Genomic DNA, 115,343 nt, shown 5'->3' on the forward strand with positions numbered 1-115,343 from the left:
TAGTACGAGAGGACCGGAGTGGACGAACCGCTGGTGTACCAATTATCCTGCCAAGGGTACAGTTGGGTAGCTACGTTCGGGACGGATAAACGCTGAAAGCATCTAAGCGTGAAACCAGCCTTGAGATGAGGTTTCTCATAGCATAAGCTAGTAAGATCCCATGTAGACGACATGGTAGATAGGCCAGGTGTGGAAGAGCCGTGAGGTTTGGAGCTGACTGGTACTAATCGATCGAGGGCTTTACTTAAGCAACGTAAAACATTAAGCAGAATGTGCAACAAATATATATACTTCTATGTGGTTTTCAGAGTACAAACTCTGACAGATTCAGTGGCGATGGCTATGAGGATCCACCTGTTCCCATCTCGAACACAGTAGTTAAGCTCATAAACGCCGAAAGTACTTGGCTGGAGACGGCCTGGGAGGATAGGAAGCCGCTGATTAATTAAAGGCACACCGAAGGGTGTGTCTTTTTTTGTATGGATTTTTATTCTTTTAAGGGAACTAATGAGCAAAGCAGTAGACGTTGAAGGAGTTACTTATATAATTAGTATTAATTATCGTGCTTTGAAGCACATATTTTTCTCATGGATATGGTATACTTAGGCTTATATCATATTTATAGGAGGTCATATGGCTAAGAAAATTGCGGTCCTCGTTAATGAGGAGACAATGCAGCGCTGTTCTTGTGGCGGTTGTTTGAAAGCATTTATGAATAAAGCGGATTCCTTTGAGCGGTATGCTGATGAGGATATTGAGTTGGTGGGCTTCACACATAGTGGTGGGGATCTTGCTAAGAAAATCGAGTCTTTTAAGAAAAAGGGTGTTACTACGGTACATCTTTCTACATGTACGCGTGGTAAGAATGAAAATTATGAAAGCATTGCAGAGCAGTGTGCTGAGGCGGGCTTTGATGTAGTAGGCTATACACATGGCAGTGCGGTGTCTAAAGATGGTAAAGAAGCGGTAGTACTTTCAGCTAAATCAGTAATGACAGATCAATAGTTAGCAATGCTTGAATTAACCATAACAATTTGCAATATCTTATGATAGATGAATGATTGTTCCATTATTCATTCTATATTTACACTAAACCTATATTATATAGATAGTATGTAAATTATAAGTGGTATATTTATCATTATGAGAGGTTGAGAGAATGAATAAGAAACTTACAGCGGCTACCTTATCTGTTGCTATGGCAGTGACAATGGCACCTACTATGATGCAAACGGTTTCTGTTAGTGCTGCGTCTGCTGCGGTACAATCTTTAGCTGGTGGTGCTATTGCTATGGCTTATGTATCTACTGCATTAAATAAAATGGATAATTCTGCAGAGGGGCAACAGGAGAGTTTGGCACGCACAAAAGAGAAAACTGGTTACTTAAACGATAGTGCAGCTCAAGAGCGTGTAAATCGAATTATGAAGACATTAGAGGCTACACCTAGTGTAAAGCGTTCCTACGTTGTATATGCGAATCCTGATGAGGAGTTTAATGCGTTTGCCACACTTGGTCGCGTTATGTCCATTAACAAGGGTGCTTTAGATACGCTAGATGATGATCAATTGGCCTATGTAATGGCTCATGAAATCTCTCATGGTGAGCATAAAGATATTATTAATGGCGCTAAGAAGCAAATCGGTCTTTCTACAGCGGTCGGCATTGCCGCTGGTGGTAGTGAAGGTGCAGCTATTTTATCTAATGTGGCAGGCAACTACTTATCCAATCAAGTGTTTACGATGAGTCAAGAAAAAGCCGCTGATGAGTTAGGCTTTAAGATTTTAAGTGAATCTCCATATAATGTGGGTGGTGCAGCTGGTTCTATGGCAGTACTACGCAACAAAGTGGGGGAACACTACCGTGAAGGGCTTTCACAAGTGGTAGCGCCTAACAATCATCCAAAGTTGTCCGATCGAGTGAACAATAATATTTCTCGTATGTACACATATTCTGGGAATCATGTAAACGTATCGAATGGTACTGTGTACGTAAACGGTGATAATATCTATACTCCAGCAGGTAGTGGCCGCTACACAGGCGAAGAGCGTGCTTATTACATGGCTGGTAAATTGGCACGATTGTATCATAACAATCAAATTACGTCAGGTTCTGCATCCTATAGTGGTGACACTGTAACGGTAGCTGGTCAATCCATTGTTTCTACGCCAAATGCGGACGTAGCATTGCAAGTGGCAACAAATCTTAACAATGCATTTGTAAAGCCTGCAGGTTCTGCTGTTAATGCGAAAAAACCAGTAAAGGTTAAACAAGAAAAACCTAAAAAGGTAAAAGAAAATAAAAATGTAAAAGCTGATAAAGCTAAAAAATAAATGAGAGTTATAAATGGCATATAATTTGCTTTAAGGATTTATGTTATTATAATCAGAATAATCAGAGGACTGAGCCCATGAAGGCTTAGTCCTCTTTTTATATGGATTGTAATTTTTATAGTTTGAGTATAAGTTTATATGTTAACAAGTTTATAAGATGTATTGAGGAATATACGAGTAAGAAATAGACCGTAAAGATATTGATAACCTTAGAGCATGAATATTGTTCATGTGTAAATAAATTATATTCATAAAGCAATAATAGATTTATAAAAATACAGAGAATCTTTTGGGAATGGAAAGTGAATTGTAATGGGTTTATACCATAAAATATAAGAAATTATCTTGTTAAATATAGTTGTTATAGAAGGTTTTATTATATTTCTTGTGATATTTATGAATTATTTATGCGATAACTTAGTGTTGTCTATTTATGGTGGATAGATGTATATTTAAGGTGGATGAAATATGTAGTTAGAATGAAATCCTATAGAAATACCATAACGGTAGGGGGTATAGGGTTATTGTACTTATACATGCTTTATAGGATAATGTCAATGTTGGTGGTTAATCTAATAATATAGATGACCATTTTTTTGTTAAATAATACGTAATTTTATACATTATATGGAGGCTATGATGGAGTATACAATTCACCTATTTAATGCAGGTGGTTTCGTTATGTATCCACTTGTACTATTCATGTTAGCAGCATGTACTATTTTATTTGAACGTATTCGTACGTACAGAAATATTAATCATGAGTTACAACAGTTGTCCGATAGCATTGATGCAGGTCGTAATAGTAATAATTGGTCTACTCTAGAAAATTCTATAAAAAATAGTGATGACGCATTGAGTAGATTCGTGTCTCCTATCGTGGAGTCTGTATATAGTGCGGAAGGTTTAGAGAACCGTTTACATGATGTGGTAGGTTACATGGATGAACGTTTAAAACGTGGTCTTAACTGGCTTAGCATGATGGTAACAATGGCTCCATTACTTGGACTTTTGGGGACTGTTGTTGGTATGATTCGATCCTTCGCAGCCGTTGGAGGCGATATTGGTGCGCCTACTGTTATTACAGGCGGCGTATCTGAAGCGTTGGTTGCCACTGCAACGGGGCTTTCAGTAGCTATCGTAGCATTAGCCATCCATAGTTGGTGTACAGATAAAGTAAATTCTGATATTGCAAAGTTAGAGCAAAAATTAGGTTCTATTATAGATTTATATATTAGGAGTCAACGATGAAACGTAGTTCAGTAGGCATACAAAAAGAACCTACCATCATGATTATACCTATGATTGATATCGTTTTCTTCTTGCTCGTATTTTTCATGATGAGTACGTTGTACATGAATACAGAGGAACAAATTCCTCTTAACTTACCGAAGGCTTCATCTTCTTCTGCTAAGACGATTGAGCCTATCACAATTTCATTAACAGCTACACATAAGATGTATCTTAATGAACGTGAGATTGTCCCTGATCAACTGGGCAATGAAATTCAAGATATTGTTGCAAAAGAACCTCAACAGGCATTTATTGTACGTGCCTCTGAGGATATTGCGTATAAGGATGTTATCAATATTTTAGATAATCTTAAAATTAGTGGTGCTCGGTTTGTTAGCGTAGCTACAGAACGGAAGTGATTCTATGGTAGACAAACGATATGGAATTCCTTTCGTAGCTGCATTGGTTATCAATATTGCGTACTGGGGGGTTGTAGGGAATTGGTTCGGCCATTTAAAACCGCCAGAAACACCGCATAAGGATCTGGTTATCAACCTCGATATGGGGCAGCAAGAACTTTCTCAAGAGAAGAAAGAGCCTGAGAAACTAAAGATTCATCCTGACGACAAACCCGTCGCAGGGGGCGGTAAAGCAGGAAGTGTGTTGCCTGATTTATCGGGAAAGCCTACAGAAGGCTTAAAAAATCTGAATCCTTACTTAGGTGGCAATGAGACGGCATCAGTCAATTTGAATGGTAATACTGATAATCCTGTTGGTAATCCAGGAAGTGGCAATGTACCAGGCCCTGGTGGTGGTAATGCTGGTAATGGTGGGCTTGGTGATGAAGGTACTGGATCTAAAGGTGGTGATCCAGGTCCTGGCGATGTAGAACGTCGTGGGGGCTCTTACGATAGTTCAGGTTATATCGCTCGCGTTGAGAGTAATAAAGTGATGCCGCAACAGGCGGTGCGCCGTGGACTCAGTGGACGAGTTTCCTTTGAAATCACTTTTGATGCCGATGGCAACTTTGCTGGTGCGAATATGATCGGTAGTAGTGGCTCTAGCATTCTCGATAATGCTGCTGCTAGCCTCGTAGAGAGCTCTGGAGGTATAGAGAATACAACAGGTGAGCCAGTTACGATTGTGGTTAATGTAGATTATGGTTATAATTAATCTTCTATAGCTGATAGTGTATGAATTATGTTTGTGTGTAGTCTTAACTCAAGAAAATACATTGGACGCATTTGTTAGAGGATTAGTTTTAATATTATTTTTTATTGTGTTTTTATCGTGTTTTTATTGTGTGTGGAGGGTTTATGACGAGTCGTCGTATTTTATCTGCTGCTATCGTAGCAACGTTAGCGTTAGGTACGTATCAAGCATATGCGTATGATGAGAACTTCAAAGGCTATGAGGTTCATAATGTTTCGGTGAAAGCCGATGCGGCTAAGGATGAGTATGGTAATACTATTACTGAGCAATCTTATTACCGTACTGGTGGTGATGTAAAGGTTATCACTCGTGAAGAGATTGAAAAACGTCATTATCGCGATGTAACTGAAGCGATTAAACGCGTTCCAGGTGTTACATTCCAAAATCCTGGTTACCGTGGTGGTGAGTATGGCTACCAATTCTACAATAATGGTGTATCCATCAATGGTGACTCCCGCGTTGTAGTTTTGGTGGATGGTCGTCGTGTAGATAATATTACATCTGGTCGTTTAGGTGATAGCTCTGAAAGAGGATCTAAATCTACGGGTGTTAATATCGATGAAGTAACCAATATGGATGCTATTGATAAAATCGAAGTTATCAAAGGCCCTGGTGCTTCTCAATATGGTTCTGACGCTACAGGTGGTGTAATCAATATCATTACACGCCGTGGTAAAGGCAATTTCAGTGGTTCCGTTGATTTGGCCACAGGCAGCTGGAATAAGCATAGCTATAACTTGACTGTACAAGGTGCGGCAGGTAAGAATGCGTCTACTGGTTACTTTGTAACAGCTACTCGCACTATGTCTCAAGACTCAAAATACAAAGATGGTGATACTGGTGAAGTAGCTACACTTACTGGTTCTAAGTGGAAAGAAGAAGGCTTTAATGCGCGTATTGACCATGAGTTCAATAAGAAACAAAGCTTACAGTTTTCTATGAACTTCAAAAAAGGTCGCGATGGATATCCAATTTCTACGCCTAGTCGTAAATACTGGAACCAAGACGATTGGCGTCGTATCATTTCCAATGCTACTATTGGTCAATTTGATGCGAACAATAAATTGATTACAGATCCTAAATATATAACACCAAATAACCCTAAAGGGTATGCGCCAACTTTGTACGGCGATTCTAGAAATCCTGGCTACCATAATTTATTTGCTTTAGACGGTAATTATGGTTCTTATAGTAAGTTCAAAAACTTGGATACAGACTTAAAATTTACTTTTGATCGCCAAGGTCGCATGGAAAGCTTTGTAAGATTGTATCGTTTAGATCATCGTTATGAAGGTCGCGATAAATTCTCCTGGTATCGTGGTACAAAAGCGGAAGCTCGTGAAGCTTATGCGAAGGCATTCCCTAATGGCGCTACTGTAGAGCAATTTAATGCTTGGGTTGATGCTAACTTAGCTCCATTCCCAGACCGTCGTGATGCATTGCGCCAATGGATTGCAGAGACTGGCGGTATGGCTGGTAGTCCAACTAGTTGGTATAAGGAAAGTAAAACTGGTGCTGAACTTCAATGGACTCGTCAACTTGATAAGCATGATATCATCGCTAATATTGACTACAGCCGATCCAAGTTGAACTCCCGTTCTGTTAAAAGTGCTGGTAATGTAGTATCTTCTGATATTCGTCGTGATACGTTATATGCGTACTTACAAGATAAAATCTACATTGGTAACAATGTGGAATTAACACCAGCATTACGTTATGTACATTACAGCAGCATTCAAGGTAATGGCAGCGGTGACTCCCAAGGTAAGGGTAGCGTAAGCGCCTTGACACCTAGCTTGCATGGTCAAGTTAAGTTTAACAAAAAGACTAGCATGTACGCTGGTTGGACTCGCATCTTGAGACCGCTTAAAACAGGCGACTACAGTGCGGTTGATGGGGTATTTAATACACCGTTAGATGATGAAAAAGGCGATGCTTTCACATGGGGCCTATTACATACGTTTGGTAAAGGTAATAATACTACTGTAGCAGTTCATTATGATTACACGCGTATGAAAAATGCCATCGCTACATTGCCAATTTTGAATAATAGAACCGGCGACTTTGAAAAAACAGCAGTTAATGCAAAAGAAAACAAACAATCTTTCAATATTACAGTAGACCACAGATTAAATGAACATGTAACAATGAGTGCGTCTTACTCTCATATGAAAGATAAATGGTTATCTAAAGGTGGTTGGGTTCTTGATCCAAACTGGGGCTATAGCAATAGCGATGATATCAACGTGGCTATTAACAGCTTGCGTCCGCAAAACCACTATGCATTGAACATTTCCTATGATAACAAGCGTCTATATTCTGGCTTGTTGATCAACTGGTACACTGGCAATAGCGACTATGCATTCACTCATAGACGCTTCCTCATCGTGGACTGGAACCTTAACTATGATGTAACAAAAGATTTAACTGCGTACATCGTGGTCAATAACGTTCTTAACCGCGCTTATGAAACAAGCTATAGCGCTTATAATGGTCGTGGTAGTGCGGCTATGCCAGCACGTTCCTTCATGATTGGGGCGAAATATAAATTCTAATGATTAGATTCAGCGTATTAATACTATGTCTATTAATATGTGTAGGTTGTGGTCCTCAGCAGGTAACTGTTGAGGACCATCAGTCTACACCAGCACATATCAAATTGCAGCCACCAGTGACAATTGAATCCTTTGTACGTCGAGGTGAACCTTTTGAAAGTACCTATACGGCAGTGCCCGAGCGTGTGGTGGCGATGTGGCAAAACTCCATAGAAACCATCATTGCTCTTGGTGAAGGGGATCGTATCGTAGCGGGCATGGGGATTCCAGATCGCAAATACGTGCGACCAGAATACCGTGAGGCGTACGATAAAATTCCATACAAGGATCTGAAATACGCCAATTTAGAAAGCGTATTGATGATGAAGCCTGATTTGTTGGTAGGCTGGAAGTCTACTTTCACAAATAAAATGTTACAAACACCTACATTTTGGCAGGCGAGACAAGCGAATGTATATATTGCAGAGTCCTCCTTGGGGGCTCAATCGGCGCTCACCATGGATATGGAGTATAAATATATTCGAGATTTGGGGCGTATTTTTAATCGTAACATGGAAGCAGAGCGTCTCATTCAAGAGATGCAACAATCTGTGGCATACACGGTAGCTCAAACGGCTAACGAAAAGTCACCAAAGGCATTGTTTATCGAGGTGGAAGGCAAGCATTTTCGATTGTATGGACATAAGACATTAGCAGGTAATATAGGGGATTCCTTGCACGCCGATGTAATTGACACAGAAACGCCGTCCATTAGTATGGAGGACGTGGTGGAGCAGAATCCAGATGTAATTTTCTTGATCGTATCTGACGGCGAATATAGCCAAGCAGATGTGATTATGAACTATGTATTAATGCAGCCAGGTTTACAAGGTGTTAATGCATTGCGCAATAAGCGTGTTCATTTCTTGCCTCTGCTTGCTGTATATAGTCCTGGTATTCGTTTATCCGATGGTATCGACATCGTATCGCATGGGTTGTACCCTAATTTATATCCAGAAGGGGTACCTGATTTAATTCATTAATAAAGGAGCAGTATGCTACAACGTATTGGATATACTGCTGGCGGATTTGTCCTCATAGGGGTGCTAGCAGTAGCCATTCTATGGGGACTTTCTGTTGGTACAGTACAGTTTTCACTTTCTCAAATTTTCAATATTGTAATAGATCAATTTTCTAGCCCTTTGGCTATCGATGATCCTATGAATGGTCCAGAGCAGACCATTATATGGTTATTGCGTATGCCACGGTTGTTGATGGCTGCCATTATTGGGGCAGGCCTTGCCGTATCTGGCGTTATCATGCAGGCCATCGTTAAGAATCCACTGGCAGATCCTTATATCTTGGGGATTTCCTCTGGCGCATCTCTCGGTGCTACGGTAGCTATTTTATTTGGTGTAGGCGTTATGTTCGGTGAGAACTTCGTCGGCGTTATGGCCTTTATCGGGGCCATGGCGATTTCCTTCGGTGTGTTGTTTATCTCAAATTTAGGGGGCCGACCAAACTCGGTGAAATTGATTTTAGGGGGCTTGGCGTTAAGCGCCGTATGTAGCTCCTTCTCTAGTTTTGTGGTCTATTTAGCGGACGATAAGGAAGGCATCCAAACCATTACATACTGGTTGATGGGTAGCTTTGCGGGTGCTAAATGGGATATGTTACCCTTTATTGCCGTCGTTGTCCTCGTGAGCATTATTTTCTTCTGGTCTCAAAGCAGAATTTTAAACATGATGCTCCTCGGTGATGAGGTGGCTATTACCTTAGGTCGCGATTTGCATAGATATCGCCAAGTGTATTTGATTATTAGCTCTCTTATCATCGGCTTCGTGGTGTACGCGGCGGGCATGATTGGCTTTGTAGGCCTCTTGATTCCTCACCTTGTGCGCATGACAATTGGGACAAATCACTGGACATTGATTCCGTTCAGCGCATTAGGGGGCAGTATTTTCCTCGTCATTGCTGATGGCTTGTGCCGATGTATTATTCCTCACGCAGAATTGCCAATCGGCATTCTCATTTCTCTCATTGGGGCGCCAACCTTTGTGTATATGTTGGTGCGTAAGAACTACGGATTTGGAGGGGAATAATGAATATTCAAACAGATAATATCCAAGTCTCATTTGGCCCGAAAACGATCCTCCATGATATTTCCCTAGATATACGAAATAAGGAATTTGTTGGAATTATAGGTCCTAATGGGAGTGGTAAAAGTACGTTCTTGAAATGTTTATATCGAGTGCTTAAACCTAATAACGGCAAGATTTTCTTTGATGGCACTGAAATGAGTTCCTTAAGTCATCGCGATACAGCCTTAAAAATGGCTGTAGTGGCACAGCATAGTACGGTTAACTTTGATTTTTCCGTCCTTGAAATGGTTCTCATGGGCCGTTCCCCTTATAAAGGGCTACTCGATAGAGATCAAATTGATGACTATGAAATCGCCCGACATGCATTAGCTCAAGTAGGGCTTAGTGATTTTGAAAGTCGCAATTTTAATACCTTATCTGGTGGTGAGCAGCAGCGCGTTATCTTAGCGCGTGCCTTGGTACAACGCACAGAATGCCTAGTGTTAGACGAGCCGACAAACCATCTAGATATTAAGTATCAGCTGGAACTGATGACGATTGTAAAACGCCTTGATGCAACCGTAGTGGCTGCTATTCACGATTTGAATCTAGCAGCCATCTATTGTGATCGTCTCATTGCGTTAAAAGACGGTTCAGTAGTGTGTACAGGTACCCCTCATGAAGTATTGACAGAGGATACCATTCGCCACATTTACGGCGTGTCCGCCACGGTACAAACATTACCAAATGGACGATTAAATATTATATATAATATGGAATAATTGAAAAAAGAGGCGTGGATGATGAAACGAATGAATAAACAAGTCTATGTAGCAGTGCTTATGGCATTAACTACTATGTCAATTAATAGTTATGCTGCAGATGTAACAATGAACAATAATGAGGAAGAAGTTACCATAAATGTTACCGCTAATCGTACATCGTTATTAGATTTAGATACACCAGTATCGACTTCTGTTATTACTCAAGAGGATATACAAAATAGCGGTGCTAAGACGGCTTTTGATGCGGTCGCTAATGTACCGGGTGTAACCATTAACTCCTTTAGTGCGTCTGGCGCAGATTTTGGTGGCATGGATAGCCGTACGAATATTCGTGGTCTCGATCGCGGTGCACTTGTTCTTGTAAACGGTGTACCTATGAACTTAAATGGTAAGAGCGGAATTGGCTCTATACCTACCAGTGCCATTGAGCGCATCGAAGTTGTAAAGGGGGCGGCCTCTACCTTATATGGCGCAGAAGCTTTAGGTGGCGTTATAAATATTATTACAAAAACGCCGTCAAAAGAGGGCGGTTCTGCTACGGTAGCTGTAGGTAATCGAGGCTCCAAGAGATTTGATATTTCTTATGGTACTGATCGATTCCTCGTTGGTATCGATAGAAAATACTGGGGGACTCAAGATCCATCTACACCGGTGCGGTATGACTATACAGGCCGAAAGGGTTATGATTACTACACTACGCGCAATAAAGGTAATTCCTTAGGTGTGTTCATGAGCGGTAAGCTTTCAGATAAGATAACCTTAAATTATACTCGCGCTGAAAGCCGTTCCTCCTTTGGTTTGATTAGTACAGAAAGAAATCCTGTGAGACAGGCTCGTCATTCTACGACATATCATTACAAGGATGACCGTAATAATGCATCTTTGATTTATAAAGATGATAATACGACGGGAACATTGTTTTATAATGACCGTACTATGCGTGGTGAAAGCCGTGTTCATAGTGCTAAACAGTTCAAGCCGACCGAAACCAGTTATGTAGCTCGTCAATATGGTATAGATGTACAACATGAATGGGACTTTAGAGGCGGTAAGGATTATTTGATTGCCGGTGTTACAGGTAAGCAAGAAACCTATCGTGCCACACAGGCCCTTGTGTATACACGGCCTCATCGTAATACCTATGCGGTGTACAGTAGCTATTCTCGTGAAATCAATCCCAAATGGACTGCCATTTTGGGCTTGCGTTATACAGCCATTAGTGATCCTATTAAGGACCAACATGTGTTAACGCCTCAGTTCCAATTGTTGCACACCATCAATAAAGCTTCCTCCATGTACTTAAATATAGGGAAAGCTTACACGATGCCTAGCTTGAGTGATTCATTCCGTAGCGTGAACCGCCAATACACAGCAGTAAGTGGTAAAAATCTTAAGCCTGAAGAGGGTTGGAACTATGAATTAGGTTATAAACGTCTTAATAAGAAGGATAGCTGGAAGGTGGACGTGTTCTATATGGACTTCAAGAACTTCTTCCAATGGCAACCTGATGTAAATGGTCGCCCAACCGTTCGCGTAAACGGTGGTAAATTCCACAATGTTGGGATTGAAGCTGAGTATAGTAGACATTTGTCAGATCGACTCAAAATGAGTGTAAGTGGTTCTTATTCTAATCCAAAACAAAAGGAAATGAATGAAACCTATTGGAAACAAGCGGCTCCTAAGTTACAGTTTACAACCGGCATTCATTATAAAAGCCCAACCTGGGAAGCTGGTACATCCTTTAGCTTTGTTACCAAACGTTTGCGCAATCGTGATGGCGGCTTGAATCCTAACATTGCTCTTTGGAATGCTTACGTTGGGTATCACTTTAACAAAGATGCTACATTACGCCTCGATGCACGCAATCTTTTGAATCGTCATAATGTGGTATCCAATGGAGATTATGAATACTGGGATGCACCATTCAATTATGAATTAAGTTATACACAAAAATTTTAATATGTATTAACGATACAATCCCCCGAGAATGCAGTAGCGGTAGGGGTATGGGTTTTGTGCGGACCAAATAAATGTGTAATAATACAAATATGTAGTTTATATAATTGTGTGAATGTATATATGTGTTAAGTGAGGCATTTGGTATGAGACAACAAATTAAGCATCGTATATCTATACTTGTGGGTTTAGCATTGATAGGATTGTCTGTGAATGGATATGCAGCAGAGGTAAGTGCTGATAAGACTCCCACTATAGCTGCATCGAGTGAAACTAATGGAGTATCTGAAATCCATACTATTAATGTAACAGCAAATCGCATGGCTCTTTTAGATTTAGATACGCCGGCTGCGATGGATGTTATTACTCAAAAGGACTTAGCTAATAGCGGTGCTAAAAATGCATTTGATGCAGTTAATATGGTACCAGGCATTACGTCTTTTTCCTATGGTGCATCCGGTCTTGAATATGGGGCTATGGATAGCCGTGTGAATATCCGTGGCCTTGAACGGGGATCCTTGATTCTCATGAATGGGGTACCGATGAACCTCAATGGCAAGGGCGGCCTTAGTTCTATTCCGACTAGCTCTATTGAACGCATTGAAGTATTAAAAGGTGCAGCCTCTGCTTTATATGGCGCTGATGCTATGAGTGGTGTTATCAATGTAATTACTAAGACTCCAAGTAAAGAAGGGGGCTCTGCTACGGTAGGTTTTGGTAATATGGGTCGCCAAACTTATAAAATTAACTATGGCACGCCTCGCTTCTTAATTGGTGTGGAACGTAACTTCTTTGGTGCTCAAGATCCAGAAACCCCTATCCGCTCCGATATCGGTGCTTATGCTAGAGGCTATGAATATTATACAGCTCGTAACAAAGGGAATTCCTTAGGTGTATTTATGAGCGGTAAATTAAATGATAAGTTGACTTTGAACTTTAGCCGTTTTGAAGGTAATTCTTCCTTTGGACAGTTGAGTACGGAAACGAATCCTATTAAGCAGAAGCTTCACTCTACAACATATGCTTATAAAGATACTAAAAATAATGCGTCTTTAGTTTATAAAGATGGCAATACTACAGGTACAATCTTCTACAATGATAGAGATTTGTATGGTAAAAGTCGCATACATAGTAAAAAGACATATACGTTGAGTGATAACAACTATATTGCTCGACAATATGGTTTCGATGTGCAACATGAATGGGACTTCCGCGGTGGTAAGGATTATTTCATTGCAGGTGTACTTGGTAAACGAGAAACATATCGCACTAAATCTGGTCCATACTATGGAAATCCACATCGCAATAGTTATGCCATTTATGGTACATACTCCTATCAAATCAATCCTAAATGGACTAGTATTTTAGGCTTGCGTTATTCGGATATTAAAGATCCTGTAAAAAATCAGCGCGTATTAATTCCACAGTTCCAATTACAACATCGTATCAACAAGGAATCATCCATGTACATAAATGTTGGTAAAGCCTTTAGAATGCCGAACTTAAGCGATACTTTCAAGAAAATTAATAAAGGCTATGCCTCTGTTAGTGGACGTAATTTGAAACCTGAAGAAGGTTGGAATTACGAATTAGGCTATAAACACATTACTAATAAAGATAGCTGGAAAGTAGCGCTCTTCTATATGGACTTTAAAAACTTCTTCTCTTGGAAACCGGATAGCAATGGTAAAAACACGATTCGCGTAAATGGTGGTCGCTATAGAAATGTCGGTATCGAAGCCCAATATGGTCGTAAATTAACAGATCACTTAAAAATGACTGTGGGTGCATCGTATTCTAATCCAAAACAACGAGAAATCGATAAGACCTATTGGAAACAAGCTAACCCTAAATTGCAATTTACAGGGGGTATCCATTACAATAGCTCAACCTGGACTGCAGGTACTAGCATCAACTTTGTCACAAAACGGATGAAGAACCGCGATGGCGGTACAAACCCAAATCTTATAGCTTGGAATGCATACGTAGGCTATCAGTTCAATGAAAACTCATCCTTGCGGCTAGATGCACGTAACTTGTTAAACCGTCATAATGTTATTTCCAACGGCGACTGGGAATACTGGGATGAACCATTTAATTACCAACTTAGCTATACTCAAAAATTCTAGTCTTTATGTAATCACTAATTAGAACTATACAAGGAGTATCATCATGAACAAGAAAATTGGATTTTTCATATGTTTGATGATACTCCTTTGTGTATGTATAGCGGGTTGTGGACCTCAATCGGAGGCAAATGTAACGCCATATACTCGTTATGTTGACAGTCATGATGGCGTTCAAGTTGCTGTTCCAGAGCATCCAAAACGGATTTTATCACTGTCTTCTGCGGTCGACACAATTTTATTAGGACTTATAGAACCAGAACGTTTAGCAGGCATTAATAAATTGTCTACCTATGAGGAATATTCGCTAGAGGCGAAGCGCGCAAAGCTGGTAAAACCAGTGTTGAGTTCGTATCCTTTGGAGAAAATCATAGCCTTGAAACCGGATCTCGTTATAGCTCCAGATTATATATCGGCTGATGTTATCTATGGCTTACGGCACATGGGTATAGCCACTGTTGTGGTACCTACCCCTTCTACGGTGGACGGAGTGATTCAGAATGTGATGGATATTGCTCATATTATTGGGGAAGATGAAAAGGGTAGCTTTTACAATCGGAAGATTCACCGTGAAATAGATGAAATAAAGCATCTAGCAGAATCTATTCCAATTGAGCAGCGCAAGACGGTTCTCTTTGTATCATCTATGGACGGATATACGGGAACAGGAAGCCTTTTTGATGATATGTGTCACTATATGAGTATCTATAATGCACCGAATCGGATTGGCTTACCGCCGCACATACCCTTTGGGGAGGAGCGGGTATTAGCCATGAATCCAGACTACATTTTTATTCCATCCTATAAGGGAATGGACAAGAATTTGGCGGATCGATATTTAAAAAATCCGGCCTTTCAAAATCTGCCGGCTATCAAGGAAAATCGTGTTAAGCCTTTACCGGCAGCGTACTTATATACTATGAATCAGCATATTGGGGAAGCGATGCTAGCCATTATGTATACTGTGTATCCTCAATTAGAAAGGAATTCTCATGACTAAACAGACACAACGCATCATGGCCATAACTCTGATTGGGGTATTGCTATGTATCGTGAGCTTATTGGCGCTCCATGTAGGGACCATTATGATTCCTATCGGCGGGGGCATCCAAAGTATTTTGAATGGTATGGGTATACCAGTGAGTTTTACTGAACCTATTTCTGCTGAACAAGAGGCGGTACTGTGGTTTATCCGCATGCCGCGCCTCATCATTGGACTACTCGTAGGCGGTGCCTTGGCAATCGCTGGCGCCGTTATGCAAGGGGTATTCTCGAATCCGTTGGCTGATCCAGGTATTATGGGCGTATCCGCAGGGGCATCTCTCGGTGCGGTTATCGCCATCGCCCTTGGTGTAACATCTCTTGGCATGTTTTACATGCCTGCCTTTGCCTTCGTAGGGGCCTTTGTATCCGTTGGGATTACTATATTGTTAACATGGCGTAATAACAAGCTCGACACGACCACCTTATTGCTTGCTGGTGTAGCTGTTAGTATGCTGCTCGGTGCTTTCACATCGGGCATTTTGACTATGATTAATGAATACCGCTTGCGTGAATTCCTATTTTGGATGGTGGGTGGCCTCGATTTTCGTCGCTGGGACCACGTTCTACTAGCGGTGGGGCCTATCATGACGGGCAGCGTTATATTAATGATGCTCGGTCGTCACCTGAATGTACTCGTTCTCGGCGATACAGAGGCGCGTGCCTTGGGTTTGCCTGTTATGGTGTATCGCATGCTATTCCTGTTTTTGGCATCTGTCGTTACTGCTACTGCGGTGTGCGTCAGTGGTTCCATTGGTTTTGTAGGTCTTGTGGTACCACATATTGTGCGTATCTTAGTAGGGCCAGATCATCGAATACTATTGCCTATGGCGGCCGTTGGAGGCGCATTATTCCTCGTATTCTGTGATACATTAGGTCGCGTTATTGCTCAGCCAGTTGAGATTCGCGTAGGTATCATGACGGCTCTATTAGGGGCACCATATTTTCTATATTTACTTCATCGCTTGCGTCGTAAAGGAGGGGCCTAATGAAACTAGATGTTCAATCTCTATCTGTCACATTAGGGGAGACCACCATTGTGAAAGACGCATCCTTTGCCATTGACCGCGGTGAGTTTGTCGGTATTATCGGCCCTAATGGTTCTGGTAAAACAACGTTGTTAAAAGCATTGCGTGGCCTTTATCCTACATCTGGTGGAAATATTTTCTGGGATGGTAAAAGCATCTCTTCTTTAAGCGATAAAGAAATCGCTCATCATGTGGCGTATATGCAACAGTCTGTAAATGTTTCCTTCGATTATGAAGCCATCGATATTGTGATGACCGCTCGTTATCCTTATTTGAAATGGTGGGAACAAGAAGGCCCTGAAGATAAAGTTATCGTTGAACAGGCTATGAAAGAGGTAGGCGTTTATCATCTGCGGAATCGTTCTGTACAATCTTTGAGTGGCGGTGAGCGTCAACGGGTATTCTTAGCAAAGGCTTTGGCACAACAAACAGAGGTCCTATTACTAGATGAGCCGACGGCTGCCCTCGATCTAGTATATGCTGACGATATCTTTCATGAGGGTCGCAGATTATGTGACGAAGGTAAAACGATTTTAATTGTCGTTCATGACTTAGAATTAGCCGCAAAATATTGCACTAAACTCGTCTTAGTTAGTGATGGTCACATCGTTGATGTAGGTGCACCTCGAGATGTGCTCACTGCAGATAATTTAAAAGCTGCCTTCCACTTGTCTGCAGCAGTTTACGACGATCCATATTTCAAACAACAACGTATCTTTGTGTTCCCAAAAGGAACTACAAAGATTGATGACTTCAAACAAACCGAAGTTACATCAGAAATGTCTATTGATCCAAATCTGAAATAGTTAGAATGGATTACGATACTTAGCGTTTTCCTAGGGGTTATTGATTTATTATGTATGGTGACTATTTTGTATTGCGAATCTGAGTGAGGTTAGGTGTATGCTATATCCATTTACTGCTATTGTTGGTCAAGATGAAATGAAATTGGCCTTGTTGCTCAATGCCATAAACCCATCAATCGGCGGTGTCTTAATTGAAGGCGAAAAAGGCACTGCTAAGTCTACGGCTGTACGTGCGTTAGCGAATCTGTTACCTCCTATGGAAACAGGCGCATCAGCGATGTCTGTTGTTGAGCTACCTATCAATGCTACAGAAGATCGCGTTGTAGGATCCATAAATTTGGAAAAGGCATTGCAAGAGGGTGTAAAAGCCTTTGAACCGGGTATTTTACACGCAGCCCATCAAAATATTCTTTACGTAGATGAGGTTAATCTATTAGATGACCACATTGTAGATATTTTGCTAGACGTGGCGGCTATGGGGGTGAATACGGTAGAGCGGGAAGGGGTGAGCCATTCTCATCCATCTCGTTTTATCCTCGTAGGAACGATGAATCCTGAAGAAGGCGACCTCAGACCTCAACTGCTAGACCGTTTCGGACTATCTGTTATGGTCTATGGAGAACAGGACCCGGTACAACGTATGGAGGTAATCAAGCGTCGCCTCGCCTTTGGTGACAATGCTGAAAGCTTTGTAGCGTCTTACAAGGAATCAGAACGTAGCCTGCACGAACGTTTATTACAAGCTCGTGAAGTATTGCCAGGCATCATCCCATCTGATGATGTGTTGTTGCAAATAGCGAGTATCAGCATAGGTGTCGGCGTTGATGGACATCGCCCAGACATTACGATGATGCATACGGCTCGTGCTCATGCAGCCTTTCACAGTCGCAACCAAATTACAGCGGAAGACCTCAAGGTGGCGGCACGATTAGCGTTAAAACATCGCTTACGTCGCTTGCCATTTGAAGAACAAGGTTACGATGAGGGGCGCATTGATACAGTGGTATCGGCAGTGCTTGAGGGCTAGTTATGGAAACATCTGTACAAGAGGCCCTCAAAATAGGCCTTGTAAACGACCAGATTCATACCATTGTTATTTCTGGAGGTACCGGTGTTGGTAAAAGCTATGTACTTCGTCAGTGCCTCGAGAAATGGCAAATTCCATATCGTTTGATACCTGTTTATATAGATACTTCACAACTACAAGAGTCCATCGATTTTGAAGCATCCCTTGCACAGGGCAAGATGGTTATGGCATCTGGCTTGTTAGGTGATATGAGTATTCGATGCTGGGTCGTCGATGATGCTCACGTTTTATCGCCTGAAGTCCGTCATGTACTATTGGTAGAAGCGAAACGTCGTCAAATACTACTGATACTGACCATAAATCATGAGGATAGAACTTTAGATGATGCGGAGTGGGAACTCGTAGATGTGCATGTATCTATGGATGCACCTACACTACAATCTAAGGTGAAGGTGTTACGACGAAGGCGAGATGAAATTGAGCCTTCATCTGAGGATTTATTGAGCCTAATAGATCCTAAACGAGTTCAATCTATAGTTGTTCCTGATGCTATGCTTTCACTGGCTATATCCTATGCATTGCAAGCTCGAACCGTAGGTCATGGAGCAGAGTATGTATTATTACAAGTTATGAAATCCCTAGCAGTTATTGATGGCAGCTCTTACTGTAAGCCGTCGCATGCGGAACAAGCCGCTCTCTATGTACTACCTCATCGCATGAAACGCAATGATACACCTGAGTCTCAGACTTCACAAGGAGAGGCATCTAATAGTGCGAGTGACCAAAACCAGTTGCAGGAGAATACCGAATCAGCAACGGATGATTCGGATGTAGACGACTCTAATAACTTTGATTCCGGAGATTCCAAGCGTGATGAATCCCATTCTGACGAGTTAAATACTAATGGGCGGGATAATTTAAATAGCGATGGTCATGACGGCTCAAGTGATATAGATTTTGATGATGGTAAATCATGGACATCCAATCATCCAGAAACATTAGATTCTACAGCGAATGAGTGGGGAACTTCTGATTCAATGAATACTCATAGTGACGCATCTAATGGAATATCTTCTTTATGTTTGCCCGATACTGTTGCCCGTATAGCTAACCAGTTCTTTCAATGGAAATTGCAATCTTCTAAAACAGTAGATCGTCAGTATCGTAAGGGTTCTGGTCGTCGTCTCATGACTAAAACAAAGGATACTAGGGGGCGCATGATTCGAGTCTATCAAGATGAACATGCTTTAGAGGATTTGGCCTTAATTGACACATTGCGTGCAGCCGCACCGTATCAACGATTGCGAGCCGTTGAAAGGGTAACGCCATTACAGGCAGATACCCCATTAAATGTGGTAGAGCGATCTGTTACATCGGAATGCTTATGTCAAAAGGCCCCACAAACAGAGCATCATGATTTAAAAGGGCTATCTATTGTAGTAAAACCCCAAGATTACCGCCGAAAAGCTCGTGAAAAGCGGATCGGTGCGTACCAGCTTTTTGTAGTGGATGCTAGTGGCTCTATGGCAGCCCGACATCGCATGGAGGCAACTAAGGGCGCTATTTTGAGCCTCTTGCGTGACTCTTATGTTCACCGTGATTCGGTGGGACTCATTGTATTTCGCAAGGACTCCGCAGAGGTATTATTGCCTTTCACCCGTAGCGTAGAGCGAGCAGAGCGATTGTTAGCAAAATTGCCAACGGGGGGCAAGACGCCATTAGCCAAAGGTTTACGAGTAGCCTATACTATGTGTGATAGATTGCTTCGCAGACATTCGGCGGAGCGGATTCAAATGATTTGTATTACCGATGGTCGTGCTACTTCAGGTGATTCAGAGAATCCAGTAGCAGAGGCAAAACAATGGGCTCGTATTCTAGGAACGCTACCTGTAGATTGTATAGTTATCGATACGGAAACGGGCTTTATCAAGCTCGGCTTAGCTAAGGAATTGTGTAAATTAATGAATGGCAGTTATTATGCGATGGACTCTATTACGTCAGATAGTATTTTGCGCGTATCGCGGAGGTAGATCATGAGTCGTCTCCTGTATATTTCTAATTTAGGAAAACAAATCCAATATATAGAAAAAGCTGTTGCTACTTACCCGGAACTCTTACAGGGCGAGGTGGACCTTTGCAATATGAAAAAGCCTCCTCAATGGGATGCTGACTTTGAAAGTCGCTTACGCGCTGCCGATGTAGTTCTGGTAACGAATATGGGGGTTGGTTTAGACTCGCCCTTCTTAGAACGTCTGGAACGCTGGTTATATGCACATCATCCTAAATACTGGATCGATGTAGTAGAACCTAAGAAAACAGATATTTTATATCGCAATTTGGATGAGGATAAACGGGTCCTTCTTGAAAGCTACCGCCGAACCAGTGGGGTCATGAATTATGTACGCTTAATCAACGGTGCTTTCAGTACAAAACCTACCTCTGAATGGGAAGAGCCAGATCCTATTCCTTGGCAAGCCATTATGGGTCGAGAAGGCAATATCTACGAAACCTATGATGAGTTTATGGATGCCGAAGGGCATCGAGATTGGCCATCTATAGCGGTCTACTTTTACCGTGACGAATGGATCATGGGGGATATTGAGTATCAACAGGCCTTATTTGAAGAGATTTACAAACATCAATACAATCCGATTATCTTTTATGGACAATATGGCTCGAATCCTCGCGTAGGCATTCCTAATATGAAGTTGTCCATGAATCATCTTTTTGGAAAGGATATATTCCCCTTTGATGTGCTCATAAATACTTGTAAATTTTCCTTCCAGTCCTTAGGGGCGCAAACCTTGGAGGAGTTAAAGCTACAGGATATTCCTATCGTTCAGGGTTACACCATATACATGGATGAGAAATCTTGGGCCGAGAATCCACAGGGTGTAACGCCGTTAGATGTGAATTTATCTATATCTCAGCCTGAGCTGGATGGGGTTATTCAAGGCGGTATTGTAGCCTGTCAAACCTATGATGAGCGCGGACACTATGTATACTTGCCTGTGAAAGAGCGCATCAGCGCTATTGTTCAGCGAGCTATTAAATGGTCTAAACTGCGCCATATCCCTGTATCAGAGCGGAAGGTAGCCATTATATTACATAACTATCCGCCTAAGAATTCCAATATTGGCTCCGCAGCAGGCCTTGATACACCTGAGTCGGTGCTACGGTTATTGCGAGATATGAAAGCGGAAGGCTATACCATCGATAGGGTGCCAGAAACGAGTGCAGATTTGATGGATGTGGTAATATCTCATATGACGAATGACCGATCTATGCTCACCGATGAGCTACTAGCCTCTGCAGAAGGTCGCTTAAGTAGTGATGATTACAAAGCATACTTTGCTAAACTGCCGGAAGATACGCAGACAGCGATGGTTAAATCTTGGGGCGAAGCCCCAGGGGATGTATTCGTCTACGATGATGACGTGATTATCCCTGGTTTCTCCAATGGCAATCTGTGGATTACGGTGCAGCCACCCCGCGGGTTTGGGGAGAATGTATCGGCTATTTATCACGATCCTTGCTTGCCACCACCGCATCAATACTTAGCGTTTTATCACTGGGTGCGCAACGTCTTCCAAGCTGATGCGGCTATCCATGTTGGTACCCATGGCTCTCTAGAATGGCTGCCAGGTAAGGGGGCTGGGCTCAGCGCTAGTTGTTATCCGGAAATCGGCATTTCTAGTTTGCCAAATATTTACCCATATTGGACAACCATTATAGGGGAAGGCATACAAGCCAAGCGACGTAGCTCGGCTTGCTTAGTGGGGCACTTGTCGCCGCCGATGACGACAGCGGGCCTCTATGATGAGTTCGAAGAATTAGAGGCCTTGCTCGATGAGCATAGTCATTTTGAGCAAGAACATCCTGAAAGCGTCTCTACTATAGGTGAAGTGATTCGGGAAAAGGCCATGGGGTGTCATCTCATTGATGAAGAACGAGGCTCTACCATGACAGTGGACGATATGATTACAGAGGTCCATGAAAAGTTGAGCGACTTGAAACATATGCAGATGCGCAATGGCTTGCACATCTTGGGGCAAGGACCTGAAGGGGAAGCGTTAGAAGAATTTATTACTGCTATTATAAGCACTCCTCAAGGTGAAATCGCATCAGGCCTAGCTATCATCGCAGAAGAATTAGGGTATGATTGGTCTTATATGGTGGAACATGCTGGCAAAATTCATTCAAATGGTATACGATATAGTGTTACCATAGATCAAATTTGGAATGAATTGCGTAGCTTTGTAAGGCATGTGATCAATATACCAGATTATACAGTGCCCGAACGGTTAGAACCTTTGGCGAATGCGATCGTTCGAGAGTATATTCCAAAATTAGGTGACACCAAGAACGAGCTAACCTCTATTTCAAATGCCTTACAGGGCAGATATGTAGAGCCCGGTCCAGGTGGAGCCCCCTCGAGCGGTCAAGTCGACGTACTGCCTACGGGGCGTAACTTCTATGGTTTAGATGAAAGAGCTTTACCGACGAAGATAGCCTATCAATTAGGCATAGAGTTAGCAGATCAAGTTATCGCTGATTATATTTTGAATGAACAACGGTATCCTGAGACGATTGGCATCATCCTATGGGCTACGAGCAATTCTAGAAGTCATGGTCAGTGCTTGGGTGAGTTCCTTTACTTGTTAGGAGTTCGACCTAAATGGCAATCGGGCGGTCGCGTGTCAGGTTTAGAAGTGATTCCTTTAGAGGAATTGCAGCGCCCTCGCATCGATGTGATGGGCCGCATCAGTGGCCTCATTCGAGATATGATGCCTACTGCTATCGACTGGCTCGACAAAGCCGTTGAAATGGTGGCAGAATTAGATGAGTCGTTGGAAGACAACTACGTGAAAAAGCATATTCACGATGATGTAGACTGGCTCGTTGAGCAAGGTGAGGACCCTCTATTGGCTACTAAAAAGGCTAGACTCCGCATCTTTGGCGATCCGCCCCAAGCTTATGGCACGGGTGTAGGTGCCTTGATTGAAGGCAAAAACTGGGAGTCTTTACAAGATATTGCTCAAGTTTATAGCAAGTGGAGTAGCTTTCACCTGCACAAGGACATTCCTCAGGACATGAGGCTATTCCAACGTCGATTAACCACGATGGATGTGACCATTAAGAACGAAGATAATCGAGAAACCCATATTATGAGTGCCGACGATTATTATAGTTATCACGGTGGTCTCATTGCGGCGGTGCGCACCGCAAAGGGCAGTGCGCCGCGCGCCTATGTGGGGGATAGCTCAGACCGCAGTCGTGTTGTGATGAGGCCCTTAGGTGACGAAATTCGCCGCGTCGTGCAAGGGGAAACGCAGAACCCTAAATTTATTCAAGCCATGATGAAACATGGCTACAAAGGGGCATCGGATATGTCGAATGTCGTATCCCATACCTTTGGTTGGGATGCTACGAGTGATGTCGTACCAGACTGGGTCTATGAAGGGTATGCTAATAAGTATGCTTTAGACAAGACAGTACAAGACTGGATGCGCAATGTAAATCCTTGGGCCTTACAGCGCATTACAGAAACCTTGCTAGAGGCTTCTCAACGTGGCTATTGGAATGCATCGCCTGAAATATTACAGGATTTGCAATCATTATTTATTTCCATGGAAGGGGTTATAGAAGGTCGTTAGTATGAAGCACAGAATATCTATTATATGTACCATAGTAATGATGGTACTTCTAGTGGTCGGTTGTGGTCCTACGCAGACGGGGACTACGGGCACGACACATCAAGTTACGGATGGCACTGGTGTAACTGTTACGGTGCCTAGTGAGCCGAAGCGAATCGTCCCTATTGCTGCCAGTACAGAGGATATAGTGTTATCTTTGGTTAATCCGAGCCGAGTAGCAGCCGTTGGTACCGTGCCTAACAATGTGCCTGACGAGTCTGCCAAGGTGGGAACGCATGTGAAAGCAACTGCTGAATCCATGCTTTCAGTACAACCTGATTTAGTATTAGTTCCAAACTGGATATCTCCAGATGCAATTGGGGAAATGCGGAATATGCAGATTCCCGTTTACGTCTATAAGACTCCGACTACGGTAGAAGAAGCAAAAGCAGTTATCCATGAAATTGCAGGACTCTTACACGCTTCGGATGAAAAGATGATTGCTAGCATGGATGCAGATTTGAAAACTGTCGAAGAGTTAGCAAATAAACATACCGGTGAACGCCCTGTAGTAGCATTTTATACGCAATTTGGTTTAACCGGTGGCAAAGGGTCAACCTTTGATGATATGACTAAATATCTGAAGGTTACCAATGCGGCCGCCCAATTAGGCTTGGGGCCTTTTGATAATGGGACGCGAGAGGATTTAATTAAAGCGAATCCAGACATTATCATCATCCCATCGGTAGCTTATACCTCGGATGGCACTACGCCAGCAACGGCAGAACAACTCTATTCTGACCCTGCTTTGCAGGGGGTTAAGGCCATCGCCAATCGTCGTGTGTTCCTCGTAGATTCCTCGCAGGTCATGAGTTATTCTCAATTTATGACTCGTGCAATGGTTTCTATGGCACAAAATATATATGACAAGTGATTTAGTGTGTGTGGAGGTTTTTATGAAAGTATCAAGAATGCAACGATTATCCATGTACGTAGGGTTAGCTCTCGTATTTGGTAGCACATTGAGTGCACCTAGTGTATTAGCTGTTGATGCTGGTGATGCGAAAGAAGCGCATACCATTGTTGTTACGGCGACTCGTAGTGAACAACAGCTTTCAGAAGTGCCAGCTAGTGTAGGCGTAGTAACAGGTGACGATATTCGTGAGCGCCATGCTACGAATATGAACGAAGCCTTGAACATCGTACCGGGCGTAGATATTAATACGTATGGTGGTGGCGTAGGTTACACGAACTCCAATGCATTCCGCATCAATGGGTCTGACCAAGTATTGTATTTGGTAGACGGCATCAATATGGGCGCAGCAGGTGTGAATCCGCCGATGACTATTTTGAAAGATATGTCCAGTATTGATCGCATTGAAGTCCAACGTGGTGCAGGTTCTACATTGTATGGTTCCGGCGCCATCGGTGGTGTAGTAAACGTAATTACTGCAAAACCTGAGCAAGGTGTACAAACTAAGCTTCGCGTGATGGGTGGCAGCAATGATTTAGAGCAATACGCAATTACCAATGAAGGTAGCCAAAACAATTGGTACTGGCGTGTAGGCGTACAAAAAGATATCATTGGCTCCTACAAAGATGGTCATGGCGTGCGTGTTCCTCAACATGGCAACAGCCATAGTGCATCTTTCATGGTGGGCAATACAATTAATGATAAGAACGATGTAAAAATAGCTTACGACACATATCGTGGCGATGTAATGTACTCCGACCATTTGGGTGCCCTCAACCATATTCGTTATGGTAATGAAGCGAATGACTCCTTACGCGCGATTTGGAACAACAAAATCAGCAATCGCTGGAGCCATCAATTATACTTGATGAACAATCATTATAAAACAACATATGATGGGTACTTAACGGATGTGAAGACTCGTGGTATTGGTGATCAAGTTACGTATAAAGCAAAAGACCATACTGTAGTAGGCGGCTTTGACTGGAGACAAGATAAGGTGCTTAATATGGGCGGGGTGAAGCTTACGAACACATCATACTTCATTCAAGATGAATGGAAATTTGCTCCTAAGTGGACTGTAACGCCTGGTATCCGCGTTGACCATCATTCCTCCTTCGGCACCCATACATCTCCATCCATCAGCCTTGGCTATGATATAAATGAGAAGACAAATGTGTATGCTGCGTATAAAGAGTACTTCTTAGCCCCTACACCATACCAATTATTTGATGGCTTCAATGGCAACCGCAATTTGAAACCAGAAACAGGTCATGAATTTGATTTAGGTGTACACCACAAATTCGGTAAAACATGGAATAGTAATCTTAGTTTCTTCAGCCGTAGTACAAAGGATAAAATCGGTTGGGTTATGACAGATCCAGCAAACTTCACAGGCCAATATCGCAATTTTGACACTGAAAAAGCTCGTGGCATCAATGCGGATGTGCGTAAGCAATTGACTAATCACTTGTCCGCACGCCTTGGCTATACTTATACTCATATCGATGCGACACCAACTCGTAAAGCAAATCGCGATGGGTATGTACCAAAACATGCTGTTAACGCAGGTCTTGATTACAACGATGCTAAATGGGATGCTCATTTAGATATCCGCGGTATCATTAATCGTCCTGGCCCTGCAGATAATGTATTCCCACGTAAAACATACTGGTTGGCGGATATTAGCGCTAACTATCGTGTACGCGAAAATGTTACTATATTTGGTCGTATCAACAATATCTTTGATACATACTATGCAGAACAATCTAACGTTCGTTGGGGCAACCCTGGTGACTGGTGGCCAGGTCAAGGTCGCAACTTCCGTCTCGGTGTAGAAGTGACTATCTAATGGGTATAACTACTGCAATGGCTAATAGATATAACTACTGTAATCGTTCGATTATAAAGCTATACTAATAATTGACAATTACATCATAGTTATTTGTATAGCTTCAAAATGTAATCTATATCATGGTGAAAGAGCCTCTTATGGGGCTCTTTCATTTTTATTATAATTTTTGATGATATATTGAGACCGCACTAAGCACCATGAGAGTTATTTTCAATAACCGATAAATTAGGTATAGGTAAATAAGTATATGTTATAAAACTATAGATTTTCTATAGTAAAAGCTCTATAATATTATGTATCTATCTATAGGTATTCATAGTTTATGTTTTGTGATGTACACATATATTTGCTTGTATAGTAAATGTTTTGTTACTTTCACAGTTATCAAAACCTTCCCATGGAGAAGGTTGATTTTTAGAGGAGTTGGATCGAAATGAAACAACCAGAATTATCGCCGTATATGATGGCTCGCAAGCCGTCTGGCATTCGCCTAGGACAAATTAAATTCTTGGAACGTAAGAACCCACCTATCTTGGTGAATGGTTCTATTGGCAATGTAATGCGTCCTATGCATCCCGCCATGCAGCGTAGGTTGTTTGATTTGGGTGGTGTTAATAGTCCGTTCCACAATGGCATTGTGCCATACGTACCAACTACGGGCACTGATGAATGCCGTGAAGCATTTCTACATATTTTGCGCAGTCAAGGTTTTGATACAACAGGCCTCGATGTACTCGTAACAGACGGTGCATCCATGGCGATGGAAATCATCATGCTCGGCGTATGTGGTGGTGCAGGCGAAGAGGAACGCCCTCTCTTGATGTTCAACCCTTCTTATACAAACTATGATGCAGTAGGTCTTCGCATAGGCCGTAAAACGGTTACTGTAGAGCGGGAGCTTAATGAAAATGGTGAGTTTGAATTGCCGTCCGTAGAGACTGTAGAGAAGCGCATTATCGACACAAAACCTGGTGCGTTGCTCATCATTCCTTATGACAATCCGACTGGTCAATTGTTTAGCAAAGAAACGCTCATTGAATATACAAAATTGTGCGTTAAACATAATTTGTGGATTATCTCTGACGAAGCGTACCGCGAATTGGCTTATGAAAAGGGGAAAGAAACATCTAGTATTTGGGCTTTAACCGATAAAGATGTGCCTGGCATCGAAGGCCGCCGTATTAGCCTTGAAACAGCTAGTAAGGTTTGGAATGCGTGTGGCCTTCGCATTGGAGCTATCATTACGGATAATAAATTATGCTATGAAAAATCTGTTGCGGAATATACGGCAAACCTTAGCGCTAACACCTTGGGCCAATATATCTTTGGCGCTTTGAAGCATGAGTCCTATGCGCAGTTGCACAACTGGTATGAGCAACAACGCGACTACTATCGTCAAATGATCTTTGAGCTCCATAAAGGGTTTAAAGAGGTAGAACCGGATTTTATCGTGTCTCGCCCTGAAGCATCTATTTACTTTGTAATCGACGTGAGAAAGGTGGCAAAACCTGGCTTTGACGGTGTAGAGTTCGCGTCCTGGTGCGCCGAACACGGTGCAGTGAGCCTTGATGATGGTAAGGAATATACACTCCTCATGGCGCCGCTCAATGGTTTCTATAGCGGTAAAAATGGTGATAATAACCCTGGTAAAACACAATTGCGCGTGTCGTTCTGTGAAAATCCAGAACTATTGCGCTTGGCTCCTGAGTTATTATCTAAACTATTCAGAGCTTATGAAGCACAACGAAATGTATAAACGTAAAGAGTGCCATTCCCAAAGGGAGGCACTCTTTTTGCATTGTAAGTTATCATTATGAGTTATAAAGATACTATGTATGGTATAGTATTACATAAAAAAGAGCTATAATATTCAAAATTATAGCTCTTTTCGTTTTTCCCTAGATATGGTAAGTAGGGAAGGGCTTTTATTTACTTTCTTCATCATGATGCGGTCCCTTAGTACGTATTTCGACTGCCAGTTGCTCGCTAGGTATGGAGCTTTCTTCAGTTGCTGGATATGAAGTGTCTTCTAAGATAACCGTTTCTAATAATTTGTCAATTTCATCAGACTGGATGGATACTTCTTTGTTGTACCATTCGCCAAATTCGCGAATAACCTCTTCGTTGCGACGGAAATAGGTATATTGGTCGATTTTACGCGATTCTACAAGTTCAGCATTTTCTAAAATGCTCATAAATGTAGAAATAGAAGATTGAGATACACCGCAGCGCTTTTGTATACTCTTAACGCTTACACTATATGGAAAGTCGATAAGCGTATTAGCATGTACTTGTACACCGAATTCTTTCTCTGGGTGTTTTAGCCACAATATAATATCTAACCGATGCGGATTGGATAATGCTTTCAAGATTTTTAACGGGTCCATAGGGCCTCCTCTTAATTAAAAAATAACGAGTTCCCAACCTTGACCGTGGACTTGCATTATGCGGTCGTATTATACGCGTCTTGCTCCGTATAGGGTTTTTGCTACCTTTATCATACGCTACTTTTCCTGTGAAAGCTAGACTTACTTATAAATTTCACGAATTGATGAATTTTATTGCACTCATCTAGAAGGGAAAGTATACATTAGTATTAATATATAATGAGTATATATACAACCTGTAGAGACTTTTATAATATATTTCTGAAAAATATAGAATATATTCATCTTTCTGTGATAATTTTTAAAGGTATTTTGGTTCTAAATAGAGAAATATATATATTATATGAACTTATGTAAGTCTAAGCTTTCATTTAAAGGAGCTGAGTATATGGCAATTGATCGCAATGAAACATTTGATGTTATCGTTGTTGGCGCAGGGCCAGCGGGTTCTGCGGCAGCATTACGCCTTGCGGAGCAGAGGGTAAAAGTTTTACTTATCGAACGTGGAACCGCACCAGGTGCTAAAAATATGATGGGTGGACGCATCTATACACATTCTTTGGAGCGTCTTGTTCCGGACTTTAGAGACCGTGCGCCGTTGGAACGAAAGGTAACAAAAGAGCGCATTTCTATTGGTACAGGTAATGAAATGACCACCATCGAGTATAGTTACGAAGATGGTGAACCTAATGAAGAATCCTACGTAGTATTGCGTGCTAAATTTGATAAATGGCTAGCAGAAGAGGCAGAGAAAAAAGGGGCTCTCCTCGTATCTAATGTACAGGTAACAGAGCTTATTACCGAAGGTGAAGGTAAACATCGCCGCGTAATAGGGGTTCGCTGTCACGATGACGAAGTATATGCAAAACTAGTTGTCATCGCAGAAGGTTCTAATACATTATTATTGGAACAGGCTGGTCTTACAGGCCCTACAGATCCAAAAACAATGGCTGTAGGGGTAAAAGAGGTATATAAACTCAAAAAAGAGGATCTTGAAAATCGCCTTATGCTATCTGGCGATGAGGGGATGGCGTGGCTTACATTGGGGGACATGACCGATGGCCTATTAGGTGGTGGCTTTATTTATACGAATAAAGACAGCCTTTCCGTAGGTATGGTTGTAGGCCTTGAAGATATCGGTAAAGCTACTAAATCGGTAGATGATATGCTGTTAGCTTTCACAAACCATCCAAGAATCGCACCACTATTAAAAAATGGTCAATTGAAGGAGCATAGTGCGCATCTCGTGCCAGAAGGCGGATTTAAAGCGCTGCCTAAGTTGGGCGGTAATGGGTATGTTATCGTCGGTGATGCGGCGCGCATGTGTATGAACCTGGGGTATACCATTCGTGGGATGGATCTTGCCATCGAATCTGGTATGTGTGCAGCGGATGCGGTTAACGTAGCCTTGCGCGATGAGAACATGGAGCGCGTTGCTAAATTGTATGAACGTCAAATCAAGAATTCTTGGCTATATAAGGACATGAAACTTTATAAAAATATGCCTGCCTTCCTCGCATCCAACCCTCGTATATTCAAAGAGTATCCAGCTCTTGTGAATAATGTGATGCGCGATGTATTCACTGTAAACGGTGATGGGGCAGTACCAATGATGAAAAAATTGATGAGTAGTGTAAGTGATGTAGGTTTAGTTACCTTGATTCGTGATGCTTGGAAAGGGGTGCGTTCCCTATGAAATTAGAAGAGCGCTTGGGCGCCAATAAATACTATGTAGATGAAACGTCTCCTCATATCATTGTGGATGGCGCTGGCTTTGGTCTGGAAGAGAAAATGAAACTCGTAAATGGCTGTCCTGCTGGTTTATATACATTACAAGAGAATGGCGATTTAGCCTTTGATTTCGCTGGTTGCCTTGAATGCGGTACCTGCCGTGTTCTCTGTGGCGAAACCATCGTAAAAACTTGGAAATATCCGCGTAACGCTAAGGGCGTAGAATTTAGACAGGGGTGAGTGTATGGAGTTATTAGTATGTATCAAACAGGTTCCAGATACATCTGAGATTAAGCTGGATCCGGAAACGAATAATCTCATCCGCACAGGTCTGCCTAGTATTGTAAACCCTTATGATATGCATGCGTTAGAGGCAGCTCTTGCGGTAAAAGACCAATATGAAGGTAGTCGTGTAACCGTTGTCACTATGGGTCCTCCACAAGCCGAGGCGGCACTGCGCGAGTGTTTATCCCTCGGTGCGGATGATGCGGTGCTCATTACAGACCGTGCTTTTGGCGGTGCAGATACATTGGCGACAAGCTATACAATTGCCTCTGCTATTCGTCATATCCAACGCACCATGAATCGTGAATTCCAAATCATTTTCTGCGGCAAGCAGGCTATCGATGGTGATACGGCTCAGGTAGGGCCTCAAATTGCGGAGGAACTAGGCATGGCGCAAGCTACCTATGCTTGTGAATTATCCGTAGATCAAGCAGCCCAAAAGGCAATTGTAAAACGAGAACATGAAAATGGCTATGAAATTGTGGAAGTTCCATTACCTCTATTGGTAACGGCTACGGCTGAACTCAATGAGCCTCGCCAACCCGGTCTTTGGAGCTCGATTTATGCTAAACGATACACGATTACGCATATTACATTGAGAGATATGCCGCATATTGATGAAAGCCGTATTGGGCTAAATGGCTCTCCTACACGTGTGCGCAAGGTATACCAACCACCGCTTAGGGGCAAGGTAGAAATGTTTTCATCCGTGGACGAAGGGGCTAAGAAAATTCTTGAATTGGCCTATAATATCAAGCCAGAAAAGTTTTCTCATCTATTAGTGCCCAGCGAAGAACTGGTTGAAGAGCCTGTAGATACCAATGATGAGGGCGTAGATGTAAAAGATCCTGTGCAGCGGGCTGCCTCTGTTGAAAGTGTATCCTCCAGTGAGTTTAAGGTTTTAGCAGCTGTTAAAGGTGAAGAAGGTTCCAAAGGAGGTGATCGATAATGGGAGTGACAAATTTTGATGAATATAGAGACGTCTTTGTCGTAGCGGATACCATCGATGACGTAGTGCATCCGGTTACGTACGAACTTATCGGTCAAGCTCGCCGTATTGCTAAGGAATTGGGTCAACTCGTTCAAGTTATGCTGCTTGGTGAGAATGTTCAATCCGAGGCGGAGGAACTTGTGGCACATGGTGCCGATATTGTTCATGTTTTTGAAAGCCCTCTTTTGAAATACTATACAACGGACGGCTATACAAAGGTTTTGACGGACTTCTTTGAAGATCATAAGCCTAATATTCTTTTGATTGGTGCAACAAATAATGGTCGTGACCTAGCACCTCGTATGTCTGGTCGCATGAAAAACGGCGTCGTAGCTGACTGTACCATTTTGACAGTAGATACTGAGGAAGGTCTTGTAGAATGGACACGCCCTGCCTTGGGGGGAAATATTTTAGCTGAAATTATTTCCCCAAATCATCGCCCACAAATGGGTTCTGTCCGTCCTAATGTATTTAAAAAGCCTGAACGCATTGCAGATAGTTGGGGCCGCATTCAAATTGAACCATTCGACCTTAACCCTGAAGACATTCGCATGAAGCGTCTTGACTTCATTCCGTTCAGCAAAGCTGGGTACAACATTCAAGAAGCGGATATCATCGTAGCGGGCGGTCGCGGCATGGGGTCCAAAGAAAACTTTGATAAGCTTTACGAACTTGCCGATGCCATCGGCGGTGTTGTAGGAGCTACACGTCCACTCGTTGAAAAAGGTTGGATTGAATTGCCATATCAAGTAGGCCAAACAGGTAAAACTGTAAGTCCTAAACTATACTTGGCATTTGGTATCTCCGGTGCTATTCAACACGTGAGCGGTATCTCTGGGGCTGACACAATCGTGGCTATCAACAATGATCCAAATGCAGAAATCTTCCAACACGCTAACTATGGGATAGTGGGGGATTGCATGGAAGTGTTAAATGATATGTTGGCGCATTTGAAATAAAAGACGTAGTATTTGAGCTCTACTTATCAGACTAAATAAGACATAGGGATACCTATCCTCAGCCTTCATGGGTACGCGTAGCGCCCAAGGCGGCTTCGAATAGGCATCCCTATTTGTCTTACTGCTGTTGTAGAGCTCAAATATTAGTGTATTATAAACAAATGCTCCGACATATTATTTATACAAAGGGAAAGTCGCTTCCAGAACGGTAATCCTTTTTCATTTCTATGCGTTTTACCTTAAAATGCGTCAATATGTCATTTTGGGGAGTAGGAGAGCGTGGTACGCGTAGTAGCCTAGAGTCCATTACATATTAAAGTGGTATAATTAGGGTATAGATTTAGTTCGGATTGATAAGGAGGTTCTTATGGCTCGTAATGTTTTTGTTACTGGTGCAACGTCTGGTATTGGTCTTTGTATTGCTGAGGCGTATGCAAAGTATGGCGATAATGTTTTGATTTCTGGCCGTCGTGCTGAGGTGTTGGCTGAGGTGCAGGCTCGTTTGTCTAAGGAGTATGGCGTGCGCGTTGAGACTTTGGTTCTTGATGTGCGTAGTCGTGAGGATGTTGAAAGCAAGGTTCCAGCAGCAATTGAGGCTTTTGGTGGCGTTGATGTCCTCGTAAATAACGCAGGTCTTGCACAAGGCTTAGATCCTTTCCAAGATAGTACTGTCGATGATGCGGTGACTATGATCGATACGAATGTGAAAGGTCTTTTATATGTAACAAAAGCCGTACTACCTTATATGATCGATAAAAATGCAGGTCATATTGTGAATATGGGATCTACTGCTGGTATTTATGCATATCCAGGAGGCGCTGTTTACTGCGCTACAAAGGCCGCCGTTAAGATGTTGAGCGACGGTATTCGGATGGATACGATTGCAACGGATATTAAGGTCACAACCATTCAACCGGGCATTGTAGAGACTCCATTTAGTGAAGTCCGCTTTCACGGTGATGCGGAAAGAGCTAAAGCCGTCTATGCAGGCATCGATGCCATCCAACCTGAGGATGTGGCGGACGTTGTGCTATACGTAACAAACCAACCTAAACGCTTGCAAATTTCTGATGTCACAATTATGGCTAACCAACAAGCAGCTGGGTTTATGGTGCATAAGAAATAAGACATCCTATGATTTAATGTGAAAGCTGAGTAAAGGACTCGTATGTTAACTAAGGAGGCATAGCAAGTGCAATAAAGCCAGATACTCTTATTTATAAAGGAAAGGCAAAAAAATGAAAAAATATATCGTTATTACAGGAGCAAGTTCAGGCATAGGAGCAGCTACGGCAAAAGCTTTTGCACGCCGTGGAGAAAATTTGATCGTTATTGCACGTAGAGCAGAATTATTAGAAAATTTGAAAGGCGAGATTGCTAACATTTCGCCTGATTCAGACGTTATTGTAAAACCTTGTGATCTCTCGCGTAGCGAAAACGTTTTAGCGCTTTGGGATGACCTTAAAAGCTATGAGTTAAAGGCACTTATTAATAATGCAGGCTTTGGTGATTTTGGATTCATGGGCAATCATGATATTCAAAAAATGGTAAAAATGATAGATTTAAATGTAACTGCACTTGCGATACTTTCTAGTTTATTCGTGCGAGATTATAAATGTAAACAAACACAGTTGATAAATGTTTCCTCCGTGGGTGGATATTTTTTAGCGCCCGGAGTAGTACCATATTGTGGCACAAAATTTTTTGTAAGTGCCTTCACAGAGGGCTTATATCATGAGCTTGCACAGGATGTAGATGCTAAAATGCAGGCTAAAATCTTAGCGCCTGCTGCTACTAAAAGCGAGTTCTGCGATGTAGCTTCAGGTAAAAGCGGATTTGATTACGATGCTTCATTTGAAAAGTATCATAGCAGTGAACAGACCGCAGATTTTTTGCTCACCCTTTATGATAGCGATGCATGTGTTGGCGAGGTGGATTTAACTAGCTTTGAGTTTAAGCTCAGCGGGCCAAAATTTAATTACCTAGCTGCTGCCAAATAGTAGATAGGGATGGATTATATATAAACATAGATACTCCTGATGAGCGTCTTAGCATCTATTTTGAATATATGTTTGTATAGTAGCTAATATAGAACTCAGGATTTTATATCAAAAATAACTACTTGAAATTCCCTATCATTTAGGGTATAATTATAAAATAAGTTTTGATAAAGAATATTTTGTAAAATATATTTATAAATTATAATATTCTTAATACATGTGTTGTGTTTGTACAGATGTATATGTAAAAGAGCGGAGATTATAATCATGTTGAAGAAATTTGTATTGATGGCTGTTGCTTGTGCTTGTATAGGTTCTTATACTGTTGCGGGTGCTCAAGGTACTATTGATGTAAAACCAAATCAACCTAAATCTGTGGTAGCTCAACAAGAAGCGCCAATGGTTGGCATGCCAAACCCGTTTCATGAGTTTTCTACTGTAGATGAAGCGGCTAAATATATGAACATTACACCTCAAATGCCTAAGGTATTGCCTGTAGGTTATAACATTGAATCTGTAAGTACTATTGATAAGGATGTATTGCAAGTGGTTTATGTTTACCAAGCTGGTGAAGATGCTACTCGTAATCAAGCTGCAGGCAAACGCATCGTGTATCGCGTATCTAATGAAATAAAAGAAGATATTAGCGGCGATTATAGCGATTTTCGTGTAACAGCTAATGAAAAAGTAAACGGCACAAAGGTTATTTTCAAAGGTGGCAATAAAATGGTATATCTCATAGGTTGGACCAAAGACGGCCAAACTCATGGGATGTACTTTGAACGCCCTGTAACTCGCGACATGGCTAAGGCGATTGTTGCTAATACAGTAGCTCCAAAACAACATACAAAATAATATACAAGTCCAGGCCTAATGGGATAGGCATGCGAGCTGTGGTGAAGCACTCGCATGGACACTGTAAGGGTTTTATATAGAACGGCTCCTCATATGAGGGGCCGTTTTTGTTGGTATGCAAAACTTTCATAATGAGAATCACTCTAATATACCTCTGCGGGTATACTTATATATAAAGACTATTGATAGAATAGAAATATAGCTAATTTATAATAAAAGAAGGCAGGTGATGTATTGTATCGATTAATATTACAGCGATTGGCGAGTATTGTTGGCATTTTACTAGTTGTAACCATCGGTACATTTGTATTGATTAAACTATCCCCCATTGACCCAGTGGCGATGAAGTTTAATTTAGTAGGGGCTACACCTGATCCTGTATTAGTAGAGCAGATGCGAGAACAGCTAGGCCTCAATGACCCGTGGTGGCAGCAATATGTACGCTGGCTTGTCCAACTGGTGCGAGGCGACTTCGGTGAATCTATATTATATTCCTTGCCTGTTGCGACGATTCTTGGTGGAGCGCTGCCGAATACATTGGGACTCGTATCACTGGCACTTATTATGGGCATAGTCGTAACGATACCGCTTGGCATGATATCGGCACGGTATCAGGACTCCTGGGCCGATCATGTGATTCGATTATTTACGTTCTTCGCTTTGGCGATTCCGGGGTTCTGGGTAGGTCTCTTGCTATTGTATCTGTTCGGCGTGAAGCTGCAGCTTGTATCGGTAACGAATACAAAGGGCTTCACCGTGTATATACTGCCGGCCTTGACGATTGCTCTGTGGATTTGTGGCTTATATATTCGCCGTCTGCGTAATGCTATTCTGGAGGTTGAGAAACAGCCCTTTGTACAGGGGGCCAGAGCTCTCGGTCTGCCGGAGTGGATGGTATATTGTCGCTATATCTTCCCTCATGTAGGTCTTATGTTATTACCTATGATGGGCGTTACGATGGGGGCCATGTTAGGCGGCTCCGCGGTTATTGAAACGGTGTTCTCCATCAAAGGCATCGGTTATATGATGGTACAGGGCATAACTGCTCGTGACTATGTATTGATGCAGGGCTATATCATCTGGATTACATTGGTGTTCATCGTAATCAACATCATCATCGATGTATTGAGTATCTGGCTTAATCCGAAACGAAGAGCCGCTATACAAGGAGGCTCTTATGAATAGACGAAAGCCTTATGGCCTATATATCATGCTTGTACTGGCAGCATTGTGGATTGTATTTTTTCTCTGCGCTCCGTACATCGCGCCTTATAATCCGGAGGCAACGAATGTAGCCGATAGGTTGCAGGATATCAGCAGCACTCATTGGCTTGGAACTGATCAGTTGGGCCGCGATGTGTGGTCACGCATCCTTTATGGCGGAAAGGCATCGCTGTGGATTGCTTTCACCATCATCGGCATCAGCGGAGCGATAGGCATTGTTATCGGCGGACTGGCAGGCTTCTCTACGCCACGCGTTGACCGTTGGCTGTCGCGATTGATCGATTTGGTACTGGGATTTCCGAATATGGTGATCGCCATTGCCTTCATCGGCATCATGGGACCAAGCATAACGAATGTGATCATTTCGCTGTGCATTACTAAATGGGCGGAATATGCGCGCATCACGAGGGGCCTCGTGCATATCGAACGCCATGCCGAGTATATTACCTTTGCTCGCATGTCCGGCGCTTCGAGTATTCACATTTTATGGCGTTACATTCTGCCGAATGTTCTGCCGCCGCTATTAATTGTCATTATTCAACATTTAGGGGACGCCATCATTTTGGTGGCCAGTTTCTCGCTCATCGGCATCGGCGTGCAACCGCCTGATCCCGAGTGGGGCGCGATCCTATTGAGCTCCCGTGATTTTCTGCAAACCGCGCCTTGGCTGTTGATCTATCCGGGGCTTGCGATTTTTATTACCGTTGTTCTGTTTAACTATATTGGCGATGCGTTGCGTGATGTCCTCGATGTATCACGATGACCGCATACAATATGAATGTTTTTAGTGAAAGCCTCATCACAATGAGGTGTGAAAAGGAGTATTTATGAAACGTTGGTTATTAGCATGTGTATCCATGCTGTGTATGGTGGCTCTCTTGGTGGGCTGCGGCAATGATACGGCTAAACAAGGCAAGCATCTGAATGTCGGCTTATATTGGTTCGGTGAAACATTAGATCCGACGCATGAATGGGATGCGTGGACCTTGACACGTATCGGAGCAGGTGAAACCTTGGCTACAGTGACACCAGATATGAAATTCACCGGACAATTAGCTGATTCCTGGGAAAATATTGATCCCACTACATGGAAATTCCATATTAGAGAAAATGTAAAATTCCATAATGGCACTGCGATGACACCTCAGAAGGTAAAAGAGTCCATCGAGTATACGATGAAACAAAGCCCTCGCTCTGCTAAGGCCGTTAAAATCGAATCCATTACCGTTGATGGTCAAAATTTGATCATTAAAACTACGGAACCTAATGGCTCCTTATTGTCCAGCTTGACTGAACCTGCATTCGTTATCATGGATACGGCAGATCTCAAAGATGTGGCGTCTAAACCGGTTCTTACAGGTCCGTACAAGATCACTTCTTTCACAAAGGGTGAAAGCATCGAGTTAACGGCGTTCGCCGACTATTGGGGCGGCAAACCAGGCCTTGATTCTGTGACTGTAAAGGATATCGAAGACAATAATAAGCGCGCCATGGCGTTGCAATCTAAAGATGTGGATGTCATTCAAAAGGTGGACTCCGCTAATCGCAGCTTGTTTAAAGACGGGTTCAACATTCAAGAGGTGGCAGGTGTTCGCGTAATGATGTTAAAGATTAATCATACGGAAGCCTCTCCGTTACATGATAAAAATGTACGTTCCGCGGTGGCTCATATCATCAATTACGATACAATGGCAAAAGTTATCGGCGGCGGTGCATTGGCCGGTGGTGCTCCATTCCCTCCTTCCGCAAACTTGGGCTATGATGGGCTTTCAAATAAGGAAGTCACTGACCTTGCAAAAGCAAATGAATTATTGACCCAAGCGGGCTATGTGAAGAATGGCAACGGTATCTATGCAAAAGACGGCAAGGAATTGAAATTGACCCTCGCTATTTGGGGTAAAGATACCAGCATGTATGAAGAAATTCAACAAGAATTGAAACAGGCGGGCATCGCGGTAGAACTCAGAAAATTGCAAAGTCCTAATGAAGTGGATACCCTCGGCGTAGACGCATTTGATTTGGTGGAACGCAATGTGGTGACCATGTCCACAAACGATCCGTACTGGTTCCTCAGCCTATTCTATAAATCCGGTTCTAAAGCCAATGTGGGCGGCTATAACAATCCTCAAGTGGATACATTAATAGACAAGTTGGCGGTTACATTCGATCAAAATGAACGGACGAACGTGGCTAAACAAGTGCAGTCCATTTTGCTTGATGATGTGGCTGATATCTATTTGTTGTACCCTGCTGCGAATGTGGTTTCCACATCCAAGGTTAAAAATGTGCCGGTACATCCGATCGATTACTACTTATTAACAAAGGATTCTACTATTGAATAAATCTGATTGCATAGTATTTGACAATGTATCAATTTCATATGGTGCGGAACAGGCTGTGCGTGATGTATCCTTTTCCGTGCGCACTGGTGAGGTGTTTGCCATCGTTGGTGAAAGCGGCTCCGGGAAATCGACGTTGATTCGCGCCGCCTTCGGTATACTGAAGAAAGCTACCATAAGTGGTCAAATTTTGCTGAACGGCGCGGATGTTACGACGTTGAGCGATAAGGATTGGCGACAAATGCGCGGCATGAGTACGTCGATGATTTTTCAGAATCCCAGTGCCTATTTGAACCCGGCTCGTACTGTGGAAAACCATTTCAAAGACTTGCTGCGTGCCCATGATGAACTGTATGATGTGAATCGTGTACTGCATATGTTACAGCTCGTCCACTTGAAGGAAGGGGAACGTATTCTACAATCCTATCCGTTCCAACTGAGCGGCGGTATGCAACAACGCTTGGCGATTGCATTGAGTCTGATTCTGAAACCGGATATCGTATTTGCCGATGAGCCGACCAGTGCTTTAGATACGCTGGTACAATCGTCGGTGCTAGATTTGCTGAAAGAAGTAACACAGGCTCTCGGGGCAACCGTGATTCTGGTAACCCATAACATCAAGGCGGCTGCGCGCATTGCGGACCGCATCGGTGTGATGAATAAAGGGCACCTTGTTGAAATGGGCGCTACCGGAGAGGTAATGGCGCATCCTAAAGATGACTATACACGTATACTGTTGGATTCCGTGATGAAAGTGGTGTAATATGATACAAGCTGAGCATATATGTAAATATTATACGAACCACAATCATATGGTGCGTGCCGTTGATGATGTGTCTTTTGCTATTGCTGAACATGAACGAGTAGGCATCGCCGGCGGTAGCGGTTCTGGTAAAAGTACGCTACTTAGACTCATGGCGATGCTGGAAAAACCTACATCGGGTACATTGCGACTCTTCGGAGAAGATATATCACAGATTCAAAACCATACGGAAATATATCGCTCGCTGCAGATGATGTTTCAAAATCCGTTGGCGGTTATTCCTCCACGGATGAACTTGGAAGACTTTCTACTTGAGCCATACATTAACTATGGACTCAAGGACATGGCCGAAGCGAAGGAAGATATTCGCAAATGGATTCGACATGTGGACTTACCGGAAACGATTATCCAGAAATACCCTCACGAAGTCAGCGGAGGTCAGCTGCAACGTGTTGTACTGGCACGAATCATGCTGATGAAGCCGAAACTGGTACTCTTTGATGAACCTACATCGGCCCTTGATGCGGTGAACCAGAAACTCGTACTTGACCTATTACAAAAACTACATAAAGAACAACCCTTCGGCTATGTGTTTGTGAGTCATGACATCGGACTGCTACAAGCGGTCACAGATCGAATCCTAGTGATGAAAGACGGACAAATCGTGGAAAACATCGAATCAATTCGACTGAAAGAAGCGGTACACCCGTATACACGAGCACTAGTGGAAGCGAGTGTGTAGAAAGTAAAGAGCCCCTGTTTGGAACAGGGGCTCTCTTTATGTCAAAATTAGTTTTAGTAATTAAGTAAGTAATGGTGAGATAAGTGAAAATAAATAAATTTATCTTAAGTATAAAAATAATAAAATAAATTAATATTACTAATATATGCAGGAGAATTTGTTAATTTGTAGAAATATATAAATATAAGATGAAGTGTGTGTTAATGTTTAGGAGGTATTATTATGGAGTTTGAAGGCCTTATTAAATCTCATGTTCAGCGTATTAAAACATTAAAAAATGACATTTTGACAGAAGAAGCAACGAAAACTTCGTTAATTATGCCTTTTTTTAGAATCCTTGGATATGATGTATTTAATCCAAACGAATTTATGCCTGAGTTTGTTGCTGATGTGGGTCTTAAAAAGGGGGAAAAGGTAGACTATGCAATAAAATTTGATAATGAACCAGTTATTTTGGTTGAGTGTAAATCAATTAATGAAAAACTAGAAAAACATGATTCTCAACTATATCGTTATTTTGGTACAACAACGGCTAAATTTGCGATTCTTACGAATGGAATTGTGTATAGATTTTATACAGATATTGATGAACTTAATAAAATGGATGATGCCCCGTTTTTAGAAATCAATTTATTAGAATTACGAGATGAGCAAATAGTAAAATTACAGTACTTTACAAAAGAAAATTTTGATAAAGATGCTATTTATGATTCTGCAGAAGGTTTGAAAAATGAGGCTCAAATTCGTCAGATTATAAAAGAAGAAATTGAAAATCCTAGTGAAGAATTAGTAAAACTTATATTGGGAAAAGGCGTATACAGTCGAGCGAAAACACAGTCTGTTATCGAAAAGTATACTCCAATTGTAAAAAATGCATTTGATTACATTATCAAGGAATTGTTGAACAAAAAAATTGAGACTGCTTTTGCAAATACTGAAACTACATCGAGTTCACTTCCGGTTGATAATGAAGAGTCACATGTTGAAGAAGAAAGTGAATCAAAGATTGTAACAACAGAAGAAGAACTTGATTCTTATTACACTGTTAAAGCAATTCTAAGTAAGTATATAAATGTAGAGCGAATTACTTATAAAGATAAAGAAACCTATTTTGCAATCATTTTGGATAATCATATTACTAAGTGGTTGTGCCGAATCTATATCAAGAAGAGTAAGAAATATATAGAAATAGTAGAGAATGGAGAACGTACTAAATATTTAATTGAAAGTATCAATAATATCTATGAGTATGAAGATAAGCTGGTGCAACGATTACATGAGTTAGAAGTAAAATAATTTTCAATATTATTGAAGTTTAGTGAATTAATATAAGAGGTTGATTTCTATGAATAAGAATGTAAAAATAGTTGAGTTTGCAAACTTTAATATTACATTTGGCGATACAAATGAGCCATTATTATCACAATTAGATTATATTGTAATCCCAGCCTTACGTTCAGAACTTAAAAGAGGGAAAAGCTATCCAAGCTTTTACTTTATTAATGTTCGTTTAATAGACTATAAGGATGAATTAATTTTACAGGCTGATTATATTAAAGATACTAAATATGAAGCTAAGACTAGAATGGATAATGGTGTATTGAAAGTTGTAGATGATACAATGCTTGCAGCACCATATTCAAAAATTATTGTTTTTTTAAGAAATCATAGAATGATATTGATTAAAAATGAGCCATCTAGTCCAGATATAAGAGGTTTATCTAGTACCTTAGAGTATATTTTGAGTGAATATATAAATACAGTTAATGAAATAAAACGAAAATCAGGAGAGGAAGAGTTTCTTCCATATGCTAACGTAAATATTGTGGGAATACCTTTACAAGCTAAAGGTATTCATGATATGTTGCATGGAATGAAAAAAATTACTTTAGCTAAATTCAAACTTTTCCCATTAAATAATGATATTGATCCAAGTGCATTTACAAAATATACAAGAGAAATGATGTTGAAAGCTGAGTCAAATACGGGAAATATTAACTTTAACTCTCCTCAAAATAAATTAGAATTAGCTAAGATAATTGAAAGTACAAAAGGTCTTGCCGAAGTTCGAGTAGAGGGTGCAGATGAAATCGGTAATAAATTAAAAATTTCAGAACATGAGCTTACAAAGAAAGAACAGTTTCCGTTTGAGGGAGATCTAAATCAATGTCCATCAGATACTATATTAGAATATGCTTTTGCAAGTGGAATTCTTGAAGATGTAAGTGAAGATAATAATAAATGTTATCTAGATTATCGAAGGAATAGAAATGAATAATATAAGTAGTTATAAACAAATTGTGAAACGGTTATCAGAGATTCCTAAATCTTATAGAATGATTATTGATTCATTTTCTATTTTGAATATAAATGGATCTATGAAGTCTTGGTTAGGTGCATTGGTTGTAACTATACTCATTATACTTGGAATAGATTTAAATGATATCAAAGTACAGTTAAATATAGTTTCAAAAATTCTAGATTTAGAATTGGCCATTTTTTCAGTATTATTTACGATTTACTCAATTGTATTAATTTTTTTGAGTGATGATTTTATTGATGTTATGGTTAATATTACTAAAACTAATACAGATAAAGAAGAATCTTTTTTTGAAGGATATTTGTATTATTTAGGTCATGTTCTATTTATATATTTTATGGGGCTTATATTTACAATACTATTATTTTTTTCTCTCACAGTTCTTGATAGAATGAAGCCAGAAATTTCTTTAACATGTTTGATGTATTTTGCTTATTTTGTCTATTTTGTTTATTTTATATTTTCCTCAAGAATAATATGGGAATTACAGTCAGTAATTTATAATGTTATTTCAATATTTAGAATGAGCCTTTCTGTTAGATTAAATTTATTGCACGAGTGTAAACGTAATAAACAACAAAATACTGATAGTTAAGATTATTTTGGTCTAAAGGTATTTTCAAGATGATTTAGTAGAAGATATTTATATATTCATAAATTGTTTAACATAGTAGAGTTTTATTGAATAAGTGAAATTGGATGTTCTATTTAATATTATAAGGTAGCTGTTTTAACCAACTTTCATATTCCTCCCTTACCATAAAAGAAATCATATATTTTCTTTCAGAAAGAGAGGTCTGATTATGACAGCAGTAAAGCATGAATGGCGTAAGCACGAAAAGGAATTGTATTGTCCGAAGCCGCAGGCGGTGCAGGTTACGGTGCCGAGTATGAAGTTCCTCGTGCTGGACGGCGTGGGAAATCCTAATCATGCGGCCTTTGCCGATGATATTGAGGCGTTATATTCGTTATCATACGGGATAAAGATGTTGCCGAAAAAGGGTGTGACGCCAGATGGGTACTTTGATTACACCGTGTATCCGCTAGAGGCGCTTTGGAAGCAGATTGAGCATACGGAGCAGTTTGATAAGAATAATCTGCAATATCGGGTGATGATCAGACAACCTGATTTTGTGACTCCTGATGTGTTGGAGACGGCTATTATTAATGTGTCCAAGAAAAAATCGTTGCCTCGATTTAAGGACGTGCGGCTTGAATCGATAGAGGACGGAGATTGCGTGCAGATATTGCATATCGGACCTTATGACAATGAACCGGAATCGTTTATGAAAGTAGATGAATTCTGTACTGCGCATAACTTGCAACGTGTTAACGACGACTGGCATCGGGAAATCTACTTGTCCGATGCACGAAAGGTGGAGCCCGCAAAATTGAAGACGGTACTGCGTGTGCAGGTGAAAAAGGGATAGTATAAAGCTGTCATAATAAACTTAATCGGATTTATGAAGGAGGCGCCTTATGGATCTGAATAGTTTTTTCTTATTATTCCCAAGCATTTTTATGTTGCACGAATTTGAGGAGATTCTTTTATTTCCGAGATTTATGCGAAGAAATCCAAAACTACAACAGCAATTCTTAGGGGCCGCGTTTACACCTTTTAGATTCAATGCTATCGTTTGTCAGGAGTTCATACTCTTGTTGAATATACTAGGTTTGAGTATATATTTTGAAAGCTTCAACATTTACATCACTGTCATCATAGCGTATATATACCACGTGATTGGGCATATATTCCAAAGTATTTTTCTACGACAGTATATACCGGGTGTTCTTAGCGGTATCATCACTAGCGGATATTGTACCTATCAGATATATGATGTAGTATCAGCGAACTACTGGCTCTTGGCGTATTCGTTCATAACACTGCTGATCATAATTGTTAATATTGTTTTGTGCTTTAAAGTTCTTCAGATGTTACAAATATTGTCTGATTAGGTTGTGAAAGTAAACTTTTATAGAAATATTATGAGATGTAGCTCCTCAAAAGAGGAGCTACATCTATTTTGTATGCTTTTTAGTATATATATGATTTAAATAGATAAATCTTTCAACCTATGAGGAGAAAATTACTCGTAATGTATAGTATGATTTTTAATAAAGATAGATTTGGAGGTACATATGATAAATAATATTGAACACTTCGTAGAATTAGTAGTAAAGCGAACTGATTTGATTACAAAACTTATAGTGATTTTATTTATAGGCTCTATTTTTGCTAATTATTTATATGATAACTATTATGTGAATATCTTGGAAATTCAATTTTTATTTCCACAAATAGTGCAAACTTTATTACAAAGAATAGAGTTTCTGCTTTATTGGATAATTCCTTTTGTATATTTTATTCCTATAGGCTTATTTTTGCTTGTAGTTATAGGCTTTATTATGGAGGATATATTAAAGTATATAGAAAGAAAATATGCTATTAGTTTTGTAAGCAAGAAAGACTGGTGCTATTTTTTTAGTCATCAAAGTCTAGGTTTAATTTTTAGTATAACATTAGTCAGTTTCTATATAGGCGGAATGTATTATATTTTAGCTACATTTAATCATATAGGTAGTTTGATATCTATTGAGAATTATACTTCATCATTTAATAATCTTAATCCTATAAAAGACTTGATTCCCTTTAGCAGTTATTTAATTAATGTGACACATAAAGAATGGATTGAATTATCTTTTGACATAAATAGTACTATAGTATTAGGGTTATGTATATATTGGTGCTACATAAATCCTTATCTAACTGTACAAGAAGAGTGGATTTCTTTGAAAGCAAGAATTAAACAAGGAGTTAACGAAGATTAATTTAATATTAATATAAAAAGCAACCTCTTCAATGGAGGTTGCTTTATCTGTTTAGTATCAAATATATTTAAATCTAATTATTTGGTTAATATTATTATTTAATTTCCGCTTTCAAATCGATAACGTGTTTACATGCCGTGCATCCAGGGCAGTCGCAGAATTCAGCGCCTTTTGCCTTAATGTCTTTAGCGTGTTGTAATAGATTAGCTGCGCCTTCTGCACCAAGAATTTGTGTACCAAGTTCAGAGCCTGCAAAGCCGATTGTTTCGTCGATGAGTGCAATGTTTTGCTCCGCAACGGATACGAGTTGTTTTGTAAGTGCTTCTTGTTCAGGTTTGCCTTCTGCATTGATCCAAGATTGAGCGAATTCTTTTAATGTTGGATTGCTTGTAGGTGCATCTAATAAAGCTTGTACGAGTTCTTTTACTTGTGTATGTGTCATGATGGTCTCCTTTTATAAACTACTAACTATAAGAACAGTGCGCTAACTAGTATTATATGAGCACATGTTCCTTTTCTTGAGTTCATTATAGCACCTACAATAATTTTGAATAGTAGAATGATTTGCGATAGATACTATCAAATAGGATAGATTTGTGATGATTACAGAATAAATTTTTTGATATAATTTAATAATAAAAGCCGAATACCAATAATTGGCGCAATGTAGCTGTATTGAAAACATAGTTTTATTGATTTTGTAAAAGCTAGAATCAGATAGTTATAAACAAATTGGAATTTGTAAGTGAGGTGAGTTTCTTTGAAAGCGTATATTAGGCGTTTAGAAACAGAGTTTTCCTTGATAGAAAATGGCTTCAAAGAGGAAGAAAGACGAGCCTTGGTCGATTATAAATCTAATGATACTGAATATATCAAGGAGTTAGCATTTTTAGCCTATAAATCTGATATCTATCAAGTAAGAATGTACGGTGTATTTCTTTTTGGATACTTATCAGATCAAAAAGATATTTTGGTATTTATGAGAGATGAAGTGTCTGAAGATGATAATTGGAGAGTTCAGGAAGTATTAGCAAAGGCATTTGATGAATTTTGCAGAAAGACAGGGTATGAAAAAGCTCTTCCAATTATTGATGAATGGTTAGATAATCATAATCCAAATACGAGGAGAGCCGTTACAGAGGGATTAAGAATATGGACAAGTAGGCCATATTTCAAAGACAACCCTAATGAAGCTATTAGACGAATTGCTGCACTAAAAGAAGATACCAGTGAATATGTCAGAAAATCGGTAGGCAATGCTTTAAGGGATATTAGCAAAAAATTTCCTGAATTAATTAGAGCTGAACTCAATAATTGGAAATTAGACAGCAAAGAAATAAATCAAGTGTACAAATTGGCGAGTAAATTTATTAGCTGACAAATTTAAGTTTATCTGATTAATGTAATTGTAAACTATGGAGGTAGTAATGAATAAGATCACTTGCATATGCTTAGGCGTTAGAGACATGGAACGATCAATAAAGTTTTATAGAGATGGTTTGGGATATAAGACTGACTGTAAAGAAAATAATCCGCCAGTAATATTTTTCAATACAGCAGGGACAAAATTTGAACTATTTCCTTTGGAACAATTAGCAAAAGATATTGATGAAAGCAATCCTCCAACGGGAAATGGATTTGCTGGAATTACATTAGCTTATAATGTTGAACATAAAGAAGATGTTGATAGTGTCATTGAATTAGTACGAAATGCTGGGGGAAGAATTGTAAAAGAGCCACAAGATATTTTTTGGGGTGGTTATCATGCATATTTTGCTGATCCAGATGGATATTACTGGGAAGTTGCATGGGGTCCAAACTTTAAGTTTGATGAAAAGGGATTATTGAAATTTTAGTAGTTAATCTTGCTCAGGCGTGTCTTCGGCATCAGCTTATTATAGACTTAGAATCATGCTGTAACTAGTATTATATAGGCATTTGTTTTTTTATTGATATAATTTACTTAATACATGTTGTTTGTTTATAGGGGAATGTATCATGAAAAAGATTATATGTGCACTGGCCACGTTAGCTTTCATAGGTTCTATTAATATTGTCTCCGCAGAGGACTTGATGCGGCTTCGTCTCAATGGTAATTCGATTTATGATCAGCCTTATGGTGACCGAAATGAGTTTCCTTGTCCAGATGGACTTGGTAGTTGCAGTATGACTGATAGCGATTATAGAAGCACTCGTAAAGGTCAATCGCTAGAGGTGTTTGATACTGTATACGAGGCTAAGCAACATTTGAACTTTAAACCGCAGTTGCCAAGTGGAGTAGAGGGATTACATGCTATACATGTGGCTGTTGTAGATCATGATGTACTACAAGTCGTGTATGCCTATCATGAGCTTTTAAAAGAAAAATACTTTGACCGTGTAGATGATATGCCAAAGTATATTAAATATCGCGTATCTACTTTATCTGGTAATATCGCAGGTGACTATAAGGATTATGTGCCTCAGAAAACAGAGGTTGTAAATGGCATGACGGTAACTTATCGAATGGTAGATGACTCCGTTTATTTAGCATCATGGGAACATGAGGGTCAGAACCATGTGTTCTTATTTAATGAGCCAGTTTCTGTTAAACGGGCTAGAGAAATAATTAATAGTGTAGGTGCAAATTAAGTTTATCGTTGCACTACCTAAATACTCTTTACACAAATAGCGATATACAGTCCTCTTTGTTGTGATTGATATTAAAAATAATGGAGTTTATATGAACGCAGAAAATTATAAGATTTCAAAGCTACCATATATAGAAAATGGTAGTAATGAAATTATGGAAAAGTACCAAATACGCACACAATATGAAACAGAACCACCTCATGGGGATGCTATATACTCTATTGCTATAAAAAATAAGGTATTGCCATTTTGGATTTATGGTAGAGATGTTACTTTCATAGGTAGTAGCATGGTTATGGTCGAGTCAGTAAGATGCAAAACTTGGGATCCTATTGAAACTATGATTATTGATTTAGAGAATGAAGTATATGCTAGTTTAAAGGAATGGTATACAGATATTTCATTTGTTAATAATCGAATAGAGTTAACTAATCAAGTTGTTAAAATGGATAAACGAATTCTAAATGATTTTGAGAGTTTAAAGTGGATTAGTTACTAACGAGAATGTCTTATTAAACATATTCATTTTATTTTAATTGACATAAGTCTATAGAATACAGTACAATACCCTTATATCTTAAATCAAGCGATGAACGGGTATAAAGGTTTACAAATCCTGCTTTCAGAGAGTTGCCGGTTGGTGCGAGGCAATAGAGGTTGTATGCTGACACTCTCCCGCGAGCTTTGGTGGCGAACGTCAGTAGTCATCGACGGTGGTTCCGTTATACCCGAAACGAGTCCCAATTAGGGTGGTACCGTGTTATGAATATAACGCCCCTTTGAGCAACGACGGTTGTTCTGAGGGGCTTTTTTATTTGTGAAAGTCTAGTAAATCACTGATTATATATGATGTCGACATTGGTGATGCTACAAACTTTCACTATGGATAGATATAATAAAGTGTTATGTTTTATGAGGATAGAAAAGGTGGCTATTATGGAACAGAATCGCGTATATTTCTTCGATACAACCCTTCGTGATGGGGAACAAACACCAGGTGTGTCTTTACAAACTCCTGAAAAAATTGAAATTGCGAAAGGCCTAGTACGCCTCGGCATCGACGTAATCGAGGCTGGCTTCCCAGCTGCATCCCCTGGAGATTTTGACGCGGTACAAACGATTGCCCGCGAGGTTAAAGGCACAACGATTTGTGGCTTGGCTCGTGCTAACGAAAAGGACGTGCAAAAGGTGGCTGATGCGTTGAAAGATGCGGAGCGCAGCCGCTTGCATGTGTTTATCGCTACATCCGAAATTCACATGAAATATAAATTGAAAATGACTCGTCAAGAGGTATTGGATCGCGTTAAATCTATCTTGGAATTTGCAAAAGGCAAATTTGATGAAATCGAGTTCTCTGGTGAAGATGCGGCTCGTACAGACTTAGATTTCTTGTGTGAAGTATTCGGCGTGGCTATCGCTGGTGGCGCTACAATTATTAATGTACCAGATACCGTGGGGTACATGAACCCTAACGAATTTGGTGACAAAATCCGTTATATTAAAGAACATACACCAGGCATTGAAAATGCCATCATCTCCGTTCACTGTCATGATGATTTAGGCCTTGCTAATGCGAATACATTAGCTGCTATTAAAGCAGGTGCACGTCAAGTAGAAGGCACAATTAATGGCCTAGGTGAACGTGCAGGTAATGTAGCAATTGAAGAGGTTGTTATGGCTCTTAAAACACGCCATGATTATTTCGGCGATCTTCAAGTGAACATTGATACAAAACAATTTACGAAAGTTTCTAAACTAGTAAGTCGTTTGACAGGTGTCGTAGTTCCTCCAAATAAACCAATCGTAGGTTCCAACGCCTTTGCTCATGAGTCTGGTATTCACCAACATGGTATGATGAGCAACCCTGAAACTTACGAAATCATGACTCCTGAGTCCGTAGGTGCTGAAAAAACAGACCTCGTATTAGGTAAACACTCTGGTCGCCATGCCTTTGCCGATCATTTGGCAAAACTTGGATTCCAATCTTTCACAGAAGAGAAAATCAATGATCTCTTTGGTAAATTCAAAGAATTGGCAGACCGCAAAAAACAAGTATACGATGATGATATCGTAGCCCTCGTAGTAGATAATCTTCACCACAAAAAAGCATTCGAACTCGTGGCTCAATACTATAAATTGGGTGAAAAAGGCTATGCCTATGCTGATGTTCGTCTCATGACTCCAGAAGGTGAAAAAGCAGATGCAGCCGTTGGTGATGGTCCAGTAGACGCATCCCTTAAAGCGGTTGAACGTGTGATTGGTTTGCCAATTAGCTTGAAAGATTACCAAATCCGCGCTATAACAGCTGGTAAAGATGCCCTTGGGGAAGCAACTCTCAAGGTAGAATATAACGGTCGCTTGTACCATGGTCGTGGTATCAGCACCGATATTGTTAAATCAAGTGTAAATGCATATATTAATGCAGTAAACTCAGTATTCCTAGCTATGGAGCTAGAACAACAGGAGGAAGAATAATATGGGTATGACCATTACTGAAAAGAATATGGCTCGTCATGCGGGTCTTGATGTTGTAAAGCCAGGCCAAATCATCGAGTGTCATTTGGATGCGGTATTGATGAACGACATCACATTCCCACCGGCTCGCAAAGAGTTCTTAAAAATCGGCAAACCTGTATTTGATCGTCATAAAATCTACTTGGTGCCTGACCACTTTACACCAAATAAAGATATTCAATCCGCTACACAAGCGAAAGTAATGCGCGACTTCGTACGCGAACATGGCATTACGAACTACTTTGAAGTTGGGCGTATGGGGATCGAGCACGTTATTTTGCCAGAAAAAGGTCTTATCGGTCCTGGGGAAATGATGATTGGCGCTGACTCCCATACTTGTACATATGGTGCGGTGAATGCATTCTCCACCGGCGTAGGTTCCACTGATGCGGGCGTTGCTATGGCAGAAGGCAAAACTTGGTTCAAAGTTCCTGAAACTATCAAGGTTGAGCTTATCGGCAAACCTAATAAATGGGTAACGGGGAAAGATGTAATTCTTGACTTGATTGGTCAAATCGGTGTAGACGGCGCTCGTTATATGGCTCTTGAATTCGCCGGCGACGGCGTACAGCATATGACTATGGCTGACCGTCTTACAATCTGTAACATGGCTATCGAAGCAGGCGGTAAATGCGGCGTATTCCCTTACGATGCAATTACTGAAGAATACATCAAAGGTCGCGTAAATCGCCCTGTTGAGCCAATCACTCCAGATGCTGATGCGGTATATGCCCAAACTATTACAATCGATTTGTCCAAATTGCAGCCAGTTGTAGCATTCCCTCATTTGCCATCCAATACGCATTACATCAACGAAATCGACAAGGATATTAAAATCGATCAAGTTATCATCGGTTCTTGTACAAATGGCCGTTATGAAGACTTGGTAGCAGCTGCGGAAATCTTCAAAGGTCGTAAGGTGGCTCCATTCGTTCGTTGTATCGTAATCCCTGGGTCCCAAGATGTATACGACCAAGCTATGAAAGATGGGTTGTTAGACATCTTCATTCAAGCTGATTGCGCTGTGTCCACGCCAACATGTGGTCCTTGTCTAGGCGGTTACATGGGTATCATGGCTGCAGGGGAACGCACCGTCTCCACAACAAACCGTAACTTCCGTGGTCGTATGGGTCACGTTGATTCTGAAGTATATTTGGCAAGCCCTTATGTGGCGGCAGCAAGTGCTGTATTAGGCCGCATTGCAGGCCCTGAGGAGGTTTAATATGGATTTTGAAAGCAAGAAAATCTGGCGCTACGGCGACGATGTAGATACAGACGTAATCATTCCGGCTCGTTACTTGGCGATTGCTGATTGGAACGAATTGGCTGAACATGCGATGGAAGATATTGATACAACATTTGCTCCTAATGTGAAAGCCGGCGAAATCATGGTAGCTGGTAAAAACTTTGGTTGTGGTTCTTCTCGTGAACATGCACCGGGCGTTATTAAAGCCAAAGGCGTGCCTGTTATCATAGCACACTCCTTTGCACGTATCTTCTTCCGTAATGCTATCAACATCGGTTTACCAGTTGTGGAAATCGGTGAACAAGTTGATCGTATCGATGCGGGCGATGCTATTGGTGTAGACTTGTCTAAAGGTATCGTGTACAACTTGACGAAAAACGAACAATACCAAGGGACGGAGTTGCCACAATTTATTCAAGACATTGCGGCAGCAGGAGGGCTTGTGAACTTTGCGAAAAACCGCAAATAGGGGCGAGCCGAACACTCATCTCAAGCCTCCACTGGCCGGGTCTGACTTCGGCCTGCGGCCTCCGCAGGGCCAAAGTCGTTTTCGACGAGCATTCGCCTCTCGAGAGTGTGAAGGTTCGACCCCGGCATATAGAATTAAATAGTGGAATAAAAGCTGATGGGGTTGTGGTTCATCTATGAGTATTTACTATATATTGGAGAGGTAAGATGAGCGAAAAGAATATCGTATTGATCCCCGGTGATGGTATCGGTACTGAGATTATTGCTGCAGCGAAGGCTGTGTGTGATGTGGCTTTTGAGAAAGCCGGTATAAAGGTTAATTGGATTGATAAGAAAGCGGGCGGTGCGTCTATTGATGCATACGGCGTGCCTTTGACTGAGGATACTATCGAGGCTTGTAAAAATGCTGATGCTGTGTTGCTTGGTGCTGTAGGCGGTCCTAAATGGGATAATGTAGATCCGTCTATCCGTCCTGAAAAAGCAATCCTAGGCCTTCGCAAGGAACTTGGTTTGTTCTGTAACTTGCGTCCTGTGAAAATCTATCCATCTTTGCAAGAGTATTCTCCGCTTAAAAAGGAACTCGTACAAGATGTAGATTTCGTCATCGTTCGTGAGTTGACTGGTGGTATTTACTTTGGTGAACGGGAAGAGGCACAAGGTGAAGGTGCTAACGAATTCGCTTGGGATAAAGAAACATACAGCCGTTATGAAGTAGAACGCATCATGGATATCGCTATGGAAACAGCTCGTAAACGTAACAAAAAGGTCGTATCCGTAGATAAAGCAAATGTATTGGCTTCTTCTCGCTTGTGGCGTAAAATCGCGCAAGAGAAAGCGGCTGCTAATCCAGACATCGCAACAGATTACTTCTATGTGGATAACACAGCGATGCAACTCGTTGTAAATCCTGCACAGTTTGATGTTATCGTTACCACAAACTTATTCGGCGATATCTTGTCCGACGAAGGCGCTGTTATCTCTGGTTCTATCGGGCTTTTACCATCTGCATCCATGGGTACTGGTACTGCATTGTACGAGCCAATTCACGGCTCTGCACCAGACATCATGGGTCAAAACTTGGCGAACCCATTGGGCACAATCTTGTCCGCCGCTATGATGTGCCGTCACTCCCTTGATTTACCTCAAGTGGCTGATGCTATTGAGCGCGCTGTGGAACAAGTGCTCGTTGATGGTTACCGTACAGGAGATATCTATCGCGAAGGTTTAAAACGAGTTGGTACCACAGAAATGGCGCAAGCTGTAATCGAACGTTTATAAAAGCAATGAATTAAGATTCCTCAAAGTTATTAACGTGAGTTACGACATTTTCAAAATCGTACCATAAGTGTTAAAATACAGATATTATAATATATTTGTCTAATTAAATAAGAGAGGGTTGTAAGGCCCTCTCTTTTTTGTGGGACGTCTAGCGGTATGTGTAGTTGCTCTTCATATATTAGAGTGCTATATTGGTAGATGTATGGCAAGATATTCTTTAAGGAGGCCTTTATGAATTCTTCGATGTATCGAAATTTAACCATTACTGCTTTATTGATGGCATTAGCCATTATGATTCCTATTGTGATGCCTTTGAAAGTTGTGATTCCACCGGCATCGTATACATTGGCGAGTCATGTTCCTATATTCCTAGCCATGTTCTTATCTCGTAAGATGGCAGCTTGTGTTGTCATAGGTTCTACGCTCGGCTTCTTTGTAGCAGGCTTCCCACTTGTTATCGTTATGCGTGCTGCATCTCATATCATCTTTGCCTTGATGGGGGCTTACTATATTAAACATCATCCAGGCGTATTAACAGGGGCTCTATCCTTTGTGGCGTTTAACCTTGCTTGTGCTATCATTCACGCTATTGGTGAGGTACTAGCATGCCTATTGTTCTATACTACAACTACGATGCCAAACATTGATCTCATCTACGTTGTATTTGTTCTTGTAGGCGGCGGCACCATCGTTCATAGCTTGGTTGATGGATATATTGCATTATATATCTATAAAGCTATCCCTGGACTATCTAAATCAGGTAATAAATAAATCATCCCTTATAATTACATATACTCGTAACCACTCATGGGGAATCGATGTGTACTAATGTACGGCATGTGATTACCTATGAGTGGTTTTTATAATAATTCTCAAATCTGTACCTACAGGTACAGACTTCATTATGTGATGTCCGTATAATAGAACCATAGTTAATGACCGATTTGTGTTGTATCTATTGATACAACATGGGGCCATATATTGGGTAATACCGGTGAAAGTTGCTTCTCTCATCTGTGGGCCTTGATAGACTCATTAAAAGATATGAGGTGAGTATATTTACTTTCACAGAACATGGAGGTTATTATGAGAAAGCACATTAAAAACAACGTATCATGGGTTGGTAAAATCGACTGGGAATTGCAAGAGTTTCACGGTTCTGATTACACCATTAATAATGGGTCTAGCCAAAATGCCTATTTGATTGAAGAGGAGAAGACGGTCCTCATCGATACTGTATGGAAACCTCATTCCTCTGAGTTCATTGATAATTTGGAATCTGAAATTGATTTGAATGCGATTGATTTCATCGTATGTAACCACGGCGAAGTGGATCACAGCGGTTCCTTGCCTGCATTGATGGAAAAAATCCCTAATACGCCTATTTATTGTACGGAAAATGCTGTTAAGTCCTTGGTTGGACAATATCATCACCCTGAATGGAACTTTAAAACCGTTAAAACAGGGGACTCCGTAGATATTGGAAACGGAAAATCCTTGGTGTTCGTAGAAATGCGCATGCTCCACTGGCCTGATTCCATGGCGACTTATATGACAGGGGATAATATCTTGTTCTCTAACGATGCATTTGGTCAACATTTCGCTGTAGAGGAATTATGGGCGGATAAGGCTGATCAATGCCGTCTATGGGAAGAGGCGATGAAGTATTACGCTAATATCTTGAATCCGTTCTCTCCATTGGTAAAAGCTAAAGTTGAAGAAATTCAAAAGCTTAATTTGCCAATCGATATCATCGCTACGAGTCATGGCGCGATTTGGCGTGAAAATCCAATGCAAATCGTAGAAAAATACTATGAATGGTCGCAAGCGTACCAAGAGGATCAAATCACAATTGTATACGACACTATGTGGGATGGCACTAAGAAGTTGGCACATAAGATTGCAGAAGAAATTGCGAAACAATCCCCTGATACACGTGTTAAGATTTTCAATATTAGTAAAACCAATAAAAATGACATCATGACAGAAGTCTTTAAGTCTAAAGCTATTGCTGTAGGGTCCCCAACAGTAGGTAATAGCGTATTATCTTCCGTAGCTGGTTGGCTCGATTTCTTACGTGAGTTGAAATTCAAAAATAAAAAGGCTGCTGTATTTGGTACCTATGGCTGGTCTGGTGAATCTACAAAGGTACTCCGTGAAGAGTTGACTAAGTATGGATTCTCTGTAGTAGAACCGGAAATCAAATGCAACTGGAACCCAGAAGAATCCGATTTTAATAAAGCAGAAGCACTTGTAAGCGCCTTATTAGCATAATTACATATAATAAAGAAAGATTCTTGTTATAAAACCCCTATTTTTGATATGTACCCCCTTTACTGGATAATCAGTAAAAGGGGTATTTTCATGAAGAATAGGGGCCTTCTTTTTTAAACATATACATAAAATATTAGTCAATATAAATTGTATTTGTCATGTTTATTCTCATAACATTCTCGTTAGCGTTTTTTGGGGCACCGATTTGCATTGATAGATACTGGCGCTATAGAAATATAAAATTATAATAAAATGTTAAGTTGTTGATTAAATATACAAAACAGTTTAATTCACATATAATTCATGAATTAAGTGTGAATGGGATATAATAAGGGTAAAAGGTATATTTTGCGTACTTATAAGGTGGTTATTTATTTATAAGTTATACAGTTTGTTACATGAGAAAAGTTTACAAAGTTGCGAAAAATTTAACTCATAAGGGAAAATAATGAGTAAAATTTATTTCCCTATAAAGCTAGGAATAAAGCGGATTTTGATAGGTATAGAAACTTGTTAATTTGATTTGTGTTAGAAAAAAGGGTTGTGTATATCGTAAAACTTTGATATTCTATGCGAGTAATCGACAATATAAATTTTTCTTAAACTGATATAGGGGTATTTCTTTATGCTAATTTAGAATATCACCTGTTCAGACCGAGGTGAGAGACGGAACATAGAGAGAATGAAAAATTGTATTGTAATTTAGATGATTTTTTTATTTAGTGAGGGTGTAAGATGAGAGAAATGAAACATTCCAAAAAATTAGCGTTTGTTGTATTGGCTGCTGTCACTGCTGTTGGTGCGAATGTTAATCCGGTAGACGCTGCTTCTGTTGTAATGGACAACACTAATGTTGTTACAGGTGCTAATAATGCAGTTGCGTATGGTAGCGGTAATACTGTAAAAGAATCTGATGCAAACTTCCGTGATCGTGATTATGAAAATGAGCCAGATGATGCTACAAAGAGAACTGGTGACTGGAAAAGTAATTCTGTCGCTATTGGTGTTAATAATACTGCAGCAGGTACCTCTGCATTAGCAATGGGTAATTCTTCCAAAGCGTTGATGAATGAATCTATTGCTATTGGTCATTCTGCTGAAGCACAACGTACATGGTCTACTGCTATTGGTACACGTGCAAAGGCTTCCGAAGTTCGCTCACAAGCTATTGGCTATGAAGCGTTAGCGTCTGGCTATAAATCTAATGCGATTGGTTCTAGCGCACAAGCAACCAATAATCATTCTGTTGCTATGGGGTCCTCTGCCCTTGCATCTGGTGATCATGCTCAAGCATTTGGCGCTGGTGCACAGGCAACTAACGTGCGTTCTAATGCGTTTGGTTCTGATGCAAGTGCTACAGCTGACTACGCTATGGCGATTGGTGATCATGCAAATGCAACACATTTAAACTCTATCGCATTAGGCACAGGTTCTACTACAAGTGAAGCTACAGCTCAAAGTAGTGCAACCATCGCTGGTCATACCTTTGGTGGTTTTGCTGGCGTAGGTTCTGCAGCTAATGGTTCCGTGTCTGTAGGTAAAGCTGGTGCTGAACGTCAAATTAAAAATGTTGCGGCTGGGGAAATCTCCGCTACTTCTACAGATGCTGTAAACGGTAGCCAATTATATTCCGTAGCTAATGACTTACAAACACAAATCAACAATTCCACACCTGGTCAAATTAATAACAATATTAAGAACTTGACTAGTCGTGTTGGTACTGTTGAAAGACGCGTTAACAAAGTAGGCGCAGGTTCTGCTGCATTGGCTGCATTGCATCCATTGGACTTCAACCCAGATGACAAATGGACAATTGCTGCTGGTTATGGTCACTACCATAATGCTAACTCCGCTGCGTTGGGTGCGTTCTACCGTCCTAACGAAGATACAATGTTCTCCGTTGGTGGCACTGTAGGTACTGGCGAAACTCAATTGAACGCAGGTGTATCTATTCGTCTTGGTAAACGTTCCCCAGAATCCCGTTCCCGCGTAGCTATGGGTCGTGAAATTGCTGAATTGAACGCACGTCTTCAAGATATGGAAAACAAATATAATAACTTGTTACAAATCTTGACTCCACATGCAATTGATCCTAGCAAAACTGCTGAATTCCCAGACGTTCCTCGTAACCACTGGGCTTACCAATATATTAGCCAATTGGCTGGTAATGGTATCCTTGTTGGTTACCCTGATGGCACATTCAAAGGCGATGTTAAGATGACTCGTTACGAATTCGCTACTATGTTGTACCGTGCACTTCAAAACGGTGCTCCTATTGACGAAAACATGAAACGTGCATTGAATGAATTCGGTCCTGAATTACAAAATATTCGTCTTAACCATTTCCGTGTTGATCGTATTTCTGGTGATGATAACGACCGTCATAAAACTGAACGTGTTCGCGTTAACAACGAACCTAAAAACGAACGTGACGTATACGGTTCCCGTATATACAATAATCAATAGAATTAACTTTTCTAGAGTTTGTAAAAGTTCAAAACAGGATGTATCTTTGATACATCCTGTTTTTTTGTCTAATATGCTTTTGTATTATCTTATATGTTTTTTGAATACGTATTCTACTTTTAATGAAAAAAGATTTGTGAGATAAATGTCCCAATATTTGACGAAGCCTCTTTTATGCTCCTTTTCAGATGTTTTTCTTTATGTTATAATGAAATTTAAAAAAGACTGCCTTGATTTATATGGTTTTTCTACAAAACTTTTACAAATCAAAGTAGCCTTATTTTGTTTTCTAGCACTATAAATAGAATTGCATAATAATTAAGATTTTGGGGTTCTTGAATTATTATTATAATAATAATGTAATAATGATTTTAAAATATATACTTACCTGTTTTTGAAGAGGTGTTTTTGGCAGAGAGTATATATCTTTTATCTTAATATATAGTGTATTTTTAGTGTAATTAGTTAGTGTAACAGAAAAAATTTAGGAGGAGTGTTATGAACCGGATTTATAAAGTCATTTGGAGTCGGGTGAAAAAATGTTATGTGGTTGTTTCGGAATTTGCCAATAATCGTGGAAAAATCAGCGGAAGTGGTGGAACGAGTGCGTGTACTGTTTTATGTGCACTTGCATTGGTGGGAAGTATAGCACTGCCATTGAACACTGTTCATGCAGTAATTCCTGAAGGAACAGGATCAGGTATATCATTGGGAAATGGAACTGAGACAGGATCTGATCCTAATAATGTGGCAATAGGTGGTTATGCTAAGTCTTTAGGTGCAGTTGCTTTGGCGATAGGTGCTCATAGTAATTCTTCGGCTCAATATTCGACTGCTCTTGGTGGAGGCTCAAATGCTACGGCTCAAAATGCTACTGCTATTGGTGGCGTAGCATATGCATCAGCTAAAAATGCAGTTGCTGTAGGTGCAAATGCTAAAGCTTCTGGAGAATATGCTGCTGCTATTGGTGGAGACGCAAAAGCGGATAAGACTCATGCTATTGCTATTGGTAGCGTTGCTCATGCTCAAGAAGAATCTTCTTTGGCGATGGGAAGTTTAGCGAAAGCTACAAATACCTATGCTTATGCAATTGGTGGTAATGCGCAGGCAAAGGGAAGATGGTCTATTGCTATGGGAACAAATGCGGTGGCTGAAGATGATGCTAGTGTGGCGATTGGAACATGGTCAAATGCTACGAGTGGGCAGTCTGCAGCTGTTGGCTATCAAGCCAAAGCAAAAGCTTTAGGAGCAACGGCACTTGGTAGACTCACGAATGTTACTGCAGTAGATGGCACTGCCATAGGGTCTTCGACTTCTGTTACTGGATTAAATGGTACCTCAATAGGTAATAAGGCTAACGTAACAGTAAAGAATGGTGTAGCTATCGGTAATGAAGCAAATGCAAAGAATGAAAATGCTGTAGCTATCGGTTCTGGATCTGAAACTGCAACAGCAGTTGGTACTACGTCTGAAACGGTCAATGGAGAAATACATAATTTTGCAGGCATTAATCCTACTTCTACAGTAAGTGTTGGCAAGACAGGTGTAGAGCGTACCATTACTAACGTAGCAGCTGGACGTCTTTCTGCTACATCTACCGATGCTATAAATGGTAGCCAATTATATGCGGTGAATACTGAAGTGAATAAAGGCGTAGTGTATGCAGGTGATGTAAAGGCTGCAGGAGCTACGGATAATAAATTTATTCAAAGACTAGGTGCACAAACTAATGTTGTTGGCGGGGTAACAGATGTATCTAAATTGAGCGACAACAATATTGGTGTGGTATCCGATGGAATAAATACGCTGAATGTTAAATTGGCTAAAGAACTTAACAATCTGACTAGTGTAACAACTGGTAATACGGTTATGAATACTGACGGTGTGACTATTACCGGAGGTCCAAAAATCGTAAAAGATGGTATTAATGCGGGGAACAAACAGATTACAGGCGTTGCTAGCGGTGGAGATGTAATTACAAATGGTGCTAATATCGGAGATATTAACCGTATCGTTGATGCAAAGGATAAATACGTGACCGGCGGTACCGCAACTTATCAAGCTAATGGTGATGGCATTGCAAATCTAACTGGTACAAATGGTTTGATTGCTAATGTGACAGGCCTTAAAAATAACTTTGTTACAAGTGGTAGTGTATCCAATGATGGTAAAATGTTGACATTGGAACGTAACGATACAGGTAAAGTCAATGTCGATTTGAGTAATGTATTTACCGAAGTGGGAAAAGGGGACTATCGTTTGGTAGCAAACCCTGATCCAAATAGCCAAGGTAAATATAAAGTTGACAGTGATGGCAACATGGTATTGACTGTAGCTAATGATAAAGGCGATAAAAAACAAGTTACATTGACAGATATCGCATCCAAAGTACAACAAGATACGAATACAACGAATATCACAAATATCAATACTACTATTGCAAAAGGATTGAACTTCGCTGGTGATACTGGTACAGATATTAATAAGCAATTGGGTGATAAGTTATCTATTAAGGGTGGTGCTTCTGCGGACTTGACAGATAATAATATTGGTGTAGAATCTGATGGCACTCAACTAAATGTTAAACTTAAAAAAGATATTAACTTAGGGCCTGATGGTAGCTTGGCTATTAATGGGAAGACTTATGTCAATAAAGATGGTTTGAATGCGGGTGGTCAAAAAATTACTAATGTAGCAGCAGGTACTGCTGGAACTGATGCTGTCAATGTGGATCAATTAAATGCCGCCATTGGTGGTACAGCCAAAGCAACAACTGTAAAAGCTAAAGATGCTAACGTAACCGTTACAGAAGGAGTTAACGCTGCTGGCGGTAAAGAATATACAGTTGGATTAGGCGATAAGGTTACTCTCGGTTCAGATGCTGATAAACAAGTCGTTGTAGATGGTACTACTGGTACGATTACAGCTGGAAATAAGGTTACAATTCATGGTACAACAGGTGATATTAAGGCGGGAATAGTTAAAATAACTGGCGCCGGTACGGTAAATGAATTGACTAACCGTATATGGGATATCGATAATCCTACAGTTGTACATGGTCAAGCAGCAACAGAAGACCAATTAAAATATGTTAGTGACGGTGTAAAAAATAATAAAAATGATATTACAAATATCAATAAAACCATTGTAAAAGGCTTAAACTTCAAAGGCGATGATACAACTGTTATCAATAAACAATTAGGTGAACAGTTAGATATCAAAGGTGGTGCTGATACTAATAAATTGTCTGATGACAATATTGGTGTAGTATCTGCAAATGGTGTGCTTAATGTTAAATTAGCAAAAGAATTGAAAAATCTGACTAGTGTAACTACCGGCGATACCGTTATGAATACGGATGGCTTGACTATAAATGGTGGTCCTAAGATTCTTAAGAACGGCATCGATGCAGGCAATAAGAAGATTACTAATGTAGCGGCTGGTACTGATAATACGGATGCAGTAAATGTTGGTCAACTGAAAGACGCTATTGCAGCAGGTAAGACTATTCTTAAAGATGGTAAAAATACAACTGTTGAAGGTGATGGCTCAGCTGCTAATCCTTACAAAGTTAATGTAAATGATGATCTAGTCCTTGGTAAGAAAGGTATTGATGGCAAAGACGGTTCCATCGGAGTTAACGGTAAAGATGGTTCAACTGTTGTTATCAATGGTAAAGATGGATCTATTGGTTTGAATGGCAAGGATGGTAATAACGCTATTTCTATCAAGGGGGGCGAGGGAAAATCTGGTATTGATGGCAAAAATATTACTCGCTTAGTAATCGAAGAAAAGAATGGCGACAAGCATGATGTTGCAACTTTAGATGACGGTATGAAGTATGGCGGTGATACAGGCGCTGTTATCAAGAAGAAACTTAACGAACAAGTGAATGTAGTCGGTGGTATTACCGATGTAAGTAAATTGACTACTGATGACAATATCGGTGTTATATCCGATGGTGATAGCAACTTAAAAGTTCGTCTAGCTAAGGACTTGAAAGGTTTGAACAGCGTAACTACCGGTGATACTGTTATGAATACTGATGGATTGACTATTAATGGTGGTCCCAAGATTGTTAAGACTGGTATCGATGCGGGTGGAAAGAAGATTACTAATGTCGCTGACGGTACTGATGTTACAGATGCAGTAAATGTGAGTCAATTGAGTAAAGCGGTAGCTGGTGCTACAACAAAACTAGAGAATGGTAAAAATACAACAGTAACTTCCATAACTAATAATGATGGATCTAAGACTTATAAAGTAAACCTCAATGATGATATTACTCTTGGAACAGATCCTAATAAGCAAATTTCTATTAAGGGTTCTGAAGGAACAATACAAGCAGGTAAAGTAACTGTTAATGGCACAGCTGGTACAGTGAATAATTTGACTAATAAGACCTGGGACCCTGCTAACATAACTAGTGGTCAAGCGGCAACAGAAGACCAATTGAAGGCTGTAGCTAATGGGGCAGGTAAATACTCTTCCGTATCGGAAGGTAACAATATTAGCGTAATTAAAGGGACAAATGCAATTGGTGGTGTAGACTATAAAGTATCTGTAATCGATACACCGACATTTAAATCTGTAACAACTGGTAATACCATAATGAACAATAATGGCTTGACAATTAAGAATGGTCCTAGCATCACAGAAACTGGTATCAATGCAGGTAATAAGAAAATCACCAATGTTGCAGCAGGTACGTCTGATTCGGATGCCGTTAATGTAAGTCAATTAAAAGAAATCGGTGGAAATATCAAGAATATTGATAGTCGTATGAATAGGGTTGGTGCAGGGGCAGCCGCATTGGCAGCACTTCACCCTCTAGATTTCGATCCTGATGATAAATGGGATATCGCTGCAGGCTATGGTAACTACAAAGATGCTCATGCAGCTTCAATCGGTGCATTCTATCGTCCAAATGAGGATACTCTATTTAGTGTAGGTGGTTCCTTCGGCGGCGGTGAAAATATGTTGAACGCTGGTGTTAGCATGAAAATCGGTCAAGGCAATCATGTGTCTACTTCTAGAGTAGCAATGGCGAAAGAAATCAAAGATCTTCGTGCTGAGCTTGAAAATGTGAAGGGCATACTCATGAAGGTTTCTGAGGGGAAACAGCTCAACTCCTTGGATTTGGATAAGATGCAACTTTTCCCAGATATACCTGAAAACCATTGGGCATACGACTATGTGGCGACATTAGCAGGTAATGGTATTATTGTGGGTTATCCAGACGGTAAATTTGGTGGAGATCGTATGATGACTCGTTATGAAATGGCTGCATTAATTTACAGGGCTATTCAAAACGGTGCTGTCGCCGATGATCAAATGGTTAGAGCACTTAAAGAATTCCAACCAGAACTTGAACGTATCAGAGTAGATACTATTTCTAAACATAAAGATGGTACGCCTGATATTCAACGTGTTCGCGTTATTAAAGGTCGCGGTTAATAGAATCGAAAGATTTTCATATGAGAAAAAATCTGTTTTATTGTGATTGGATGTCCAATGATAGGGCGTAAATATATCATTTATAACGTATATTTTTAAAAGTGTTTTAAAAAGATTTTGAGTTATGTCTCCTTATATGTATAATACTATTATTAAGGAGACATAATTTATTTTTGCTATCCGTCAAATATTACAATTTTATCTTATGAGTATTCTTTGGCATCAATCATTTTATGGTTGGTGTCATTCTTTTTGATTAAAAATAGAATACGTAATATAAATCTATCAATATGGCGTAGTTGATAACTTATTTGTCTCAATAGTTTTATCTTGTTATTAGTTTCTTCTGTGTATATATTATGGCACTCCATATGAGATCCTCTTTATAGATATTATAATTTCATATAATATTTATGTAATTATATTGCAAATAAATACATATAGGTGTATAATTACTTTCACAAAGTGAATTAATATTCGTAGTTTGTGAATAAAAATATAGATATGAGGGAAAGACCATGAAAGAATTTAGACAATTAACAGTTGCAGACACAGCAGAATATCATAAGGTATTAATCGATGGTTACGCAGCTATAAAAGACTATCCCATTAGCTTCGATGCCATTGATTTTACGGAAGAGGAATCTAAGGAATGGATTGAAAATTATCCTGTATACGGCTTGTATATTGATGGGCAATTAGTTAGTTCTATTACGTTTTGTATGCCTTGGGTGAAATACTCAACGCCGGATAAATATCCGCATATTGCTCATTTTGTAACGGCACCAGCTTTCAAAGGCAAAGGATATGCACGGGAAGTCTTGGGCTATGCAGAGGAGCTTTTAAAAGAACAGTTTAAAACACATATTGTTACATTAGGAACGGCTAAGGAGCATCCGTGGTTGCCTAAAATGTATGAATCCTTTGGGTTTACGGCGTATGATAAGGTTCATTTTAGAGGAAAACAGCATACAACTATATTATTTAAGAAAGAATTAAATTAATTACGTAAATTACCTTGTACTCTATTTGAGTGTTTTATGCTCTGATCGCAGATCAGGGACATTCACTAAATTTAGATACAAGGTATTTTTTTGTGTAAGATTATGACTATTCAGTATATAATATATACATATAACGTATCTTTATGGTTATATGTGTTATGGATGATTTGTAGAAAGGATGTGTCCATATGTTGATTTTGTCAGGTATTTTAGTGATGGTCATCGGTCTAATGCTACGCTTTAATGCCTTGTTAGTTGTCGTAGCCGCAGGTTTTGTAACGGGCCTTGCAGGTGGTCTCAGTATCAATGATATTGTTGGTGCTATTGGGGAGGCCTTTGTTAAAAATCGTTATATGTCATTATTTATTTTGATTTTACCTGTTATTGGTCTTATGGAACGTCACGGCTTACGTGAACGGGCAGAAATTTTGATTGGCAAGATCAACGCTGCTACTGCAGGGCGTATCTTTATGATTTATTTATTTGTGCGCCAAGTAACAGTAGCTTTTGGTATTAACATGTCTGGTATGGTTGCCATGGTTCGTCCATTAATCGCTCCTATGAGTGAAGCTGCGGTAGCTCAAGGTCGTCCAGTATCTCAACGTACGCTTGATAAGGTGCGTGGTGTAGCTGCTTCTGCGGATAATATAGGTAACTTCTTCGGTCAAAACTTATTCCTTGCTGCTGGTGGGTTATTACTCATCAAAGGCGTTATGGAACAATTAGGTTATTCTGTAGAGTTAACAGATATGGTATTGTACGGATTGCCAACTGCTATTTGTGCATATATTGTTAACTTCATTCGTTTTATTATCTTTGATAAAACAATTCAAGCCTCTGTAGCTCGTGACGAAGCGGATATGAAAGCTGGTAAATTAGTACCTAATGAGTTAAATATTCTTGTTACACCAGAAGAATTGAAGAAGGAGGCTGAATAATATGTTAGAAATACTCTATAAAATGCAGCCCTTAGATTATGTATATCTTCTCGTAGGGATTATTCTATTTATCTTTGCTATTCAATCATTTTTAGATAAAGAACATAAATATCGCATTGGTACAGGCTTATTTTGGCTCTTATATAGCATATCCTTTATCTTTGGTTCTTATCTCTCCAAGGAAATTAATGGCTGGCTTGTAATTGCTATGGCAGCTATCGTATTAGTAAAACAACTCGGCAAAGGCCATTACTTTGAATCTTCTATCGAATTCAAAAAAGGCGAAGCTGTTCGTATTGGTAATGTTATCTTCGTACCAGCGTTACTTGTTGGTATTATTACATTCTTCATTGGTTTCTTTACTAAGTTAGGCGCTCTTGTTGGTCTAGGTATTGCCGCAATCATCGCTATGTGTGCTGCTCTTTATATTACAAAGGGCGAACTTAACCAAGGTTTCCATGAAGGCCGTCGACTTATCGATGCTATCAGTTGGACTGCTATTTTGTCCCAGTTATTAGCGGCTCTTGGGTATCTATTTAATTTGGCTGGCGTTGGTAAACTTATCTCCAGTGCAGTCGCAAGTGTAGTACCAGCAGATAATGTATTCCTCGTTGTTGTGGCTTACTGCATCGGTATGGTTATCTTTACAATGATTATGGGTAACGCGTTTGCCGCATTTGCAATGATTACAAGTGCCATCGGTATCCCAATGCTCGTTGTAGCTCATGGTGCTAACCCAGCAGCTGTCGGTGCTATTGCAATGCTTGCGGGCTATTGCGGTACATTGATGACACCTATGGCGGCCAACTTTAATATTGTACCGATAGCACTCCTTGAAATGCGCGATCAATACGGCGTTATTAAAGCACAACTTCCAATTGCATTAATTATGCTTGTATTAAATATTCTATTAATGTATTACTTTATTTAACCCTTTTGTGAAAGTACGATATGCTTATGAAACTATATGATATATCCTTCTAAGATTATGTATCATGTTTGATTATTCTAATGAACCATAAGATATTGTTATGAGGTAGTGTGATGAAAACAATTTTAATTACCGGCTTTGATCCATTCGGCGGTGAACCTATTAATCCCGCTTGGGAAGCGGTAAAAACAATGGATGGTTATACTGATGGTGACTACAAGGTAGTGACTCAAATGGTTCCTACTATTCGTTATAAATCTGTTGATACTGTAAAAGCGGCGGCTGAAGAGTGCCAACCAGATTTCATTCTCTGTGTAGGTCAAGCAGGGGGTCGCCCAGATATTACAGTGGAACGTGTTGCTATTAACTGCGATGACTTCCGCATTCCGGACAATGGAGGCAACCAACCTGAAGATGAACCTGTTGTAGCCGATGGTCCTAGTGCCTATTTTGCAACGTTGCCAATTAAAAACATTGTTAACGCATTGCATCAAAATGGCATTCCTGCAAAGGTTTCTAATACAGCTGGTACCTTTGTATGCAATCACTTGATGTATGGCGTGTGTCATTATGCAGCACAAAAAAGCAATATTAAGGCGGGCTTCATGCACATTCCATACTTGCCATCCCAAGTGGTGGATAAACCAAATCAACCCAGTATGGCTGTTGAAACTGTACGTGCCACATTGGAAACCATCGTTCACGTATTAGCTTATGGTGAAAGCTACAAGGCACAAGATATTAACTATACAACACCTCACGAATAAAAATCTTACCAGTGTAAGTGTTTATTTAATACACATAATCTAAATAAAGCTCGAGTTATATCTAGAAACGATATAACTCGAGCTTTTTATTTTTAATAATCATTATAAAATATAAATACCTACTATTGACATAGGTATTTATATAATGTAATATGGGCTTATAATCATATTGAGTTAGTAGGAATAATTGAGGGATATCACAGAAGCTTTCACCATGAAAAGTGGAATAAAGCTAATGGGGATGATCTCTATAAGGAGTATAGAATGAGTGAACACGTAGATGTAAGTAAAATCAAGGATCCTACCATTGCGGCAGCTCGAAAAGAAGTTGAGTTCCAACGCGCCATGAATCCTTGCCCCATCGATTTTTCTGAGTTTCAATCTAGTAACCCTCGTTCTCAAGGGGAGCAAAAGGAGTATGAAGGTAAAGATGCATCGAATTTTAACCGTCGTCAAAAATATTCTGATAGTGAAGAGCCTCAATTCACAACACCTTTTGGCAGTGAACCAGGGTTTTTACCTGTAGAAAAAGATCGTTACCGCCTTGTATGGTCTAAGCATTGTCCTTGGGCCCATCGCATTGCTATCGCCATCGATTTGCTCGGTCTAGATAAGGTAATCTCTAAAGGTACAGTTGATCCATTGCGTCCAGCAGGTGTTATTGCAGATTGGTTCTTCACCCTTGATAAGGATGAGAAAGACCCTGTATTAGGCATTCACTCCTTAGGTGAAGCCTATCGCAAAGGTGATCCTAACTATGACGCACGTTCCACGGTACCAGCCATTGTAGATGTTACGACTGGTGCCGTAGTAAACAACGACTACCATGCGTTAACAACGGAATTAGCATTGAGCTTTAAAGATTTCATCTCTCCTGAGGCACCAGATATTTATCCAGAGGAATTACGTGCCGATATCGATGCGTTGAACGTTATTATCTACGCTGATTTTAACTTAGCGGTAAACTTGGCAGCTCTCGTAACAAACCAAAAAGATTACGAGTACTACTATGACCGTATCTTTGCTCGCTTGGACTGGCTTGAAGAACGCCTCAGCAAGCAACGTTACTTGATGGGCGATACGATTACCGATTCAGATGTTCGTATTTTCCCAACATTGGCGCGCTTTGACCTCGTATTCTACCAAAAATACTTGGTGAATAAAAAACGTCTCGTAGACTATCCAAACCTATGGAACTATGCGAAGGACTTGTATTCTAATCCAGCATTCGGCGGTACAACAGACTTCGATTCTATGCGTAAACGTTTCTACTATGTAGACCATACACCATTTGAAGATCTACCGCGCCTTGTTCCAAAAGGTCCAGACGACTCCATTTGGTTAGAACCGAATGATCGGGCTGAAAAATTTGGTAAATAAAAACGGCAGTAAATTTATATGTTGTCTGAACTGTATTTAGTAAATCTTTTACTATGAAATCTGATACATTACTGACGAATCAATCGATATATATTTAATTATAGATAACTGAAAGGGAGACTTTATGGATTCTGTAACACAGACGATTGTGAACTACATAGAACAAACGAATGTGACGAACCGTGAAGACCTCCTGTCAGTGGCTCGTATTGCCTTCCTAGATTATCTGGCATCCTTAGCACCAGCAGAGAACGAACAAGCCGTTCAAGACTTAGCTCGCTTTATAGGGGCTAAGTCATCTATAAGCTCGGATGTTAGCCGGGACATGAACTCCAGTGTTTTGAGTGGTAAGGTTATATCAGAGGGCAATACTGGCTTAGCAATAGAGAATGTATCTAAAGCTGATAAGGCTTTGTATTATGGCTTTGCTTCGCATTATCTAGATTTTGATGATGCCCAGGCGAACTTGGCGGGTCATTTCAGTACTGTTTTATATTCTGCTTTATTGGCAGTGCTCGAGCCGACAGATACATGGCACGATTTCCTTCGTGCTTATATCATCGGTGCCGAGCTAGAGGGGATTATTGGTTTCCTTATCAATCCTGAACATCGGACCCAAGGATGGCATTCTACGGGGACCGTTGGTGTCATTGGGGCGGCGGCCGCTATAGGCGCTTTGCGAGGCCTTCATGGTGAAAGCTTGGCTCAGCTCCTGTCTTTGGCTGCTACTCAATCGGCGGGCATGTTCTTTCAAAGTGGTACAGATGGTAAGCCGCTCCATGCGGGACTGGCAGCACGCAATGGTGTGTGGGCTTACGAACTGTTGCAATATACATCACTTCAAACAAGTACAAAACCGTTTGACCCTGAACGGGGTTGGTTTAAAACAATCGGTAATATTACCGTTACATCAAATGACATCGCTAGCCGTTGGTTAGCACCAGGGCAACTTATTGATCCTGGTTTGTGGATGAAAGTCCACCCTTATTGCTCGGCAGCCATTTGTGGCGCTGAAGCAGCTGAAACCGTGGCACATAGACTATATACATCTTCTTCGTATGTGTCTAAACATAACTACCTTTCACCAGATACAGAGGAACAAGATCAATGTAGATTATGTGCCACCCCCGATTTCTCCCTTTGGAAGGATATAGATAGAGTGACTGTTCATTTTCCACCTGGTGCTGATGCGGCCTTGCGTTATACATCGCCAAAAACAGGTCGAGAAGGGCAGTTTTCCATTGAGTATGTCGTGTACCAAGTCTTCGCTTATGGGGAGGTACAGGACGAGTTGTTTAAGATAGATATCATAGACTCATCAGTACGAGACTATATGTCACGAATTGAGCGTGTCTATGATTTACCGAAGGTATCTCAAACGGAGCGGATTACGAAAGTAACCATTACATTGAAAAATGGAGATACTTTTACAGAAACGGTAAATAATCCTAAAGGATCGCCGAAGAATCCTCTTACTATGGAGGATATATGCATTAAATTAGGCCTCACCTTGGAGGCTGACCAAATAGATAGAGTTATTGAGGCTTTTACCAATATAGATAAGGTAGAGTCATTCTTGCAAACATTGCGAAAAGAAGGAGTTTTACATGTTTAATACTAAGAAATTAACGAAATTGTTCGCCATCAGCGCATTGGCACTAGGCGTGCTTGTTGTGGCTGGTTGCGGTGATGATACATCTAAAGAAACAAAGGTGAATCCAGATGCTAAAGTGGTTAACGTAGCTACACGTGGTACAGTTCGTCCTTATTCCTACACAGATGATAACGGCAACCTTACAGGTTTTGACGTAGAGTTGTTGAAAGAAATTGAGCGTCGTAATCCGGATCTTCACTTCAACTTCAAACCAATGGCCGTTGATGCTGCCTTCGTAGCGATGGATGCAGGCCAAGTTGACATGATTGCGAACCAAATGCGTCGCAATCCAACTCGTGAGGCGAAATACTATTACACTAACGAAGTTAACAACTACTCTACACGTAAATTAGTGGTGAAAAACGACCGCAACGACATCTCTAAATTAGATGATTTGAAAGGCAAAAAAATTGCCGTTACCACATCCTCTGAGTTCAACGAATTAGTAAAACAATTCAACGAAACAGCGAATCCGCAAATTGAAGTGATCTATACAGATAAAGCCGGTGCCGAAACATTGAACCTCGTTGCTACCGGTCGTGCCGATGCAGCAGGTGAGTACGAATACGTAATTAACTCTGCTATTAAGGATCGTGGCTTACCACTCAAAGCCGTAGGCGATGTATTGGCAGTAGTACCAACTTATTTCTTGTCTAAACGTACAGATGACATGAAACAAGTAAACGAAAAAATCGATAAAACGATGAAAGAAATGCGTGCTGACGGTACGTTGAAAAAACTTTCTGAACAATATCTTGGTGGGGATTACACATTCGATCCAACACAAAAATAACGAATAGGCCGCCTTGGCGGCCTTATTCTATTATGTCTAGAAACGAGGTGCTACTGTGGGCAAGTATTTTGATGTGTCCTACATGATTCAAGCGTTTCCACAGCTCTTGAATTATGTTCACGTAACGGTGCTCATCACCGTTATTTCTGCCATCTTAGGTGTTATTTGGGGCTCTATCATAGCCATCATTCGCCTCAAGAAGGTACCAGTATTAAACCAATTATTTATTGTCTTTATCTCTTTTATGCGCGGTACGCCGTTCTTGGTACAACTCTTCCTCATTTACTTTGGGGTGCCAGAAATCATGTCCCATATGGGGCTTAACATGAGAAATGTGCCGGGTCTCGTATTCGTGTATGCCGTGTTTACATTGCATATTGCGGCTTATAGTGCTGAAATCATGCGCTCCAGTATTGATGCGGTTGCACCTGGTGAGAAGGAAGCCGCTAAGAGTCTTGGTATGACCGAGTTCCAAAGCTATGTGCGCATTATCTTGCCGCAGGCTTTCACCATGAGTATTCCACCGTTGACGAACCTCGTTATCGGCATGTTGAAAGGGACGGCCCTCATCTTTAACGTCGGCGTTGTGGATATGATGCGTAAGGCAGATCTCATGGGCGGCAATAGCCAGCGCTATCTTGAGTTGTTCGTAGACGCAGCCATTATTTATGGCATTTTAATTATCATCGTGTCCCTCTTGGGCCGATTACTTGAAAAACGTTTTACCGTTGCGGGCAAAGAAACGCAACGCATTTTGATCAGTGAGGAGTAGGGGTTTATGGGACATATTATTGATTCAACCTATATTTATGGCACCTTCTTTGCTGTCATTCCTTATGTGAAAGTAACCCTCATGATTACCTTTCTCAGCGTTGGTTTGGGTACAATCCTAGGGCTATTAAGTTGCGTGCTACAACAAAATAAAGTACCTGTGCTCAGTCAGCTCAGCTACTTGTACGTATTATTGTGCCGTAGTATTCCGAATATGGTTCTCTTATACCTCGTGTACTATGGCTTGCCAATTCTATTCCTCGCCTTAGAGGATCAAACAGGGGTGCATGTGCCGTTTGAAAAGGTGCCAGCTACCTTCGTGGCCGTTGTAGGCTTGACGTTGCATACAGGGGCCTATTTGAGTGAAATCTTTCGGGCTGCCTTACAATCGGTACCGAAAGGGCAAATGGAAGCGGCTCAGGCCATCGGTATGACTTGGTTCCAAGCGTTCCGTCGTATCGTATTGCCACAGGCTACAGTCTTTGCGTTGCCACTATTTACAAATCAGTTCCTTAACACCATGAAGAGTACGAGTATCGTATTTGTCATCACAGTTATTGAACTATTTGGCGCTGCAAAGTTATATACAGAGGAAAATTCACAATATTTTGAGGCCTACATCGTGGTGGCCGGTCTATTCTGGGTGATGGGGATTGCCTTTGAATTTATCTTCCATCGTTTAGAAATCTATGCAAGCAAGTATAAACGAGGTAATGCATTATGATAGATATTAAACAAGTTCACAAATCCTTCGGGAACCGTGAAATTTTAAAGGGCATCGATTTACATGTACCAACGGGGTCTGTAACGGTTATCCTTGGCCCATCCGGCAGCGGTAAGACAACGTTCCTTAGAACGCTTAATTTTCTTGAAAAGGCCGATGCAGGGACAATGCAGTTAAATGATATTTCCGTAGACTTACATAAAGCATCTAATAAGGAAATCTTAAACGTACGCCGTAACACATCCATGGTGTTCCAATCTTATAACTTGTTCTCTAATAAGACCGTTATTGAAAATATTATGGAAGGCCTTGTAACGGTTAAGAAGATGAAGAAATCTCAAGCCCGTGAAATCGCACAACGCTTCCTCAAGGAAGTAGGCATGGAAGGCTATGATGATTACTATCCGGTACAATTATCTGGGGGCCAACAACAACGTATTGGCATCGCTCGTGCCCTTGCGATGGACCCAGAGGTCATCCTCTTTGACGAACCTACCTCTGCTCTCGACCCTGAACTCGTAGGCGAAGTATTGGCTGTTATCCGCAAGATTGCAAAAGAGTTAAAGGTAACGATGATTATCGTAACTCACGAAATTGGCTTTGCCAAAGAAGTGGCCGACCAAGTCGTATTCATGGAAGGCGGCGTTATTGTAGAACAAGGGGACCCTAAGGTTGTTCTTGAACATCCAAAAGAAGAACGAACACGCAAATTCTTGAGCCGTTACCTTACACTTGATAGTGAACAACCTCTAGATAGCGCAGCGTTATAAATAATAATATGTGCTATAAATAATACAGAGCGATAGTAATGCGTGCTATCCTAGTAATATAGACATTAATGGCGACCTAATATCTTTAGAGTTAGGTCGCCTTAAACGAGGTACATAATGAAAGAATTTAGACAATTAACCGTAGATGATGCGGCTGAATATCACGAGGTGTTAATTGCAGGATATGCGGAGAATAAGAACTACCCTATATCCTTCGATGCTATTAACTTTAGCCCAGAAGAATCTCGGGCGTGGATCTTAAAATATCCTGTATTTGGTCTCTATGTAGATGGCTCCTTGGTATGCTCTATTTCATTCCGCATGCCTTGGATACCAAAGGCTACGCCAGATGTATATCCGCACATTGCACACTTTGTGACGGCCCCTGAACATAAGGGACAGGGCTATGCTCGTGAAGTCCTCGCCGAAGCAGAAGACCTATTGCGCAACGTATATAAAACACCAGCCGTAACCCTTGGTACAGCCGCAGAACATCCATGGCTTGCCAAAATGTATGAAGGCTTTGGCTTTAAAGAATATAAACGAACACAACTACCTGGAAAGGTACATACGACCATATTCTTTAAGAAAAGACTGTAATAAGAACTCTAATTTTAAAGTCCTACCATACAAATAGCGACTAGTTAAGATAATCAACTAGTCGCTATTTTATTTTTACATATAGTTACGTTATAATAAATGAAATTGTTTTTGTCTGTGGAGTGTGAATAGTATGTATGAAATCGTAAATGAACCAAATTTAACAATAGCTTTTGATATGGATGTAGAGTTATCTGAATTTGGTGTGTTTGGCGTATATATTAAACGAGGCTATAATATCTGTTCTGGCTATATTGATCCTAGCGATTGGTCCGGAATTCGTAAAGGCTATCAAGAATTAGTCGATTTGTATGAGAAGTGTAAAGGCAAAGCAACCTTTACCCATGTATTAACTGGAGAAGGGGATACCTTAACATTCTCGTTAGATCAAAAGGGTGCATTGGCGATAGATGTTACTATCTGTACTACTTATAATTACAAATGTAATATGACAATTGAAAGTTTAGATCAAACATATTTGCCAAAGTTTATTGAGTTTTTCAAAGAATTTTTGGAACGAGAGCCAAAATAAAAAGAGTCGCATCAAAGGATGCGACTCTTTTTTGTACCCAGTTTCTATTTACAATTATTTTGTAACAACTTTAAGATCTACAGGGATTTTAGCTTCTACAGCTTCGCCTTTGATAACTTTTTGAGCTGTATCAATAGCGATTTTACCCATTTGGTCCGGTTGTTGCGCAATTGTTGCAGCCAATGTGCCGTCTTTAACAGCTTTGTCTGCATCAGCAGTACCGTCAAAGCCTACGATGAAGATTGTTTTGCCTGCGGATTTAGCTGCTTGGATAGCGCCTAATGCCATTTCGTCGTTATGAGCGAAGATAGCTTGTACATCAGGGTTAGCTTGCAAAATGTTTGTTGCTACGTTTAAACCTTTTGTACGGTCAAAGTCAGCACTTTGTTTTGCTACTACTGTTAAGTCTTTGTCAGCTACGTTGTGGAAACCTTGGCCGCGTTCACGTGTGGCGGAAGCACCAGGGATACCTTCGATTTCTGCAACTTTTGCAGCTTTGCCTACTTTTTCAGCGATAAGTTGAGCGGCCATTTCGCCGCCTTTTACGTTATCGGAAGCGATGTGAGCTACTACTTTGCCTTTATCAGCAGAGCGGTCAACAGTGATTACAGGAATGTTTTTAGCATTTGCTGCTTCTACGGAAGTAGAGATAGCTGCAGAGTCTACAGGGTTGATGATCAATACAGAAACGCCGCTTTCAAGTAAGTCGGAAATATCGTTTGCTTGTTTTGCAGGGTCATTTTGAGCATCAACGATTTTAACTTTAAGACCAAGCGCTTTAGCTTGAGCCTCAACGCCTTCCTTCATAGTTACGAAGAATGGGTTGTTCAATGTGGAAACAGAGAAGCCGATTGTGCCGGATTTTTTGTCGCCGCCGTTATCAGCGCTTTTACCACAGCCTGCTACAAGACCGATAACCATGATAGCCATCGCCAACAGTAACAATAGTTTTTTCATAGGAACCTCCTAGGCTTTCTTGCGGTCTGCAAGAACCGCCAATAAAATGACAATACCTTTTACAACTTGTTGATAGAAACTGGAAACGTCGAGAATATTTAACCCGTTGTTGAGGGTACCGATAATGAGGGCACCAATTAATGTGCCAACAATATGACCACGACCACCAGCAAGGCTTGTGCCGCCAAGAACCACCGCTGCAATAGCGTCAAGTTCATAGCCTGCACCTGCTGTCGGTTGTGCAGAGTTAAGACGAGAGGTGATGATTGCACCCGCGATACCACAGAGCATACCGGTTAAGGCATACACGAAGATTTTAACGCGGTTAATCTTGATACCAGCAATGTAACTTACCTTTTCACTACCACCTACGGCGTATGTTTTACGGCCTAAGGATGTGCGGCTCAATACGAACCAAAGGGCGATGAAAGCTAGGAACATTGTGATCGCTGGAACTGGAAGGCCTGCAATATCCCCTTGGCCAAAGCCGTGGAATAGAGGATCTTGAGTAAGACCGGAGATTGGGTTACCGTCTGTGAATACTAGCGTCGCACCACGGTAGATTGTCATGGTCGCCAAGGTAGCGATAAATGGAGCTACGCGGCCATAGGTAATAACGAGACCGTTAATACCGCCCAATACAAGGCCGGCACCTGCGGCTAATACGATAGCTAATACAGGGTCAGTACCAGTTACGATGAGGTTTGCCATCACTGCACTAGAGAGGGCAAGGATGGAACCAACCGATAAGTCGATACCGCCAGTTAAGATGACGAAGGTCATACCGAAGGCGATAATTGCATTGATGGATACTTGGCGCAACAAGTTACGCAAGTTAGAGAATTCAAGGAAACTGTCGTTCATGACAGAGATAATTACAAATAATAGGATGAGGCCGATGAGGGGGCCTAATTTTTTTACATATTGTAGAGCTTTGCTGTCCATTATTGTCCTCCTGTGGCTAATGTCATAATCGATTCTGGTGTTGCATCGCTACGGTCCAAGATACCTGCTACGCGACCTTCATGAATGACCATAACGCGGTCGCTCATGCCGAGCACTTCCGGTAACTCAGAGGACACCATGATAATGGACACACCATCGTTCGTTAATTCGTTCATTAAATCGTAAATATCACGTTTCGCCCCGATATCGATACCCCGTGTCGGTTCATCCATGATGATAATGGATGGTTTTTTACCGACCCATTTTGCGATAACCACCTTTTGTTGGTTACCACCAGATAGGGAGGATGCGGGCTCGTGAATGGATTGAGTTTTAACGCCCAGTTTTTTAGACAATTCGTCAGCAAAAGACGTAAGTTTGCCCTTATCTAGTACATGAGAGGGGCAAATTTCGCCAAGATTCGGCAATGTAATGTTAGAACCAATGGAGAAATCGAGGATCAAGCCTTCGCTCTTTCTATTTTCTGTGATGAAAGCAATGCCCGCTTTGATGGCGTCTTCTGGCTTTTTACAGTTTAGAACGGAGCCGTTTACTGTTACGGTGCCACCTTTGTGTTTATCTACACCGAAAATGGCGCGCATAATTTCTGTACGGCCAGCGCCCATGAGACCTGCTACGCCGAGGATTTCACCTTTGCGCAAGGAGAAGGAAATGTCGTTGTTAAAACCTTCTGGCTTGAGGTTATCAACGCTCATCACCACATCGCCCGGTGTTGTCGTACGAGCAGGGTAGAACTCGTCAATGGAACGGCCTACCATGTGGCGTACCACCTCGTCTACGGAAATCTCAGCTGTAGGTTTAGTGATAATCGTGTGACCATCACGCATAACCGTAATTGTGTCGCATTCGCTAAATACCTCTTCCATGCGGTGAGAGATATATACGATAGCCACGCCACGTTCTTTCGTTTTGCGCATCATGTTGAACAATGTCGCCGTTTCACGCTCTGTAAGGGCTGCAGTTGGTTCGTCCATGATGACAACCTTTGCATCTAACATCAAGATGCGAAGAATTTCCGTCATTTGTTGGTGCCCAACAGAACAAAAACCTGCTTCAGTCGTGAGCGGTAATTCGATGCCTAATTCGTGGCATATATGCTCCGCCTCAGCAAGCATTGCTTTTTTATCGAGCATGCCAAATTTGTTGCGCTTTGGTCTCATTAAATATAGATTTTCTAACAATGTTAGATTTGGCCAAATGTTAAGCTCTTGGTGGATGAAGGCCACACCGTTTAGCTCGGCCTCTCTCGGATTTGGGAAGGTGCGCTCTACGCCGTCGATGGTGATGGTACCAGCGTCTGCCTTGTGAATACCGGTGAGGATATTCATGAGGGTGGACTTGCCGGCCCCATTTTCGCCCATCAAGGCGTGAACCTCGCCCTCCTTGAGGGTAATACTTACATCGCGCAACACTTGGTTAGTACCAAATGCCTTCGCAATGCCTGACATAACAATTTCCATAACTACTCCTATATGATTGGTGAAAGTATCTCTAATCTATTATTCTACGGACGATCGCTGAAAATACAATCGGCGCGCAAGATGATATTGGCATACGGAGATGCTTCACCAGTTCTAATAATGCACTTGCATTGTTTTGTGGCTTCTTTGAAAGCTTCATGGCTCGTTTCAATCCATTCGTATTGATCAGATGGGAAGGTAGACTCCAAGAAGTCATAAGCCTTAGGATTATTTTCTTTAATTTCTGTTGCCACATGAACTGCTTCGGATTTCATATGCTTTGCGATGATGGATACTACTTGCTCAAAGCTAGGTACACCAAAATCCAAGGCTAAATCAATTTTTTGAACCCCTTCAGGTACCGGTAAGCCACAATCAGAGATACAAATTGTATCTGTGTGACCAAGATCTGCCAAAACCTTAGCAATATGGCTATTTAAAATACCGTGTCGTTGCATAAATAACTCCTTATCTATTCCGATGGCTGAGGCTATAGAGCCTTAGTCATTAACTCTCTTTGCTATATAGAGGACAGTTGCATTCATTGCTTGAAGAACGTATAGTTTGGATTGAATAGGCCTTTCAAAGCGACTTTGGCCCTGCGAAGGCAGACCCTGCCAGTGGAGCTTTGAAAGACCGGTTCAATCTATACGTGTTCTGCTAAGAATGCAGCGACCTCGTCTTTTGTTGGCATGCCACCTTGAGCCCCCAAGCGTTGGATGGAGAGGGCAGCTGCTGCATTGCCGTAGTGTAGAGCATCGGCTAAGCTTTTACCATTAACAATAGCCGTTGCAAAGGCGCCGTTAAAAGTATCGCCAGCGCCTGTTGTATCTACGGGCTCAACCTTGAAGCCAGGTACGATGTGGATTTCACCGTTGTCCGCATATCCTACGCCCTTGCTACCAAGGGTAACGATGATTTTATTTTCGTTAGCTAGTAAGGTCTCCTCTGTAGATTGGTTAGGGTAGAGCGCAGATAGCTCATGTTCGTTTGGCGTAATATAGGTTGCTAATTTTAACCATTCCGAATCGAGGTCGGCTGCAGGAGCAGGATTTAAGAGGACTTTCACATTAGCCTCGTGACAACGACGAACGATGTATTCAATAGTTGGAATAGGAATCTCGTTTTGAACCATTACAAGATCGGCTTGCTCAATGGCAGACCAAGCGTTATCTACTACGGACTGGTCTACCTTAGCATTAGCTCCTGCAATCACGATGATGCTATTATCGCCTTCAGCTAATGTAATGTGTGCTGTACCGGTTGTAGTATTCGGTACCGTAACGATGTAATCTGTATTGATGAAATTTTCTTTTAAATTATCTAAAATCATTTGGCCGTATGCATCTTCACCGATACAGCCGACCATCGTGACCTCTGCACCTAGACGAGCCGCAGCCACCGCTTGGTTTGCGCCCTTGCCACCGTGAGCGATGTGCAATTCGTTGCCCATAATTGTTTCGCCTGCAGTAGGGCGTTTATCCGCGAGGACTACAATATCCATGTTGCAACTGCCAATAACAACAATGCGATTCATAATAACTCCTTAATAAGCCTCTACCCTAACTGGGACTAAAAATGACCATCATTTATTTTTATACATAAAACTTAGGGTGTTTTATACAATAAGTTGCATATATAAATATAATTGATAATCTAAGAGGCATTTGCTTTCACATACCTATAAGTGTATATTAATCATTTATTAGTATAGCGTAAATACGTGAGTTTATCTATATAAATATCTATAAAATGTAGGAATAAAAAAGGTATACCCAAAATCTATGTTACATGAGTAAAAATGTACCGATTAGATTTAGGATATACCACTTTGAAGGGTATTTAATTTTTAAAGAAGCACTGGTTTAGTTCAAATGTTATAATCCGTTTAGTATATTTACATAATCCTGTCGTTGATCAAGTATAGAGATTAAATAAATAGTTCTAGTTTCCTCTACAACTGTGTAGAAAATAATAAGCTTTTCTAAAATCAACATTCGAAAGTCACTGTCATTAAGTGCTCTAATTTTAGGTGTAGTCCCCATATATGGATGGTTCATAAGATTTGAAATTGAATTTTGAATATTTTCTTTTACTTGTATAGCTGTTTCTTTTGAAAACTGCATAGCTATATAAAGTATTTGTTGATGTAGCTCTTTATTGAACTTTTCAGTAGGAATGATTGTGTAGGGTTGGGATTTCATAGAGTTACCCCATTTGATCTAGCATTTTATCGATACTGTTGAAAGCTTCATCAAGTGTAGTGGTGCGACCTTGAATGATATCGTTTTGTCCTTCTACAAGAGAGGATAATAATTCTATTTTTGACTTTAACATATTATATGTATTATAGCCGAGACTTACGGTATCTCCACGACCATTTACAGTAATAATGGCAGCCTCATCTTTAAGTTGTAAGGTTTTAGAAATTTCAGGATACTTATTTCGTAAATCAGAGGATGGACGAATTGTTTCGCGTAATATTCCCATAGTTATCTCCTCATAGTTTTAAAAGTATTTGTTCATCATTCTTATACTGTAATTATATCATTTAAACGATATAATTGCAGTATACAAATATATATATGAGATATTTAATTCAAATGAGGTTAACTAGATACTTTAATCATAAAATGATATATAAAAAGACTATCTTCAAGCGTATTGAAGATAGTCTTGTATTGGTATATAGTATTTTCTCTTTTTTACAAAATATTTATTTATATATTAGTGAAAGCTTGGTTTGTCATAGTGTGTACCTGGTTCACCTACACCGATGCTTGTGCGGTGGAAAGGCGTTTCATCCGCAGCGTGTAAGATATCAAAGATGGCTTTTACCACTGCTTCGCGTGAAACCTGGGCATCGTTGAATTGAGCTCCTTCAGGGATGAGTTCGTAATCGGTTTTCTCTGGATCATTGTAGAGCCATGTGAGGCGCAAGATGGTGTAATTTAAATTGGATTCGCGCAATACGTTGCGTGCTTGGCGCTCACCTTGAACATAGCTAATCGGTAAGTTGTCGAAGGTCCATTTTTCAAGTGCTACAGGGAATTCACCAGAAAGCCCAGCCATGGACACACCGATAACACGGCGTATATTTTTGCGGCTCAACGCTTTCACGATGGACGCCATATCACTGCCAGACTCCATAGCACCTACAAATACAACCTCCGCATTTGTTACAGCTTGTTCTAATTTTCCAGGATTTTGGAACGAACCTTCAATCACTGTAACGCGTTCATGGTCGATAATCTCTGGAGGTATACGTGTTTTCAACTGACGACCATATAATGTAATGTGCATATCTGTATATGTTAATAGTGTAGCAGTCAACTTTTGAGCTATTTGGCCCGCAGCTCCTAAAATCGTAATATACTTATACATAAAAAAGACCTCCTATGTTCGGGCATAAATATTTAATGAAATTTTAACATACATATATGACAAATACGTGAGAAAAAATTATAAAAATCTTTGTATTATTTTCGTAATTTAATTGATGCTTAACATTTCATTTGTTGTTTTTAGCTGTGCAAATCGATTCCGCCAAATCTTTTCTTTGTAAAAGGATAGGATTGTATCGGCTGGTAGATACTCATTATCAAAGGTTGAGATAGCATCTTCGACGATGGTGATATTATAACCATACTCAAAGCCTACTTTCACAGATGTATCAATGCAAAATTCCACTTGCATTCCTACAAATGTTACATCGGTAATATTTTTTCGGTTTAAATATTCCTTTAATTCAGTATCCTTGAAGATGCTATTGTAATATTTATTGAAAATCTTTTCGTTTTCTTGCGGTTTTAATTCGTGATAGACTTGCCAATTATCACTACCCGTTGCTAATAAGCCTTCATCTTCAGAATGCCTGATAAAAATGACTTCTATATTTTGATCTCTAAAATGTTGAATGATTGCTTTTGTATTTGAGATAAAGTTTTTCGCATTGTAAGGGTTTTCCTTAACTAAGCCTTCTTGAATATCGATTACGATTAATGCCTGTGCCATTATGAACCTCCCTGATAAGGTAAAAGATGAGTTTATTATAATTATAGTGAAATACTAAATAATATATGGAGATTATAATAATTATACACCAAGATAGAGGAGGTATTTATTATTGCCTTTAGACTGGTTCGCGACGTAGTCGCGAATTATAAAACCATCCACTATGCGGGTGCGGCAACAAAAGTTATACAAAAAGTCACTTTGCTTAAGTAGAATGTAGGTGTTTAAGCCATATTATATGTAAAAGAAAGATGATTTTTCAATAGAGTAGAATATATTTAAGAAGTGGTATAATTGTATATATAAATTTTGCTTTTGGTTTGTGTGTGGTTGGTTATTTTGAAGGGAGCGACTGTATGTCAGATGGTCCGTTTTTAACACCAAGAGAACAGATAGAGCATAGTATATCCAAAGGTATTACCTTTGATAATATTACTGAAGTGGAAGCAGAACAATATTTAGTAGAGAATAATAACTACTTTAAACTTAGAGCCTTTAGGAAGAACTTCTTAAAATCCTCAAAATCTGGAAAATATGTAAATTTAGATTTTAGCTATTTAATAGATTTAGCATGTATTGATAATAGATTGAGACGAATCATGTTAGAAATGGCTATAGGGATTGAGCATTTTTCCAAAGTTCATTTATTATCTATTTTACAGCAGAATAATATTGATCCCTATGATGTAGTTGAGGAATATATGAATCAGCTAGAGAAATCTAATTTTGAACAATTACAGCATGACTTATGGAAAAATAGTGGTAGCTTATATTGTGGTAATTTATATGCTAAATATATTGATGATCAAAATAAACGTTGTCCAGTATGGGCTTTTCTAGAAATGATTTCCTTTGGACAGTATTTATACTTCTACAAATATTGTGCAGAATTATTGCAAAATATTGAGATTACAGAACGATTATACTTAATGTATACAGTTAAAAGTTTGCGGAATGCATGTGCTCATAATAATTGTATTATCAATGATATAAATTCTACACATAATAAACGTATTAATGCTGATTTACAACGTGAATGTGCTAAATTTATAAAATCACCATCAAGTAGACGTAGACATTTGGGACATATTTCTACCTATCAAATCTTAACTACGATGTATGCTCATCAAAGAATATGTATTAGTACTGGTGTTCATAAACATATATGTGGTGAATTAGATGAACTTAAGAAACGCTTTTTTCGAGATAATGATTATAGGTTGAATGATAATATAAAAGCTACATTTGATGTGCTTATTAGAGCTATTGACACATGGTTCCACATAAGGTAATATTTAAGTACATAGAAAAACCATTTTTGGTTTCAAGCGGCAGCATCGTTAATTCGGTGTTGCTTTATTTTTTATATAGGCGCCCTCAAGGGTGCTTTTTTGTTGTATTGAAATCTATAAAAGTGGTATAGAGCTTTTGCTTGCAATGGTATAATACACATAACAACTGGTATTACTTGAGGTGGCATATGGATAAACAGCAATTAGCAAATAAAATTTGGGAATCAGCCAATAAATTGCGCTCTAAAATTGAGGCGAATGAGTATAAAGATTATATATTAGGATTCATGTTTTATAAGTTTTTGTCTCAAAAAGAGGAAGAGTTACTACGTACACAGTATCAAATAGCAAAAACTGAATATAAATCTGTTTTAGTAGAATCAAATGTAGAATTGCGTGATGCTATTCGAGATGATTTGTACTATTTTATACCATATAATCATTTGTTTTCTACATGGATTCAGGATGGTAATCAGCTTGATGTAGGTAGAGTACAAGATGCATTAAATTCTTTTGAACGATTATTGAATGATCAATATAACCGGATATATAAAGGTATCTTTGATACATTGCAATTAGGTTTAACTAAGTTAGGCGATAACTCTGGTGCCCAATCCAAAGCTATTCAACAATTAATCTTATTGATTGATGAAATACCAATGGATGGCTCTCAAGATTATGATGTCTTGGGATTTGTATATGAATATCTGATTTCGAATTTTGCTGCCAATGCAGGTAAAAAAGCGGGTGAATTCTATACGCCTCATGAAGTTTCTGTTTTGATGTCAGAAATTATAGCTCATCATTTACAGGGCCGAAATGAAATTTCAATTTATGACCCTACAAGTGGATCAGGCTCTTTGTTGATTCATATTGGTAAAAGTATTGCAAAATATAGAAGAGATAAAAATAGTATTAAATACTATGCTCAAGAGCTAAAAGAAGCAACGTATAATTTGACGAGAATGAACCTCATCATGCGTAATATTCAACCATCTAACATCATGGTTAGAAACGCAGATACATTAGAGGATGATTGGCCTTATTTTGATGAAGCAGACCCTCAACAAACGTATAATCCGTTATACTTAGATGCTGTTGTATCAAACCCTCCATATTCTCAACACTGGGATCCCAAGGGAAAAGAAAATGATCCTAGATACAGTCGATTTGGGTTAGCACCTGCTACAAAAGCTGACTATGCTTTTGTACTTCATGATCTATATCATTTAAGACCAAATGGTATTATGACAATCGTATTGCCACATGGTGTATTGTTCCGTGGGGATAGTGAAGGAGAAATTCGTAAGGCTCTTATTGATAATAATCATATTGATGCAATTATTGGTTTGCCAGCTAATATTTTCTTTGGTACAAGCATCCCGACAATCATTATGGTATTGCGTCAGAAGAGAGAGAATCAGGATGTACTAGTTATTAATGCTTCAGAATATTTTGTGAAAGCTAATAAGAATAACAAGTTGCAGGCATCAGATATTCGTCGCGTTATAGATGCTTATTGTAAGAGAGAAACGATTGCTGGATATTGTACCGTTGTATCTCGTGATGAGATTATAAGTAATGATTACAATTTAAATATTCCTCGCTATGTGGACACATCTAAAAATGATGAAATATATGATATATATGGTATTGTTCATGGGGGGATTCCATATAATGAGATAGAAAAATTATCCCTATATTGGAATGTGTTTGAAGGACTTGATAAAGAAATTTTTAAACAAGGTCAAGATGGATACTATTCATTGGTAGAGGGGAATATTGCTAAGATTGTACAGGATTATCCTGCTGTAAATGCATTTACAGACTCCTTGGGGTTAAAGATTGATCATTATATAGAACACGTCTCGCAGTCTGTTATTGATAATTTTAAAGTTGGAATGGATGAAACTGTTTGGCATACCTTGTCAAACGAGTTATTTGAACAATTTTCTAATATACCATTAATCGACACATATGATATCTATCAAATTATGAGTGATAATTGGTCTAAAATTACATTAGATATCGATAAGATGGGATATAATGGTAAAGCCTTGGTTGCTTCTGTAGAGCCCAATATGGTAATGAAAAAGAAAAAAAATAAACAAGTAGAGGTTCAAGACGGGTGGAAAGGGGCTATTGTTCCTTTTGAATTAGTACAAGAATTATATTTGCAGAATGAACTTTCAAATGTAACGCATATAGAGAATGAACTTGAAGCAATTAAAGAGCGAATCGCTGAACTTGCTGAAGCTGTACCAATGGACTATCAAGATATGGAATTCCTGAATGATGATAGAACTGGGTTTGTGAAGACGCCATTGAACGCCGCTGTTAAGATTTATAAAGATGAACCAGAATTATACCCATTATTAAAGGCTGTTAAAGATTTATATGCTGAAGAAACAAAATTAAAAAAATGTCAGAAAGAGGCTGTAGCTGAGTTAGCTGATGCTACAAAATATTGTATGGAGAATCTTACTGATGAACAAATAGATGAATTGTTATATCAACATTGGATTGTGCCAGCAATAAATGAACTAAAAGCGTATTCAAAAAAGGTCATCAATGATTTTGTTCAATGTTTAAGTGCTTTATCCAATAAATATGGAACTTCACTACAATCAATTGATAATGATATTAGAGTTGTAGAGCAAGAGTTGATTACATTATTGCGTGAGTTAGAAGCTAATGACGATATGGGGATATCCGCCTTATTAGAATTGTTAGGAGCAAAATGATGAATACTAATAAAAAAACTCCTAAGTTACGATTTAAAGGCTTTACTGATGATTGGGAACAGCGTAAGCTAAATGATTTTGGAATAGCGACAGGTGGAACATCAATTGAATCAGAATTTGTTGATGGAGGAACTTATAAAGTTATTAATATTGGTAGTTATTCAGAAGAATCAGTTTATAATGATCAAGGATTAAGGGTTAATAAGACAGACAAAACTAAGTCTAGGATTCTTAATAAATATGATTTAACAATGATCTTAAATGATAAGACCGCTTCAGGGAATATAATTGGCCGGGTACTATTAATCGATCAAGATAATACATATGTATATAATCAGCGAACAGAACGAATTGAGGTTGATACAAAGAATTTTCTTCCTATGTTTTTATACCATATGTTAAATGCACCAGAACAAAGAAAATATATTGTTAAAGCGAGTCAAGGTAATACCCAAATTTATGTGAATTGGTCAACTATTAGTAATATTGATTATATGATTCCACAACTCCTATTAGAGCAAGAGAAAATAGCAAATCTTTTTTCTTTGATTAATAAAGATATTACCCTTCATCAGCGTAAGCTTGAGAAACTGAAATTAAATAAGAGTGCACTTTTACAAAAATTATTCCCTCAAAAAGGATGTACGATTCCAGATGTTAGATTCAAAGGATTTACTGATGCTTGGGAACAGCGTAAGTTGGGTGATGTAGCAATTATTACTGGGGGAGGAACTCCAAGCACTAATGTTCCTGAATATTGGAATGGAGATATTGATTGGTATTCTCCAGTAGAAATAGGTAAGAATCGCTATGTTAGTAAAAGTACTCGAAAAATAACAAAGTTGGGTCTAGAGAAAAGTTCTGCTAAATTACTTCCAATTGGAACTGTTTTATTCACATCAAGGGCAGGTATAGGTAATACAGCAATTTTACAAGCTGAAGGGTGTACAAATCAGGGGTTTCAATCGATTACTCCTGATTCAAAAGAATTAGATACGTATTTTTTATATACTATGACACCGAGATTAAAGCGTTATGGAGAAGTAACTGGTGCAGGATCAACCTTTGTTGAAGTTTCTGGTAAACAAATGGAAAAGATGAGTTTAGTACTCCCTTCATTAGAGGAACAAAAACAAATAGGCCGATTTTTTAGGACTATAGATGATTCTATTACCCTTCATCAGCGTAAATTGGATTGCCTTATATCAATAAAAAAAGGTTTACTTCAACAGTTATTTGTGTAGATTTAATAGATTAGGTGAATTATGATTTTTACAAAAGAATCTGATTTTGAATTAGCCCTTATTCAGCAGTTATCTAATCATGGTTGGGAAGCAGAGTGTATTGAATATCCAACAGAAGAGGCGCTTGTAAAGAATTGGGCAGATATTATTTATAAAAATAACTGTTCTCCTGACAAGCTAGATAAATATCCGTTGACTGATAGCGAGATGAATCAAATCTTAATGCAAATTAAGATGTTGAAAAGTCCTGCCATGATAAATGATTGGATAAATGGCAAAGTAGTTACTATTAAACGTGATAATCAAGATGATGCGATGCATTTGGGGAAAAATGTATCACTTAAAATTTTTGACCGTAATGAAATTGCTTCTGGACAAAGTGTTTATCAAATAGCACGTCAACCACAATTTAAAGGGCTTAATGATGTTTCTAGAGATAGACGTGGAGACGTCATGTTGCTAATTAATGGGATGCCTGTTATTCATATTGAATTGAAACGTTCAGGTATTCCGGTTGATTTCGCAATTAATCAAATTGATTTATATAATCGTCGTGGTTTGTTCTCTGGATTATTTGCTTTAATACAAATTTTTGTGGCTATGACACCAGAAGAAACGGTATATTTTGCTAATCCTGGAAATGGAGAAGCTTTAAAGTCAGAATTTCAATTTCATTGGGCCGATGTAAACAATGAAATTATAGGGGATTGGACTCAAATTGCCGGAACATTGTTGGCAATTCCTTTAGCACATGAATTATTAGGGTTTTATACAATTCCAGATAGCTCTGACGGTGTCCTCAAAGTGATGCGTAGCTATCAGTATTATGCAGCAAGTCGTATTGCAGATATAGTTAGTAAAGCTGATTGGGGATATACCAGTCCTTTAGGTGGGTATATTTGGCATACAACAGGATCTGGTAAAACTATGACATCGTTTAAAACGGCGCAGATTATTGCGAGTGTAGGAGATGCTGATAAAATCGTATTTCTTGTGGACCGTGTTGAATTAGGAACACAGTCTTTGCAGGCATATCAAGGGTTTGCCGACTCTGCTACATCCGTAGAAGGTACAGAAAGTGGTACTGTATTACTGAAAAAACTAGATAGCATTGAACCAAAGGATATGATAATTGTTTCCTCTATTCAAAAGATGAATCAATTATCTAAAGATGATACACGCGATGATATGTTAAACCGTGTTAAAGGAAAACGGTTGGTTTTTATTTTTGATGAATGTCATCGCAATACTTTTGGCGATATGTTGAGAGCAATTAAAGAAACATTCCCACATGCTTTATTATTTGGGTTTACAGGCACGCCAATTTTTAAAGATAATGCAAAGAAAACATTAGCGACTGCCGATTTATTTGGTGATGAATTGCACCGGTATAGTATTTCTGATGGTATTCGAGATAAAAATGTGTTAGGGTTTGATATTACATCGGTGCCAACATATAGTGATGAAGATTTACGTAATGCAGTTGCATTACGTGAGGTTGGCGCTAATACCGTTAGTGATGTTATGGAATCTCCCGAAAAACGAGAAGCCTATTACCATTTTATAAATGATGTACCTATGGTTCGAGATTATGAACATGGATATACAAGAGGTATTGAGGATTATATAGAAAATGGGCATTATGATAATGATGACCATCGTAGAGCTGTAATTGAAGATATTCATGGTAAATGGTTGGTACAAAGTTATAAAGGATTATTCCATGGTATTTTAGCAACCCATAGTATATCTGAAGCGATTTCTTACTATCGATTGTTTAGACGGAGTGCACCTAATTTAAAAGTAGTGGCCTTATTTGACCCTACTGTAGATGGTGAAATGGATCCTACAACCGCTGTTATTAAAGATGAAGCATTGGAAGAAATCTTAGAGGATTATAATACATATTTCAATCAAAAATTTACTGCATCAAGTTATGCTTCATTTAAGCGTGATGTTTGTGCTAGACTTGCGCATAAGCTGCAATATCGTTCTAATGATGTAGAAATTGATACAGATAAATACATTGATGTTGTAATTGTCGTTAAACAATTACTGACAGGTTTTGATTCAAAATATGTAAATACACTATATGTTGATAAAATTATGGCTTATGAAGAAATAGTACAAGCTTTCTCTAGAACAAACCGTTTATATGGTCCAGAAAAACCATTTGGTAGCATTAGATATTATCGTAAGATACATACTATGTCTCGTAATATTCAAGATGCTTTTAGGTTATATTCTGGATCGGTACCTGAAGGGTTATATGCAGATAAAAAAGATCAGAATATTCGCAAAATGAATGTTATAGTAGAGGATATTTCAGATTTATTTATATCAGAAGGCATAGAATACTATTCAAAATTACCGGATAATATAGCGAGTAGACATAAATTTGGACGCTTATTCTATCAATTGCGTAGCTTAATGGAAGCTATTCGGCTACAGATGTTTACGTGGCAAAAGAATATTGATGAGAAACTAGGACTAAATTTAGATGAGGAAACGTATAACACATTAGCAGTTCGATATGGCGAATTATTTAGTTCTAGTACACCTGATGGTAAATCTAATCCAGTGATTCCTTTTGATATAACTGCCAAAGCTCATAAGCAAGAATCTATTCGGATTGATGCTGATTATATGAATAAAAATTTTGAGAAGTATATAAGAGCATATAATATTGATGACTTTGATAGTACTTTAATTGATCAATTAAGAATGATGCTTCATAAAAGCTTTGCTCAATTATCTCAAGAAGAACAACGTGCTGCTAGACAAATTTTGGTTGATATAGAACATAAGCGGTTAGTTGTTGACGAGAATAAGACATTGACTGATTATATCAATGAATATATGAATGTCGATTGGAACGCGAAGATACAGTATTGTATTAATTTGTTGGGTGTTGATGAAGCTAAGTTGAGGGCATTGTTAAATGCTCATGTTAATGAAACTAACATTGATGAATATGGACGCTTTAATGAGTTGATTTCCACTGTAGACATCGAGCGAGCTAAACAAAATTTAGGAATTGTAGATCAACCTCATTGGAAATGTATTATTAAAATTAAAAATATACTTAGGGAGTTTGTTATTTATAATAAGCTTGATGGTTATAAATCGTAAATTTGCTTTAGAGTATATTATAAAAATAGCAGGATTAATCCCCTGCTATTTTTTGTTGCGCTCTAAACTTTCACAATACCCGTATAAATGTTAAAATAAATCCATATATATTTTTATAGAAATGAGGCTATTATGGAACGGATTCAGGATCTTGTGTACACGCATGTGCAGGGTGGCCAGTTTAGATGGGTTACTGTTAGCACATTGATGCTCGCATTGGGCACGATTTTGCATTTGGTGAGCCCTAGTGTGGCTGGGGTAACGCCGAACTGGACGATTGCTACGTACTGCGTAGCTATTTTATTGACTCGTCCTAGTTTGAGTCAAACCTTGGGGATTGGCCTCGTGGCGGCCCTCATCAATGTATTGACGTCTAAGTCAGCGTTCCCTTACGGCAACTTGTTGTCTGAGCCGGGTGGTGCTTTGACGGCGGCTCTCGTAACGCGCGCTATGTTGTCCATGAAGTTCCGTAAAATTGGTGGTTTTGATTTAACGCCTGTCGTGTCTGGCTTTTTAGCAACTGTTGTATCTGGCGGTATCTTTGTTACCATTTTGTGGCAAGTGCTTGGGTTGCCAAATAATGTGTACATGTACGGCATGTGGCCATTGGTACTTATCGTAGGGGCCTTGAATGGTGCCATTACACCAATCTTGTATATTCCGGCACAACGTCTATTTTCTAAACGTGGCATGTTGCCAAATGCGGACCAATTGACATCTGATCATAGTCGCTTGACTATCTTGCCTGAGCGCCAAGCTAAAATATCCATTGAGCACGTAAATTACTATCATCCTAAGGCGACTACACCATCCCTTGAAAATATCAATCTCGATGTAAATGAAGGTGATTTTCTCGTTGTTACAGGCCCTGCAGGCTGTGGTAAAAGCACCCTTTGTATGGCGATGGTAGGGGCGGTGCCTAAATTCTATGGTGGACGGCTAGAAGGCATGGTCTTCGTAGATGGTCATGCGACTACGCAAATGGAAATCCCAGAACTTGCGAACCATATCGGTGTAGTTCTGGCCGACTACGATACACAGCTCGTAACGATGACAGTTCGTGAAGAAGTAGCCTTTGCTATGGAAAACCGCGGTTATGACCGTGAAACTATTAAAGCTCGTTCTGAAGAGGTGTTTAAGCAAGTTGGCCTTGTAGGCTTAGAAGACCGCAAGATTACAAGTTTATCTGGTGGTCAACGCCAACGTTTGGCTATCGCTTCCGTATTGGCTACGAACCCAACCGTACTTGTTCTTGATGAACCGACAAGCTCTCTCGATCCAGATGGGACCGCAGAATTATATCGCCTCGTAGGTGATTTGAACCAAAAACACGGTATCACCGTTGTCGTTATCGACCATGACTTGCATGCCGTATTGCCGTATGCTAACCGCATGGCCCTCATGGTAAATGGTTCTATCGCCTGTGATGACGATGTACCGACTACGCTTCGTTACATGTACGAGCACAACATTCACGTCGATGCATTGCCATCCGTGTTTACAACCTATATGGAATTGGAACAAGCCGGCTTCCACAGCGATGAACCTTGGCTCAGCATCGAGTCTGCTATCAAGGGCTTGCACCAAATTGAAATGGCTCATGCTATTCAAACCGAGGTGCATGGTAAAAGCAACTCTCCAGCTAATCAAAGAATTACAGTAGATAATCTTGTTGATCAATCTAATATAGTAGAAAATAGACAACCAGTTCAACGTGTTGATGATGTACCAGGAAAGGACGGTGGAGCTCATGCTTAAGGTTGAAAACATCCGCTTTGGCTATGTGCCATCCGTAGATATTTTCCGAAACGTGACTTTCACTATCGAAGGAGGCGAATATATCGCTATCGGTGGTCGTAATGGTTGCGGCAAAACGACTATTACGCGATTACTTGTCGGCCTAGAAAAGGCTAGGGAAGGCCACATGTATTATAACGGCAGAGATATTACGTCCATGCCGCCGTCTAAACGGGGGCAATTTATCGGCTATGTATTCCAACAGCCAGATCGCCAAATGTTCAGACCTACCGTAGCCACAGAGGTTGCCTTCGGACCTGAGTCCTTGGGGCGCAGTAAAGCCGAAGTGAAGCGTATCGTTGATGAAGTATTGGAGCGCACAGGCATCGGCCATTTGCGTGAAGCTTATCCTCCAACATTACGCCGCGGTGAAAAGCAACGCGTTGCCATTGCTTCTGCGTTGGCTATGCAATCTAAAATCCTCATCCTTGATGAACCAACCAGTGGTCAAGATGGTAAGGAAACTAAAGAGCTATTAGCATTATTGCGTCAGCTTAATTTAGAAGGTATCACAATCCTTCTTATTACCCATGATATGGAAATCATGGCTAGCGAATGTAGCCGTGCTATCATCATGGGCAACCAAACCGTTGCCTTTGACGGCAGTCCAGAAGAATTATTCAAAAAATCTACGGATGAATTGCAAGAGTTAGGCCTTACGAAACCGCCAAGTGTGGAACTTTCACTAGCGGTACCATCCTTAGGCTATTGCAAATCTATGGATGAATTGAAATCCAAGTTAGTGGCTCAGTTGAGCGGAAAATAGGAGGGACATATGGAACGTTTAGTACCGTTAACAAAAATCTTGATGACCCTCGCTGTATCCGTGTGGGCCATCCTGTTGCGCGACTGGGTATCGCTATTGGCATTAGTCGTAGTAGAACTCGGTGCATTGTTTTTGGCAGGTTTGTTATTCAAACAACGCAAAGCCGTGTTGGCATTAACTAGCTTCGCTGTATTCCTTGGCCTCATCCAATTCCTTGGCAGCGGCGATGTAACCTCTGCCATTGTATCCGGCTTACGAATGTTGGCTATGACACTTGTCTTTATAGGCCTGTTGGCAACTACAAAATTGCAAGATCTTACGGCAGCGCTCGTAACACAATGCAAAATTCCTTATGAATATGCATTTATGTTCACTGCTGCGCTCCGCTTCGTGCCTGACTTTATTGCTGAAAGCCATGCTGTACAAGAGGCGCAAGCTTGCCGTGGCTTATCTCTAGAAGGCAACTTCATTAAGCGTATCAAATCCTATGCATCTGTTATTCAACCATTGCTATTAAAATCCTTGGGCCGTTCCGAAACAATGGCGTTATCCTTGGAACTACGTGGTTTTGGTGGCCCTACACACAGCTTTGCTGCATCCGTAGGATTGAAAAGAATCGATTATACTGTTATTAGTGCTTTAATTGCTATTACAATACTTTTATTTGTTATTGTGTAATTTTCTTATAAATCAAGTAAGAGTATGTTTTTGCTCCTATAGAAATGTACTAGCTTTAATAGTTATAATAAAAAATATGATAAAAGTATATAAGTAAAATAAGAGCTTTTTACTTATATATGCTTCAAAACGTATATGCTGAGTGGTAAAAAATGTTGTTTTTACCACTCAGTTTTGTTGTATTGGGGATATAGATGTAAAATATGTAATTTTTACCTCAAAGATGGATAAAAGTGAAATAGTATGTCATACGAATAGTTCGTCCTTTTTCTTGCGTATGTGGGCTATTTTTATATATTATGTTAAATAGAAATAAATTTTTTTAGGATACCTACAGTTTTGAGGAATACTTATGAGTGAATTAGTAATACGACCAATTACAAGGAATGATATAGCCTCTTGTTTAGATATTTATAATTATGAGGTTATGAACGGCGTAGCCACGCTTGATCTTGAACCTCGTAAGTTGTCAGAGTGGCAGGAGTGGTATGAGTCTCATAGCGATGAGCACCATCCTATTGTGGTAGGTACCATTGATGGGATTGTAGCAGGCTATGCATCGCTTTCACCATATCGACCTAAAGAGGCCTATAAAAGTACCGTCGAATTATCTATCTATATCCATCAAGATTATCGCGGTAGGGGGATCGCTACACAACTGATGGCTCATATTTTAGAAATAGCAAAAAATGATCCGTTATTGCACAATGTGGTATCCGTTATTACGGCTGGCAATGAAGGTAGCACTAAGTTACACGCGCGATTTGGCTTTACCTATTGTGGTCTAACGCCTCAAGTTGGATTCAAACATGGTAAATATCAGGATACCGAAACATACGCATTATTGGTATAATAATTAGTATAGTAAAATATATAAATTAATACGTTATACCAATGATGTATAGATTATAGATAAGGATTCGCCAGGGGTTAGGGCGAATAGGGGTGATTGAATGAACATGAAAGATGAACGGCAGTTCGTTGGATATAGTAAGTATCGCAGCCGTCTCGTGGACGGTCATGTGCATACGGAGTTGTGTCCACATGGTAGTGGTGACCGAACTGCGATGATGATAGAAAAGGCCATCGAGTTGCGTATTGAAAAGGTATGCCTTACAGAACATGCACCATTGCCAACAGCTTTTGCTGCAGAATACGGTGGTGATAAAAAGGCCTATGACACAGCGTCTTTGAAATTAAATGAAGTTGATACTTACTTAGAGTTGGGTCGTCAATTACAACGTGCGTATGGCACACATATCGATATTTCTCTCGGTTTTGAAGTCGATTATATTCCAGGCTTTGAATCAGACATTCAAGAGTTCTTGGATCGCTATGGTCCGTTGACGGATGATAATATTTTATCCGTTCACTTTATGGAAGGCGTTAATAATGCCTTTTACTGCTTAGACTACAGTGCTGAAGAATTTGAGAAAGGCTTTGGGCCGTGGATTGAAAAACAATATGAGTTATATTACAAGTATTATTCTACAGTGCGCCAAGCCGTGCGTGCTGACCTCGGTGAATATACGCCTAAACGGATAGGGCATTTTGATTTAATCAAGAAATACCAACATCACTTTGGCTTTGAACGTCATTTAGATCGTCGCAATGCGCAGGTGGTGAGCGATATTTTGCATATCATGCGCGTCCAAGGTCGCGAGTTAGACTACAACATGAGCGGCTTCTTCAAACCAGATTGTCGTGAAATGTACCCAAGCCGCTTCATTCAAGGCATGGCGGCTATCATCGGTGTGCCATTTGTATTGGGGTCTGATGCACATAGCGTGGCAGATATAGAAAACGTTTGGGGCTAGTATAAAATCATTATTATAGTAAATACATGAAATATTAACGGTTCTATTGACAATTCTATAGAACCGTTATATTATGATTTCATACTTTAATAAATTAAAGCGATAAAATAGAAAAGTATCGATATAGGTAAATTTTTTCTCATAGTGTATTGGATAGCCACATAATCCCAATGATAGTACAGAAATATGGCTTTCACAGGCGTGAGAAATAATATGAATCAATTGATAGAAAGGATGTTTACGATGGTACAGCAGCAATTACCTACTGGTTTCCGCGATGATATAGGGATCGTAGCAGAGCGTAAGGATGATGTGAGTCAATATGTGCTCGGTCTTTGTCGAAATCGTCAATACACAAAGATTTCTACGCCTCTCGTAGAGTATAAAGATGTATTCAATGGCTATGCAATGGGGCGCGGTCAACATATGTACGAATTTATGGATAGTTCTGAAGTGTCCGTCGTAATTCGTCCTGATTTGACCATGCCTATTGGTCGTTTCTTGGCGACTACAAATATTGAATTGCCTCGCACGTTCTACTATTTGGGCGATGTATTTATGAAAAATAAAAAGCACCGTGGTGATGTTAACCAAGTGACGCAAGGTGGCATCGAGATGGTAGGCTACGAAGGGCTTGAGGCTGAGCAAGAGTGTTTTAAAATTATTAAAGAGGTGAATGAAGCTCAGTTGGGCAATAGTTTATTGCTTGAGATTGGGGATGCTCGTTTCTCTCGTGCTATTACCGATGCTCTTGGACTCAGTGATGATGAAAAAGCAGAGCTCTTAGAGGCTTTATTTACTAAATATTTGCCACGATATAACGAGTTGATTTCTGACTTTAAAAATAGTGCGCTATATCCATTCTTAACTGTATGGCCTCGCTTGTTTGGTACAGTTCAAGATATTAAGGATGAGCTAAATCAGATTATCTTGCCTGCAGCGGCGCAGCGCATTTTAGATAATCTCGTAGATATGGCAAATCAAGTGGAAGCAACGGGGCAACAGGTTCGCATCGATGTATCTACGGAACCGCTTCAATCCTATTACACAGGCCTTACGTTTAGAGGCTATGTGGATGGCGTGTCTCAATACATCGTTAGCGGCGGTCGCTATGATGGCTTGCTATCTAGCTTTGATGGTACGCCGATGCCGGCAGTAGGGATGGCTTTCAATATCGACGTCTTGACTGATGTTACCTTGCAGGGTGAAAGTAAAGCTCAAGATAACGATACATTGCGTATCGCTCTTACGAAGGGGCGCGTAGAAAAGGATTTTATTCCACTCCTAGAAGCATGTGGCATTGATTGCGAGCCATTACATAATAAGGCGCGTAAGCTCATTATCTCTTTAGGTGATTCTATGGAGGTCATCCTTGCAAAGGGGCCAGATGTAACGACGTATTTGAAAAATGGCGTGGTTGATCTTGGCATCGTCGGTAGCGATGTGCTCGATGAACAAGACGATACGAGCTATGAAATGTTAGATTTACAAACGGGTAAATGCCAATTTATCTTGGCGTCCTTAGCGGGCTATGATCCTAAAGAAGGTCGCCGCCAACGAATTGGTACGAAATATCCAACCGTTACAAAACAGTACTTTGGCGCTCAAGACGTGGAAATCATCAAGATTGAAGGCTCTGTTGAGCTGGCCCCACTTGTAGGACTAGCAGATGCTATCGTAGATATTACGGAAACGGGTACCACTTTGCGTGAAAACAATCTAGAAATCTTCGATTGGCTACAGCCCATATCTACACGCTTAGTAGCAAATCCATTAGCATTAAAACAAAAGCGAAACACCATTTTTAAACTCATAGATCAGCTTTCAGAAGCAATTAATAAGTAAGATGTAGAGTGAATCATATATTTAACTAGCAATACGGATAGCTCAAGTAGGAAGAAGGACGACAGATGAAAATATATAAGGAATCATTAGAGGCGATGCTTGCCATCGTACGGAATTATACACAACAAACCACAGATATGGAGATTGAACGTCGGGTGTACGATATCATTGCTGATGTCCGCACTAACGGTGATGCGGCGCTCAAAGCGTATTCTGAAAAATTTGACGGCGTTTCCATTGAAGATTTCAAGGTGCCTCAAGAGGAAATCAACGCAGCTTATGAGTCTTTATCTGATGATTTGAAAGCCGCATTATTAAAGGCAAAGGCAAACATTACAGAATTCCACAGCCGTGAAATCGAGCAGGGCTTTGTGGACATGGATACACCGGGTATCATCCGCGGTCAAAAGGTGATTCCCTTGGCTCGCGTTGGTCTCTACGTCCCTGGAGGTACAGCCGCGTACCCTTCGACCATTATCATGACTGCTTTGCCTGCAAAAATCGCAGGGGTGAGAGAAATCGTTATGGTTACGCCCCCTCAAAAGGATGGCATTAATCCTGCCGTATTAGGTGCTGCAAAGCTTGCCGGCGTTGATGCGGTATATCAAGTGGGCGGTGCCCAAGGTGTGGCGGCCCTTGCTTATGGTACGGAAACGATTCCAAAGGTAGATAAAATCGTAGGCCCTGGCAATATTTACGTGGCAACGGCGAAACGTCAAGTATTTGGCCAAGTCGATATCGACATGATTGCGGGTCCAAGTGAAATCGGTGTTATCGCCGATGACAGCGCAAATCCAGTTCACCTCGCAGCAGATCTCTTATCTCAAGCTGAACATGATCCTCGTGCGCGCGCTATTATGGTGACTACTAGTGAAAGTTTAGCAAATGCCGTATCCGATGAGGTGGAACGTCAACTTAAACTGTTACCTCGTGAAAGTATCGCTCGTCCAGCTATTGAAAACAACAGTTACATTGCTATTATGGACAGCATTGAAGACATGTTCACGGTGATGAACGAAGTGGCGCCAGAGCATTTGGAAATCCAATTGCCAGATCCAATGAATTACATGAGCCTCGTTCAAAATGCAGGCTCCGTATTCCTCGGCGCTTATGCGTCTGAACCATTGGGCGATTATGTAGGTGGTACGAACCACGTATTGCCTACTAGTGGTACGGCGCGATTCTCATCTCCGTTAGGCGTATATGACTTTGTGAAACGTACATCTTTCACACAATTTACAAAAGAACGTTTAGAAGAAGTGGCAAAACACATTACTACATTGGCTCGTACGGAAGGTCTCGAAGCGCATGCTCGTGCCATCGAAGTACGATTTGAAAAATAGCTTATAAAAAATATTAGAAAATAAATTTGGTATCTATATTTATATGTGTATTTAAAATATACAGTGAAAACATAGATTAGAAATATAGATTATAAAAATAGATTTGAAGTATAGAGGTCGTTATGATACGCACAGGTACGGTGCAACGCACCACTCAAGAAACAGATATTACAGTAGAAATTACCCTTGATGGGGCACAAACAAGCTCCATATCCACAGGGATTGGCTTTTTTGACCACATGTTGACGCTATTGGCGAAGCACGGCCGTTTTGAACTTATGGTAGAGGCAAAGGGCGATACATATGTGGATGCTCATCATACGGTTGAGGACGTTGGACTTGCATTAGGTCAGGCCTTGGTGAAAGCTCTTGGCGATAAGGCTGGTATCGAGCGCTATGGCGATGCTTGGGTTCCTATGGATGAAGCATTGACGCAAGTTGTAATCGATTTGAGCGGTCGTCCATACCTCGTTTTCCAAGGGGAATGGAGTACGCCGATTCTAGGTGGCAACTTTGAAACAGAGTTGGTGGAGGATTTCTTCCAAGCTCTTGCGATGAGCGCTGCTATGAACTTACATGTGCGCAATTTATATGGTCGCAATACACACCACATTATTGAAAGCATGTTTAAGGCAACGGGCCGTGCGTTGCGCAAAGCAGTTACTATCAACCCAGATATCCAAGGCGTAAATTCTACAAAGGGCGTTATTTAATACAGTCATTTAATAAAGGAGAACCTATGATTTTTCCAGCTATAGATTTACAAGATGGGCGCAGTGTTCGTCTTTATAAAGGCGATTTTGCACAGGAAACGGTCATCAATCCTGATCCAGTAGACCAAGCGAAACAATATGAAGCAGCTAAAGTGGGGGCCTTACACCTTGTCGATTTAGACGGAGCCAAGGCGGGCAAGCCTGTAAATGTAGATATTGTAAAAGCAGTGCGTGTAGCTTTTACAGGTATTCTGGAAATTGGAGGCGGCATCCGTGATAAAGAGGCCGTTGATATCTATTTAGGCTTGGGCGTAGATCGGGTTATCTTAGGATCTGTAGCGCTTAAAAATCCGGAGCTTACAAAGCAGGTTATCGCTGAATACGGTGCGGAGCGCATCGTTATCGGTGTAGATGGGAAAAATGGCAAGGTCGCCGCTGAAGGTTGGCTCGACCAATCCGACGTGCCGATGACCGATTTAATTGGTGCCATGGTTGAAGGTGGGGCAAAGTATTTTATCGTTACCGATGTAGACCGAGACGGTACGATGCAGGGTGCCAATGAAGAGTTACTTGGAAATTTGCAAAAAGAATTCTCTACAGCACGCATCGTTGCCTCTGGGGGTGTTCGTAATTTGGCAGATATTAAATCCCTTGAACAAAAAGGCGTTATGGATAGCATCGTTGGTAAGGCTCTGTATGAGGGCTCGATTACACTAGAGGAAATCGCCGAGTACAATCAGCAGAAATAATAGAAATGATTGTGATGCTCTCAAATTAATTATTGATCGCAACCAATGGAATATATTGAGTGACACTCGATGGAAAGGAGCTTTATGTTAGCGAAACGGATTATTCCTTGCCTAGATGTAGATGATGGGCGCGTAAAAAAAGGGGTTAACTTTGTTAATCTCGTAGACGTAGGCAGTCCCGTAGACATTGCGGCCTCCTATGAGCAGCAACAAGCTGATGAGCTCGTATTTTTAGACATTACGGCCACCGTTGATGCGCGGACTACTATGCGCGATGTGGTTCAAGAAATCTCCACACAAGTATTTATGCCACTCACCGTGGGGGGTGGTATCAAGAGCGTTGATGATATGACGGCTTTGTTAAAAGCTGGTGCCGACAAGGTATCTTTGAACTCCGCGGCTCTCGTTAACCCTGAGCTCATCACAGAAGGGGCTCAAAAGTTTGGCAATCAATGTATGGTGGTAGCCATCGACGTGAAAACCGATGAAAAAACTGGTGAATGGTATGCTTACACTCATGGTGGGCGCAACCGTACAGAATGGAAAGCTCTCGACTGGGCTAAAGAGGCCGTAGCTCGTGGAGCAGGAGAGTTGCTAGTGACAAGTATGGACAAAGATGGCACGAAATCCGGCTTTGATATTGAACTATATAAGGCTCTAGAGTCCGTCGTAAATGTACCTATCATCGCCTCTGGAGGGGCAGGTAAGGTTGAGGATTTTATAGATCTCTTTAAGCAAACCAGCGTTACCGGTGCACTGGCGGCATCTATATTCCACTTCGGAGAAGTTAAAATTCCTGAACTCAAACAAGAACTACGAGCTCACGGAATTACAGTACGCTAAAACAGATTTAAAAAATTATTATCTCTCGTAAGTTCTTTACTAGTCTATATGTTCAGAGTTAGTTAAATAGTTTATTTATAGATAAACAGAAAATAGAAATAGCAATAGATAGAGACACAAGCTAATATAGGATAACAGATTATTGATTACTTTTAATAAAGGATAGAATATGAAACCGGATTTTGAAAAAGGAAATGGCTTGTTGCCGACGGTTGTGCAGGATGCGGAGACAAAGGACGTCCTCATGGTGGCGTGGATGAACGAAGAAAGCTTTCACAAGACACTGGAAACAAGGGAAACGTGGTTTTGGTCTCGATCTCGTCAAGAACTATGGCATAAGGGTGGCACTAGCGGTAATGTGCAGCACGTGGTGAGCATGGCCCTAGATTGTGATGGCGATACCTTGCTCATTCAAGTTAAGCCTGAAGGTCCTGCCTGTCATACTGGGCGTACAAGCTGTTTCTTTAATGAAGTAGAACGGAGTTAAACATGGCACAGCAAACACTGAACGAATTATACGAAATTATTAAAAACCGTAAGGCACAGCCAAAGGAAGGTTCTTATACGAATTATTTATTCGACAAAGGGCTCGATAAAATCTTGAAAAAAGTTGGTGAAGAGGCTACAGAGGTAGTAATCGCCGCAAAAAATGAAGATCCACAGGAGCTGATTTACGAAACAGCAGACGTGTTATATCACTTGCTCGTGTTATTAGCGGAGAAAAATATCCCATACGAAGCCATTGAAGCTGAGCTAGCGAGCCGCGAAGGGGTTGTTAGCAAGACTACGGATCGCCCAGAAATTACAAACTTATAATGTATATCCTGTTATGAGCTCGGACATATGAGCTCTGGTGGAGTTTATATGTGTTTTTTAAGTGTTATATGAGTTATATGCGTTAAGGAATAGATAGAAAGGATAGCCTATGAAAGAGATAATTCGCACATTGAAACCTTATATACCTGAGGAGCCGGCTGAAGCGGTGAAAGAGCGCCTTGGTGTAGAGCGATTGGTGCGCTTGTCGGCGAATGAAAATCCTTACGGTACATCGCCATTGGTACGGGAGGCTATCCTTAGCTATGTAACCCATAATGATGCCAACTACTATCCGGATGGCAACGCCTCCAATTTGCGTATGAAACTCGCTGACTACTGGCAAGTACAACCTGAGCAACTCGTCATCGGCGTAGGTCTCGATGAGGTCATCGCCATGGTCAATAAAACATTGATTACCGCTGGTGACTCCATCGTAGTAAGCGTGCCAGCCTTCTCGGAATATGCCTTGAATGGCCTTGTGGAAGGTGCTGAGATCCGCGAGGTGCCAGCTGATTTTGAAACAGGACAGTATGATTTTTCTGCTCTCGTGAAAGCTGTAGATGAAACGACACGCCTCGTGTGGATTTGTAATCCTAATAATCCAACGGGTACCTATGAGTCTGTTGAAGATATCCGCAAACTTGTAGCAGCTATACCAAAGGAAACCTTGGTCATCATAGACGAGGCGTATATCGATTTTGTTACCTCTGTAGCAGTTCCTACGGCACGTGCGCTCTTGGATGAGTTCCCTAATGTGGCTATCATGCGTACCTTCTCGAAAGCCTATGGCCTTGCCAATTACCGTGTAGGTTACATGATGACACCTATAGAATTGGCAAATTATATGCAAACCATTCGCTTGCCGTATAATTTGAATACCTTATCTCAAGTGGCGGCAGAAGCCGCTTTCGGTGATCAAGAATTCGTGGCGAGAACGGTCTCTCAAAATGCAGAGGAACGGTCAAAATGGGAAATCCTTTTTGACGAGCTAGGTATTCACTACTATAAGAGTGAGGCTAATTTTATTTTTTTTTCAGCGCCTGATGCGGAAGGTCTTGCAGATGCTTGGCTCAAATCAGGTTACCAAGTGCGCCGAGGTCAACGTGAAGGGTGGTTGCGTCTTACGATTCCTATGTCTCAAGATGGGGATGTTATGCGCAGGATATTAAGAGATTTCATGAATTAATTCGTACAGAATAACATACAATTCGTAATACGTTTTGTTTAATCTTATCGTGTTTTACCCTATAGAATGGAGTTTATTATGATTGCCATTATAGATTATGATGCAGGGAATACCTTCAATGTTCAGAAAGCATTAGCTTATATCGGTCTTGATGCAGTGCTAACGGCAGATCCTGAGACCATACTAAATGCTGATGGTGTTCTCTTGCCAGGTGTAGGCGCATATGCACCGGCGATGGCAGTTCTAAAAGAACGTGGTTTAGTCGATGTCATCTATGAAGTAGTAAAACGTGAAATACCTTTATTAGGTATTTGTTTAGGCATGCAACTTTTATTTGAAGAATCTGAAGAATACGGCCCAACGCCCGGTTTAGGCCTTATTCCCGGTAAGGTAAAAGAAATTCCTCGCAACCTTGGCCTTAGCGTGCCTCATATGGGTTGGAATAAAAATGTAGTACACCAGCCTCATAGTGCTTTTAGCAATGTAGATGATCAATATACATATTTCGTTCATTCCTATTATGTGGATACAGATCCTGAATATATCATATCTACTGCAAATTATGGTATCGATGTACCTGGCATTGTAGAACGAGGTAGAGTATATGGAATGCAATTCCACCCTGAAAAAAGCGGTGTCGTAGGTCTAAATTTGTTGCGTACATTTGGGACTATTACAAAAACTTATAGGAAAGCAGGAGAATAGGGATATAGCTATCTTTTATTACAGATAAGAATGAGTCATTCAGTAACCAATATATCTAGGATAATAACGGCATCTCATAGGTAGAGAATGCCGTTATTATGCTTTATAGTTATACTTAACTTTCAAAATGAGAAATTAATAATTGACACCTTGTTGATTAGTTATACAATAATGTTGTAAGTACTAACATTTTAGGAAGCCATTGTGGCATGGATACGATACATAAGTTTTATCAGTAATATTCATATACTCCATGTCACGTGATTATTGGAGGTGTTTATATGGTTATGAATGGTATTTACTTAGTTATTGCCTCCGCGTGTATTCTAATTTTAGCGTACCGCTTTTATGGGGCTTTTATAGCGGCTAAGGTACTGACATTGGATCAATATCGTCCAACGCCAGCCATGGTTCACAATGATGGTCACGATTACGTGCCAACCAACAAATGGGTAACCTTTGGTCATCACTTTGCAGCAATTGCTGGTGCAGGTCCACTTGTAGGTCCTGTTATCGCAGCACAGTTTGGGTATTTGCCTGGGGCATTATGGATCCTAATTGGTTCCGTATTAGCCGGTGCTGTACATGATATGGTTATCTTGTTTGCTTCCGTTCGTTACGATGGTAAATCGATTGCGGATATTGCTCGCGAAGAAATCAGTAAACTTGCTGGTTTTGGTGCTATGCTCGCTACCTTATTCCTATTGATTATTACCCTTGCTGGTATGGCTGTAGTAGTAGCTAACGCATTGCATAACTCTCCTTGGGGATTCTTCTCCGTATTTGCTACCATTCCAATCGCTATTTTTATTGGTATTTATTTGAAATGGTTGCGTCCTGGTAAAATCCAAGAGGCGACTATTATTGGGGTAGCCTTAATCTTCGCAGCTATCATCTACGGTCCAAATGTAGCGGCTAGCGAATATGCATCTTGGTTCACATACGACTTGCAAACCATTGAAATTATGCTTGCTGTGTATGGTTTCTTTGCAGCTGCATTGCCAGTATGGTTGTTACTTGCTCCTCGTGACTATTTGTCCACATACCTTAAAATCGGTACAATCGGTGCATTGGCTCTTGGTATTATTATCGTAATGCCTGAAATTCAAATGCCAGCTGTAACTCCTTACATCTGGGGCGGCGGTCCTGTATTGAAAGGTTCCGTATTCCCTTACATCTTCATTACTATCGCATGTGGTGCGTTATCTGGCTTCCATACTGTTATTGCTACAGGTACAACACCTAAAATGCTTACTAATGAAAAAGAAATTTTACCTATCGGTTATGGTGCGATGTTAACAGAAGGCTTCATCGCTATGATGGCGTTGATTGCTGCCACTGCATTGCATCCAGATGATTACTTTGCGATTAACTCCACAGTTGAGTCTTTCAAAGCTTTAGGCCTTCAAGTCCATGAATTGCCAGCATTGTCTGCAATGGTTGGTGAAGACTTGATGCACCGTCCTGGTGGCGCCGTATCCCTTGCAGTAGGTATGGCTCATATCTTCTCCAGATTGCCTAACATGGCTCACTTGATGGGTTACTGGTATCACTTCTGTATCATGTTTGAAGCATTGTTCATCATGACATTAATCGATGCTGGTACTCGTGTAGGTCGTTACTTACTTCAAGAATTATTAGGTCATTTCCATCCTAAATTCAACGACCAACACTGGGCTCCTGGTGTGTATGGTTGTGCCGCTTTAATTTGTATCTTGTGGGGCTACCTAGTTCTACAAGGTAATATCGGTATTATCTGGCCTCTATTCGGCGTATCTAACCAATTATTAGGTACCATGACATTGGCCGTAGGTACTACAGTTATTATGAGACTTGGCCGCAAACGCTATGCTTGGGTAACAGGTATTCCTTGTATCTTAATGGCTATCGTGGCTATCGCTGCAGACTATGAAAATGTATTCTACAGCTATATTCCTGCTGGTAAATGGATTTTAGTAGCATTTAGTGCTGCTATGTTCTTCATGATCCTTATCGTATTGGTAGAAGCCGTACGTAGTTGGATTCGCTTGTCTAGCATTCCTCAAGACTATCGGACTCAAGCTGAAATCGAAGCTGAAAGCCTTGTAAAATACGGTAAAGAAGTAAAAGCATAAGATTGATTATTGCAATATATAAAGTGCACTCACATTTGTGGGTGCACTTTTAATCTATAAATTTGCTGTCTTTTTTATAAAATAGTTAGGTAATGGCGCCTTGCATGCAGAGTTTTCTGTGAGCAAGGCGCTTTTTGTATGGAAAAGAGTTTCTTATGGTCAATATGATTGATACAGGCAACACCACATGGGTATTGTGATTTGAACATGTTATAATAGGGCTATGAAACATTATATACGTTCTTATTGGACAAAATATAAACAATTGTATAAGAAAGGCCTAAAAGGCATTGCTGCCTTTCTTGCCATTGGAGCGATTATAGTCTTTGTACTAGCAACCATTGCTAGTCGTGGAATGGGCGTTATTTTTAATGAGGTTATGGCTCGACAAACTATGATGCGCGGTACGGTTACTGTTGAAAGTTTATCTGCTACACCATGGGGAACTTTGACTTTTACAGGCCTTGTTTGGAAGGACCCAGAAGGGCATGAGTTGCTCAATGCACCAAGTGGGAAAGTCCGCGTCAATATGTGGGATGTGGTGACACGTAATTTTAAGTCCTCCGCTATCAAGGGCATTGAATTAGATGATGCGGTTATAGTCATTGATTTGGACGATAATAATCGGTTGGATTTCGCGCCCATATCTCCAGATGTAAATAAACCAATTAATGAGGTAGAGCCTCGTCCAAAAGCACCTAAAAAGACCACACAAGAACGGCAAGAGGAACTAGGTAAGAAAGTACGTAACTTTAATTGGCAAGGTCAACATTTAGATCTTAAGATTACACTTAGAAATAGTCAGTTAGAGGTTTTTAATAGAAATCGCCATTATGTGATAAAGAATGTAAACTCAAAAATTGATCTTGATAGTAAGCGAGCGATTCGTATCGATATGGAGACGGGCAAATTTGGTGGTACCGCCATAGGGGATGGTCTCGTATTAAAAGGTCGTGTAGATTTAAAGGATGTTTTAAAGCATCGCATGCCTCAACTGGATCTACAATTTGATGTGAAAGGGGTGGATCCATCATCACTAGGCTTTGGTGAGAATATTCATGATGCTATGACCTTGCTTACAAAGGTAACAGGTGATTTTAATCGTCCCTTAGCTAAAGGTCGTGTGACGATGCCTATTTTACGCATTCCTGCACTTACTTTTGAGAATGTAGTAGGAGATGTGACGTACCAAGATGGTATTTTAAATTTTGAAAACGTTAGTGCCAATGTATACAGCGGTAAATTGGAGGCTAAAGGTGTATATAATTTGGACACTCGGGCCTATACGATTACAGGCGTAGCAAAGGATTTAGATAGCAGTGTAGCCCTCAAGGCTCCTGAGTTTCTCGTGCCCGTATCGGCAAATTTGAACTTTAAAAGTGAAGGCCAACCTCGAGACATGGAGGTATGGGGTAACTTCTGGTCTGGTGAAGGGCACTATATGCTAATTCCGATTCAAAGCATTACGGGAAACTTTCACAATAAAGGACGGCATTTATCCTTTAGCGATGTGAACGTACATACGAAAATCACTACTATTACTACGGATGCTTTGCGTATCGATGATGGACAGCTCACGATGGGGCCGCTTAATATTACTTCTCACGGAGGCAGTAATTTCATTCTGTATGATGAGTCATTTGATGAAATTGATGAAAATATGACTCGTATTAAAGATGATATGAAACAAGCTAAGGAAAATAGTAGGCGTGCTTCTGACTCTGCAAAAGGCATCGACAAATCTGGCCTTACAGCGCCGGACATGAAAGAATCCATGAAGGATCTGAAACGGAGTATGGATACGGCAAAAGATAGTTTAGATAATCTGTCAAAAAACAGTAAGCAATAAACTGTATTGAGCCGTAAAGGGTAAGAGTAATAATAAAGTAACAATATAAAGTAACGGAAATAATAAACTAGCAAAATCAAAAAAGAAAGCAATTCATCATGGTGATGAGTTGCCTTCTTTAAGTTATAAGGTGCTAAATTATATGTAGATATACGAAAGATTTATTATCTGTTTAATCCGTTAGAGCGTACGTATTCGGTATTTTCTGTGCCTTTGGTAGCTGTTTTGGTATTAGTTCGTTTTACCGTAATAAGAGGTTTCTTTTCTTTGGTTTCCTCTTCTTCGTATGGAATTACTTTATCTCCTTGATCCGGTAAAAATGTTTCGATACCGTTTCGTTTGCCTTTTTGCGTGTTTGAATCAGTGGCCAATTGGCTTTGTTGTGGAACGATATATATTTCGTCTTTATTGATGGTTACATCATTTAACAAGAGTTTGAATGCGTTCGGACTTACATATAGAATTCCGTCCACCATACGTGCTGCAGGCAGTAAAGATTCGGATGTATCAAGGTTGATGATTTGCAATTTACCCTTGCGCACGACTTGTTTAGAGTCTGGTTGTACCGCTAATGTAGCAATATTCATATCGATTAATGCCGTTTTTGTAGGGGCATCCCAAGATACTTTATAACCTAATGCTTCTGATACTTGACGTAACGCTACGAGTGGTTGACCGTCAACATAGATAACATTTGGTTTATTATCTATGGGCTCTAATAATATGCCATCTACATTGATATAATGCTGTGTCGTTACTGATGCAGGTCTTTTTAAACTCTGTGTCGTTGTAGCTGTCTCCGTTCCGACTGCTGCCTGGGCAGGTTGCACCATTCCACTTGTGAAAGCTAGCGCTCCAACGGCTATACCGGACAAAATCAGTTGTTTTAATTTCATGGTAACCTCCATTGTGTATAAAACGTAGCGATAAATTATAATGGGTAATATAACATGGATATATGAATATTATATTATGAACTTTAATTTTACACAATCTATATAGTAAATGATAGATATGATTTACTATAGATTTACTGTATGAATTATAAAGGGGGAAATTCTATTAAAAAGGGAGATTCTCTTATTAGATGGTTTATAGGAGGAAGTAGTGCTATAGGTCGTTCTTTATATGCTATAATTAAGTGTTACATGAATTATTTAGTATATCTAATTATAGAGTTATAGAATTTATAGAAAGAGGTTCCTTATGGCATCCGGCAGATCTGAAAAAGAGTTACAAGGGGTAACGATGTTAGGTCACAAGACCGATTATCCTACTGATTATGCGCCACAGGTGTTGGAGGCGTTTGATAATAAGCATCCTGATAATGATTACTTCGTTAAGTTTAACTGTCCTGAGTTTACAAGTTTGTGTCCTATGACAGGTCAACCAGACTTTGCCACAATCTATATTTCTTATGTGCCAGATAAGAAGATGGTAGAGTCCAAGTCTTTGAAGTTGTATCTGTTTAGTTTCCGCAATCATGGGGACTTTCACGAGGACTGCATCAACATTATCATGAAAGATCTTGTGAAGTTGATGAATCCTAAATATATCGAGGTGTGGGGTAAGTTTACGCCGCGCGGTGGTTTATCTATCGATCCATATGCTAACTATGGCAAGCCTGGTACTGAGTGGGAAAAGACGGCAAAAGAGCGCCTTCATTTTCATGACATGCAGCCTGAGCGCGTAGCATACCGTTAATATGGCATACGAATATTTAACAATGGTCGCATCCTTTATTACTTGTTTTATGATGGGTGTGACCTTGTCTTTACAACCTGCATCAATAATCGTAGAGACTCATACTCATTTAAGAGAACAAAGTAAATGGACTCGCTGGAACGGATATATCATCTTTGTGTTGCTCCTATTTGTGTTAGATATGCTCGTAACGAATGGTATATATATTGCGTTTCACGATGTATATGGTAATCTTTTTAACATTGGTTATCTTGATTTCGATCCCATGGACATGTTCTTTAGTGAAAGCTTTCAAATAGGCGTTATTCTAGTCTTTTCGCTTGTGTTGTTTCAAGTATTAGGGCTTGTTGATTTAGCCCATGGAGAACGGGATTTATCCTTTTATTATGACCAAGTAGATGCAGGTAAACAGAAGTCATCTTGGATGGAGCGCTACATGGGGAGTCAAAGAGGCTCTCTTGGAGCGAGCTTGGTGGGCTTGCTCTATATGCTGAGAATGACGATAAAAACAATGTGGCCTTATATCGTGTGCCTAGTGTGGTTTAAAATCCTAGCTATACTTGTAAATGTATTAGTGTCTCCGAGTATTAACCGAATTATGCATGCTGATAATGAATTGACGACCCTAATCATTTTCGACCCATATATTATCACCTATGTAGTTGCTGGTTTCTTATGGGGTCATGTAGCATTACATCATGATGTAACTAAAGTATCGCACTTAGTTAGTAGCATGGCTATATCTCTTATCCCTCGTCTTACAGTCTTGGTAGGAGCAATTTTCTTTATTGGATTGGCCCTCATCATTATAATGGTACCCATCACATGGGATGGGGTACTTGACGCACTTACAAAAAAATAGATAAAGCTAGTTATTTCCTGTATTTTTAGGGTTTTAAAAGTCGTTCTCATTCTCTTGACAATGAAATGATTCAAATGTTAGAGTATGGTTGTATTAATTGGAATACATAAACGGTTATACTCCGTATATGGTGAATAACAAGGTGCAATATAAAATCGTCCTTGGGATGTTCCTAAGGACGATTTTTATCATCTATCGCTAGAGGGAGAATTAGATGAGTATAGTAACAAACCAAACAACTGAACTTATTGGTAAAACACCGATATATCAATTGCCAAATACCAATATTTATGTAAAGCTTGAAAAATATAATGTAGGCGGTTCTGTAAAAGACCGTGCCGTACTCGGTATGTTACAGGCTGCAAAAGAGCAAGGTCGTATCCATGAGGATAGCATCATTGTAGAAGCCACAAGTGGTAATACGGGGATCGCTCTTGCTATGGTAGGCGCTATTTTACATATTAAAACAGTGATTATCATGCCTGAAAGTATGAGTAAAGAACGCCGAGAGCTTATTAAGGCGTATGGGGCGCAGCTCATCTTAACACCAAAAGAAACAGGTATGAAGGGGGCTCTTGAGCGGGCCAATGAAATTTTGGAGAAGTATCCAAATGCTTTCACCTTGGGCCAATTTGTAAATCCTGCAAACCCAGATATGCATTACCGCACGACGGGTACTGAAATTGTAGAACAAGTGCCAAATGTTGATGTATTTGTAGCGGGTATCGGTACAGGTGGTACTTTCACAGGCGTTACAAGACGATTGAAAGAACATAATCCTAATCTAAAAGCCATTGCTGTAGAGCCAACGGGATCTCCTGCTATTACCGAAGGTAAGGGCGGCCCTCACAAAATTCAAGGGATTGGGGCTGGGTTTATTCCTGAAAACTTTGACCAAACATTGATGGATGGCGTGCAAACTGTAAGTGACGAAGAAGCTTTTAGCGAGGTGCAAACCTTTATGCGTGAAAGTGGTATCTCTATTGGCCTTTCCGCGGGGGCGGCCATTGTAGCGGCAAAACGCATGGCTCGTGAGTTACCTAAGGCGAACATCGTTGTTATTGCACCTGATGGAGTAGAGAAATATTTATCCCTCTTGGACTTTGGCAACAACGAATACGTTAAATAATAGATTTCATATAGATACAATACTGAATTTTGGATTGGTATAAGAATAGGTTCTATATAGATATAAAGCCTTATATATAGGAATATAGACCCAATATGTTGTATACTAGATATATCTATATTTCTGTAGAATGTAAGTAGAGTTATTTGAGATGGAGTCACTATGATGCAAGGTTTGCGCGAATTATGGGGCAAAATTCAATATAATATTAAGCGCGTAATGGATTCTGACCCAGCTGCCACAAGTGTATGGATGGTTATATGGACATATCCGCATATTACGGCTTTGTTCTGGCATTTCTTTGCCCACCGTTTATATAAGGCGGGGTGGCCCATCTTGGCTCGTCGTGTGGCTCTCCATTCTCGTCATGTAACGGGCATTGAAATCCATCCAGGTGCGACGATTGGTCGTGGCCTCTTTATCGATCACGGTATGGGGGTTGTTATTGGTGAAACGGCTATTGTAGGTGATAATGTAACCTTGTTCCATCAAGTAACACTAGGTGGGATGTCTTCTAAAAAGGTAAAGCGTCATCCGACCATTGAAGATGATGTACTCATCGGTACGGGTACAAAAATCTTAGGGGATATTACGATTGGTGCGCGCACGAAGATTGGCTGTAATCTCGTTATTAAACATGATATTCCTAAGGATATGGTAATCTTTGAAACAGATCCAGAAAATATGTATGTCCGTAAACCTAGTCGCAATGCAGCTGCTGCACAAGCAGAGGAGAAGAAGATTCCTGATAATTACATAGAATACTATATTTAATATAAAAGCGTATTTAATATATAATCATTTTTAATATAGAGTCATATTGAATATAGAATCATACAAGCCTCTAACTATTAGATTAACTAGTAGTTAGAGGTTTTTTATGATTCGTAGAAACATGATTCCGTGAATTATTGGATTTAGATTTGGTATGTATTGTATTGGACTGGGGATATGTTTGATTTAGTATGGTTATAATGTTTTCATTAAACTTTTATACAAAAATATCTATTCATATATTGACATGGAAAATCATTATTGGTAGAATATAAACATAATCAATATTGATTATAAATTAAATAAACGAATTGATGGCGTAGAAGCCAACTGTGTTTGTTCTGATTTTAGAATAAACTATAATTGAGAATTAAGTGAAAAAAGGAGTTTTATTATGAAAAACGTACAACAAGTAAATCAATATTTAGCAGATCTTTCCGTATGGAATGTAAAATTACATAACCTACACTTCAATGTAACTGGTCCGCAATTCAAATCTATTCATGAATACTTGGAATCCATTTATGATGAAGCCTTTGAATACTTTGATGCCGTAGCAGAACATGTGAAAATGCAAGGTCAATTTCCATTGGTAAATTCTGCAGAATACGCAAAATTGACTAAAATCGAAGAATTGGGACAAGAAGACATCCCTCAAGCAAAGGTAATTGATATCCTTCTTAAAGACTTCAAATACATGAATGATCAAGCTGTAGCAATTCGTGCAGCAGCTGATGAAGAAGGTGATTTCTTGCTCGTAAGCATGATGGAAGATCACGTTGCATACTATGTAAAACAGATCTGGTTCATCGAATCTATGCTGAAATAAGACGATTGACAATGCCTTATTGGGTATGATATGATTACCCAGTAAAGCATGGAGGATTACTCAAGAGGCTGAAGAGGACGGTTTGCTAAATCGTTAGGGCGGGTTACCGTCGCTAGGGTTCGAATCCCTAATCCTCCGCCATGTAAAGACCTCACATCACTCGATGTGGGGTCTTTTTGTATAATATAGTGATTTATTATATTATTTATATAGGCCCAAAATTTGTGAGGATTCGAGTGAGTCCGAGGCCTTATCAGTATTGAATGACACAGGTGTGTAAGGGTATAGAGTTGACGTATGACTAGGGGTTTCATATAATAGATTGTATAAAATGTAATTTTAAGGAGACTCTTATGAATACAAAACATACACGTCAAATGAATCGTATCCGTCGAGCGTTAGGCATTGGTGCATTATGCCTTGTTGCGTCTGTTGGCTTTAGTCATGCTGAAAGTATTGCCATCCCAAGTGCACGTCCTATGGTGGATGGCGTAAGTGCTGATGTAGAGACTGTTAGTAGTTCTAGTAAAGGACAACAGCATGTGAACTCAAATGTTATTACGCCTAATGATTGGACATATACAGCGTTACAAAGGCTCATTAAACATGGTGCTATTACAGATACTCACGGATTTACTTTTGATGGTGCTAGCTATACAAAGGATGAGCTTATGCCGCTTATCGATGAGGTAGTCACAAAACGTGAGCAAATGAACGACAATGATCGGGAATATGCACTGCGTATCTACCAAGAAAATATGCGTGATGTAATGGATTACCGTATTGCTCGCGATAAAAAAGCTACTGATGAGCGCCGTCAAAAACTAGATGAAAAGCGTGCTGAAAGGGCTAAAATATCTGGTAAGACCTATCAAGTATCCAAGGATCAACAAGAAGCCCTTGATAAAGCTGGCGATGAAGTAGCAAAACCGGAAGAACGGGCTTTAACAGATGAACAAATCAAAGAAAAAATGAAGAAATTCAAAATTGATGATTCTCGCGTTAAGGTAAATAATGAAGTGCGTATTCGTTATGCGGACTCCAAGGATAAAAAGTCCAAAACAGATGCTCGTATGCAGACGGAGATGACGTTCACTCTATAACTCTTAGTAAGGGGTTATAATGATTGATTTTTTAAAGAAACAATTGTTTACTGTCCATCAAAACGGTAAGCAACAGGTAAGTGAGGTCTTTAAATATATAGGACCTGGTATAATCGTAACCGTTGGATTTATCGATCCAGGAAACTGGGCCGCCAACTTGGCAGCTGGTGCTAGTTATGGTTACGAATTATTGTGGGTAGTCACACTATCTACGATTATGCTCATTTTATTACAGCATAATGTGGCGCATTTAGGCATTGTACGCGGTCAATGCTTGTCGGAATGTGCCTATGAGTTTTTACCGCGTTATGCATCTCGCTTTGTGCTTAGCACGGCAGGAATTGCGGCGGCAGCGACGGCCTTGGCTGAGTTTATTGGCGCTGCTATCGCTTTGAAGATGCTCTTTGGTATTCCTATCTTGATAGGCAGCATTTTGACGGCTCTTATCTGTACGGTTATGCTCATTACGAACTCCTATCGTAAATTAGAGCGAATCATTGCTGGCTTTGTATCCCTTATCGCATTGGCGTACCTTGTTGAGGTAAATATGGTCAATGTGGATTGGGCAGCGGCTGGTATCGGTTGGGTGGATCCTAATATTCCTAATACATCGATGCTCGTTATTTTGAGTATATTAGGGGCCGTAATTATGCCTCACAACTTG

Annotated in this window: 101 protein-coding genes, 1 tRNA gene, 2 rRNA genes and 1 other annotated feature (1 of these 105 running past the window's edge); of the genes, 92 read left to right on the forward strand and 12 right to left on the reverse strand. The window is 40.2% G+C overall.

What is annotated here, in order from left to right:
• The 22 genes from VPHSUH08_RS03925 to VPHSUH08_RS04030 all read left to right on the forward strand — a co-directional run.
• Positions 1 to 247 (forward strand): 23S ribosomal RNA (locus tag VPHSUH08_RS03925); the annotation flags it as partial.
• 79 nt (positions 248 to 326) lie between these two features.
• Positions 327 to 443: ribosomal RNA gene (gene rrf / locus VPHSUH08_RS03930) — 5S ribosomal RNA — on the forward strand.
• 190 nt (positions 444 to 633) lie between these two features.
• Complete coding sequence (locus VPHSUH08_RS03935) at positions 634 to 1,005, forward strand: CGGC domain-containing protein (protein WP_105086773.1); 372 nt, start codon at positions 634 to 636, stop codon at positions 1,003 to 1,005.
• Positions 1,006 to 1,159: 154 nt separating this feature from the next.
• Entirely contained in the window at positions 1,160 to 2,332 is a 1,173-nt protein-coding gene (locus VPHSUH08_RS03940) for a M48 family metallopeptidase (RefSeq protein ID WP_105086774.1), read from the forward strand.
• Positions 2,333 to 2,971: 639 nt separating this feature from the next.
• Positions 2,972 to 3,583, forward strand: coding sequence for a MotA/TolQ/ExbB proton channel family protein (locus tag VPHSUH08_RS03945; RefSeq protein WP_105086775.1), 612 nt, complete (start codon positions 2,972 to 2,974; stop codon positions 3,581 to 3,583).
• On the forward strand, positions 3,580 to 3,984 hold the full coding sequence (locus tag VPHSUH08_RS03950) for a biopolymer transporter ExbD (RefSeq protein WP_105086776.1): 405 nt from the start codon (positions 3,580 to 3,582) through the stop codon (positions 3,982 to 3,984). The genes VPHSUH08_RS03945 and VPHSUH08_RS03950 overlap by 4 nt, the downstream gene beginning before the upstream one ends.
• 4 nt (positions 3,985 to 3,988) lie before the next feature.
• Positions 3,989 to 4,738 (forward strand): TonB family protein, encoded by a 750-nt coding sequence (locus VPHSUH08_RS03955; protein ID WP_187002532.1) that lies wholly within the window; start codon positions 3,989 to 3,991, stop codon positions 4,736 to 4,738.
• A 143-nt stretch (positions 4,739 to 4,881) separates the two neighbouring features.
• Positions 4,882 to 7,332, forward strand: coding sequence for a TonB-dependent siderophore receptor (locus tag VPHSUH08_RS03960; protein ID WP_105086777.1), 2,451 nt, complete (start codon positions 4,882 to 4,884; stop codon positions 7,330 to 7,332).
• On the forward strand, positions 7,332 to 8,354 hold the full coding sequence (locus VPHSUH08_RS03965) for an ABC transporter substrate-binding protein (RefSeq protein ID WP_105086778.1): 1,023 nt from the start codon (positions 7,332 to 7,334) through the stop codon (positions 8,352 to 8,354). Before VPHSUH08_RS03960 ends, VPHSUH08_RS03965 begins: the two co-directional genes overlap by 1 nt.
• A gap of 12 nt (positions 8,355 to 8,366) precedes the next feature.
• The gene (locus VPHSUH08_RS03970) at positions 8,367 to 9,413 is read left to right on the forward strand and encodes an iron ABC transporter permease (RefSeq protein WP_105086779.1); all 1,047 of its coding nucleotides are present in this window, start codon (positions 8,367 to 8,369) and stop codon (positions 9,411 to 9,413) included.
• On the forward strand, positions 9,413 to 10,174 hold the full coding sequence (locus VPHSUH08_RS03975) for an ABC transporter ATP-binding protein (protein ID WP_105086780.1): 762 nt from the start codon (positions 9,413 to 9,415) through the stop codon (positions 10,172 to 10,174). Before VPHSUH08_RS03970 ends, VPHSUH08_RS03975 begins: the two co-directional genes overlap by 1 nt.
• A gap of 18 nt (positions 10,175 to 10,192) precedes the next feature.
• Positions 10,193 to 12,136 carry a TonB-dependent receptor gene (locus VPHSUH08_RS03980; RefSeq protein WP_105086781.1) on the forward strand — a complete coding sequence of 648 codons (1,944 nt, stop codon included), beginning with the start codon at positions 10,193 to 10,195 and terminating at the stop codon, positions 12,134 to 12,136.
• Positions 12,137 to 12,279: 143 nt separating this feature from the next.
• The gene (locus tag VPHSUH08_RS03985; RefSeq protein WP_105086782.1) at positions 12,280 to 14,262 is read left to right on the forward strand and encodes a TonB-dependent siderophore receptor; all 1,983 of its coding nucleotides are present in this window, start codon (positions 12,280 to 12,282) and stop codon (positions 14,260 to 14,262) included.
• Positions 14,263 to 14,305: 43 nt separating this feature from the next.
• On the forward strand, positions 14,306 to 15,259 hold the full coding sequence (locus VPHSUH08_RS03990) for an ABC transporter substrate-binding protein (RefSeq protein ID WP_105086783.1): 954 nt from the start codon (positions 14,306 to 14,308) through the stop codon (positions 15,257 to 15,259).
• Positions 15,252 to 16,289 (forward strand): iron ABC transporter permease, encoded by a 1,038-nt coding sequence (locus tag VPHSUH08_RS03995; RefSeq protein ID WP_105086784.1) that lies wholly within the window; start codon positions 15,252 to 15,254, stop codon positions 16,287 to 16,289. Before VPHSUH08_RS03990 ends, VPHSUH08_RS03995 begins: the two co-directional genes overlap by 8 nt.
• Positions 16,289 to 17,134 carry an ABC transporter ATP-binding protein gene (locus tag VPHSUH08_RS04000; protein ID WP_105086785.1) on the forward strand — a complete coding sequence of 282 codons (846 nt, stop codon included), beginning with the start codon at positions 16,289 to 16,291 and terminating at the stop codon, positions 17,132 to 17,134. Before VPHSUH08_RS03995 ends, VPHSUH08_RS04000 begins: the two co-directional genes overlap by 1 nt.
• Before the next feature lie 97 nt (positions 17,135 to 17,231).
• Positions 17,232 to 18,161: an ATP-binding protein gene (locus VPHSUH08_RS04005; RefSeq protein ID WP_105086786.1), complete on the forward strand. Its 930-nt coding sequence runs from the start codon at positions 17,232 to 17,234 to the stop codon at positions 18,159 to 18,161.
• A gap of 2 nt (positions 18,162 to 18,163) precedes the next feature.
• Complete coding sequence (locus VPHSUH08_RS04010) at positions 18,164 to 20,191, forward strand: VWA domain-containing protein (RefSeq protein ID WP_004694348.1); 2,028 nt, start codon at positions 18,164 to 18,166, stop codon at positions 20,189 to 20,191.
• 3 nt (positions 20,192 to 20,194) lie between these two features.
• Positions 20,195 to 23,818 carry a cobaltochelatase subunit CobN gene (gene cobN / locus VPHSUH08_RS04015; protein ID WP_105086787.1) on the forward strand — a complete coding sequence of 1,208 codons (3,624 nt, stop codon included), beginning with the start codon at positions 20,195 to 20,197 and terminating at the stop codon, positions 23,816 to 23,818.
• A gap of 1 nt (position 23,819) precedes the next feature.
• Entirely contained in the window at positions 23,820 to 24,731 is a 912-nt protein-coding gene (locus VPHSUH08_RS04020) for an ABC transporter substrate-binding protein (RefSeq protein WP_105086788.1), read from the forward strand.
• A gap of 22 nt (positions 24,732 to 24,753) precedes the next feature.
• A complete protein-coding gene (locus VPHSUH08_RS04025) occupies positions 24,754 to 26,622 on the forward strand; it encodes a TonB-dependent siderophore receptor (protein ID WP_105086789.1) in 1,869 nt (622 codons plus the stop codon).
• Between the two features lie 436 nt (positions 26,623 to 27,058).
• Positions 27,059 to 28,381: a pyridoxal phosphate-dependent aminotransferase gene (locus VPHSUH08_RS04030; protein ID WP_008603324.1), complete on the forward strand. Its 1,323-nt coding sequence runs from the start codon at positions 27,059 to 27,061 to the stop codon at positions 28,379 to 28,381.
• Positions 28,382 to 28,550: 169 nt separating this feature from the next.
• On the opposite strand, the gene VPHSUH08_RS04035 is transcribed toward VPHSUH08_RS04030, so the two are convergent.
• On the reverse strand, positions 28,551 to 29,012 hold the full coding sequence (locus tag VPHSUH08_RS04035) for a helix-turn-helix transcriptional regulator (protein ID WP_004694338.1): 462 nt from the start codon (positions 29,010 to 29,012) through the stop codon (positions 28,551 to 28,553).
• Between the two features lie 388 nt (positions 29,013 to 29,400).
• Between VPHSUH08_RS04035 and VPHSUH08_RS04040 the strand changes: the two genes are divergently transcribed.
• The 18 genes from VPHSUH08_RS04040 to VPHSUH08_RS04125 all read left to right on the forward strand — a co-directional run bounded on the left by VPHSUH08_RS04040 (position 29,401) and on the right by VPHSUH08_RS04125 (position 46,050).
• A complete protein-coding gene (locus tag VPHSUH08_RS04040) occupies positions 29,401 to 30,708 on the forward strand; it encodes an FAD-dependent oxidoreductase (protein WP_105086790.1) in 1,308 nt (435 codons plus the stop codon).
• On the forward strand, positions 30,705 to 30,983 hold the full coding sequence (locus VPHSUH08_RS04045) for a ferredoxin family protein (RefSeq protein ID WP_008715118.1): 279 nt from the start codon (positions 30,705 to 30,707) through the stop codon (positions 30,981 to 30,983). Before VPHSUH08_RS04040 ends, VPHSUH08_RS04045 begins: the two co-directional genes overlap by 4 nt.
• A gap of 4 nt (positions 30,984 to 30,987) precedes the next feature.
• Positions 30,988 to 31,977: an electron transfer flavoprotein subunit beta/FixA family protein gene (locus VPHSUH08_RS04050; protein WP_105086791.1), complete on the forward strand. Its 990-nt coding sequence runs from the start codon at positions 30,988 to 30,990 to the stop codon at positions 31,975 to 31,977.
• Positions 31,977 to 32,978, forward strand: a complete 1,002-nt coding sequence (locus VPHSUH08_RS04055) for an electron transfer flavoprotein subunit alpha/FixB family protein (protein ID WP_105086792.1) — start codon at positions 31,977 to 31,979, stop codon at positions 32,976 to 32,978. The genes VPHSUH08_RS04050 and VPHSUH08_RS04055 overlap by 1 nt, the downstream gene beginning before the upstream one ends.
• 367 nt (positions 32,979 to 33,345) lie before the next feature.
• A complete protein-coding gene (locus tag VPHSUH08_RS04060) occupies positions 33,346 to 34,104 on the forward strand; it encodes an SDR family NAD(P)-dependent oxidoreductase (protein ID WP_004694327.1) in 759 nt (252 codons plus the stop codon).
• Between the two features lie 112 nt (positions 34,105 to 34,216).
• Positions 34,217 to 34,978 carry an SDR family oxidoreductase gene (locus tag VPHSUH08_RS04065; RefSeq protein ID WP_004694325.1) on the forward strand — a complete coding sequence of 254 codons (762 nt, stop codon included), beginning with the start codon at positions 34,217 to 34,219 and terminating at the stop codon, positions 34,976 to 34,978.
• Positions 34,979 to 35,245: 267 nt separating this feature from the next.
• Complete coding sequence (locus VPHSUH08_RS04070; RefSeq protein WP_105086793.1) at positions 35,246 to 35,833, forward strand: hypothetical protein; 588 nt, start codon at positions 35,246 to 35,248, stop codon at positions 35,831 to 35,833.
• Positions 35,834 to 36,067: 234 nt separating this feature from the next.
• The gene (locus tag VPHSUH08_RS04075; protein WP_105086794.1) at positions 36,068 to 37,018 is read left to right on the forward strand and encodes an ABC transporter permease; all 951 of its coding nucleotides are present in this window, start codon (positions 36,068 to 36,070) and stop codon (positions 37,016 to 37,018) included.
• Positions 37,011 to 37,820, forward strand: a complete 810-nt coding sequence (locus VPHSUH08_RS04080; protein WP_105086795.1) for an ABC transporter permease — start codon at positions 37,011 to 37,013, stop codon at positions 37,818 to 37,820. The genes VPHSUH08_RS04075 and VPHSUH08_RS04080 overlap by 8 nt, the downstream gene beginning before the upstream one ends.
• Before the next feature lie 64 nt (positions 37,821 to 37,884).
• On the forward strand, positions 37,885 to 39,399 hold the full coding sequence (locus VPHSUH08_RS04085; protein WP_105086796.1) for an ABC transporter substrate-binding protein: 1,515 nt from the start codon (positions 37,885 to 37,887) through the stop codon (positions 39,397 to 39,399).
• Positions 39,392 to 40,159: an ABC transporter ATP-binding protein gene (locus VPHSUH08_RS04090; RefSeq protein ID WP_105086797.1), complete on the forward strand. Its 768-nt coding sequence runs from the start codon at positions 39,392 to 39,394 to the stop codon at positions 40,157 to 40,159. The genes VPHSUH08_RS04085 and VPHSUH08_RS04090 overlap by 8 nt, the downstream gene beginning before the upstream one ends.
• A 1-nt stretch (position 40,160) precedes the next feature.
• A complete protein-coding gene (locus tag VPHSUH08_RS04095; RefSeq protein WP_105086798.1) occupies positions 40,161 to 40,901 on the forward strand; it encodes an ABC transporter ATP-binding protein in 741 nt (246 codons plus the stop codon).
• A 222-nt stretch (positions 40,902 to 41,123) separates the two neighbouring features.
• Positions 41,124 to 42,197, forward strand: a complete 1,074-nt coding sequence (locus VPHSUH08_RS04100) for a type I restriction endonuclease (RefSeq protein WP_105086799.1) — start codon at positions 41,124 to 41,126, stop codon at positions 42,195 to 42,197.
• Between the two features lie 49 nt (positions 42,198 to 42,246).
• Positions 42,247 to 43,179: a hypothetical protein gene (locus tag VPHSUH08_RS04105; protein ID WP_105086800.1), complete on the forward strand. Its 933-nt coding sequence runs from the start codon at positions 42,247 to 42,249 to the stop codon at positions 43,177 to 43,179.
• Entirely contained in the window at positions 43,172 to 43,816 is a 645-nt protein-coding gene (locus tag VPHSUH08_RS04110; protein WP_105086801.1) for a hypothetical protein, read from the forward strand. Before VPHSUH08_RS04105 ends, VPHSUH08_RS04110 begins: the two co-directional genes overlap by 8 nt.
• A gap of 208 nt (positions 43,817 to 44,024) precedes the next feature.
• Positions 44,025 to 44,651, forward strand: coding sequence for a GyrI-like domain-containing protein (locus VPHSUH08_RS04115; RefSeq protein WP_105086802.1), 627 nt, complete (start codon positions 44,025 to 44,027; stop codon positions 44,649 to 44,651).
• Positions 44,652 to 44,700: 49 nt separating this feature from the next.
• Positions 44,701 to 45,177, forward strand: a complete 477-nt coding sequence (locus VPHSUH08_RS04120; protein WP_105086803.1) for an HXXEE domain-containing protein — start codon at positions 44,701 to 44,703, stop codon at positions 45,175 to 45,177.
• A 183-nt stretch (positions 45,178 to 45,360) separates the two neighbouring features.
• Positions 45,361 to 46,050, forward strand: coding sequence for a hypothetical protein (locus VPHSUH08_RS04125; RefSeq protein WP_105086804.1), 690 nt, complete (start codon positions 45,361 to 45,363; stop codon positions 46,048 to 46,050).
• Positions 46,051 to 46,144: 94 nt separating this feature from the next.
• Here the strand turns inward: VPHSUH08_RS04125 and VPHSUH08_RS04130 are convergent, their stop codons facing one another.
• The gene (locus VPHSUH08_RS04130) at positions 46,145 to 46,492 is read right to left on the reverse strand and encodes a hypothetical protein (protein WP_105086805.1); all 348 of its coding nucleotides are present in this window, start codon (positions 46,490 to 46,492) and stop codon (positions 46,145 to 46,147) included.
• 318 nt (positions 46,493 to 46,810) lie between these two features.
• On the opposite strand from VPHSUH08_RS04130, the gene VPHSUH08_RS04135 reads away from it, so the two are divergent.
• The 24 genes from VPHSUH08_RS04135 (at position 46,811) to VPHSUH08_RS04250 (ending at position 75,248) form a co-directional block, all read left to right on the forward strand.
• Positions 46,811 to 47,428 (forward strand): DNA alkylation repair protein, encoded by a 618-nt coding sequence (locus tag VPHSUH08_RS04135; protein WP_105086806.1) that lies wholly within the window; start codon positions 46,811 to 46,813, stop codon positions 47,426 to 47,428.
• Between the two features lie 49 nt (positions 47,429 to 47,477).
• Positions 47,478 to 47,906, forward strand: coding sequence for a VOC family protein (locus VPHSUH08_RS04140; protein ID WP_105086807.1), 429 nt, complete (start codon positions 47,478 to 47,480; stop codon positions 47,904 to 47,906).
• Between the two features lie 142 nt (positions 47,907 to 48,048).
• Positions 48,049 to 48,681 (forward strand): hypothetical protein, encoded by a 633-nt coding sequence (locus VPHSUH08_RS04145; protein WP_105086808.1) that lies wholly within the window; start codon positions 48,049 to 48,051, stop codon positions 48,679 to 48,681.
• A 91-nt stretch (positions 48,682 to 48,772) separates the two neighbouring features.
• A complete protein-coding gene (locus VPHSUH08_RS04150) occupies positions 48,773 to 49,180 on the forward strand; it encodes a hypothetical protein (protein ID WP_105086809.1) in 408 nt (135 codons plus the stop codon).
• An 81-nt stretch (positions 49,181 to 49,261) separates the two neighbouring features.
• Positions 49,262 to 49,463 (forward strand) — a binding site (T-box leader).
• A 154-nt stretch (positions 49,464 to 49,617) separates the two neighbouring features.
• Entirely contained in the window at positions 49,618 to 51,156 is a 1,539-nt protein-coding gene (locus VPHSUH08_RS04155) for a 2-isopropylmalate synthase (RefSeq protein WP_105086968.1), read from the forward strand.
• Position 51,157: 1 nt separating this feature from the next.
• Positions 51,158 to 52,417: a 3-isopropylmalate dehydratase large subunit gene (leuC, locus tag VPHSUH08_RS04160; RefSeq protein WP_105086810.1), complete on the forward strand. Its 1,260-nt coding sequence runs from the start codon at positions 51,158 to 51,160 to the stop codon at positions 52,415 to 52,417.
• Between the two features lies 1 nt (position 52,418).
• The gene (locus VPHSUH08_RS04165) at positions 52,419 to 52,910 is read left to right on the forward strand and encodes a 3-isopropylmalate dehydratase small subunit (RefSeq protein WP_004694284.1); all 492 of its coding nucleotides are present in this window, start codon (positions 52,419 to 52,421) and stop codon (positions 52,908 to 52,910) included.
• Between the two features lie 206 nt (positions 52,911 to 53,116).
• Entirely contained in the window at positions 53,117 to 54,187 is a 1,071-nt protein-coding gene (leuB, locus tag VPHSUH08_RS04170; RefSeq protein ID WP_105086811.1) for a 3-isopropylmalate dehydrogenase, read from the forward strand.
• Positions 54,188 to 54,418: 231 nt separating this feature from the next.
• Positions 54,419 to 54,958: a hypothetical protein gene (locus VPHSUH08_RS04175; protein ID WP_004697650.1), complete on the forward strand. Its 540-nt coding sequence runs from the start codon at positions 54,419 to 54,421 to the stop codon at positions 54,956 to 54,958.
• 315 nt (positions 54,959 to 55,273) lie between these two features.
• On the forward strand, positions 55,274 to 56,461 hold the full coding sequence (locus VPHSUH08_RS04180) for a flavodoxin domain-containing protein (RefSeq protein WP_004694278.1): 1,188 nt from the start codon (positions 55,274 to 55,276) through the stop codon (positions 56,459 to 56,461).
• Between the two features lie 735 nt (positions 56,462 to 57,196).
• On the forward strand, positions 57,197 to 58,927 hold the full coding sequence (locus VPHSUH08_RS04185) for an S-layer homology domain-containing protein (RefSeq protein WP_105086812.1): 1,731 nt from the start codon (positions 57,197 to 57,199) through the stop codon (positions 58,925 to 58,927).
• A 498-nt stretch (positions 58,928 to 59,425) separates the two neighbouring features.
• Positions 59,426 to 64,384: an ESPR-type extended signal peptide-containing protein gene (locus VPHSUH08_RS04190; protein WP_105086813.1), complete on the forward strand. Its 4,959-nt coding sequence runs from the start codon at positions 59,426 to 59,428 to the stop codon at positions 64,382 to 64,384.
• A gap of 518 nt (positions 64,385 to 64,902) precedes the next feature.
• A complete protein-coding gene (locus tag VPHSUH08_RS04195; RefSeq protein ID WP_004694271.1) occupies positions 64,903 to 65,388 on the forward strand; it encodes a GNAT family N-acetyltransferase in 486 nt (161 codons plus the stop codon).
• Between the two features lie 188 nt (positions 65,389 to 65,576).
• Positions 65,577 to 66,326, forward strand: a complete 750-nt coding sequence (locus VPHSUH08_RS04200; RefSeq protein WP_105086814.1) for a DUF969 domain-containing protein — start codon at positions 65,577 to 65,579, stop codon at positions 66,324 to 66,326.
• A 1-nt stretch (position 66,327) separates the two neighbouring features.
• A complete protein-coding gene (locus VPHSUH08_RS04205; protein WP_105086815.1) occupies positions 66,328 to 67,257 on the forward strand; it encodes a DUF979 domain-containing protein in 930 nt (309 codons plus the stop codon).
• Positions 67,258 to 67,370: 113 nt separating this feature from the next.
• Positions 67,371 to 68,024 (forward strand): pyroglutamyl-peptidase I, encoded by a 654-nt coding sequence (gene pcp, locus VPHSUH08_RS04210; RefSeq protein ID WP_105086816.1) that lies wholly within the window; start codon positions 67,371 to 67,373, stop codon positions 68,022 to 68,024.
• A 264-nt stretch (positions 68,025 to 68,288) separates the two neighbouring features.
• Entirely contained in the window at positions 68,289 to 69,404 is a 1,116-nt protein-coding gene (locus tag VPHSUH08_RS04215; RefSeq protein ID WP_105086817.1) for a glutathione S-transferase C-terminal domain-containing protein, read from the forward strand.
• Positions 69,405 to 69,528: 124 nt separating this feature from the next.
• On the forward strand, positions 69,529 to 71,019 hold the full coding sequence (locus tag VPHSUH08_RS04220; protein ID WP_105086818.1) for an MmgE/PrpD family protein: 1,491 nt from the start codon (positions 69,529 to 69,531) through the stop codon (positions 71,017 to 71,019).
• Positions 71,012 to 71,851 carry a transporter substrate-binding domain-containing protein gene (locus tag VPHSUH08_RS04225; protein ID WP_105086819.1) on the forward strand — a complete coding sequence of 280 codons (840 nt, stop codon included), beginning with the start codon at positions 71,012 to 71,014 and terminating at the stop codon, positions 71,849 to 71,851. The genes VPHSUH08_RS04220 and VPHSUH08_RS04225 overlap by 8 nt, the downstream gene beginning before the upstream one ends.
• 55 nt (positions 71,852 to 71,906) lie before the next feature.
• Positions 71,907 to 72,623 carry an amino acid ABC transporter permease gene (locus tag VPHSUH08_RS04230; RefSeq protein ID WP_105086820.1) on the forward strand — a complete coding sequence of 239 codons (717 nt, stop codon included), beginning with the start codon at positions 71,907 to 71,909 and terminating at the stop codon, positions 72,621 to 72,623.
• A gap of 6 nt (positions 72,624 to 72,629) precedes the next feature.
• Entirely contained in the window at positions 72,630 to 73,346 is a 717-nt protein-coding gene (locus VPHSUH08_RS04235) for an amino acid ABC transporter permease (RefSeq protein ID WP_105086821.1), read from the forward strand.
• A complete protein-coding gene (locus VPHSUH08_RS04240) occupies positions 73,343 to 74,116 on the forward strand; it encodes an amino acid ABC transporter ATP-binding protein (RefSeq protein WP_101928632.1) in 774 nt (257 codons plus the stop codon). The genes VPHSUH08_RS04235 and VPHSUH08_RS04240 overlap by 4 nt, the downstream gene beginning before the upstream one ends.
• A 117-nt stretch (positions 74,117 to 74,233) precedes the next feature.
• Positions 74,234 to 74,716: a GNAT family N-acetyltransferase gene (locus VPHSUH08_RS04245; protein ID WP_105086822.1), complete on the forward strand. Its 483-nt coding sequence runs from the start codon at positions 74,234 to 74,236 to the stop codon at positions 74,714 to 74,716.
• 133 nt (positions 74,717 to 74,849) lie between these two features.
• On the forward strand, positions 74,850 to 75,248 hold the full coding sequence (locus tag VPHSUH08_RS04250) for a hypothetical protein (protein ID WP_004694245.1): 399 nt from the start codon (positions 74,850 to 74,852) through the stop codon (positions 75,246 to 75,248).
• A gap of 54 nt (positions 75,249 to 75,302) precedes the next feature.
• On the opposite strand, the gene rbsB is transcribed toward VPHSUH08_RS04250, so the two are convergent.
• The 9 genes from rbsB to VPHSUH08_RS04295 form a co-directional block, all read right to left on the reverse strand.
• Positions 75,303 to 76,205, reverse strand: coding sequence for a ribose ABC transporter substrate-binding protein RbsB (gene rbsB / locus VPHSUH08_RS04255; RefSeq protein WP_004694244.1), 903 nt, complete (start codon positions 76,203 to 76,205; stop codon positions 75,303 to 75,305).
• A gap of 9 nt (positions 76,206 to 76,214) precedes the next feature.
• Positions 76,215 to 77,150, reverse strand: a complete 936-nt coding sequence (locus VPHSUH08_RS04260) for an ABC transporter permease (RefSeq protein WP_105086823.1) — start codon at positions 77,148 to 77,150, stop codon at positions 76,215 to 76,217.
• On the reverse strand, positions 77,150 to 78,631 hold the full coding sequence (locus VPHSUH08_RS04265; RefSeq protein ID WP_105086824.1) for a sugar ABC transporter ATP-binding protein: 1,482 nt from the start codon (positions 78,629 to 78,631) through the stop codon (positions 77,150 to 77,152). Before VPHSUH08_RS04265 ends, VPHSUH08_RS04260 begins: the two co-directional genes overlap by 1 nt.
• A gap of 44 nt (positions 78,632 to 78,675) precedes the next feature.
• Positions 78,676 to 79,089, reverse strand: a complete 414-nt coding sequence (gene rbsD, locus VPHSUH08_RS04270; RefSeq protein ID WP_101928637.1) for a D-ribose pyranase — start codon at positions 79,087 to 79,089, stop codon at positions 78,676 to 78,678.
• 188 nt (positions 79,090 to 79,277) lie between these two features.
• The gene (gene rbsK / locus VPHSUH08_RS04275; RefSeq protein ID WP_105086825.1) at positions 79,278 to 80,168 is read right to left on the reverse strand and encodes a ribokinase; all 891 of its coding nucleotides are present in this window, start codon (positions 80,166 to 80,168) and stop codon (positions 79,278 to 79,280) included.
• A gap of 340 nt (positions 80,169 to 80,508) precedes the next feature.
• Entirely contained in the window at positions 80,509 to 80,835 is a 327-nt protein-coding gene (locus VPHSUH08_RS04280) for a type II toxin-antitoxin system RelE/ParE family toxin (RefSeq protein WP_004697718.1), read from the reverse strand.
• A gap of 4 nt (positions 80,836 to 80,839) precedes the next feature.
• The gene (locus VPHSUH08_RS04285; RefSeq protein ID WP_004694230.1) at positions 80,840 to 81,121 is read right to left on the reverse strand and encodes a type II toxin-antitoxin system Phd/YefM family antitoxin; all 282 of its coding nucleotides are present in this window, start codon (positions 81,119 to 81,121) and stop codon (positions 80,840 to 80,842) included.
• 237 nt (positions 81,122 to 81,358) lie between these two features.
• Positions 81,359 to 82,015, reverse strand: a complete 657-nt coding sequence (locus tag VPHSUH08_RS04290) for an NAD(P)H-binding protein (protein WP_004694229.1) — start codon at positions 82,013 to 82,015, stop codon at positions 81,359 to 81,361.
• Positions 82,016 to 82,123: 108 nt separating this feature from the next.
• On the reverse strand, positions 82,124 to 82,645 hold the full coding sequence (locus VPHSUH08_RS04295; protein ID WP_105086826.1) for a cysteine hydrolase family protein: 522 nt from the start codon (positions 82,643 to 82,645) through the stop codon (positions 82,124 to 82,126).
• A 356-nt stretch (positions 82,646 to 83,001) separates the two neighbouring features.
• Here VPHSUH08_RS04295 and VPHSUH08_RS04300 point away from each other — a divergent pair, with 356 nt between their 5' ends.
• The 20 genes from VPHSUH08_RS04300 to VPHSUH08_RS04395 all read left to right on the forward strand — a co-directional run bounded on the left by VPHSUH08_RS04300 (position 83,002) and on the right by VPHSUH08_RS04395 (position 108,278).
• A complete protein-coding gene (locus VPHSUH08_RS04300) occupies positions 83,002 to 83,937 on the forward strand; it encodes an Abi family protein (protein ID WP_105086827.1) in 936 nt (311 codons plus the stop codon).
• 188 nt (positions 83,938 to 84,125) lie between these two features.
• Positions 84,126 to 86,681: a type I restriction-modification system subunit M gene (locus tag VPHSUH08_RS04305; RefSeq protein WP_105086828.1), complete on the forward strand. Its 2,556-nt coding sequence runs from the start codon at positions 84,126 to 84,128 to the stop codon at positions 86,679 to 86,681.
• On the forward strand, positions 86,681 to 87,925 hold the full coding sequence (locus VPHSUH08_RS09600; RefSeq protein ID WP_105086829.1) for a restriction endonuclease subunit S: 1,245 nt from the start codon (positions 86,681 to 86,683) through the stop codon (positions 87,923 to 87,925). Before VPHSUH08_RS04305 ends, VPHSUH08_RS09600 begins: the two co-directional genes overlap by 1 nt.
• A gap of 21 nt (positions 87,926 to 87,946) precedes the next feature.
• On the forward strand, positions 87,947 to 91,057 hold the full coding sequence (locus VPHSUH08_RS04315) for a type I restriction endonuclease subunit R (protein ID WP_105086830.1): 3,111 nt from the start codon (positions 87,947 to 87,949) through the stop codon (positions 91,055 to 91,057).
• Between the two features lie 132 nt (positions 91,058 to 91,189).
• Positions 91,190 to 92,815, forward strand: coding sequence for a tryptophan transporter (locus VPHSUH08_RS04320; RefSeq protein WP_105086831.1), 1,626 nt, complete (start codon positions 91,190 to 91,192; stop codon positions 92,813 to 92,815).
• On the forward strand, positions 92,808 to 93,620 hold the full coding sequence (locus VPHSUH08_RS04325) for an energy-coupling factor ABC transporter ATP-binding protein (RefSeq protein WP_105086832.1): 813 nt from the start codon (positions 92,808 to 92,810) through the stop codon (positions 93,618 to 93,620). The genes VPHSUH08_RS04320 and VPHSUH08_RS04325 overlap by 8 nt, the downstream gene beginning before the upstream one ends.
• Positions 93,621 to 93,629: 9 nt before the next feature.
• A complete protein-coding gene (locus VPHSUH08_RS04330) occupies positions 93,630 to 94,298 on the forward strand; it encodes an energy-coupling factor transporter transmembrane component T (protein ID WP_105086833.1) in 669 nt (222 codons plus the stop codon).
• A 352-nt stretch (positions 94,299 to 94,650) separates the two neighbouring features.
• Positions 94,651 to 95,151: a GNAT family N-acetyltransferase gene (locus VPHSUH08_RS04335; RefSeq protein WP_105086834.1), complete on the forward strand. Its 501-nt coding sequence runs from the start codon at positions 94,651 to 94,653 to the stop codon at positions 95,149 to 95,151.
• Between the two features lie 100 nt (positions 95,152 to 95,251).
• Complete coding sequence (gene hisJ / locus VPHSUH08_RS04340; RefSeq protein ID WP_038125744.1) at positions 95,252 to 96,115, forward strand: histidinol-phosphatase HisJ; 864 nt, start codon at positions 95,252 to 95,254, stop codon at positions 96,113 to 96,115.
• Between the two features lie 243 nt (positions 96,116 to 96,358).
• On the forward strand, positions 96,359 to 97,960 hold the full coding sequence (hisG, locus tag VPHSUH08_RS04345; protein WP_105086835.1) for an ATP phosphoribosyltransferase: 1,602 nt from the start codon (positions 96,359 to 96,361) through the stop codon (positions 97,958 to 97,960).
• A 65-nt stretch (positions 97,961 to 98,025) separates the two neighbouring features.
• Positions 98,026 to 99,303 (forward strand): histidinol dehydrogenase, encoded by a 1,278-nt coding sequence (gene hisD / locus VPHSUH08_RS04350; protein WP_105086836.1) that lies wholly within the window; start codon positions 98,026 to 98,028, stop codon positions 99,301 to 99,303.
• A 122-nt stretch (positions 99,304 to 99,425) separates the two neighbouring features.
• Positions 99,426 to 100,016 (forward strand): imidazoleglycerol-phosphate dehydratase HisB, encoded by a 591-nt coding sequence (gene hisB / locus VPHSUH08_RS04355; RefSeq protein ID WP_105086837.1) that lies wholly within the window; start codon positions 99,426 to 99,428, stop codon positions 100,014 to 100,016.
• A 26-nt stretch (positions 100,017 to 100,042) separates the two neighbouring features.
• On the forward strand, positions 100,043 to 100,765 hold the full coding sequence (gene hisA / locus VPHSUH08_RS04360; RefSeq protein ID WP_105086838.1) for a 1-(5-phosphoribosyl)-5-[(5-phosphoribosylamino)methylideneamino]imidazole-4-carboxamide isomerase: 723 nt from the start codon (positions 100,043 to 100,045) through the stop codon (positions 100,763 to 100,765).
• Between the two features lie 84 nt (positions 100,766 to 100,849).
• On the forward strand, positions 100,850 to 101,608 hold the full coding sequence (hisF, locus tag VPHSUH08_RS04365; protein WP_105086839.1) for an imidazole glycerol phosphate synthase subunit HisF: 759 nt from the start codon (positions 100,850 to 100,852) through the stop codon (positions 101,606 to 101,608).
• Between the two features lie 169 nt (positions 101,609 to 101,777).
• Positions 101,778 to 102,095 carry a phosphoribosyl-AMP cyclohydrolase gene (gene hisI / locus VPHSUH08_RS04370; protein WP_012863731.1) on the forward strand — a complete coding sequence of 106 codons (318 nt, stop codon included), beginning with the start codon at positions 101,778 to 101,780 and terminating at the stop codon, positions 102,093 to 102,095.
• A gap of 2 nt (positions 102,096 to 102,097) precedes the next feature.
• On the forward strand, positions 102,098 to 102,424 hold the full coding sequence (gene hisE, locus VPHSUH08_RS04375; protein WP_005387497.1) for a phosphoribosyl-ATP diphosphatase: 327 nt from the start codon (positions 102,098 to 102,100) through the stop codon (positions 102,422 to 102,424).
• Between the two features lie 109 nt (positions 102,425 to 102,533).
• On the forward strand, positions 102,534 to 103,610 hold the full coding sequence (gene hisC, locus VPHSUH08_RS04380; RefSeq protein WP_105086840.1) for a histidinol-phosphate transaminase: 1,077 nt from the start codon (positions 102,534 to 102,536) through the stop codon (positions 103,608 to 103,610).
• A 78-nt stretch (positions 103,611 to 103,688) separates the two neighbouring features.
• Complete coding sequence (gene hisH / locus VPHSUH08_RS04385) at positions 103,689 to 104,315, forward strand: imidazole glycerol phosphate synthase subunit HisH (protein ID WP_105086841.1); 627 nt, start codon at positions 103,689 to 103,691, stop codon at positions 104,313 to 104,315.
• 281 nt (positions 104,316 to 104,596) lie between these two features.
• Complete coding sequence (locus VPHSUH08_RS04390) at positions 104,597 to 106,429, forward strand: carbon starvation protein A (protein ID WP_004694192.1); 1,833 nt, start codon at positions 104,597 to 104,599, stop codon at positions 106,427 to 106,429.
• 223 nt (positions 106,430 to 106,652) lie between these two features.
• Complete coding sequence (locus VPHSUH08_RS04395) at positions 106,653 to 108,278, forward strand: membrane biogenesis protein AsmA (protein ID WP_105086842.1); 1,626 nt, start codon at positions 106,653 to 106,655, stop codon at positions 108,276 to 108,278.
• 164 nt (positions 108,279 to 108,442) lie between these two features.
• On the opposite strand, the gene VPHSUH08_RS04400 is transcribed toward VPHSUH08_RS04395, so the two are convergent.
• Positions 108,443 to 109,174 (reverse strand): copper amine oxidase N-terminal domain-containing protein, encoded by a 732-nt coding sequence (locus VPHSUH08_RS04400; RefSeq protein ID WP_105086843.1) that lies wholly within the window; start codon positions 109,172 to 109,174, stop codon positions 108,443 to 108,445.
• A gap of 310 nt (positions 109,175 to 109,484) precedes the next feature.
• On the opposite strand from VPHSUH08_RS04400, the gene queF reads away from it, so the two are divergent.
• The 8 genes from queF to VPHSUH08_RS04440 form a co-directional block, all read left to right on the forward strand.
• Positions 109,485 to 109,982: a preQ(1) synthase gene (queF, locus tag VPHSUH08_RS04405; protein ID WP_004694169.1), complete on the forward strand. Its 498-nt coding sequence runs from the start codon at positions 109,485 to 109,487 to the stop codon at positions 109,980 to 109,982.
• Between the two features lies 1 nt (position 109,983).
• Positions 109,984 to 110,844 carry a hypothetical protein gene (locus VPHSUH08_RS04410; RefSeq protein ID WP_105086844.1) on the forward strand — a complete coding sequence of 287 codons (861 nt, stop codon included), beginning with the start codon at positions 109,984 to 109,986 and terminating at the stop codon, positions 110,842 to 110,844.
• Positions 110,845 to 111,058: 214 nt separating this feature from the next.
• Positions 111,059 to 111,973 (forward strand): cysteine synthase A, encoded by a 915-nt coding sequence (cysK, locus tag VPHSUH08_RS04415; protein WP_024061540.1) that lies wholly within the window; start codon positions 111,059 to 111,061, stop codon positions 111,971 to 111,973.
• 162 nt (positions 111,974 to 112,135) lie between these two features.
• Entirely contained in the window at positions 112,136 to 112,747 is a 612-nt protein-coding gene (epsC, locus tag VPHSUH08_RS04420) for a serine O-acetyltransferase EpsC (protein ID WP_105086845.1), read from the forward strand.
• A gap of 394 nt (positions 112,748 to 113,141) precedes the next feature.
• Positions 113,142 to 113,576, forward strand: coding sequence for a DNA starvation/stationary phase protection protein (locus VPHSUH08_RS04425; RefSeq protein WP_004697769.1), 435 nt, complete (start codon positions 113,142 to 113,144; stop codon positions 113,574 to 113,576).
• Between the two features lie 50 nt (positions 113,577 to 113,626).
• A tRNA-Ser gene (locus tag VPHSUH08_RS04430) sits at positions 113,627 to 113,717 on the forward strand.
• 212 nt (positions 113,718 to 113,929) lie between these two features.
• Positions 113,930 to 114,679 carry a hypothetical protein gene (locus VPHSUH08_RS04435; RefSeq protein ID WP_105086846.1) on the forward strand — a complete coding sequence of 250 codons (750 nt, stop codon included), beginning with the start codon at positions 113,930 to 113,932 and terminating at the stop codon, positions 114,677 to 114,679.
• 19 nt (positions 114,680 to 114,698) lie between these two features.
• Positions 114,699 to 115,343, forward strand: partial view of an Nramp family divalent metal transporter gene (locus VPHSUH08_RS04440; protein ID WP_105086847.1) — the 5' portion only. Its footprint extends 615 nt past the window's final position; 645 of the gene's 1,260 nt are visible here — the first part of the coding sequence; it begins with the start codon at positions 114,699 to 114,701; the stop codon falls past the right edge of the window.

The sequence above is a fragment of the Veillonella sp. S13054-11 genome (assembly GCF_002959795.1).
Lineage (GTDB): Bacteria > Bacillota > Negativicutes > Veillonellales > Veillonellaceae > Veillonella > Veillonella parvula_E.

What these genes read in the sequence shown, in the direction of transcription:
- VPHSUH08_RS04180 (WP_004694278.1), top strand. Translation starts at nt 55,274, where the DNA reads ATGAGAAAGCACATTAAAAACAACGTATCATGGGTTGGTAAAATCGAC.
- VPHSUH08_RS04315 (WP_105086830.1), top strand. Translation starts at nt 87,947, where the DNA reads ATGATTTTTACAAAAGAATCTGATTTTGAATTAGCCCTTATTCAGCAG.
- VPHSUH08_RS04020 (WP_105086788.1), top strand. Translation starts at nt 23,820, where the DNA reads ATGAAGCACAGAATATCTATTATATGTACCATAGTAATGATGGTACTT.
- VPHSUH08_RS04125 (WP_105086804.1), top strand. Translation starts at nt 45,361, where the DNA reads ATGATAAATAATATTGAACACTTCGTAGAATTAGTAGTAAAGCGAACT.
- VPHSUH08_RS04220 (WP_105086818.1), top strand. Translation starts at nt 69,529, where the DNA reads ATGGATTCTGTAACACAGACGATTGTGAACTACATAGAACAAACGAAT.
- VPHSUH08_RS09600 (WP_105086829.1), top strand. Translation starts at nt 86,681, where the DNA reads ATGAATACTAATAAAAAAACTCCTAAGTTACGATTTAAAGGCTTTACT.
- VPHSUH08_RS04155 (WP_105086968.1), top strand. Translation starts at nt 49,618, where the DNA reads ATGGAACAGAATCGCGTATATTTCTTCGATACAACCCTTCGTGATGGG.
- hisF (WP_105086839.1), top strand. Translation starts at nt 100,850, where the DNA reads ATGTTAGCGAAACGGATTATTCCTTGCCTAGATGTAGATGATGGGCGC.
- hisH (WP_105086841.1), top strand. Translation starts at nt 103,689, where the DNA reads ATGATTGCCATTATAGATTATGATGCAGGGAATACCTTCAATGTTCAG.
- VPHSUH08_RS04265 (WP_105086824.1), bottom strand. Translation starts at nt 78,631, where the DNA reads ATGGAAATTGTTATGTCAGGCATTGCGAAGGCATTTGGTACTAACCAA.
- VPHSUH08_RS04190 (WP_105086813.1), top strand. Translation starts at nt 59,426, where the DNA reads ATGAACCGGATTTATAAAGTCATTTGGAGTCGGGTGAAAAAATGTTAT.
- VPHSUH08_RS04080 (WP_105086795.1), top strand. Translation starts at nt 37,011, where the DNA reads ATGAATAGACGAAAGCCTTATGGCCTATATATCATGCTTGTACTGGCA.
- VPHSUH08_RS04025 (WP_105086789.1), top strand. Translation starts at nt 24,754, where the DNA reads ATGAAAGTATCAAGAATGCAACGATTATCCATGTACGTAGGGTTAGCT.
- VPHSUH08_RS04285 (WP_004694230.1), bottom strand. Translation starts at nt 81,121, where the DNA reads ATGGGAATATTACGCGAAACAATTCGTCCATCCTCTGATTTACGAAAT.
- VPHSUH08_RS03995 (WP_105086784.1), top strand. Translation starts at nt 15,252, where the DNA reads ATGACTAAACAGACACAACGCATCATGGCCATAACTCTGATTGGGGTA.
- VPHSUH08_RS04195 (WP_004694271.1), top strand. Translation starts at nt 64,903, where the DNA reads ATGAAAGAATTTAGACAATTAACAGTTGCAGACACAGCAGAATATCAT.
- VPHSUH08_RS04050 (WP_105086791.1), top strand. Translation starts at nt 30,988, where the DNA reads ATGGAGTTATTAGTATGTATCAAACAGGTTCCAGATACATCTGAGATT.
- VPHSUH08_RS04165 (WP_004694284.1), top strand. Translation starts at nt 52,419, where the DNA reads ATGGATTTTGAAAGCAAGAAAATCTGGCGCTACGGCGACGATGTAGAT.
- VPHSUH08_RS04235 (WP_105086821.1), top strand. Translation starts at nt 72,630, where the DNA reads ATGGGACATATTATTGATTCAACCTATATTTATGGCACCTTCTTTGCT.
- cysK (WP_024061540.1), top strand. Translation starts at nt 111,059, where the DNA reads ATGAGTATAGTAACAAACCAAACAACTGAACTTATTGGTAAAACACCG.
- VPHSUH08_RS04035 (WP_004694338.1), bottom strand. Translation starts at nt 29,012, where the DNA reads ATGGACCCGTTAAAAATCTTGAAAGCATTATCCAATCCGCATCGGTTA.
- VPHSUH08_RS04325 (WP_105086832.1), top strand. Translation starts at nt 92,808, where the DNA reads ATGCTTAAGGTTGAAAACATCCGCTTTGGCTATGTGCCATCCGTAGAT.
- VPHSUH08_RS04145 (WP_105086808.1), top strand. Translation starts at nt 48,049, where the DNA reads ATGAAAAAGATTATATGTGCACTGGCCACGTTAGCTTTCATAGGTTCT.
- VPHSUH08_RS04105 (WP_105086800.1), top strand. Translation starts at nt 42,247, where the DNA reads ATGAATAAGAATGTAAAAATAGTTGAGTTTGCAAACTTTAATATTACA.
- VPHSUH08_RS04240 (WP_101928632.1), top strand. Translation starts at nt 73,343, where the DNA reads ATGATAGATATTAAACAAGTTCACAAATCCTTCGGGAACCGTGAAATT.
- VPHSUH08_RS04335 (WP_105086834.1), top strand. Translation starts at nt 94,651, where the DNA reads ATGAGTGAATTAGTAATACGACCAATTACAAGGAATGATATAGCCTCT.
- hisG (WP_105086835.1), top strand. Translation starts at nt 96,359, where the DNA reads ATGGTACAGCAGCAATTACCTACTGGTTTCCGCGATGATATAGGGATC.
- hisB (WP_105086837.1), top strand. Translation starts at nt 99,426, where the DNA reads ATGATACGCACAGGTACGGTGCAACGCACCACTCAAGAAACAGATATT.
- VPHSUH08_RS04150 (WP_105086809.1), top strand. Translation starts at nt 48,773, where the DNA reads ATGAACGCAGAAAATTATAAGATTTCAAAGCTACCATATATAGAAAAT.
- VPHSUH08_RS04030 (WP_008603324.1), top strand. Translation starts at nt 27,059, where the DNA reads ATGAAACAACCAGAATTATCGCCGTATATGATGGCTCGCAAGCCGTCT.
- VPHSUH08_RS04000 (WP_105086785.1), top strand. Translation starts at nt 16,289, where the DNA reads ATGAAACTAGATGTTCAATCTCTATCTGTCACATTAGGGGAGACCACC.
- rbsB (WP_004694244.1), bottom strand. Translation starts at nt 76,205, where the DNA reads ATGAAAAAACTATTGTTACTGTTGGCGATGGCTATCATGGTTATCGGT.
- VPHSUH08_RS04060 (WP_004694327.1), top strand. Translation starts at nt 33,346, where the DNA reads ATGGCTCGTAATGTTTTTGTTACTGGTGCAACGTCTGGTATTGGTCTT.
- VPHSUH08_RS04425 (WP_004697769.1), top strand. Translation starts at nt 113,142, where the DNA reads ATGAAAAACGTACAACAAGTAAATCAATATTTAGCAGATCTTTCCGTA.
- VPHSUH08_RS04295 (WP_105086826.1), bottom strand. Translation starts at nt 82,645, where the DNA reads ATGGCACAGGCATTAATCGTAATCGATATTCAAGAAGGCTTAGTTAAG.
- VPHSUH08_RS04100 (WP_105086799.1), top strand. Translation starts at nt 41,124, where the DNA reads ATGGAGTTTGAAGGCCTTATTAAATCTCATGTTCAGCGTATTAAAACA.
- VPHSUH08_RS04010 (WP_004694348.1), top strand. Translation starts at nt 18,164, where the DNA reads ATGGAAACATCTGTACAAGAGGCCCTCAAAATAGGCCTTGTAAACGAC.
- VPHSUH08_RS04110 (WP_105086801.1), top strand. Translation starts at nt 43,172, where the DNA reads ATGAATAATATAAGTAGTTATAAACAAATTGTGAAACGGTTATCAGAG.
- VPHSUH08_RS03990 (WP_105086783.1), top strand. Translation starts at nt 14,306, where the DNA reads ATGAACAAGAAAATTGGATTTTTCATATGTTTGATGATACTCCTTTGT.
- VPHSUH08_RS04115 (WP_105086802.1), top strand. Translation starts at nt 44,025, where the DNA reads ATGACAGCAGTAAAGCATGAATGGCGTAAGCACGAAAAGGAATTGTAT.
- VPHSUH08_RS04120 (WP_105086803.1), top strand. Translation starts at nt 44,701, where the DNA reads ATGGATCTGAATAGTTTTTTCTTATTATTCCCAAGCATTTTTATGTTG.
- VPHSUH08_RS04400 (WP_105086843.1), bottom strand. Translation starts at nt 109,174, where the DNA reads ATGAAATTAAAACAACTGATTTTGTCCGGTATAGCCGTTGGAGCGCTA.
- VPHSUH08_RS04095 (WP_105086798.1), top strand. Translation starts at nt 40,161, where the DNA reads ATGATACAAGCTGAGCATATATGTAAATATTATACGAACCACAATCAT.
- VPHSUH08_RS04200 (WP_105086814.1), top strand. Translation starts at nt 65,577, where the DNA reads ATGTTGATTTTGTCAGGTATTTTAGTGATGGTCATCGGTCTAATGCTA.
- VPHSUH08_RS03955 (WP_187002532.1), top strand. Translation starts at nt 3,989, where the DNA reads ATGGTAGACAAACGATATGGAATTCCTTTCGTAGCTGCATTGGTTATC.
- VPHSUH08_RS04435 (WP_105086846.1), top strand. Translation starts at nt 113,930, where the DNA reads ATGAATACAAAACATACACGTCAAATGAATCGTATCCGTCGAGCGTTA.
- VPHSUH08_RS03980 (WP_105086781.1), top strand. Translation starts at nt 10,193, where the DNA reads ATGATGAAACGAATGAATAAACAAGTCTATGTAGCAGTGCTTATGGCA.
- VPHSUH08_RS04045 (WP_008715118.1), top strand. Translation starts at nt 30,705, where the DNA reads ATGAAATTAGAAGAGCGCTTGGGCGCCAATAAATACTATGTAGATGAA.
- hisE (WP_005387497.1), top strand. Translation starts at nt 102,098, where the DNA reads ATGGCACAGCAAACACTGAACGAATTATACGAAATTATTAAAAACCGT.
- VPHSUH08_RS04175 (WP_004697650.1), top strand. Translation starts at nt 54,419, where the DNA reads ATGAATTCTTCGATGTATCGAAATTTAACCATTACTGCTTTATTGATG.
- hisA (WP_105086838.1), top strand. Translation starts at nt 100,043, where the DNA reads ATGATTTTTCCAGCTATAGATTTACAAGATGGGCGCAGTGTTCGTCTT.
- VPHSUH08_RS04130 (WP_105086805.1), bottom strand. Translation starts at nt 46,492, where the DNA reads ATGACACATACACAAGTAAAAGAACTCGTACAAGCTTTATTAGATGCA.
- rbsK (WP_105086825.1), bottom strand. Translation starts at nt 80,168, where the DNA reads ATGAATCGCATTGTTGTTATTGGCAGTTGCAACATGGATATTGTAGTC.
- VPHSUH08_RS04330 (WP_105086833.1), top strand. Translation starts at nt 93,630, where the DNA reads ATGGAACGTTTAGTACCGTTAACAAAAATCTTGATGACCCTCGCTGTA.
- VPHSUH08_RS04395 (WP_105086842.1), top strand. Translation starts at nt 106,653, where the DNA reads ATGAAACATTATATACGTTCTTATTGGACAAAATATAAACAATTGTAT.
- VPHSUH08_RS04040 (WP_105086790.1), top strand. Translation starts at nt 29,401, where the DNA reads ATGGCAATTGATCGCAATGAAACATTTGATGTTATCGTTGTTGGCGCA.
- hisC (WP_105086840.1), top strand. Translation starts at nt 102,534, where the DNA reads ATGAAAGAGATAATTCGCACATTGAAACCTTATATACCTGAGGAGCCG.
- cobN (WP_105086787.1), top strand. Translation starts at nt 20,195, where the DNA reads ATGAGTCGTCTCCTGTATATTTCTAATTTAGGAAAACAAATCCAATAT.
- VPHSUH08_RS04390 (WP_004694192.1), top strand. Translation starts at nt 104,597, where the DNA reads ATGGTTATGAATGGTATTTACTTAGTTATTGCCTCCGCGTGTATTCTA.
- VPHSUH08_RS04215 (WP_105086817.1), top strand. Translation starts at nt 68,289, where the DNA reads ATGAGTGAACACGTAGATGTAAGTAAAATCAAGGATCCTACCATTGCG.
- VPHSUH08_RS04055 (WP_105086792.1), top strand. Translation starts at nt 31,977, where the DNA reads ATGGGAGTGACAAATTTTGATGAATATAGAGACGTCTTTGTCGTAGCG.
- pcp (WP_105086816.1), top strand. Translation starts at nt 67,371, where the DNA reads ATGAAAACAATTTTAATTACCGGCTTTGATCCATTCGGCGGTGAACCT.
- VPHSUH08_RS04305 (WP_105086828.1), top strand. Translation starts at nt 84,126, where the DNA reads ATGGATAAACAGCAATTAGCAAATAAAATTTGGGAATCAGCCAATAAA.
- VPHSUH08_RS03960 (WP_105086777.1), top strand. Translation starts at nt 4,882, where the DNA reads ATGACGAGTCGTCGTATTTTATCTGCTGCTATCGTAGCAACGTTAGCG.
- hisI (WP_012863731.1), top strand. Translation starts at nt 101,778, where the DNA reads ATGAAACCGGATTTTGAAAAAGGAAATGGCTTGTTGCCGACGGTTGTG.
- VPHSUH08_RS04320 (WP_105086831.1), top strand. Translation starts at nt 91,190, where the DNA reads ATGGAACGGATTCAGGATCTTGTGTACACGCATGTGCAGGGTGGCCAG.
- VPHSUH08_RS04005 (WP_105086786.1), top strand. Translation starts at nt 17,232, where the DNA reads ATGCTATATCCATTTACTGCTATTGTTGGTCAAGATGAAATGAAATTG.
- VPHSUH08_RS03940 (WP_105086774.1), top strand. Translation starts at nt 1,160, where the DNA reads ATGAATAAGAAACTTACAGCGGCTACCTTATCTGTTGCTATGGCAGTG.
- VPHSUH08_RS04250 (WP_004694245.1), top strand. Translation starts at nt 74,850, where the DNA reads ATGTATGAAATCGTAAATGAACCAAATTTAACAATAGCTTTTGATATG.
- VPHSUH08_RS03950 (WP_105086776.1), top strand. Translation starts at nt 3,580, where the DNA reads ATGAAACGTAGTTCAGTAGGCATACAAAAAGAACCTACCATCATGATT.
- leuB (WP_105086811.1), top strand. Translation starts at nt 53,117, where the DNA reads ATGAGCGAAAAGAATATCGTATTGATCCCCGGTGATGGTATCGGTACT.
- queF (WP_004694169.1), top strand. Translation starts at nt 109,485, where the DNA reads ATGGCATCCGGCAGATCTGAAAAAGAGTTACAAGGGGTAACGATGTTA.
- VPHSUH08_RS04205 (WP_105086815.1), top strand. Translation starts at nt 66,328, where the DNA reads ATGTTAGAAATACTCTATAAAATGCAGCCCTTAGATTATGTATATCTT.
- VPHSUH08_RS04410 (WP_105086844.1), top strand. Translation starts at nt 109,984, where the DNA reads ATGGCATACGAATATTTAACAATGGTCGCATCCTTTATTACTTGTTTT.
- VPHSUH08_RS03935 (WP_105086773.1), top strand. Translation starts at nt 634, where the DNA reads ATGGCTAAGAAAATTGCGGTCCTCGTTAATGAGGAGACAATGCAGCGC.
- VPHSUH08_RS03970 (WP_105086779.1), top strand. Translation starts at nt 8,367, where the DNA reads ATGCTACAACGTATTGGATATACTGCTGGCGGATTTGTCCTCATAGGG.
- VPHSUH08_RS04070 (WP_105086793.1), top strand. Translation starts at nt 35,246, where the DNA reads ATGTTGAAGAAATTTGTATTGATGGCTGTTGCTTGTGCTTGTATAGGT.
- VPHSUH08_RS04185 (WP_105086812.1), top strand. Translation starts at nt 57,197, where the DNA reads ATGAGAGAAATGAAACATTCCAAAAAATTAGCGTTTGTTGTATTGGCT.
- VPHSUH08_RS03975 (WP_105086780.1), top strand. Translation starts at nt 9,413, where the DNA reads ATGAATATTCAAACAGATAATATCCAAGTCTCATTTGGCCCGAAAACG.
- VPHSUH08_RS03945 (WP_105086775.1), top strand. Translation starts at nt 2,972, where the DNA reads ATGGAGTATACAATTCACCTATTTAATGCAGGTGGTTTCGTTATGTAT.
- hisJ (WP_038125744.1), top strand. Translation starts at nt 95,252, where the DNA reads ATGAACATGAAAGATGAACGGCAGTTCGTTGGATATAGTAAGTATCGC.
- VPHSUH08_RS04290 (WP_004694229.1), bottom strand. Translation starts at nt 82,015, where the DNA reads ATGTATAAGTATATTACGATTTTAGGAGCTGCGGGCCAAATAGCTCAA.
- leuC (WP_105086810.1), top strand. Translation starts at nt 51,158, where the DNA reads ATGGGTATGACCATTACTGAAAAGAATATGGCTCGTCATGCGGGTCTT.
- VPHSUH08_RS04140 (WP_105086807.1), top strand. Translation starts at nt 47,478, where the DNA reads ATGAATAAGATCACTTGCATATGCTTAGGCGTTAGAGACATGGAACGA.
- VPHSUH08_RS04225 (WP_105086819.1), top strand. Translation starts at nt 71,012, where the DNA reads ATGTTTAATACTAAGAAATTAACGAAATTGTTCGCCATCAGCGCATTG.
- VPHSUH08_RS04245 (WP_105086822.1), top strand. Translation starts at nt 74,234, where the DNA reads ATGAAAGAATTTAGACAATTAACCGTAGATGATGCGGCTGAATATCAC.
- VPHSUH08_RS03965 (WP_105086778.1), top strand. Translation starts at nt 7,332, where the DNA reads ATGATTAGATTCAGCGTATTAATACTATGTCTATTAATATGTGTAGGT.
- rbsD (WP_101928637.1), bottom strand. Translation starts at nt 79,089, where the DNA reads ATGCAACGACACGGTATTTTAAATAGCCATATTGCTAAGGTTTTGGCA.
- hisD (WP_105086836.1), top strand. Translation starts at nt 98,026, where the DNA reads ATGAAAATATATAAGGAATCATTAGAGGCGATGCTTGCCATCGTACGG.
- VPHSUH08_RS04300 (WP_105086827.1), top strand. Translation starts at nt 83,002, where the DNA reads ATGTCAGATGGTCCGTTTTTAACACCAAGAGAACAGATAGAGCATAGT.
- VPHSUH08_RS04260 (WP_105086823.1), bottom strand. Translation starts at nt 77,150, where the DNA reads ATGGACAGCAAAGCTCTACAATATGTAAAAAAATTAGGCCCCCTCATC.
- VPHSUH08_RS04085 (WP_105086796.1), top strand. Translation starts at nt 37,885, where the DNA reads ATGAAACGTTGGTTATTAGCATGTGTATCCATGCTGTGTATGGTGGCT.
- VPHSUH08_RS03985 (WP_105086782.1), top strand. Translation starts at nt 12,280, where the DNA reads ATGAGACAACAAATTAAGCATCGTATATCTATACTTGTGGGTTTAGCA.
- VPHSUH08_RS04065 (WP_004694325.1), top strand. Translation starts at nt 34,217, where the DNA reads ATGAAAAAATATATCGTTATTACAGGAGCAAGTTCAGGCATAGGAGCA.
- epsC (WP_105086845.1), top strand. Translation starts at nt 112,136, where the DNA reads ATGATGCAAGGTTTGCGCGAATTATGGGGCAAAATTCAATATAATATT.
- VPHSUH08_RS04280 (WP_004697718.1), bottom strand. Translation starts at nt 80,835, where the DNA reads ATGAAATCCCAACCCTACACAATCATTCCTACTGAAAAGTTCAATAAA.